This window comes from Campylobacter sp. BCW_4319, from assembly GCF_001764435.1.
Lineage (GTDB): Bacteria > Campylobacterota > Campylobacteria > Campylobacterales > Campylobacteraceae > Campylobacter_D > Campylobacter_D jejuni.
In genome coordinates this window covers 1-111885 of the sequence record NZ_MKAQ01000003.1, presented here as the reverse complement: position 1 = coordinate 111885, position 111885 = coordinate 1, and the positions used below count along the sequence as shown (strand labels likewise).

Annotated in this window: 109 protein-coding genes, 1 tRNA gene and 4 pseudogenes; 39 read left to right on the top strand and 75 right to left on the bottom strand. The window is 29.9% G+C overall.

Annotation, left to right across the window (positions count from 1 at the left end; all coding sequences use genetic code 11):
- From AJN56_RS01440 to AJN56_RS01400, 9 genes are all read right to left on the bottom strand, one after another.
- On the bottom strand, window positions 1–497 hold a 497-nt coding region (locus tag AJN56_RS01440), incomplete at its 3' end, for a glycosyltransferase family 2 protein (RefSeq protein ID WP_148115938.1).
- A 3-nt stretch (window positions 498–500) separates the two neighbouring features.
- Entirely contained in the window at window positions 501–1544 is a 1044-nt protein-coding gene (locus AJN56_RS01435) for a glycosyltransferase family 2 protein (protein WP_070246296.1), read from the bottom strand.
- The gene (locus AJN56_RS01430; protein ID WP_070246294.1) at window positions 1537–3168 is read right to left on the bottom strand and encodes a glycosyltransferase; all 1632 of its coding nucleotides are present in this window, start codon (window positions 3166–3168) and stop codon (window positions 1537–1539) included. Before AJN56_RS01430 ends, AJN56_RS01435 begins: the two co-directional genes overlap by 8 nt.
- The gene (locus AJN56_RS01425; protein WP_070246292.1) at window positions 3168–4115 is read right to left on the bottom strand and encodes an SIS domain-containing protein; all 948 of its coding nucleotides are present in this window, start codon (window positions 4113–4115) and stop codon (window positions 3168–3170) included. The genes AJN56_RS01430 and AJN56_RS01425 overlap by 1 nt, the downstream gene beginning before the upstream one ends.
- Window positions 4116–4124: 9 nt before the next feature.
- Window positions 4125–5783, bottom strand: a complete 1659-nt coding sequence (locus AJN56_RS01420) for a polysaccharide biosynthesis/export family protein (RefSeq protein ID WP_070246289.1) — start codon at window positions 5781–5783, stop codon at window positions 4125–4127.
- Window position 5784: 1 nt separating this feature from the next.
- The gene (locus tag AJN56_RS01415; protein WP_070246286.1) at window positions 5785–6903 is read right to left on the bottom strand and encodes a capsule biosynthesis protein; all 1119 of its coding nucleotides are present in this window, start codon (window positions 6901–6903) and stop codon (window positions 5785–5787) included.
- Window positions 6903–7565 carry an ABC transporter ATP-binding protein gene (locus AJN56_RS01410; protein ID WP_070246284.1) on the bottom strand — a complete coding sequence of 221 codons (663 nt, stop codon included), beginning with the start codon at window positions 7563–7565 and terminating at the stop codon, window positions 6903–6905. The genes AJN56_RS01415 and AJN56_RS01410 overlap by 1 nt, the downstream gene beginning before the upstream one ends.
- On the bottom strand, window positions 7562–8344 hold the full coding sequence (locus tag AJN56_RS01405) for an ABC transporter permease (RefSeq protein WP_070246281.1): 783 nt from the start codon (window positions 8342–8344) through the stop codon (window positions 7562–7564). The genes AJN56_RS01410 and AJN56_RS01405 overlap by 4 nt, the downstream gene beginning before the upstream one ends.
- Window positions 8345–8415: 71 nt before the next feature.
- The gene (locus AJN56_RS01400; protein ID WP_070246279.1) at window positions 8416–8823 is read right to left on the bottom strand and encodes a hypothetical protein; all 408 of its coding nucleotides are present in this window, start codon (window positions 8821–8823) and stop codon (window positions 8416–8418) included.
- Between the two features lie 74 nt (window positions 8824–8897).
- On the opposite strand from AJN56_RS01400, the gene ciaI reads away from it, so the two are divergent.
- From ciaI to AJN56_RS01385, 3 genes are read left to right on the top strand one after another with little or no spacing between them, the layout of a single operon-like run.
- Window positions 8898–9485 (top strand): intracellular survival protein CiaI, encoded by a 588-nt coding sequence (gene ciaI / locus AJN56_RS01395; protein WP_070246277.1) that lies wholly within the window; start codon window positions 8898–8900, stop codon window positions 9483–9485.
- 35 nt (window positions 9486–9520) lie between these two features.
- Window positions 9521–10210: a dUTPase gene (gene dut, locus AJN56_RS01390; RefSeq protein ID WP_070246275.1), complete on the top strand. Its 690-nt coding sequence runs from the start codon at window positions 9521–9523 to the stop codon at window positions 10208–10210.
- Window position 10211: 1 nt separating this feature from the next.
- A complete protein-coding gene (locus tag AJN56_RS01385) occupies window positions 10212–10925 on the top strand; it encodes an EI24 domain-containing protein (protein ID WP_070246273.1) in 714 nt (237 codons plus the stop codon).
- On the opposite strand, the gene tilS is transcribed toward AJN56_RS01385, so the two are convergent.
- Together tilS and rimO are read right to left on the bottom strand one after the other, a co-directional pair.
- Entirely contained in the window at window positions 10908–11873 is a 966-nt protein-coding gene (gene tilS / locus AJN56_RS01380; protein WP_070246271.1) for a tRNA lysidine(34) synthetase TilS, read from the bottom strand. The genes AJN56_RS01385 and tilS overlap by 18 nt on opposite strands.
- Window positions 11863–13182 carry a 30S ribosomal protein S12 methylthiotransferase RimO gene (gene rimO / locus AJN56_RS01375; RefSeq protein WP_070246270.1) on the bottom strand — a complete coding sequence of 440 codons (1320 nt, stop codon included), beginning with the start codon at window positions 13180–13182 and terminating at the stop codon, window positions 11863–11865. The genes tilS and rimO overlap by 11 nt, the downstream gene beginning before the upstream one ends.
- Window positions 13183–13256: 74 nt before the next feature.
- Between rimO and AJN56_RS08840 the strand changes: the two genes are divergently transcribed.
- A complete protein-coding gene (locus AJN56_RS08840) occupies window positions 13257–15056 on the top strand; it encodes an alpha-2,3-sialyltransferase (protein ID WP_070294422.1) in 1800 nt (599 codons plus the stop codon).
- 109 nt (window positions 15057–15165) lie between these two features.
- Window positions 15166–16263 (top strand): peptide chain release factor 2, encoded by a 1098-nt coding sequence (prfB, locus tag AJN56_RS01365; protein ID WP_070246266.1) that lies wholly within the window; start codon window positions 15166–15168, stop codon window positions 16261–16263.
- A gap of 399 nt (window positions 16264–16662) precedes the next feature.
- Here prfB and AJN56_RS08975 read toward each other — a convergent pair.
- The 3 genes and pseudogenes from AJN56_RS08975 to AJN56_RS01350 form a co-directional block, all read right to left on the bottom strand.
- Window positions 16663–16732, bottom strand: a pseudogene (locus tag AJN56_RS08975) (hypothetical protein); the annotation flags it as partial.
- 117 nt (window positions 16733–16849) lie between these two features.
- Entirely contained in the window at window positions 16850–17968 is a 1119-nt protein-coding gene (gene truD / locus AJN56_RS01355; RefSeq protein WP_070246262.1) for a tRNA pseudouridine(13) synthase TruD, read from the bottom strand.
- On the bottom strand, window positions 17937–18758 hold the full coding sequence (locus AJN56_RS01350) for a thiamine-phosphate kinase (RefSeq protein ID WP_070246260.1): 822 nt from the start codon (window positions 18756–18758) through the stop codon (window positions 17937–17939). The genes truD and AJN56_RS01350 overlap by 32 nt, the downstream gene beginning before the upstream one ends.
- An 86-nt stretch (window positions 18759–18844) precedes the next feature.
- Here AJN56_RS01350 and AJN56_RS01345 point away from each other — a divergent pair, with 86 nt between their 5' ends.
- From AJN56_RS01345 to AJN56_RS01300, 10 genes are all read left to right on the top strand, one after another.
- Window positions 18845–19918 (top strand): DUF5644 domain-containing protein, encoded by a 1074-nt coding sequence (locus tag AJN56_RS01345; protein WP_070246258.1) that lies wholly within the window; start codon window positions 18845–18847, stop codon window positions 19916–19918.
- The gene (locus AJN56_RS01340; RefSeq protein WP_002870895.1) at window positions 19915–20298 is read left to right on the top strand and encodes a hypothetical protein; all 384 of its coding nucleotides are present in this window, start codon (window positions 19915–19917) and stop codon (window positions 20296–20298) included. Before AJN56_RS01345 ends, AJN56_RS01340 begins: the two co-directional genes overlap by 4 nt.
- Entirely contained in the window at window positions 20291–20974 is a 684-nt protein-coding gene (gene rsmD, locus AJN56_RS01335; RefSeq protein ID WP_070246298.1) for a 16S rRNA (guanine(966)-N(2))-methyltransferase RsmD, read from the top strand. The genes AJN56_RS01340 and rsmD overlap by 8 nt, the downstream gene beginning before the upstream one ends.
- A 58-nt stretch (window positions 20975–21032) precedes the next feature.
- Window positions 21033–22079 (top strand): flagellar basal body P-ring protein FlgI, encoded by a 1047-nt coding sequence (locus AJN56_RS01330; protein ID WP_002826014.1) that lies wholly within the window; start codon window positions 21033–21035, stop codon window positions 22077–22079.
- Window positions 22079–22420, top strand: a complete 342-nt coding sequence (locus AJN56_RS01325; RefSeq protein ID WP_002784057.1) for a hypothetical protein — start codon at window positions 22079–22081, stop codon at window positions 22418–22420. The genes AJN56_RS01330 and AJN56_RS01325 overlap by 1 nt, the downstream gene beginning before the upstream one ends.
- Before the next feature lie 62 nt (window positions 22421–22482).
- Window positions 22483–22680 carry a flagellar biosynthesis anti-sigma factor FlgM gene (gene flgM / locus AJN56_RS01320; protein ID WP_002855791.1) on the top strand — a complete coding sequence of 66 codons (198 nt, stop codon included), beginning with the start codon at window positions 22483–22485 and terminating at the stop codon, window positions 22678–22680.
- Window positions 22681–22721: 41 nt separating this feature from the next.
- A complete protein-coding gene (locus AJN56_RS01315) occupies window positions 22722–23156 on the top strand; it encodes a flagellar protein FlgN (RefSeq protein WP_002779263.1) in 435 nt (144 codons plus the stop codon).
- Window positions 23157–23165: 9 nt separating this feature from the next.
- Complete coding sequence (flgK, locus tag AJN56_RS01310; protein ID WP_070246256.1) at window positions 23166–24992, top strand: flagellar hook-associated protein FlgK; 1827 nt, start codon at window positions 23166–23168, stop codon at window positions 24990–24992.
- Window positions 24993–25008: 16 nt separating this feature from the next.
- A complete protein-coding gene (locus tag AJN56_RS01305; RefSeq protein ID WP_070246254.1) occupies window positions 25009–25773 on the top strand; it encodes a TIGR02757 family protein in 765 nt (254 codons plus the stop codon).
- Between the two features lie 3 nt (window positions 25774–25776).
- Window positions 25777–26541, top strand: coding sequence for a TSUP family transporter (locus AJN56_RS01300; protein WP_002855301.1), 765 nt, complete (start codon window positions 25777–25779; stop codon window positions 26539–26541).
- Here the strand turns inward: AJN56_RS01300 and AJN56_RS01295 are convergent.
- The 30 genes from AJN56_RS01295 to AJN56_RS01150 form a co-directional block, all read right to left on the bottom strand.
- Complete coding sequence (locus AJN56_RS01295) at window positions 26534–27715, bottom strand: type II secretion system F family protein (RefSeq protein WP_002936488.1); 1182 nt, start codon at window positions 27713–27715, stop codon at window positions 26534–26536. The genes AJN56_RS01300 and AJN56_RS01295 overlap by 8 nt on opposite strands.
- The gene (locus AJN56_RS01290) at window positions 27712–29271 is read right to left on the bottom strand and encodes a GspE/PulE family protein (protein WP_032595054.1); all 1560 of its coding nucleotides are present in this window, start codon (window positions 29269–29271) and stop codon (window positions 27712–27714) included. The genes AJN56_RS01295 and AJN56_RS01290 overlap by 4 nt, the downstream gene beginning before the upstream one ends.
- Window positions 29261–29848, bottom strand: coding sequence for a hypothetical protein (locus AJN56_RS01285; RefSeq protein WP_002936491.1), 588 nt, complete (start codon window positions 29846–29848; stop codon window positions 29261–29263). Before AJN56_RS01285 ends, AJN56_RS01290 begins: the two co-directional genes overlap by 11 nt.
- Window positions 29849–29851: 3 nt before the next feature.
- Window positions 29852–30460 (bottom strand): ATP-binding protein, encoded by a 609-nt coding sequence (locus tag AJN56_RS01280; RefSeq protein WP_002862129.1) that lies wholly within the window; start codon window positions 30458–30460, stop codon window positions 29852–29854.
- Window positions 30453–31865, bottom strand: a complete 1413-nt coding sequence (gene mshL, locus AJN56_RS01275) for a pilus (MSHA type) biogenesis protein MshL (RefSeq protein WP_052785933.1) — start codon at window positions 31863–31865, stop codon at window positions 30453–30455. The genes AJN56_RS01280 and mshL overlap by 8 nt, the downstream gene beginning before the upstream one ends.
- Window positions 31843–32154 (bottom strand): hypothetical protein, encoded by a 312-nt coding sequence (locus AJN56_RS01270; protein WP_002862131.1) that lies wholly within the window; start codon window positions 32152–32154, stop codon window positions 31843–31845. The genes mshL and AJN56_RS01270 overlap by 23 nt, the downstream gene beginning before the upstream one ends.
- 23 nt (window positions 32155–32177) lie before the next feature.
- The gene (nifJ, locus tag AJN56_RS01265) at window positions 32178–35738 is read right to left on the bottom strand and encodes a pyruvate:ferredoxin (flavodoxin) oxidoreductase (protein ID WP_070246252.1); all 3561 of its coding nucleotides are present in this window, start codon (window positions 35736–35738) and stop codon (window positions 32178–32180) included.
- Between the two features lie 92 nt (window positions 35739–35830).
- The gene (locus AJN56_RS01260) at window positions 35831–36472 is read right to left on the bottom strand and encodes an HAD family hydrolase (protein ID WP_002869201.1); all 642 of its coding nucleotides are present in this window, start codon (window positions 36470–36472) and stop codon (window positions 35831–35833) included.
- Window positions 36472–37431 carry a fibronectin-binding outer membrane protein CadF gene (gene cadF / locus AJN56_RS01255; RefSeq protein WP_002869202.1) on the bottom strand — a complete coding sequence of 320 codons (960 nt, stop codon included), beginning with the start codon at window positions 37429–37431 and terminating at the stop codon, window positions 36472–36474. Before cadF ends, AJN56_RS01260 begins: the two co-directional genes overlap by 1 nt.
- Before the next feature lie 125 nt (window positions 37432–37556).
- Window positions 37557–37946, bottom strand: a complete 390-nt coding sequence (rpsI, locus tag AJN56_RS01250) for a 30S ribosomal protein S9 (RefSeq protein WP_002851459.1) — start codon at window positions 37944–37946, stop codon at window positions 37557–37559.
- 2 nt (window positions 37947–37948) lie between these two features.
- Complete coding sequence (gene rplM, locus AJN56_RS01245) at window positions 37949–38374, bottom strand: 50S ribosomal protein L13 (RefSeq protein WP_002779321.1); 426 nt, start codon at window positions 38372–38374, stop codon at window positions 37949–37951.
- A gap of 83 nt (window positions 38375–38457) precedes the next feature.
- Entirely contained in the window at window positions 38458–41223 is a 2766-nt protein-coding gene (locus AJN56_RS01240) for a RecB-like helicase (RefSeq protein ID WP_002855443.1), read from the bottom strand.
- The gene (locus tag AJN56_RS01235) at window positions 41220–43586 is read right to left on the bottom strand and encodes a PD-(D/E)XK nuclease family protein (protein ID WP_070246250.1); all 2367 of its coding nucleotides are present in this window, start codon (window positions 43584–43586) and stop codon (window positions 41220–41222) included. The genes AJN56_RS01240 and AJN56_RS01235 overlap by 4 nt, the downstream gene beginning before the upstream one ends.
- Window positions 43583–44104, bottom strand: a complete 522-nt coding sequence (locus tag AJN56_RS01230; protein ID WP_002877447.1) for a FixH family protein — start codon at window positions 44102–44104, stop codon at window positions 43583–43585. The genes AJN56_RS01235 and AJN56_RS01230 overlap by 4 nt, the downstream gene beginning before the upstream one ends.
- Window positions 44091–44690, bottom strand: coding sequence for a hypothetical protein (locus AJN56_RS01225; RefSeq protein ID WP_002887732.1), 600 nt, complete (start codon window positions 44688–44690; stop codon window positions 44091–44093). The genes AJN56_RS01230 and AJN56_RS01225 overlap by 14 nt, the downstream gene beginning before the upstream one ends.
- Window positions 44687–44788, bottom strand: a complete 102-nt coding sequence (locus tag AJN56_RS01220; protein ID WP_002868225.1) for a hypothetical protein — start codon at window positions 44786–44788, stop codon at window positions 44687–44689. Before AJN56_RS01220 ends, AJN56_RS01225 begins: the two co-directional genes overlap by 4 nt.
- Window positions 44785–45006, bottom strand: coding sequence for a DUF4006 family protein (locus AJN56_RS01215; RefSeq protein WP_072224426.1), 222 nt, complete (start codon window positions 45004–45006; stop codon window positions 44785–44787). The genes AJN56_RS01220 and AJN56_RS01215 overlap by 4 nt, the downstream gene beginning before the upstream one ends.
- Window positions 45003–45866, bottom strand: a complete 864-nt coding sequence (locus AJN56_RS01210; protein WP_002851306.1) for a cbb3-type cytochrome c oxidase N-terminal domain-containing protein — start codon at window positions 45864–45866, stop codon at window positions 45003–45005. Before AJN56_RS01210 ends, AJN56_RS01215 begins: the two co-directional genes overlap by 4 nt.
- Window positions 45866–46129, bottom strand: a complete 264-nt coding sequence (locus tag AJN56_RS01205) for a cytochrome c oxidase, cbb3-type, CcoQ subunit (protein WP_002851307.1) — start codon at window positions 46127–46129, stop codon at window positions 45866–45868. Before AJN56_RS01205 ends, AJN56_RS01210 begins: the two co-directional genes overlap by 1 nt.
- Window positions 46130–46133: 4 nt before the next feature.
- Window positions 46134–46799 carry a cytochrome-c oxidase, cbb3-type subunit II gene (gene ccoO / locus AJN56_RS01200; RefSeq protein ID WP_002855439.1) on the bottom strand — a complete coding sequence of 222 codons (666 nt, stop codon included), beginning with the start codon at window positions 46797–46799 and terminating at the stop codon, window positions 46134–46136.
- 12 nt (window positions 46800–46811) lie between these two features.
- Window positions 46812–48278: a cytochrome-c oxidase, cbb3-type subunit I gene (ccoN, locus tag AJN56_RS01195; protein ID WP_002851405.1), complete on the bottom strand. Its 1467-nt coding sequence runs from the start codon at window positions 48276–48278 to the stop codon at window positions 46812–46814.
- A 125-nt stretch (window positions 48279–48403) separates the two neighbouring features.
- Complete coding sequence (gene bumR, locus AJN56_RS01190; protein ID WP_002855907.1) at window positions 48404–49084, bottom strand: butyrate response regulator transcription factor BumR; 681 nt, start codon at window positions 49082–49084, stop codon at window positions 48404–48406.
- A 2-nt stretch (window positions 49085–49086) separates the two neighbouring features.
- Window positions 49087–50298 carry a butyrate sensor histidiine kinase-like phosphatase BumS gene (gene bumS / locus AJN56_RS01185; RefSeq protein ID WP_002855360.1) on the bottom strand — a complete coding sequence of 404 codons (1212 nt, stop codon included), beginning with the start codon at window positions 50296–50298 and terminating at the stop codon, window positions 49087–49089.
- Window positions 50295–50954 (bottom strand): sulfite exporter TauE/SafE family protein, encoded by a 660-nt coding sequence (locus AJN56_RS01180; protein WP_002856612.1) that lies wholly within the window; start codon window positions 50952–50954, stop codon window positions 50295–50297. The genes bumS and AJN56_RS01180 overlap by 4 nt, the downstream gene beginning before the upstream one ends.
- Window positions 50951–52069: a glutamine-hydrolyzing carbamoyl-phosphate synthase small subunit gene (gene carA / locus AJN56_RS01175; RefSeq protein ID WP_002851156.1), complete on the bottom strand. Its 1119-nt coding sequence runs from the start codon at window positions 52067–52069 to the stop codon at window positions 50951–50953. Before carA ends, AJN56_RS01180 begins: the two co-directional genes overlap by 4 nt.
- Window positions 52069–52620 (bottom strand): DUF507 family protein, encoded by a 552-nt coding sequence (locus AJN56_RS01170; RefSeq protein ID WP_002851269.1) that lies wholly within the window; start codon window positions 52618–52620, stop codon window positions 52069–52071. Before AJN56_RS01170 ends, carA begins: the two co-directional genes overlap by 1 nt.
- Before the next feature lie 92 nt (window positions 52621–52712).
- Complete coding sequence (locus AJN56_RS01165; protein ID WP_002855458.1) at window positions 52713–53231, bottom strand: MotE family protein; 519 nt, start codon at window positions 53229–53231, stop codon at window positions 52713–52715.
- Window positions 53224–53652 (bottom strand): flagellar export protein FliJ, encoded by a 429-nt coding sequence (locus AJN56_RS01160; protein ID WP_002797496.1) that lies wholly within the window; start codon window positions 53650–53652, stop codon window positions 53224–53226. The genes AJN56_RS01165 and AJN56_RS01160 overlap by 8 nt, the downstream gene beginning before the upstream one ends.
- A complete protein-coding gene (locus AJN56_RS01155; protein ID WP_070246248.1) occupies window positions 53649–54899 on the bottom strand; it encodes an adenylosuccinate synthase in 1251 nt (416 codons plus the stop codon). Before AJN56_RS01155 ends, AJN56_RS01160 begins: the two co-directional genes overlap by 4 nt.
- 27 nt (window positions 54900–54926) lie before the next feature.
- Window positions 54927–55024, bottom strand: a tRNA-Sec gene (locus AJN56_RS01150).
- Window positions 55025–55163: 139 nt separating this feature from the next.
- Between AJN56_RS01150 and yedE the strand changes: the two genes are divergently transcribed.
- Together yedE and yedF (AJN56_RS01140) are read left to right on the top strand one after the other, a co-directional pair.
- Complete coding sequence (yedE, locus tag AJN56_RS01145) at window positions 55164–56372, top strand: selenium metabolism membrane protein YedE/FdhT (RefSeq protein WP_002856175.1); 1209 nt, start codon at window positions 55164–55166, stop codon at window positions 56370–56372.
- A 3-nt stretch (window positions 56373–56375) separates the two neighbouring features.
- On the top strand, window positions 56376–56603 hold the full coding sequence (gene yedF / locus AJN56_RS01140) for a sulfurtransferase-like selenium metabolism protein YedF (protein WP_002851188.1): 228 nt from the start codon (window positions 56376–56378) through the stop codon (window positions 56601–56603).
- A 15-nt stretch (window positions 56604–56618) separates the two neighbouring features.
- Here yedF (AJN56_RS01140) and putP read toward each other — a convergent pair whose 3' ends face one another.
- From putP to nspC, 13 genes are all read right to left on the bottom strand, one after another.
- Window positions 56619–58088 (bottom strand): sodium/proline symporter PutP, encoded by a 1470-nt coding sequence (putP, locus tag AJN56_RS01135; RefSeq protein WP_002856275.1) that lies wholly within the window; start codon window positions 58086–58088, stop codon window positions 56619–56621.
- A gap of 17 nt (window positions 58089–58105) precedes the next feature.
- Entirely contained in the window at window positions 58106–61594 is a 3489-nt protein-coding gene (locus AJN56_RS01130) for a proline dehydrogenase family protein (protein ID WP_002856406.1), read from the bottom strand.
- Between the two features lie 130 nt (window positions 61595–61724).
- Window positions 61725–62747: a selenide, water dikinase SelD gene (gene selD / locus AJN56_RS01125; RefSeq protein ID WP_079254194.1), complete on the bottom strand. Its 1023-nt coding sequence runs from the start codon at window positions 62745–62747 to the stop codon at window positions 61725–61727.
- A 9-nt stretch (window positions 62748–62756) separates the two neighbouring features.
- On the bottom strand, window positions 62757–63329 hold the full coding sequence (yedF, locus tag AJN56_RS01120; protein WP_002851218.1) for a sulfurtransferase-like selenium metabolism protein YedF: 573 nt from the start codon (window positions 63327–63329) through the stop codon (window positions 62757–62759).
- A gap of 110 nt (window positions 63330–63439) precedes the next feature.
- Window positions 63440–65542, bottom strand: coding sequence for an aspartate chemotaxis receptor CcaA (ccaA, locus tag AJN56_RS01115; protein ID WP_002871853.1), 2103 nt, complete (start codon window positions 65540–65542; stop codon window positions 63440–63442).
- A gap of 112 nt (window positions 65543–65654) precedes the next feature.
- Window positions 65655–66392, bottom strand: coding sequence for a winged helix-turn-helix domain-containing protein (locus tag AJN56_RS01110; RefSeq protein ID WP_002855349.1), 738 nt, complete (start codon window positions 66390–66392; stop codon window positions 65655–65657).
- The gene (gene fdhD / locus AJN56_RS01105; RefSeq protein ID WP_052785937.1) at window positions 66385–67167 is read right to left on the bottom strand and encodes a formate dehydrogenase accessory sulfurtransferase FdhD; all 783 of its coding nucleotides are present in this window, start codon (window positions 67165–67167) and stop codon (window positions 66385–66387) included. The genes AJN56_RS01110 and fdhD overlap by 8 nt, the downstream gene beginning before the upstream one ends.
- 166 nt (window positions 67168–67333) lie before the next feature.
- On the bottom strand, window positions 67334–68266 hold the full coding sequence (locus tag AJN56_RS01100; protein ID WP_070246246.1) for a formate dehydrogenase subunit gamma: 933 nt from the start codon (window positions 68264–68266) through the stop codon (window positions 67334–67336).
- A complete protein-coding gene (fdh3B, locus tag AJN56_RS01095; protein ID WP_002855401.1) occupies window positions 68263–68904 on the bottom strand; it encodes a formate dehydrogenase FDH3 subunit beta in 642 nt (213 codons plus the stop codon). Before fdh3B ends, AJN56_RS01100 begins: the two co-directional genes overlap by 4 nt.
- A complete protein-coding gene (locus tag AJN56_RS01090) occupies window positions 68901–71705 on the bottom strand; it encodes a formate dehydrogenase subunit alpha (RefSeq protein ID WP_079263921.1) in 2805 nt (934 codons plus the stop codon). Before AJN56_RS01090 ends, fdh3B begins: the two co-directional genes overlap by 4 nt.
- Complete coding sequence (locus AJN56_RS01080; RefSeq protein WP_002803269.1) at window positions 71705–71896, bottom strand: twin-arginine translocation signal domain-containing protein; 192 nt, start codon at window positions 71894–71896, stop codon at window positions 71705–71707. The genes AJN56_RS01090 and AJN56_RS01080 overlap by 1 nt, the downstream gene beginning before the upstream one ends.
- The gene (locus AJN56_RS01075; protein ID WP_002851502.1) at window positions 71871–72584 is read right to left on the bottom strand and encodes a molecular chaperone; all 714 of its coding nucleotides are present in this window, start codon (window positions 72582–72584) and stop codon (window positions 71871–71873) included. Before AJN56_RS01075 ends, AJN56_RS01080 begins: the two co-directional genes overlap by 26 nt.
- 303 nt (window positions 72585–72887) lie before the next feature.
- Window positions 72888–74036: a carboxynorspermidine decarboxylase gene (nspC, locus tag AJN56_RS01070; protein ID WP_052785939.1), complete on the bottom strand. Its 1149-nt coding sequence runs from the start codon at window positions 74034–74036 to the stop codon at window positions 72888–72890.
- A 123-nt stretch (window positions 74037–74159) separates the two neighbouring features.
- On the opposite strand from nspC, the gene cueO reads away from it, so the two are divergent.
- The 4 genes from cueO to AJN56_RS01050 are packed head-to-tail and all read left to right on the top strand — an operon-like array spanning window position 74160 to window position 77565.
- Complete coding sequence (gene cueO, locus AJN56_RS01065; protein WP_038847116.1) at window positions 74160–75701, top strand: multicopper oxidase CueO; 1542 nt, start codon at window positions 74160–74162, stop codon at window positions 75699–75701.
- A 1-nt stretch (window position 75702) separates the two neighbouring features.
- Window positions 75703–75924: a MoaD/ThiS family protein gene (locus tag AJN56_RS01060; protein ID WP_002779488.1), complete on the top strand. Its 222-nt coding sequence runs from the start codon at window positions 75703–75705 to the stop codon at window positions 75922–75924.
- Window positions 75925–76371 (top strand): molybdopterin synthase catalytic subunit, encoded by a 447-nt coding sequence (locus AJN56_RS01055; protein WP_002855371.1) that lies wholly within the window; start codon window positions 75925–75927, stop codon window positions 76369–76371.
- 3 nt (window positions 76372–76374) lie between these two features.
- Entirely contained in the window at window positions 76375–77565 is a 1191-nt protein-coding gene (locus tag AJN56_RS01050) for a molybdopterin molybdotransferase MoeA (RefSeq protein WP_009883026.1), read from the top strand.
- A 512-nt stretch (window positions 77566–78077) separates the two neighbouring features.
- Here AJN56_RS01050 and AJN56_RS01045 read toward each other — a convergent pair.
- From AJN56_RS01045 to purM, 3 genes are all read right to left on the bottom strand, one after another.
- A complete protein-coding gene (locus AJN56_RS01045; protein WP_009883028.1) occupies window positions 78078–78926 on the bottom strand; it encodes a DUF4435 domain-containing protein in 849 nt (282 codons plus the stop codon).
- Window positions 78919–80253: an AAA family ATPase gene (locus AJN56_RS01040; protein WP_011812806.1), complete on the bottom strand. Its 1335-nt coding sequence runs from the start codon at window positions 80251–80253 to the stop codon at window positions 78919–78921. Before AJN56_RS01040 ends, AJN56_RS01045 begins: the two co-directional genes overlap by 8 nt.
- A 448-nt stretch (window positions 80254–80701) precedes the next feature.
- Complete coding sequence (gene purM, locus AJN56_RS01035) at window positions 80702–81691, bottom strand: phosphoribosylformylglycinamidine cyclo-ligase (RefSeq protein ID WP_002855427.1); 990 nt, start codon at window positions 81689–81691, stop codon at window positions 80702–80704.
- A gap of 60 nt (window positions 81692–81751) precedes the next feature.
- On the opposite strand from purM, the gene coaE reads away from it, so the two are divergent.
- The 3 genes from coaE to AJN56_RS01020 are packed head-to-tail and all read left to right on the top strand — an operon-like array spanning window position 81752 to window position 83809.
- Window positions 81752–82357: a dephospho-CoA kinase gene (gene coaE / locus AJN56_RS01030; RefSeq protein WP_002867071.1), complete on the top strand. Its 606-nt coding sequence runs from the start codon at window positions 81752–81754 to the stop codon at window positions 82355–82357.
- Window positions 82354–83103, top strand: a complete 750-nt coding sequence (gene dapF / locus AJN56_RS01025; protein ID WP_002855997.1) for a diaminopimelate epimerase — start codon at window positions 82354–82356, stop codon at window positions 83101–83103. Before coaE ends, dapF begins: the two co-directional genes overlap by 4 nt.
- Window positions 83078–83809 carry a glucosaminidase domain-containing protein gene (locus AJN56_RS01020; RefSeq protein WP_002868022.1) on the top strand — a complete coding sequence of 244 codons (732 nt, stop codon included), beginning with the start codon at window positions 83078–83080 and terminating at the stop codon, window positions 83807–83809. Before dapF ends, AJN56_RS01020 begins: the two co-directional genes overlap by 26 nt.
- Here the strand turns inward: AJN56_RS01020 and AJN56_RS01015 are convergent.
- From AJN56_RS01015 to tupB, 7 genes are all read right to left on the bottom strand, one after another.
- Window positions 83806–84843 (bottom strand): DUF4143 domain-containing protein, encoded by a 1038-nt coding sequence (locus AJN56_RS01015; protein ID WP_002867075.1) that lies wholly within the window; start codon window positions 84841–84843, stop codon window positions 83806–83808. The two genes, AJN56_RS01020 and AJN56_RS01015, sit on opposite strands and share 4 nt — an antisense overlap.
- A gap of 64 nt (window positions 84844–84907) precedes the next feature.
- On the bottom strand, window positions 84908–85357 hold the full coding sequence (locus AJN56_RS01010; RefSeq protein WP_002851546.1) for a Dps family protein: 450 nt from the start codon (window positions 85355–85357) through the stop codon (window positions 84908–84910).
- Between the two features lie 129 nt (window positions 85358–85486).
- A complete protein-coding gene (locus AJN56_RS01005) occupies window positions 85487–86707 on the bottom strand; it encodes a glucose-6-phosphate isomerase (RefSeq protein WP_002906252.1) in 1221 nt (406 codons plus the stop codon).
- Complete coding sequence (galU, locus tag AJN56_RS01000; protein WP_052785940.1) at window positions 86701–87525, bottom strand: UTP--glucose-1-phosphate uridylyltransferase GalU; 825 nt, start codon at window positions 87523–87525, stop codon at window positions 86701–86703. Before galU ends, AJN56_RS01005 begins: the two co-directional genes overlap by 7 nt.
- 80 nt (window positions 87526–87605) lie before the next feature.
- Complete coding sequence (gene acs / locus AJN56_RS00995; protein ID WP_002882420.1) at window positions 87606–89579, bottom strand: acetate--CoA ligase; 1974 nt, start codon at window positions 89577–89579, stop codon at window positions 87606–87608.
- A gap of 137 nt (window positions 89580–89716) precedes the next feature.
- On the bottom strand, window positions 89717–90712 hold the full coding sequence (gene tupC, locus AJN56_RS00990) for a tungstate ABC transporter ATP-binding protein TupC (RefSeq protein WP_070246244.1): 996 nt from the start codon (window positions 90710–90712) through the stop codon (window positions 89717–89719).
- A gap of 1 nt (window position 90713) precedes the next feature.
- Window positions 90714–91400, bottom strand: a complete 687-nt coding sequence (tupB, locus tag AJN56_RS00985; protein ID WP_002855945.1) for a tungstate ABC transporter permease TupB — start codon at window positions 91398–91400, stop codon at window positions 90714–90716.
- 78 nt (window positions 91401–91478) lie between these two features.
- On the opposite strand from tupB, the gene tupA reads away from it, so the two are divergent.
- The 4 genes from tupA to AJN56_RS00965 all read left to right on the top strand — a co-directional run bounded on the left by tupA (window position 91479) and on the right by AJN56_RS00965 (window position 94893).
- Window positions 91479–92288, top strand: a complete 810-nt coding sequence (gene tupA, locus AJN56_RS00980; protein WP_002851335.1) for a tungstate ABC transporter substrate-binding protein TupA — start codon at window positions 91479–91481, stop codon at window positions 92286–92288.
- Window positions 92289–92429: 141 nt separating this feature from the next.
- Window positions 92430–93197, top strand: coding sequence for a LamB/YcsF family protein (locus AJN56_RS00975; protein WP_070246242.1), 768 nt, complete (start codon window positions 92430–92432; stop codon window positions 93195–93197).
- 9 nt (window positions 93198–93206) lie between these two features.
- Window positions 93207–93947, top strand: coding sequence for a 5-oxoprolinase subunit PxpB (pxpB, locus tag AJN56_RS00970; RefSeq protein WP_052785944.1), 741 nt, complete (start codon window positions 93207–93209; stop codon window positions 93945–93947).
- Window positions 93928–94893, top strand: coding sequence for a biotin-dependent carboxyltransferase family protein (locus AJN56_RS00965; RefSeq protein ID WP_052785945.1), 966 nt, complete (start codon window positions 93928–93930; stop codon window positions 94891–94893). Before pxpB ends, AJN56_RS00965 begins: the two co-directional genes overlap by 20 nt.
- On the opposite strand, the gene AJN56_RS00960 is transcribed toward AJN56_RS00965, so the two are convergent.
- On the bottom strand, window positions 94890–95786 hold the full coding sequence (locus AJN56_RS00960; protein ID WP_052785946.1) for a DMT family transporter: 897 nt from the start codon (window positions 95784–95786) through the stop codon (window positions 94890–94892). The two genes, AJN56_RS00965 and AJN56_RS00960, sit on opposite strands and share 4 nt — an antisense overlap.
- A gap of 32 nt (window positions 95787–95818) precedes the next feature.
- Complete coding sequence (locus AJN56_RS00955; protein WP_052785947.1) at window positions 95819–96397, bottom strand: NAD(P)H-dependent oxidoreductase; 579 nt, start codon at window positions 96395–96397, stop codon at window positions 95819–95821.
- Between the two features lie 99 nt (window positions 96398–96496).
- Between AJN56_RS00955 and rrpA the strand changes: the two are divergent.
- Both rrpA and AJN56_RS00945 read left to right on the top strand, forming a co-directional pair.
- Window positions 96497–96843, top strand: a pseudogene (rrpA, locus tag AJN56_RS00950) (MarR family transcription factor RrpA).
- Entirely contained in the window at window positions 96831–97280 is a 450-nt protein-coding gene (locus tag AJN56_RS00945) for a lipocalin family protein (protein WP_002875311.1), read from the top strand. The pseudogene rrpA and the gene AJN56_RS00945 overlap by 13 nt, the downstream one beginning before the upstream one ends.
- 1 nt (window position 97281) lies before the next feature.
- On the opposite strand, the gene AJN56_RS00940 is transcribed toward AJN56_RS00945, so the two are convergent.
- Window positions 97282–98358, bottom strand: coding sequence for an NAD(P)-dependent alcohol dehydrogenase (locus AJN56_RS00940; protein ID WP_052785948.1), 1077 nt, complete (start codon window positions 98356–98358; stop codon window positions 97282–97284).
- Window positions 98359–98487: 129 nt separating this feature from the next.
- Between AJN56_RS00940 and hsdR the strand changes: the two genes are divergently transcribed.
- From hsdR to AJN56_RS00910, 6 genes are all read left to right on the top strand, one after another.
- Entirely contained in the window at window positions 98488–100797 is a 2310-nt protein-coding gene (hsdR, locus tag AJN56_RS00935; RefSeq protein ID WP_070246238.1) for an EcoAI/FtnUII family type I restriction enzme subunit R, read from the top strand.
- 10 nt (window positions 100798–100807) lie between these two features.
- Window positions 100808–101410 (top strand): DUF6037 family protein, encoded by a 603-nt coding sequence (locus AJN56_RS00930; RefSeq protein ID WP_002892938.1) that lies wholly within the window; start codon window positions 100808–100810, stop codon window positions 101408–101410.
- Window positions 101411–101414: 4 nt separating this feature from the next.
- The gene (locus AJN56_RS00925; protein ID WP_052843126.1) at window positions 101415–102185 is read left to right on the top strand and encodes a hypothetical protein; all 771 of its coding nucleotides are present in this window, start codon (window positions 101415–101417) and stop codon (window positions 102183–102185) included.
- A gap of 14 nt (window positions 102186–102199) precedes the next feature.
- Window positions 102200–103411 carry a restriction endonuclease subunit S gene (locus AJN56_RS00920; RefSeq protein WP_052843131.1) on the top strand — a complete coding sequence of 404 codons (1212 nt, stop codon included), beginning with the start codon at window positions 102200–102202 and terminating at the stop codon, window positions 103409–103411.
- A gap of 120 nt (window positions 103412–103531) precedes the next feature.
- Entirely contained in the window at window positions 103532–104602 is a 1071-nt protein-coding gene (locus AJN56_RS00915; protein WP_002860668.1) for a Fic family protein, read from the top strand.
- Window positions 104603–106087: a class I SAM-dependent DNA methyltransferase gene (locus tag AJN56_RS00910; RefSeq protein ID WP_052785950.1), complete on the top strand. Its 1485-nt coding sequence runs from the start codon at window positions 104603–104605 to the stop codon at window positions 106085–106087.
- Between the two features lie 77 nt (window positions 106088–106164).
- On the opposite strand, the gene AJN56_RS00905 is transcribed toward AJN56_RS00910, so the two are convergent.
- The 4 genes and pseudogenes from AJN56_RS00905 to AJN56_RS08680 form a co-directional block, all read right to left on the bottom strand.
- Entirely contained in the window at window positions 106165–106920 is a 756-nt protein-coding gene (locus AJN56_RS00905) for a carboxymuconolactone decarboxylase family protein (RefSeq protein ID WP_052785951.1), read from the bottom strand.
- 108 nt (window positions 106921–107028) lie between these two features.
- Window positions 107029–107448, bottom strand: coding sequence for a cupin domain-containing protein (locus AJN56_RS00900; RefSeq protein ID WP_002892946.1), 420 nt, complete (start codon window positions 107446–107448; stop codon window positions 107029–107031).
- Between the two features lie 57 nt (window positions 107449–107505).
- Window positions 107506–108681, bottom strand: coding sequence for an MFS transporter (locus AJN56_RS00895; protein ID WP_002892947.1), 1176 nt, complete (start codon window positions 108679–108681; stop codon window positions 107506–107508).
- Between the two features lie 175 nt (window positions 108682–108856).
- Window positions 108857–108952: pseudogene (locus AJN56_RS08680) on the bottom strand (NAD(P)-dependent oxidoreductase); the annotation flags it as partial.
- On the opposite strand from AJN56_RS08680, the pseudogene AJN56_RS08970 reads away from it, so the two are divergent.
- Together AJN56_RS08970 and AJN56_RS00890 are read left to right on the top strand one after the other, a co-directional pair.
- Window positions 108942–109046, top strand: a pseudogene (locus AJN56_RS08970) (permease); the annotation flags it as partial. The pseudogenes AJN56_RS08680 and AJN56_RS08970 overlap by 11 nt on opposite strands.
- A gap of 9 nt (window positions 109047–109055) precedes the next feature.
- The gene (locus tag AJN56_RS00890; protein ID WP_002892948.1) at window positions 109056–109349 is read left to right on the top strand and encodes an ArsR/SmtB family transcription factor; all 294 of its coding nucleotides are present in this window, start codon (window positions 109056–109058) and stop codon (window positions 109347–109349) included.
- Window positions 109350–109384: 35 nt separating this feature from the next.
- Here AJN56_RS00890 and AJN56_RS00885 read toward each other — a convergent pair whose 3' ends face one another.
- Complete coding sequence (locus tag AJN56_RS00885; protein ID WP_002892949.1) at window positions 109385–109816, bottom strand: MerR family transcriptional regulator; 432 nt, start codon at window positions 109814–109816, stop codon at window positions 109385–109387.
- A gap of 79 nt (window positions 109817–109895) precedes the next feature.
- On the opposite strand from AJN56_RS00885, the gene AJN56_RS00880 reads away from it, so the two are divergent.
- Entirely contained in the window at window positions 109896–111884 is a 1989-nt protein-coding gene (locus AJN56_RS00880) for a methyl-accepting chemotaxis protein (protein ID WP_010891944.1), read from the top strand.
- Window position 111885: the final 1 nt, after the last annotated feature.

The window sequence follows — 111885 nt, the reverse complement described above, 5'->3', positions numbered from 1 at the left end:
ACATCAACCCCATTCATTCTTTTTGCACACTCTTCTATACAATCAAGCTCCCAATAATCATCAGAATCCAAAAAGATAATATAGTCTATACTAGGATAAATAAAATCAGCTAAATCTTTAGTAGTATGAAAAGCTTTATAGCTTTTATATACTGTATAAATTTCATAGGGATTATTACCTTCTATATTAAATTCTATTAAAGAATTTGTTTCTAAAATTTGAGTTTTATTTTTAAGTATATATTCTCCACTAAAATATTCTATGCCGACATTTCTAGCACTGCTTAAGCCACCATTTTTTTTATCAAAAAGTATAAATCTTTCATCTTTTAAAGTGTATTCTTTAGCTATATTAAATGAGTTTTCATCTGTGCTACCATCATTTACAAGTATAACTTGTAAATTTTTATAAGTTTGATTAATAACACTATCTAAACATTCTTTTAAGTACTTTTCTACATTATAGATTGGGATAACTACACCTACTGTTTTATTCATCTTTTACCTAAAATATTTTCTTTTTATTCTAAAAATCTTTTTTTTTATACTATAAAAAACACTATTATATTTTTTATAGTATTTGCTAGGATCTTGAATAATGCAAGAAATTTCAGATATTTCACTAGCTTTAAACACTGTTTTATCTAACTTATCATAAATAAGTGAAAAATCTTGCGAAAATTTATATAAAAATTCTAACTTATACTTATCATCAATACGCCTTAAATTCCATAAATACATTTTAAATTTAAAATAATAAAAAACATCTTGCAATCTACTTTTAAGCTCTAAATTTTTATCAAGAAACTTATCTAAAAACTCAAACTCATCACAGACACAATATATTTTATCTTTACTCTTAACCGAAGCATTTTCATTATCTTGTCTATAAAAATAAAACCCTTCTTTATAAAAATAAATGCTTGAAGCCAAACTCAAAATTTGAAACCATAACCCTATATCTTGATAAGAAGCTCCTTGTGTTTCATTTGCTCTTATATCATATTTTTTTATAAAATCCATTTTATAAAGACTAGATTGATTCATATTCCAAGAATTTATAATAATACTTGGATTTAAATACGAATTAATTTTTTTATTATACAAAGTTTGATCATAACATATAGGGAGGTTTTTAAAAATTCTTTGGCTTCTTTTATCTTCAAAACCAATAAAATCAGATTTAACTACTTGGCAATCTTGATTGCGGGCTAATCTATAAAGTTTTTCACACATATCTATTTTTACATAATCATCACTTTCAACTATTGTAAAATACTCTCCTTTAGCTTCTTTTAATCCTAGATTAATTTGATAACCTAGACTCTTTTTTTTTGAAAAAATAATTTTAATTCTATCATCTTGCTTTTTATATGATTTTAATATATCTATAGTTCCATCAATTGAATACGCATCTATACATAAAATTTCAATCTCTTTTAAACTTTGAAAAATCACACTGTCTAAACATTCTTTTATATATTTAGCCGAATTATAAGAAGGGATAATAACAGAAATTTTAGGCTTAACTAAACATTTATACATTTGCATTCTTTTTAGCTCTCAAATCCTCAAAAAACCCCTTAGAATTAAAAAACAATTTTCTTGCCAAACGATAAAATTTAGTATGTGAAATCATAGCACCAAGATACTCTAAACCTAAAATTTTCATCAAAAATGAAAAAGGTCTTATGCTTCTAAGCTCATACAAATAAGGTTTATAAACAAAAGATCTTAAAGGATAAAAACTTTTATCATGTTTTTGCGCCATCAGCATTTTTTCTTTATCAATGATGATTTGATAAAAAATTCCCTCATACTCAAAACTATAAAGCTCGTTAATCAAATAATAAAGCATTTCATACAAATCATACTTATCATCATTGTTTTGGCTTAAAAAATCCAAGATAACTTTTTTTTCATCCTCCTTTAAAGTTAAGAAATATTCTTTCACTTGATAAAGTTTTTGCTCGCTTAAATTTAAATCTTGTTTATAATCTAAATCTAAATTTTTTGCAAAAAGCCAAGAATGAGGTAAAATTCCTTTTTGAAAATAAAAAATATCGCAATAATCTATATCATCAAATTGTAGTTTTATACTTGCATCCAAAAATATTTTAGTGATTTTTTCTTGTTGTAAAAAATCCAACAAAAGTTCATATTTTAACTCTTTAGCTATAAAAAAATCACTTATATTTTTATAGATAATTTCTCCGACATAAACACTAATATCCTTAAAATCATAATTTTGGTCTTTAAAAAGCATTAAAACTTTTTCACCTTTGGCTTTAAAAACTTGCAAAGGCTTTAAATCATGTTTTTTGATATTTTTTAAATGCTTATAAAAAAGCTGATGATTCTTATCTTTATTTTGCATATAAGCATTTTGATTGGGTTCTATATGATAAAAATGATACATATAAATTCCATAAAAACAAGCCTCATGACCAAGCAGTGAAAACCAAGATCTAAAACCTTTAAAGTTAAAAAAATTCCAATTTCTAGCATCATAACTTAAATTAGTAGGCATTTTTTCAAAACTCACACAAGCTTTTAAAACTCTAGCAAAAAGATCAAAATCTTCATAACCGTGTCCGATAAAATTTTCATCATTTCCACCCAATCTTAAAAACTGATGTTTATTTATCACAATACTTGAAGTAGAACTTGGGGCAAAAAATTTTACCCAAGTATTTTTTGCTGTAAATAAATCCTCTTGTATCAAAATATCCCAAAATTTATCATCGTATTGCTTTAATTTTTCATTAGCTTCTTTATTAAGATACACTACGGGTAAAACTATCAAAGCATTGATATTTTGAGAAATATTTTTAATTTGAATTAGTTTTAAAATTTTTTCAAAATTATCCAAAGAAATATAACAATCCACATCCAAAAACAAAAGAACATTTGAATGCGCATAACTTGCTCCTAAATTCCTACATCCTCCTTGAGAAAAAGCTTTTTGTTCTGTATCTTTAAGATAAATATGATGATTCGTTTGAATAAAATTTTTAAGCTCGTGATCTTTAGATGAATATCCTTCAACGAAAATAAATTCTATATTCTCATCACTTTTAAAATATTTTGCTTTCTCAATAATCCTTTCTTCTATATAAGGACGCTCCTTACTTAAGCCAAAAGGAATAATAACAGATAAAAGAGCCATTAAACATTTCCTATAGCATAAAGCTGGATAATCCCTACAACCCTTTCTTCTTTCCCTACTATAATTTCTTTGATTTTATATTTTAACATGATCTCCTCTGCTTCACTTGCCATAGCATCAGCATCGACTACTTTAGGATTTGTACTCATGATTTCTTTGGCCTTAAAATCAAACCTTGGTTTATCACTTGCTTTTAAAGCACGACGCAAATCCCCATCAGTGATAATGCCAACTAATTTTTCATTTTTAAGCACCACACAAAGCCCTAGTTTTCCACTAGTCATCACATCAACAAGATCGTTAAATTCGGTGTCAGGATGCACTATAGGAAGGTTACTTGAAACCATAAGATCTTTTACCTTGGTTAAAAGCTTACGCCCCAAACTCCCCCCTGGATGAAAAAGGGCAAAATCATCAGGCTTGAAATTTCTTACCTTCATCAAAGCAGCAGCTAAAGCATCTCCCATAACCAAAGTTGCCGTTGTCGAAGACATAGGAGCAAGCTGCAAAGGACAAGCTTCCTTTTCTACAGCTATATTTAAAAATATATCGCCTTGCTTTACAAGGGTGGAATTTTTTTTACCACACATTACTATAAGTGGAATTTTGCGCTTTTTTATAGCAGGAATGATTTTTAAAATTTCTTCAGTTTCTCCTGAATTTGAAATAGCGATTAAAACATCTTCAGGAGTTAGCATTCCAAGATCTCCATGCAAAGCCTCTCCTGGATGGATAAAAAAGCTTGGTGTTCCTGTACTTGCTAAAGTAGCTGCTATCTTAGCGCCTATATGACCTGATTTACCCATACCACTAACTATGCAACGCCCTTTAGTATTTAGCATCAAATTCACAGCTTGATTAAAATTTTCATCTAAATTTTTAGCCAAATCCAAAATAGCTTGCGCTTCTTTTTCAAAGACTTCTTTGGCTATTTCAAGAGTATTCATTTTTAAACCTTAAAGATTAAGCACAACATTGGTTGCGATAGCAATCTGATAAAGAATTTGAGTTAACATTGAAAAAATTTGCAAATTCTCACTATCCACTTTTGGCAATACCAACACAGAATCGCCTGGTTTCATATCTATACCACTATGATATTTTTCAGCTTTTCCATTGCTTCGTATCACCAAAACTTTTGAAGTATCCGCTCTTTCTCCATAACCTCCCGCAAGATTGATGTAATATCTTAAATCTTTGCCCTTATCATACACAAAAGCCCCTGGCAAAGAAACTTCGCCTTGAACTATGATGAGATTATTCTTACTTGGCACATTAATAGTATCACCATCTTCTAAAATAACCGAATTATAAGACTTTGGATTATCGATGACAATTTGGCCTTTTGGTTGTACTTGCTTAGCTCTTTGGATAAATTCTAAAATCGTTTTTGCTTGTTGAGCTCTTATAGCTGCGCCTTGAGCTGTAACAGAACTGCTAGTTAAAGCTAGAGTTTCAAGCTCTTTAAGCTGAGCATTGATAAGTTCTTTTTGAGTTCTAGCTACACTTTTTCTAAATACTTGCAAAGCTTGCATGTTTGATTGCGGATTAGCCTTGATTAGTTTAGAAATATCTTCTAAAGTCGTTCCTTTACCCACAACCAAAGTTTTTAAACCATTATGCTCGCCATTTACACTTATAGTTATATTTTCAGAAACATACTCAGGGTGAAATTCTACCTCATCTCCTGTTCTAAGTAAAACTTTTGAAAATTGCATTTTATTATAAGCACTGACATCAAGTTTATGATCTTCACCATAACTTTTTACGATAGCATTGGTTACGATAGGTTTAGCACCTGATACCCTAGCTAAGTCAGCTAAAGTTTTAATATCATTTGAAAGTTCAAAACGAAAAGGTCTTTGCACATCGCCATCAACAAAAGCGTAATTTTGAACATTTCCTACTAAAATAACATCTCCACTTCTAAAAGGAAAAAGATCCATTTGCCCTTTTAGCAAAAAATCATACAAATCGATATTTTTTATCACGCTGTTATTGCGCAAAATTTGAATATCTCTAAAACTTCCATATTCTAAATTTATACCCCCTGCTTTATCAAGATATTGTATCACTGAATCCGAACTAAGTCCTTGATAAAGTCCTGGAGCATTAACACTTCCTGTTACAAAAACACTGACATTTTGATAAGCATTCATATCTGCATAAACAAAAACATTGCTTTTATAGATTTTATTAACACGTGCTTTTATAACACTTACAAGGGCACTATTTTTCACACCTAGTAAATTTACAGCTCCTACTTTAGGGATAAAAATATTTCCTTGAGAATCCACCACTAAAACTTGCGAAAACTCAACAGCTCCCCAAATTTTAAGACTGATTTGATCACCAACTGCGATCTTATAATCTGGGTTATAAACTCTTTGATTGTAATTTTTAAAATTTCCATTAAAAAGATGAGCGCCAAATACTAAAATTTGATGAATTTTTGTAAGATTATTTTCTTTATTTGCTATATCATAATTTGAGCTTAAATTTTGATCTAAGCTAGTTGTAGTAGAACCTTGATCCTCTGCTGAAATGATTTGTGAAACATCCACAGCTCCAAAACATAAAATACAACTAAAAAATAAAATTAATATTTTTTTCATTTTAATACTTATGCTCCTCTATTATCATTCTAATAAATTTAACAATCCCAAAAATCAAAGATAATACAATAAACGCTGTTAAAATATCATAAATTCTTTCAGGATATTTTGCGCTTTCTGGAATATCTGGACTTTGGATGATGACAAGTTGTTTTATTTTTCTTAATGCTTCTATTCTAGCACTTTCATAAGCTTTTAAAGCTGCTTCATAAGCTTTTTGCGCAAAAGTAGCTTCTATAGTTAAATCCTGAAATTTAGCAGCCAAATCATTAAGCTTTTGAGAAGAATTGTTAGCTGAAATTTTAGATTTTTCCCTTAAAAGTTGTTTTTTGATTGCTTCAATTTCTGCTTTAAGTGCTACTACTTCAGGTGCTGCATCATTCATATAGCTTTGTAAAGTTAAAAGTTTAGCTTCTTTTTGAGCTAGATTAGCCTCAATTTGCGCAACCAAACTTGCTTTAGTTTCAGCTTGCTTTAAAGGATCAAAAACTCCGTATTTATTTTGAAAAGCAATCAAATCATTTTGTGCTTTTTGATATCGTTCTTTGTATTTTTGTACTTCATTTTCAGCAAAAGCCATTTGTTCTCTAGCTGCTTTATGAGAGATTTCATTGATAAATTTTTCGCTTTCTTGCATAATAGCTTGAGCAATCAAATGAGCTGATTTAGGTGTAAAACCCTCTACTTCTACCTGTAAAAGTTTAGTGGTTTCATCCGTATGAACCTTAACTCTTGCTTGGTAGTATTTAAGATAAGATTCTATCGAGCTTGAATCCCAAATTTTAAAAGGCAAATCTATATGTTGTTCTTGATAAAGACTTTTAAGTTTGATTTTTTCATCCAAAATCTTTAACATATCACTTGATTCTATATAACCTTTTAGATAATTTAAATCTTCGCTTGCTGTAGAAGTACTACTAAGCAAAGACAAGATTCCACTTGTTTGAGCACTTTCTCCACTTGTTGATCTAACATCTAAAATCATCGTGCTTACATATCTTGGCGCTGCAATTAATGTATAATAAATTACAACAAAAATCATTATAAACCAAACAATTTTAAAAGAATCAAATATACTTAAATCTTTGATTTTTTCTAATAAAGTTTTATTTTCTTCCATTAAACTTTTCCTTGATATACAGCTATTCCTTCATCTACATCATCATAAACCGTAATTTGTCCATTTTTCATATAAATTATTTTATCACACCATTCTTTAATTTCAGCTACATTATGAGATACCATAATCACTTTTGATTTGCTTAATCTTTCTCTATATAATTTCACACTTTTTTCCCTAAAAGCAGGATCTCCAACAGCTCCAGCCTCATCGATCAAATAATAATCAAAATCAAAGGCCATACTAAGTCCAAAAGCTATCCTAGCACTCATTCCCGAAGAATAAGTCTTCATAGGCTCATCAAAAAATTTCCCAAGCTCTGCAAAATCTTCTACAAATTTTACTTTTTCTTGAAGTTCTTTGCCCTTATAACCATATACTCTAGCTACAAATTTAGCATTATCTCTAGCGGTTAAAGAACCTTGAAAAGCTCCATTTAATCCCAAAGGCCAGGATAATTTTTTATTAGTAATTATCTTACCACTATCAGGAAGCTCTGCTCCGCTTAAAAGTCTCATGAGAGTGGACTTGCCTGCGCCATTACCCCCCATCAATCCTATACTACAATTTTCAGGAAATTCAAAAGTAAAATTTTTAAAAACATAATGCCTCCCACCACTAAATAAAGGATAAGATTTAGTTAGATTAATTAGCTTTATCATTCTTTTTTTGCTGCCGTTAAAGCTTGTCTGTTATAGTAATAGACAAAAAGTCCTATAAATAAAACAAGTAAAATCCAAAATATAGCGTAAAAATAACTATATTCATCTTGCAAAGGATAATTCTCAAAAAAATTAAATCTTAAAAGTTCAAAAATATGAAGCAAGGGATTATAATATAGTATATCAAGCAAAGGACGAGGAGTTAGCCAAGTAGGAAGTATAACACCTGAAGTCCAATAAAACACTATGCTAAAATAAGTTAATAAAGTTCTTAAAGGCTCTACAAAATGCCAAATAATAGCAAAACAAACCCCCAAAGCAAAAGCTGAACACATAAGTAAAAAAATACAAAATAAAACCCCAAGTAAATGAACAGGAAATACATCAAATCTAAAAAACCATCCTACAAAAAAAAGTACAGTGATAAAAATCACAAAATAAATACAAAACTCAAGCAAAGTTCTAGCAATAAATACATGTATAGGCTTTACAGGTTTATAAGCAAAAAGAGCCAAATTTGCCTGAGTACCATTCATAAGTTGAGTTACTATACTTCTAAACATAAAATAAGGCATAATGCCTGAAATTAAAAACATAAAAATAGAAATTCCCTCAGGCATAACTTGATGATGATATTCTCTTATGATAGTGACAATTGCTGTGATTGCAAGTGTTATTGACATTGGCTCTCCAACCACCCAAAGATAACCTAAATGTCTATTGGCACCAAATCTAGTTTTTAACTCTCTAAAAAATAAAGCGTGAATTACATTTAACATTTATTTTCTATACCTAACAATTTACATAAACTATAATCATAACTCATTTTCTTAAACAAAATCATAAAAATTTATTTTTTACAAAACTCAAGTTTTTTACTAAATCCTAAAGCATTGTTAGTAAATTTAAGCCAAAAAAGCTCTAAGGCATAAATTTTTGCACTTTTATCAAGTTTAACAAAGGGAAATTTAGAAAAATAAATTTTCATTTGCTCCTTGCTTGCCATTTTAAACTCGGCCTTAGCTTGTACACCTTTTAAAAAGGCTATTTTACTTTCTTTAGCTATATTAAGTGCTATACTTGAATTTTTGTCAGCTAATCTTATATGCTTAGCATCTTCATGAGAAGCGATAATAAAAGCTAAATTCTTCTCATCAAAAACATAAAAAGCACTAGCTGTATAAACACCTTTTTCATCAATCATAGCCCAAGATAAAAGCTGCTCATTTTTTATAAATTCTAAAATTCTTTCATCCATATTATAAAAATTATACTAAAATATTTTTAAAAATAACCGATTTTTGATTTAAACTATAAATATAAGGGGAAGAAATGCAAATTGATGCTAGTAAAAACCAAAGTTTTTCGATGGATTATACAACAAAAAGTGGCAAACACTTAGCCTTATCTATGTATGACAATCAAAGCATAAGTTATGCAAATAATGAAGAAGGTAAAACTCTTAATCTTAAGCGTCAGTATGGTTTTAGCTTTACTTTTGAAGGCTCTAAACTCACACAAAATGATCTTGATGAGATTAAAAATGCTATGAAAGAAGTTGAACCTATGATCAAAGATTTTTTAGCAAATTCTAAAGTTGGAGAGTTAAAGCCAAAGGAAATTATCGAATCAGCTATGCAAATGGCAAATGTTCTACCAACTCCAAATGATAAAAACCATCAAAATGCTATTATGAATAATTTTACAAATAAACTCAGTGATTTGCTAAAACAAAATCAAACAAATGATAAAGATATCAATACTTCTATGCTTGAAGATAGCAAAAAACTTCTTGATGAAGTTTTAGAACAAATGAAAAAACAACTTGAAAAACAACTTGAAAAACAACTTGAAAAACAACAAGAAAAAGCCAAGGAAAATCAAGATAAGACAGATGATAGTTTAAATCTTTACGCTTAAATCATATAATATTAAAAATTATCAAGGAGTTTTAAATGACAAATATCGAAATTTTAGAAAATATGCTCAAACTCCAACAAAAACTTAACAACGAAACAAACGGCTTAAATTGGGAAAATGGCTACACCAAAGAAGGAAAACTGATCAGTTGGAGACGCTGTATTTATATGGAATGTGCAGAACTTATAGACTCTTTTGCATGGAAACATTGGAAAAACATTTCAAATCCGACAAATTGGGAAAATGTGCGTATAGAGATTGTCGATATTTGGCATTTTATTTTAAGTCTTTTGCTTGAAGAGTATCGCGATAAAAATGGAAAAGATTTGAAAGCTATAGCCACAGAAGTTAATGCTGTAAGTGTGTTTCAAGATTTTTGTAAAGAAGAAGAGCATCCTAATGAGAGTGATATTTATGGCATTTTAAATGATATAGAGCTTATTATCCATAAATGCAGTGGTTTTGGATTTAATCTTGGAGAATTACTTTCAACCTATTTTACCCTAGCTATTAAATGTGGGCTAAATCTTGAAATTCTTTATAAGACCTACATAGGTAAAAATGTTTTAAATATTTTTAGACAAAACAATGGTTACAAAGATGGTAGCTATAAAAAAACTTGGAATGGCAAAGAAGACAATGAAGTTTTAGCTCAAATTTTAGAACAAGAGCTTGATTTTGATACTATTTATAAAAAACTAGAAGAATGCTACAAAAAGGCATAATTTGGATATTTTAAAACTTGCAATCAAAGATTTTTTAAGTCTTAAATTTTTAAAATTTGCCTTAATTCCTTTGATTTTTAGCCTTATACTGATGCTTTTTTTAGGAGTACTTGGCTTTTCGGCCTTGCTTGATTATTTTAATTCTTTATTTAGCGTTGGAGAAGATTCGTTTTGGGCGTGGTTTTATGCTCTTCATTTTGTACAAATTTTAATCACCATCATAAGTTTTTTATTTTCAGGTTTTATTGTTGTTTTTGCTTCGGTTTTTTTAGCCCTTTTTATCACTTCTTTTCTTACCCCTTTTATCGTTAAAGAAATCAACCAAAAATATTACCATTATGATAATACAAACGAAGTTTCAACCCTAAAAACTATCTTTGAAATTTTTAAAATTTTTATAAAATTTATAGGGATTTTTTTACTTTGCACTTTGGCTTTATTCTTACCTTTTATCAATATTTTTGTATATTATCTTGCTTTTTATTATCTCTTTCACAAACTTTTAATGATTGATGTTACAAGCACGATTTTAGACAAAGAAAGTTTTAAAAATTTTCATTCTGATTTTTCGCCTTTAGAGTTTAAATTTAGCACTCTTTGTTTTTATCTACTCTCATCAGTGCCACTTTTAGGACTTTTTTTGCAAGTGTTTTTTGTGATTTTTCTCACACATTTAAGCTATCAAAGAATTTTAAAACTAAAAGCTAAGGCTTGAAATATCGATTTTATGATTATATAAATAAGCTCTTAAAAGCTTTGGAATTTTGGCTATTCTGCACTCTTCTTTAAAATTTTTAGGTAATTTTTGACAAGTTTCATACTCAAAAACAATAGCTTGTTCATTTTTATATACAAGTGCTATTTTACCACCTAAAACACAATCACCCTTTAAAAGCTCCTTTCTTTGTGCCGTACTTAAAAGTAAACCTTTCATTTTCGCCGCTCTAGCGATCAAGCTTTCATTTTTAGGGCAAATAAGAAGTCCTTGAATTTCTTTGATATTTTCAAAATCATAAAGTTTTTTCCTATCTTCATCAAGATAAGAAAAACTTCTTTTTAAACCTTGATGAAATTTACTCACAAAGGCATTAGAGAAATTTTTTCTTATATAATTTCTAAAATATTTTTCATTTTCATTACTTTCATCATGGAAATAAAAAATATCTTTTTCTTTTAAAAAAGATGAAATTTCATCTTTACTTATAAAGAGCAAAGGGCGTAACAGTGTATAATTTTGGCGTTTTTCACACTCTTGCATACCTAAAATTTCAGCCAAACCTGCGCCTCGTGAAAGTTGCATTAAAAACCATTCAAATTGATCGTTTAAATGATGGGCTAAGATAAGATGATCATAATCTTGCTCAAGACAAATTTTTTCAAAAAAATCATAGCGAAAATCTCTGGCTTTTTTTTCAAAATTACTTTGAAATTTAGGAGCGTGTTTTATGAAAATTTTTTTATGAAATTTCAAAGCAAGTTCTTTAGCTTTTAACTCTTCTAAATCACTATTTTTTCTAGTTTTGTAATTTATCATCACAAGATCAAAGTCGATCTTTTCTTGCATTAGAAGATAAAAAAGCGCACTAGAATCACTTCCATAAGAAAAAGCGAGTAAATTTTTACCCCTTTTTAAAAGGGATAAAATTTCATCTTTAATTTGCATCTACTTTTCTTAAAGCCTTAGCAAGGAGCTTTTTATCAAGGTTTTGTAAAATTTCACATTCATAAATTTGCCCCATTTCTAAATTTCCACATTCACTTTCATTGATAAGAATTTCTCCATCAATCTCTCTATCCCATCTTAAATCTTTAGCTGCAATGAAAAACTCTCCCTCACTACTTTCTCCCGTGCAAACTACTAAACGCTTTTGCCCTACTTCTTTTTCAAAACTTTTTTCTATCACTTCATCAACAATTTTTTCTATGATTTTAAGCCTTTTATTGATCACTTTAAAAGGCACTTGCTCCATATCAAAAGCGGCCGTATCTTCTTCCTTGGAATACGCAAAAACGCTTATCCTATCAAAACCAAAATCTTTAACAAACTCACAAAGCTCTTCAAAATCCGCCTCACTCTCACCTGGATGTCCTACGATAAAGCCTGTGCGTAAAAAACTATTTGGCGCACTTTTCATTAAATTTAGCATTTCTTTAAGTCTTGTGCTATTTGCCCCACGCTTCATGATTTTAAGCATATTATCACTTATATGCTGCAAAGGCATATCAAAATAATTTACAAAAATTTCAGAAGCTATAATGCGTTTGATCAAAGCTTCACTCGCACTCGTAGGATAAAGATATAAAATTCTAGCTACTCTTATACCTTTGATTTTTTCAACCTCATCGATTAAGCGTATAAGCCCATCTTTTTCACCCCTGTCAAACAAATAAGAACTCGTATCTTGTGCAATAAAAGAAAAGTCCTTATAACCTCTAGCTACCAAATCTTTAAGCTCAGCTACAATGTTACTTATTTCGCGAGATTTTAACTTGCCTTTAAAACTTGGGATGGCACAAAAAGAGCATTTTTGATTACAACCTTCGGCGATTTTTATAAAAGCATGAGAATTTGAACCTGTGATAATACGTTTGGAATTTTCACTCTGCAAATAAGTCGAATTTGAAAATAAATTTGTTTTTTTAAGTATCATTTCGTCAATTCTTTCATAATCACCCACACCTGTGAAAAGATCAACCTCAGGAAGTTCTTTCATAAGTTCTTCGCGGTAACGCTGCATCAAACAACCCGTAACCACCAAAAGAGAATCTTTTTTTCTTTGCTCATGCAAATCCAAAATCGCATTAATACTTTCTTTTTTTGCACTATCGATAAAACCACAGGTATTTACGATTAAAATATCGGCTTTGCTTGGTTCATCGCAAAGCTCATAAGCACTAAGGCGCCCTAGCATGATCTCACTATCGACTAAATTTTTATTACAACCTAAAGACATAAGATAAAGTTTTGACATTTTTTCCACTTTTTTAAATTTTTTGATAAAATAATTTCTTAAAATCATATCAAAATAATAATTAGGAAAAATTTATGAATAAAAAAAATGTAGTTTTACTTGGTGGAAGTAATTCTATAATGGTAGATGGATTGCAAAAAGGCATAAGGCAAGGTATTGAACTACACAATCAAAACAAAAATACAACATCTAATTTATTTTTTTGTAATCTAGCATTAGGTGCAAATGATTCTTGCCATAAATTATTTACATTATTAAAACCAAACAATCAAAAAATTCTAAACAATGCTGAACTTATAATCATAGAAACAAATATTAACGACTACGACATGTCTGTTATATTTGGCCATTCTTTAAATAAAATTAATACTTATTTAGAATTCACCTTCAAACAATTAAAAAAATACAATACTAAAATTTTATTCTTAATCTTACCACTACACACTGATAAATTTTTAGAACTTAAATCAATAAATAATTTTTCAAAGAAGCTAATAAAAAAATATAATTTTAACCATATAGATATGCAAGAATACTACGAAAAAAACATGGTAAATCACTTTTTCTCAAAAATAGACTCATATCATCAAATGGCTACTATTATGAGAGAATTGGGAAGAAATTTAATATTAAATATAAATAGTTTTTTAAAAAATACACCGAAAATAAGTATAAATACTCCTCGCTTTGAAATTTTAACACCTAAAGAAATTTTTTACAATAGATATGATTTAAACTATAAAAACATAACTAATTCTTTGCTAGAAGAAAAAATTTACAAAATAAACAAAAAAATGAGATTTAAAAATAAATATAAGGGATTTCAAATTTTAGGAATTGCGACATGTAATATATTTGAAGATCTAACCGCAGTTGATCCAAACTGTTATTGGAGTAGTTTTGTTTTACAAAATAAACACACTAAACTAGTTAAAGCCATAAAATCCAAATGGTATCTTTTTCATTCTTTAGACCAAAATTTTTACATAGACAATGAAAGTTATATATACATAAATAATCAAAATATGCCTATAACAGAGGGAAGTGTATGGGTACCAAAAAATTATAAAAATTTTAAAAATAATATAAATCATTTAGGCATATCATATATTTTTTTATCTTCTTCCAGTTATAATTTCAAATCTCCAAAATATAATTTTGAAGCTTTAGCTAATCAAAATATAGAAATACCAAAAGAATATAATTTTAATCATTTAATCCCTCCAGTAGAATTATATAAAGAAATTATAGATGAGTATTGTGCTAGAATGGATCCCATAAAACTAGCTCCTTTACAAAATCAAATCAAAGAAAAAGATAATATCATCTTTACTTTAAATCAAGAAAAAACAACTCTACAAAATGAACTTAATTCTATTCCTATTAAGAAACAAAATTTAGAGATAAAAAATTTAGAACAAGATCTAAAAAATAAAGAATTACAATCTTTTGTTTCAAAAAAAGAATTAGGAAATAAATTTGTAAAAAATATAAACATAAATTATATAGATAAAAATTCAGCCAAATCTCGCATTCAAAACCATTTATCTTATAAACTAGGGCAAGCTTTAATTACTAATTCAAAAAGTATATTAGGATATATAAGAATGCCTTTTGTATTATCATATATAAAAGATAAATATAGATTTGAACAAAAAGCCTATAAGAAAAAAATAAAAGAAAATCCAAATTTAGCTTTACCTCCTTTAGAAACTTGTCCTGATTATAATGAAGCTTTAAAAGAAAAAGAATGTTTTACTTATAAATTAGGAGAAGAATTTATTAAGGCTAGTAAGAATTGGTATGGGGGGGGGTATATCAAATTTATCCTCAAAGATGTGCCTAGGTTGAAGAGAGAGTTTGGGAAGAGATAAAATAAACAAATTTCTTTAAACATTCACAAAATATAAGAAATTGTGCAATAGATTTTTTAATGTAAAATTTGCTAAAATAATATCTTAAAAATGAAGAAAGAAAATTTTTATGGATAATTACGAATTTAGCGAACTTTTAAAAACTTTAAAAAACAAAGTCGGCAACATAGCCTCCATCATCAAGCCTGAAAATATACAAACAAGGCTTAAAGAAATCGAAGAACTTGAAAATTCTCCTTCTTTTTGGAGCGATGTAAAACAAGCAGGGATCATAGGAAAAGAAAAAACCAAAATCACCAATCTACTTAAAAACTATGAAAATGCTTTTAATGCTCTAAATGACGCAAGCGAACTTTTCGATCTGGCCAATAGCGAAAACGATACAGAAACGCTTGAAGCTTTATTTAATGACGCATCAAAACTTGAAGATACTATCACAAGTCTTGAAATTTCCATGCTTTTAAGTGGGGAAAATGATGGTAAAAATGCCATTGTTTCCATTCATCCAGGTGCTGGCGGAACAGAAAGTAATGACTGGGCAAGCATACTTTATAGAATGTATTTAAGATTTTGCGAAAGAGAAGGTTTTAAAGTCGAAACTCTAGACTTTCAAGAAGGCGAAGAAGCAGGACTTAAAGATGTGAGCTTTTTGGTTAAAGGCGAAAATGCTTATGGTTATTTAAAGGCTGAAAATGGTATCCATCGTTTGGTAAGAACTTCTCCTTTTGATAGTGCAGGACGCCGCCATACAAGCTTTTCAAGTGTTATGGTAAGCCCTGAACTTGATGATGATATAGAAATTGAAATCGAAGAAAAAGACATAAGAATAGATTATTACAGAGCAAGTGGTGCAGGCGGACAACATGTTAATAAAACAGAATCAGCTGTAAGAATCACACATTTTCCAACTGGTATAGTTGTACAATGCCAAAATGACAGAAGTCAGCACAAAAACAAAGCTACCGCTTTTAAAATGCTAAAATCTCGCCTTTATGAACTTGAACTCATGAAACAACAAGATAGTGCTAATGCTGGAGAAAAAAGCGAGATAGGCTGGGGGCATCAAATCCGATCTTATGTGCTTTTCCCTTATCAGCAAGTCAAAGACAATCGCAGTGGAGAAGCTTTTTCTCAAGTGGATAATATCCTTGATGGGGATATTAAGAAAATGATAGAAGGCGTTTTGATTGCTTTAAAAGCAGAGTAACAGGCTTTAAAAATAAGTAATTTCCGCAAAATGTCGGTATAAAAAAGAATTAGAAAGATAGCGGGATTTTCCCGCTTATTTTATTTTAAACTCCATGCCCTGTAGCATTTTCTATTCTACAATTTTCCACTTTATTATCTTCACAAATTAAAGCCCAAAATTCTCTTTTATCGTTTTTATCTTTATTGACACTAAATATCATATATTGATACCCTTTAATGGTGCTATAAAGTTGAAAATCTTTTGATTTTAAATATTTATATCTTTTATCATCAAAATTTTTCAAAGTTTCAGGAGAATAAAATTCCATATTGGCATTATTGTTTTTTGATTTAATTAACTCAAAACCTTTTTCCACAAAAGAATTTAATTCGTTTTTATTAAATTCCACAAAACGATCATCGCCACCACAACCTATAATCAAAATCATAGCTCCTAAAGCCAAAGCACTTGTTAAAATCTTTTTCATTTTTACTCCTATTTTAAAAATTAAATTAATATAATTATACCTAAATTTAAAATTTAAATATCATTTTTGCAATAAATTCTAAAGTAAAAATCACATAAAATTTAACTCATAATCATTTCACTCAAACAAATTTTTATGCAAAATTTCTTCTAAAACCACAGTGGCATAAGAGCCTTTTTGTAAGAAAAACTCCATGCAAAAATGAGCTTTTTCTTCATCATAACGCCATTTTAACTCTTCTAAATATCCCCACATAAAGCGTCTTGAACCTTGCATTTTGGATTTAAACTCCAAAGCATCTTTAAAAATTTCATTTTCTAAATTTAAAGCCAAACCTTCTCCTGTTTCATAAGCCTTAGCACCGATTAAAAGTCCCATAGTACTAATGTCTCTTGCTCTAAAACGCTCAAGCTCAGCGCTTAAATCCTCACATAAAAAACACTTTCCAAAAGGATAATGCCCTAAAACCTCGCCTTTTAAAAGCTTAAAAAATTGCTCTTGTTTTTTAAGTTCTTTAGCTTCTTCTTTGGAAATTTTATAAATTTGGATCAATTCTTTTTCGCTAAAATCATTTGCAAAATGCGATAACTCAACTCTTTTACTCAAATAGCGATTAAAAAGCTCACTTTGAAAAGCTGAAATTAAAAACTCTTTCATTTTTACATTTTTCATCTTTTTGCCACGCAAAATTTCAAGCCCTTCTTTATAATTATCTCCAAATTTTCCAAAACGCTGATAACCAAAATAATTCGCAAAACCTTGTTTATCCAAATTCATCAAAGCTTGTTCTAGTTTTAAAGCATCGCTTGGCATTACTTTTTTTAAGCGTATGAAAAAAGAATTTCCTTTTAAATGCCCTATTCTTAGCTTGTTTTCATGGGTAAAAATTTCTAAAATTTTAAGTTTAGGATGAGAAAAATTTGACAAAAAACTCTCAAATTTTTTAGACATAGAAAGGTATTGAAAGGTTGTTCCTTGCTTGTCTTTAAGCCCTGCATAACCAAAATCTCTTATTTTAACCCCGCTTGCTTCGCTTAAAATTTTTAAAGCTTCATTTGTGGTTAAATCTTTTTTATTGATATGCAAAATAAGATGCTCGCCCTTACCGCTAAATTCATACAAAGGTCTTTCACGCACTACAAAATCATCGCTATTTTTACTAAAATACGCATTAATAGGGCTGTGTTTTAAACTATACAAAGGCTTAAAAATGATGTTCTCTTCCGCTAAATTCATATTTTCCTTTCACTGCTTTTCCAAAGATATTTAATTTCACGCCGTGTTTTTTGGCTATTGTTTCTATATTTTGCCGTTTTTTTTCATCAAAAGCAAATAAAATTTCATATTCTTCTCCGCTATAAAGCGTATAATCATCAAGTTTTTTAAACCAAGAAATACCGCATTTATTTAAGGCTAAAAGTCTTGATAAATCCTTACTTAAACCATCTGAAATATCCATAGCACAAGAAATTAAAGGTGCAATTTCATAAAAAAAACTAGCTCTTAATTTTGGCTTTATAAATACATGGTTTGGTTTTAAAGCACCCCCATTTTGTAAAATTTCAAGCCCTTTTAAACTTCGCCCTAGTTTTCCTGTATAAGCAAGTAAATGTCCTTTTTTTAAACCTTTTCTAAAAACGGCTTTATTATTAATCTTTGAAATGATAGTAAGACTAATGTCTATTTTATCATTGCTTATAGTATCCCCGCCTATGATTTTTATATTAAATTTTCTCGCTGTTTTTAAAAAACCTTTTTGCAAGGCTTTGATCTCATTTTCGCTTAAATTTTTTGGTAAAGCAAGTCCTAAAAGTGCGTATTTTGGTACAGCATTCATCGCAATAGCATCTGAGATATTAACAAGCATTGCTTTTGTAGCGATTTGCTCTAAGCTAAACCACTCCCTTTTAAAATGCACATTTTCAAAAAACAAATCCTTGCTAAAACACCAATCATCAATAATAGCTCCATCATCGCCATTTTTTTCATTTAAAAAAGCTTTGATAATAAAATCTTCTTTATTCATAATGCGTGATTTTATAAAATTTCCTTTTAAATTCTAGTGAATTTTAGAAAAATTTTATATAATATAGAAATATTTAAGGAAAAACCATGAAAAAATTAGAATTAAGAATTTTTAGATTTGATAAAACCAAGGATTATGAGGCTTATTATAAACCTTATATTTATGATAATTATGAAAATTTTGCAAGTTTTTATGATCTGCTTTTGCAAATTCAAGATGATGATATTTATTTTGATTTTGATAAAGATGAAGACACTTATATAGTTGTAAATAAGCAAATCATACCACTTTTTACACCTTTAGAAAAAATAGCAAAAGAATTTGATTTTAATCTTTGTATCGAGCCTTTAAGCACAAAAAGAGCCATTAAAGATCTTATCATCGATAAAAATGATTTTTTAGACAAATACAAATATCTTGAAAAATTTGGCGATGAAGAGGATAAAAAGCTTTATGCAAAATATGATTATTTATATTATGCAAGTGAAATTTTAGACTATCTTCCTGAATATATGGGTGATGGAGTGTTTTATTTGGCTTCAAAAATGATAGAAAAATATCCTGAAAAAAAGATAGAAATTTTAAAAACTCTAGCAGATAAAGAAAAGGGTATTTTTTATCATCTTGAAAACAAAAATGAAATTTTAGAAACAACGATTAAAAACCTACAAAATGAAATGTTAAATTTAGGGCTTTTTGATAAAAATATTTTACACTTTGATTTACCTAAAACCAATGCTTTTGATAATGAGATCAAAGAACTTAAAGAAATTAAACATAATTTTAAAGATTTCAATATAGCTTTTTATGGTTTTAATGCTTGCGATACTTTAAAATCCAAACTTGAGGCTAAATTTATTTCCTATGAAAACAGTACAAAAAATAATGGCTTTACTTTGCTGAATTTAAACCCTACGCTAAGCTATAAAATGGCTGCAGATATTGTTTTGGACGCTTATGATAGCGGGGCTGATTTTATGGTGGTAAAAGAAGAAAAGGATTTTTATCTTTTTGATACTTGTGCTAAAAAACTTATACAAACAAGAAAAAGAGATTTTGAAGACTTTTATATTTTAAGTCGTTTTGAGTTTTTAGCCCTTATCCAAGGCATACAAGCTCCATCATTAAAAAATCACACTTTAAAGGTTAGTTTGATATGAAAATCTCTTTAGAATGCAAAGATCTCATCATAGAAAAAACTTTAGAACTTTTTTTAAAAGATCATTTGGTGATGAAAAAAGATTGTGATTTCATCATTAGTGATGAAAAAATTCACACCGCAAAACCCTTATTTATCATCTCTAAGAACTCTCCATTTTTAAGCGTACCATTTAGCAAAGAAGCCTTGTTTGAGTCTTTAAATGAATTTGATAATGCCTTAAAAGCAGCAGCTTTGCAACTTGCACTTGAACAAAAAAGGCTGCTTGAAGAAAAAATTGACGCTATTGCTTTAGAATTTAAAAAAGATTATGAAAATAAAATCGATCTTGCCATAAAAGATCTTAAAAACAAACTTGTAAAAGCACTTAATGATGAATGATGAATTTATAAGCGTTAAAGACTTTTTTAATCACAATGAAAAAAGAAAAAAATTTCTTCAAAAACAAGAAATTAAACCTCCTAAAGAAAAAATAAAAAAAATCAAAGAAACAAAGCTTTATACAAATATAGAAAGTGGTAAATACAAAGGGAAAAAACTACTTCTACCTAGTCTTACAACAACAAGAAGTACCAAAAGCATAGTAAAAAGTTGTGTTTTTAATGTAATAAGAGAAGATTTAAGAGATAAAATTTTCATTGAAGCCTTTGGTGGAAGTGCTTTGATGGCGGCTGAAGCACTAAGTAATTATGCTTTAAAAGCTTATGCTATAGAACTTGATGTAAAAGCCTATAAAATTGCTTTAGAAAATGCTAAAAACATAGATCCAAATTTAGAAGTGATCCACGCAAATACTTTTGAAATTTTACCCCGACTCATAGAAAATTCAAAAAATGAAATCATCTTATATCTTGACCCGCCTTTTGATATCAGAGAAGGTTTTAGCGATATTTATGAAAAAATTTATCATTTTTTAGAAAATTTAGATTTAAAGACTTTAAATTTAATCATTTTTGAACACCACTCAACCATAAAAACTCCCGAAAAAATCCAAAATTTTCAAAAAGTCAAAGAAAAGAAATTTGGATCAACTAGCTTAAGCTTTTACGCTTCTTAACTTACTTGGAACACTTCTTGCTTGATCTATCATCAACAATAGATTAAAGGAAGAATCCATGAGAGTTTTAACGATATTTTTACTCTTTATGACAAGCATTTTTGCAGTGCAAATCAAGGATGTAGCAAACACTGTAGGTGTAAGAGATAACCAACTCATAGGTTATGGACTTGTTGTAGGACTTAATGGAAGCGGCGATGGAACAAGCTCTAAATTTACACTACAATCCATCTCAAACCTTTTGCAAGGTATGAATATCAAAGTAGATCCTAACGATATCAAATCAAAAAATACCGCAGCTGTTATGGTTACAGCCAAACTTCCGGCCTTTGCAAAAAGCGGAGATAAACTTGATATTACCGTTTCATCTATGGGTGATGCAAAATCTTTACAAGGCGGAACACTTTTACTGACTGCACTTCGTGGGATTGATGGTGAAATTTATGCTATAGCACAAGGCTCTATCTCAACAGGAGGTTTAACGCCTAGACCAGGAGGAGCAGGTTCTCACTCAACTGCTGCAACCGTAATGGGCGGAGCTAATGTAGAAAGAGAAATTCCACAAAATTTTAGTCAAAACAATGATCTAACCTTAAGTTTAAAAGTAGCGGACTTTAAAACAGCAAATGATATAGAAAGAGTTTTAAATACTGTCTTTGGCGAAGAAGTAGCTAAAGCCATCGACTCTCGCACAGTAAAACTCAAAAAACCTGAAGATCTTTCAAATGTTGATTTTATGGCAAGAGTTTTAGAACAAGATATAGCTTATAAACCACAAAGCAAAGTTATCATTGATGAAAGAACAGGAACAGTGATTGCTGGAGTTGATGTAGAGGTAGAACCTGTTTTAATCACTCATAAAGATATCACCATAAAAATAGATCCAAACAATAACGCAGTAGCTAATCAAAATGAAATCGATATGAAAGATGGTGGTTTTGTAGATCCAAGTTCAAATACCTTAAGAATCAACAATGCAAAAAGCACAGTTGCAAATATAGCTAGAATGCTTAACAAACTTGGAGCAACCCCAAATGACATTATCGCTATTATGGAAAATTTGAAGCGTGCAGGTGCAATTAACGCGGATTTGGAGATCATCTAATGAAAGTGGATAATTTTTTAAATACTTATAGTATGAATAGTGCTTTACTTGATCGTGCAGCCAAAGCAAGAAGTTTAGAATCAAGTATTAAAATAAATGATAATGATATAGTCACAAAGAGCAAAGAAGATGAAGCCTTAAAAGAACAAACGGATGCTTTTGAAGCATTTTTTTTAAAGCAAGTTTTAGATGTATCTTTAAAAAGTCAAAATTCACTCTTTGGAAAAGATGCCAGCGATGAAATATACTCTTCCATGTATAACGATACTATGAGTAAAGCTTTAAGCGGAGGTATGGGTTTTTCAAAATTATTATACGATTTTTTAAAAGAAAGGGGTTAAGTTTTTTAAATTTGGGTCGATATGGTTTGTAGAGGATTATAACTAAGATCAAGGAGGCAGAAATGATCAATCCTATACAACAAAGTTATGTGGCAAATACCACATTAAATACAAATAGAATAGATAAAGAAACTAAAACAAACGATACTCAAAAAACGGAAAATGATAAAGCGAGTAAAATCGCAGAGCAGATTAAAAACGGTACTTATAAAATCGATACAAAAGCTACGGCTTCTGCGATTGCTGACTCTTTAATCTAAAACTTTCATTCTCCTTTTTTTGAGAGAGAAAAGGAGAAAATATGCTTAAACAAAGACTTGATGAAGTAAATGCTATCTTAGCAAAACTTATTGCTTTAACCGAAGAAGATATAGAAAATATCAAAGTGGCTAAACATGAGAGTGTAACGCCAAGTGTAGAAGAAAAAAACAAACTTATCGCCGAATTTATTACAGCTAAAAAACAACTTGATGTTGCCTTGGTTGAGCTAAATAATAGCTCTACAAAAGGGCTTAGTGAACTCTTAGATGATGAAGATAAACAAAAACTAGATCTACTTAAAAAAAATCTTCAAAACCTTCATAGTAAAAACAAAGAGTATGCTAAATTTGTTCTTATTGTCAAAGATTTTCTTGATGGCTTAGTAAATAAAATGTTTGATATCAATGATGGAACAAATAATGCTTATGGAGATAAAAAGACAAATCCAGAGTCAATTTTCAAGATCAATGTATAAGGATTTATAATGGGTATTTTTGGAACATTATACACAGGTGTTACAGGCTTAAAGGCAAGCGAAGTTCAAATCGCAACAACTGGAAATAATATCTCAAATGCTAATGCAACTTTTTATACACGCCAAAGAGTGGTGCAAACTACAAATGGGTATATTACCACAGGTGGAGTTCAAGTAGGCACAGGAACTGCTGTAGAAAGTATAGTGCGTTTGCATGATGAGTATTCTTACTATAAATTAAAAGGTGCATCAAACCAACTAGAATACACTAAATATATGGCTTCAACCTTGCAAGAAATCGCTCAGCGTTTTCCAGACTTACAAAATACTGGAATTTTGCAAGATTTAGAAAATTATAACAAAGCTTGGAATGATTTTGCATCTAATCCCAATGAAAATGCCACAAAAATAGCCCTTGTAAAAGCTTCTCAAACCTTAACAGAAAGCGTTAATAACACTTTTGCAACCTTAGATAAAATCCAAAAAAAAGTGAATGATGATATTAAAAATACGGTTGATGAGATTAATAAAATCGGCGAAGAAATTGCTACTATAAATAAACAAATTTATGGGCAAGAAGCCTTACCAACAGAACATGCAAATGAACTTAGAGATAGAAGAGATGAACTTGAGCTTACTCTTTCAAAGCTAGTTAGTGCAGTTGCAAGCAAAAATGAAATCAATCAAGACAATCGCCTTGATACAACCATCACTGATCCAGGACATCAATACAATCTAAGTATAGAAGGTTTTAGTATAGTAGATGGGATAAATTTTCATCCTTTAAAGCTTGATTATGATGATAAAAATAAATCTTATAGCATTTATTATGAAACTCCTGATGAAAAAGTTCGCGATCTTACTGCAAAGATTAGCGGAGGACAGCTTGGTGCTCAACTTGACTTACGCGGTAGAAACTATAGCAAAAGCGAAGGAAAATATGAAGATGGAATTATCCAAGGTTATATGGATTCTTTAGATACTTTTGCTAAGACCATGATCAATGAAACTAACAATCTCTATGCAAGTTCTGCGAAAAGTTCTGTTACTTCTGATTATCTATCTGGGCTTAAGGGAGATATTCCTTTAGTTAATTACGACAGAACCATACAACCAGGAAGTTTTGATATAGTCATTTATGATAATAAAGGCGATAAAAAACTCACTAAAACCATCACCATAGATGTAAATACAACCATGAATGATATCATGCGTCAAATCAATGCTAATACAGATGATAATGACAATAAAAATTCAAACGATGATGTTGATGATCATATCAATGCAAGTTTTAGCTACGATGCAAAAACTGGAGATGGTTTATTTCAAATCAATGCAAAATCAGGTTTTAAGGTAGCCATTGAAGATAAGGGCACAAATTTCGCAGGTGCGTTTAGTATAGGCGGTTTTTTCAGTGGAACTGATGCAAGTGACATGAAAGTAAAAGATTCTATCTTAAATGATCCAAGCACAGTAAGAGCAAGCTCAAATGGGGTCGATAGTGGCAATGATATGGCAAATAAAATCATCCAACTTCAATATGAAAAAGTTAATTTTTATAATGAAGATGGCACTATCGATAATCTTACTATGGAAGAATATTACCGCAAACTTACAGGTAAAATAGCCTCAGATGGTGAAAATAACAATGTCGTAAATTCAAGCAATGAAACTCTTTATAATTCTGTTTATAGCGAATACCAATCTAAAAGTGGTGTAAATACAAATGAAGAATTAGCCGCTCTTATACAATATCAATCAAGTTACGGTGCTGCAGCAAAAATCGTCTCAACTGTAGATCAAATGCTTGATACCTTACTAGGGCTTAAATCTTAAGCTCTAGTAATATCAAGTGAAAAATTTTATCCATCTTAAAGCTAAGCTTGATTTTTTAGCCAATCAAAAAAATACCAATCATTCCCTTTTTGAAATTCCAGATCCTTTGCAAATTGCTAAAATTCACAATGATGAATTTATTGCCTTAATTTGTGCTTTATTTGCCTATGGAAATGCTAAAAATATAGTAAATTTTCTAAAAAAACTTGATTTTTCTTTATTAAACCTTCAAGAAAAACAAATAAAAAAAGAACTTAAAAATTTAAAATACCGCTTCCAAAATGAGAAAGATATACAAGAAATTTTTATCACTCTTTCAAGACTTAAAAATGAAATTTCACTCTACGAACTTTTTTATCAAGCCTATCAAAAAAGAGAAAATACCACAGATGCCATCTTAGCTTTTATGCAAAAAATCAAAACCTTAAATTCATATTCAAGTTATGGGTATGAATTTTTCTTTGGAAAAATTTGGCAAAGCACCCCTACTTCACCTCTTAAACGCTATAATATGTATCTAAGATGGATGGTTAGAAAAGATGAACTTGATCTTGGACTTTTTACCAAAATTCACACCAAAGATCTTTTAATCCCACTTGATACACATACACATAAAATTTCCTTGACTTTAGGACTTCTAAAGCGTAAAATATATGATTATAAAAGTGTTTTAGAACTCACGCAAAATTTAAAAAAATTAGATGCAAATGATCCCATAAAATATGACTTTGCGCTCTATCGTTTAGGGCAAAGTAAGGGAATTGACAAATTTAAGGAGTGAAAAATGGGCTTTGAGCACTTAGATACAATTTATTATTTCATACTTTTTTTTGTAGCTCTTTTTGCTGGTTTTATAGATTCTATTGTAGGTGGAGGAGGGCTTATTACTCTACCAGCACTCATAGCCTGTGGAATTCCTGCGCATTTATCCTTAGCAACAAACAAACTCCAAAGCGTCTTTGGTTCTTTTACGGCTACTTTAACTTATTTTAAATCCACCACTCTACCTCATCTTGCTTGGGGTGTTTTTTTTACAGCCTTAGGAGCAGCTATAGGAAGTTATAGCGTTCTTTTTGTAAAAGATGAGCAATTAAAGCTTATTATCTTAATCTTTTTAACTCTTACTTTCTTATATACAGCCTTACGTCCTAACTTAGGCAAACACGAAAGTGAACCTAAAATAAAAAATATCAAAATTTTTCATTTAATTTGTGGCTTAACTTTAGGATTTTATGATGGATTTTTAGGGCCTGGAACAGGTTCATTTTGGATTTTTGCTTGTGTGATGCTACTAGGTTTTAATATGAGAAAAGCAAGCATTAATACTAAAATTTTAAATTTTACAAGCAATATTATTGCCCTTGCTATATTTTTATGGCAATACGAACTTTTATGGGCTGTAGGCTTGCTTATGGGCGTAGGACAAGTTTTAGGAGCTTATTTAGGCTCAAAACTTGTATTAAAAACTAATGGAAAGTTTATAAAAACTTTATTTTTAATCGTTGTAGGAGCTACTATCATTAAAGTAGCTTGGGATTATTTTAGTTAAAATTGACCCCTGAGCTAAGCTCCCACATAGGTAAAAATATACCTAAAGCCAAAAACAAAACTAAAAGCGCCACAAATAAAGTCATCATAGGCTCTAAAAAAACCAAAAATCTATCCATTAAATTTTCACTTTTTTGTTGATAATATTTGGCAATTTCTTCACTTAACACTTCAAGTCTTCCACTTTTCATCGCAACGCTAAGCATAGAAAATACCAAAGAATCAAAAATATCAATCTTTTTAAAAGCCTGACTTAACTCAAGACCAGAATCTATAAAACTAAAAAGTTTTTTATACTGAAAAATTAAAAATTTATTTTCAAGCCCTATAATAGCTAAATCAAAAGCTTTAGATATTGAAATTCCATTTTTTAAAAGCAAAGAAAAAACCATAAAAAAATAATAATTTTGATTATAAATAATCAAACGAGAAATCAAAGGTATTTTTAAAAATAAAAAATCGCAAGAAAAAGCAAAAGAATGAAAATTTTTATAAGCTAAAATAAGCATAACAATAAAAATAACAAACAAAAATATGCAAAAAATTCCATAGTCATCTAAAAAATTATAAATTTCTAACATTACATGCGTGATAAAAGGCAAACTCGTGCCTAAATTTTCAAATAAATCTTTAAAATTAGGCACTACAAAAAGCATTAAAAACAAAAATGCTCCGATAATACTTAAAAAAACCAAAGTAGGATATCTAAAAGCCTTTTTTAATTGTTTTTGACTCTCTAAGCTTTTTTCTCGAAGTTTAGAAATTTGACTAAACACTTCACTGATTTTTCCTGTCTTTTCAGCCGTTTTTATCAAGGCTAACTCCGCACGATTTAATCCAAAATTAGCATTTTCAAAAGCTTGATTTAGATTTTGAGCTAAAATTAAATTGTCTAATATTTTTTTCATAATCTTGCAAGAATGCATAAAATATAATTCTCTAATCGCTTCTTGAACACTTAATCCAACTTCACACAACAAAGCCAGCTCTTTAAAAAAGAGTATAAAATTTTCATCTTTTAATCTCTGAAAATTAGATTTTTGAATTTCTTTTATATCAATGATTTTCCAATTCTTTGATAAGGCTTTTGCTTGTGCTGTATTTAAATTTTCAGCTTTTATAGTTTTTGTATAATTTTGATTGTTTTTAAGAAATTCTACTTCATAAAATTTCATCTTACAACCCTTAAAAGCTCATCTATACTTGTAAGACCTTCTTTGGCTTTTTTTAAACCTTGTTCAAACATAGTTTGAAAACCATATTTTTTTGCAAGCTCCATTAAAATCGTTTTATCTTGATTTTCCCTAATTGCACAAGCTAAATCTTCATTGATCTCTAAGCACTCAGCGATTAATTCTCTGCCAAAAAATCCACTATGATGACAACGCTCACATCCTTTTGGTTCAAAAAATTCACCTTCAAATTCAATATAATGTTTTTTGCTTTTTTGCTTACACCAAGGACAAAGTTTTCTAACCAAACGCTGTGCTATAACAAGACTCAAAGCTGATGCTATCAAGTAACTTTTTGCTTGCATATCCAAAAGCCTATCAATGGTACTAAGAGCATCATTAGTATGCAAGGTGCTTAAAAGCAAATGACCTGTTAAAGAAGCTTTAAGTGCAATATCTAAACTTTCTTCATCGCGAATTTCTCCTATCATGATAATATCAGGATCTTGCCTTAAAATTGCTCTTAAAACACTATTAAACTCGACTCCAACTTTTGAATTGAGCAAAATTTGCTGCACTAAAGGAATTTTATACTCTATAGGATCTTCTGCGGAGATAATCTTTTTTTCAATACTTTTCAACTCATTTAAACACGCGTATAAAGTTGTGCTTTTACCACTACCTGTAGGGCCGGTTAATAAAATCATTCCATTGGGACGATGTAAAATCTTTTTTAAAATTTCTAAATTTTTATTTCCAAGATTTAGTTTATACAAATCCAAAATTTCTTTATCATGTTTTAAAATTCTTATAACAACACTTTCGCCATAAATCAAAGGCAAACATGAAACACGAAAATCATATCTTTCATTTTCAAAATCTAATTCAAAACTTCCATCTTGCGTTTTTCTTGATTCAGCTAAATTCAAACAAGCTAAAAATTTGACATGAAAAACCAAAGCTTCATAAATATCCTTCTCAAAAATAGCAAATTCACGCAAAATTCCATCAACCCTAAATCTAATCAAAGCATCATCATTCCTTGCTTCTATATGAATATCACTCGCATGAAAAGATAAAATTTCATGTAATAAAAAATCAAAAATTTGACTGATGCAACTTTGATCATCTCTTTTTTGATTTTCTTGCCATTCAAGTCTAAGCTTAATGCTTAATCTTTTAATCTCCTCTTGAATGCGAATTTGATTTAAAATTTTAGCTATCTTTAATTCATCGGCAATTGCAGTGTCGATTTTTTCACAAATCATAAAAGTCTTAACTTGCTCTAAAAGCTCTAAAGAACAAGGTTTGGATCTAATAATCATAAAGCCGTCATTGTTTTTAATAAGCAGAAATTTAAATTTTAAAAGTAAAGAAAAAGGTATACCTTCATAAATAAAATCATTATCTTCATCTAAATCAACAAAATGTAAATTACAAAAATTTGCTAATTTTTTAAAAAAATCCCAAGAAGTGATATTAAATTTAGTGCAAATTTCATCAAGACTTATTTCATTATCAATATAAGCTTGAAAAATTTTATCCATTCTACTTTCCATCTAATTCCATTAAACCATAATAATTTATATAAGCATCTAAAGCACTTTGAGCTTCTTTTTCTTCACCTAAAGCTCTTTTAGCCTGAGCAAAAATCAGCCAAGAATCTTGTTTTTGCTTGTCAAGTTCATTGGCTTTTAAAGCCCAAAATATTGTCTTTTGATAAGCTTTAATATCAAAATACTTCTTAGCTAAATTTAAAGCCTTTTCATAGCTTGGATTTTGATAAAAAGATTTTTTTAAATCAGAAATATTTAAAATTTTAGAATCAATTTCTATCTTACTAATATGTGTATTTTCCTGCACCGCTTTAACTTCTTCTAGTTCTTTATATAACTTTTCCCTAGAAATCTTATTTTTTTCTTGTAAAATTTGCGCTTGAAGAATCTTTTGCTCTAAATGCTTTTTATGTTCAATAGCTTGCAAATAAATATTTTTTTGCTTATTATATTTTTGCATTAGCACAAAAAAACAAAATGCTATAACTGATATTAAAATAACTAACAATAAATATTTTAAATATTTTTTAAGTAAAAAGTATTTATACCTAAGCTCAAGCTCTTTAATTCTTTCTTGCATATCTTACCTTAATAAGCCATTCTCTAAAGCACTAAGCTTTAAAATATACTCTTGACTTTTATTTTTATCAAAAAAACTATTTATCTCATAAAAACTTTTTAAAGTTTTATCAATATATCTTAAATTTCCTTGAGAAATTTTTTGTAAAAACTTAAGACATTTATTTGAAAAATTCATTCCGAATTTCAATTTAATATAATCATCAAGCTCTAAAAGACTAATATTTTTCAATTCAAAACAAGCACTTAAACGACTTTTAAAATGCTCTTTTTTAAGTATATTTAACTTTTTATGAGAACTTAAAACAAAACTTATAGAATCACTATAAATCCTAATGCTTTCTAGCATTGCATAATCATACATTCCTACTTCATCAAGAATGATTAAACTCTGACCTTGTGAAATCAAAAACTCAATTTTTTCTTTTAAGAAACTCTGATCTTTAAAATTTTCATTAATAAAATCAACATTATATTTTTTTGCCAATCTTTGCAACAATACACTTTTACCGCTACCACTTTTTCCCCATAAAAAAATAAAAGCTTTTTGGCTTTCTAAAATTTGATTGATTTGATGAAAAATTTCTTCTCTAAATGGAATAATTTTACTCATAATGCTTAAATCCTAGATCTTTAAGACTTGGAGCGTTTATACTATCTACTATACTTGGAGTGATAATAAAAACAATTTCGGTTGCTTTAGAATTTAAAACTTCTCCTTTAAACAAAGAACCTAGGATTGGAATTTTTGATAGAAAATTGATAGAATTTTTCTCATTAGATTTATCGTGAGAAATCAATCCACCTAAAATTAAAGTTTGATTATTCTCTACTTGCACAACACTAGAAAGCTTTTTTTGTATGGTATCAGGAGCAATAGTTCTTGGTTCTTTTTGTCGTTTATTATCTTCTGGATACTTAAAATCACTTAAGCTTGGATTAATCCTAAGCATTATTTTTCCATCATCAGAAATTTCAGGCAAGATATTGAGTAAAATGCCTACAAAAATAGAATAATTGTTATAACTTTCACTAACAGTAGTCCCATTTTCAGTGCCTTTAGAACTTTCTTTAACTTGATAATTTATAGTATCGCCTACAGAAATAATGGCTTGTTGGTTATTTAAAGCCATAAGCTTTGGATTAGAAAGCACGCTAGTTTTTCCATTTTGAGAAAGAAAGTTAATAATAGAATCAAAATTTAAATTCGCCCTTAAACCCAAATTCTTAACAAAACCTTGCCCATTTTGAAACTGAATAAAAGAATTTTCATTATTTACTTGCGAATTTAAACCTATATTAAAATTTTGCCAATTAATCCCGCTAGAATGGCTTTCATTTAAACTCACAGCAAGTATGCTAACATCGATAATAACTTGTTTTTTAAGACGATTTTCTAGTTTTTGCAAATAATTTTTCACACTTTTTAACTGAGAATTTGTTCCAGTTACTATAATAAGACCTGCATTGGGATTTATAATGGGAGTTTTAGCCTCATAATCTTCATGAGAATTTTTTAATAATACAATAATCTCTTTTTCTATATTTTGCCAAAAATCAAATTTTTCCATACTTTTAATCATATTGTCTTCTGCGTCATCAAAACTACTGCTATATTCACTTTGCCTTGGTTTAGCGTCTACAGACGCTTTAGTTATACTTTGTCCTTCTCTAATAGAAGTGATATAACTTATCTTAAAAATCTTCGTATTAATGCCTGAAATTCTTAAAATTTTACCATCAAAATCATAGCTAAGATCATGCTCTTTGATAAAAAAATTAAAAATTTCGTCTAAACTCATTTGATGAATATTGACAGAGTTTTGCAATGTTTCTAATTTTTCTTTGGCAATTTTATCTTTAACAATAATACTAAAAGAACAATATTTTGCAAGCTCATCAAGACTTTCTTGTATGCTTAATTTTTCATTAATACTGATATCAAAAAGACGCTTTTGACAATCTAAAGCATAAAGATAATGGTAAAAAAGAATGTTAATTAATATTAATCTTATCATTTTTATTTATTTGGATTGCAATTTCTAAATTATCATATTGGAATTTAATCTCTTTAGTATTTATTTCATGTATTATAGCATCATCAATCATATCACCTTTTTTATACCATCGATCATAAATTTTTACTTTATCAAGCATAATTGCAGTAATTTTAATATGTCTTAATTTTTCAAAAGTAGGATTCACAAATGGGTTTTGAAGAGTATTAAAATTTATGCGATTTTCTTTATCTATAAGTTTAAAATACTCTTCAAAATTATCTTGTGCAAACAAAGTGCTAAAACACAATGTTGCACTAAAAATATATTTTATCAGCTTTCAACCTCATTGCTATAATCAGCCATAGCGATACGCTTAAGTTGTCTATAGCGACGTTGAGCATCTTTTTTATTGCGTTCAAAAAGCTCAGCAGCGTGTTCAGGATTTGCTTTTTTAAGTGAATTATAACGCACTTCATTCATTAAAAATTGCTCATATAAATCCCAATCAGGTTCTTTTCCTGTTAGAGTTAAAGGATTTTTTCCTTGTTCTTCTAAACGAGGATCAAAGGTATAAAGTGGCCAATAACCACACTTTGTAGCAAGCTCACCTTGCTCTCCTGAGTAACCCAGCCCACCTTTAATACCATGAGCTATACAAGGAGAATAACAAATCACCAAAGATGGTCCATCATAAGCTTCAGCTGCAGTGATAGCCTTGATAAGATGGGCATAATTTGCCGTTGAATTTACTTGCGCTACAAAAATATAACCATAAGTCATGGCAATTTGACCTAGATCTTTTTTCTGTATAGGTTTGCCTGCTGCTGCAAACTGTGCCACAGCCCCTGTTCTAGAAGATTTTGAACTTTGACCGCCTGTATTAGAATAAACTTCTGTATCAAGCACTAAAATATTTACATTTTCTCCACTTGCCAAAACATGATCAAGTCCACCATAGCCTATATCATAAGCCCAACCATCACCACCAAAAATCCAGTGAGATTTTTTACTTAAATACTGTTTAAGCTCTAATATATCTTGCACCGCTTTAATATTTTTATTTTGCTCTAAAATAGGGATCATTTTATCTTTAATTTCCACAGACATAGCACCATTATCTTTATTTGCAATCCAATCTTTAAAAAGAGCCGATAAAGCATTTGGCACTTCTTGCATGCTTTCATTCATGATATGTTCAATGCGGTGTCTTGTGTTTTCAGTTGCAATTTTCATACCCAAACCAAACTCAGCATTGTCTTCAAAAAGTGAATTTCCCCAAGCAGGACCGTGTCCATTTTTCACACTTTTTCTATAAGGAGTTGATGGAGCTGAACCCCCATAAATAGAACTACAACCTGTAGCATTAGCCACAATCATTCTTTCACCGAACAATCTTGTAATTAAAGTAATATAAGGAGTTTCCCCACATCCAGGACATGCCCCATGGAATTCAAATAAAGGTTGGGCAAATTGCGCTCCTTTTGTGGTTTCTTTATTTAAAATATCATCTTTATAAGTAATTTCTTTAAATAAATAATCCGCATTCTCTTGCTCACCAAAATCCATCTCTTCTTGAAGTGGTACCATAACCAAAGATTTTTCTTTAGTAGGACACTCATGAACACAAAGCTCACAGCCTGTACAATCAAGTGGAGAAACTTGAATTTTAAAGCTTAATTTTTCTCCTTTGGTTCCTTTAGCTTCTAAAGCATGATCTTTTACTCCACGAGGTGCATTTGCCATTTCTTCATCATTAATCAAAAATGGTCTGATAACAGCATGTGGACAAACTGAAGCGCATTGATTACATTGAATACAATTTGCCTCTATCCATCTTGGTACCATAACCCCAACACCGCGTTTTTCGTATTCGGTTGTGCCGTGTTCAAAACTTCCATCTTCATAACCTAAAAAGGCTGAAACAGGTAAATCATCACCCTTAGCTGCGTTCATAGGTTTTACGATTTTTTCAACAAATTCAGTGCCTTTATAGGCATTGGTTTGTTCTTTTTCTTTAAGCTCTAAATTTTTCCAATTTGGATCCACTTCAACTTTTACAAGTCCATCAGCCCCCACATCAATAGCTTTGTAATTCATTTCTACAATAGCATCGCCTTTTTTACTATAAGATTTATACGCAAGCTCTTTCATGTATTTTTGTGCATCTTCATAAGGAATGATTTTTGCAAGTTTGAAAAAGGCTGATTGCATAATGGTATTTGTACGATTTCCCAAACCTATATCACGAGCTAGTTTGGTTGCATTGATAATATAAAAATTTACTTCTTTTTCAGCTAAAGTTTTCTTTACTGCATCTGGAAGTTGTCTTATGGTTTCTTCAGCATTCCAAATACTATTTAAAAGGAAAGTTCCTCCTTTGCGAATTCCTGCTAAAACATCATAAATTTCCAAATAAGCCGCTACCGAACAAGCGATAAAATGCGGAGTTGAAACAAGATAAGTTGAACGGATAGGTTTTTTAGAAAATCTCAAATGGCTTCTTGTATAACCCCCTGATTTTTTAGAATCATAAGCAAAATAAGCTTGAGCGTAAAAATCCGTTTTATCTCCGATGATTTTAATCGAGTTTTTATTTGCGCCCACAGTTCCATCAGCACCAAGTCCGTAAAATAAACATTCGATCGTACTTTCATCTCCAAGTGAAATTTTCTCTCCAGTACTCAGTGAAGTATGAGTTACATCATCAACTATACCTACAGTAAAGCCATCTTTTGGATTATCAAGTTTAAGATTTTCAAATACTGCTATCATTTGAGCAGGATCAACATCCTTTGAAGAAAGTCCGTATCTTCCACCTACTATAACAGGAGCATTTTCTCTTCCATAGAAAGCTGATTTTACATCAAGATAAAGTGGCTCCCCAAGACTTCCTGGTTCTTTGGTTCTATCTAAAACTGCAATTTTTTTCACTGATTTTGGCATAACATCAAAGAAATATTTTAAACTAAATGGGCGATAAAGATAAACTTTTAAAATCCCTACTTTTTCACCCTTAGCATTAAGATAGTCCACTACCTCTTCAAGTGCTTGGGTTACAGAACCCATAGCAACAATCACACGCTCTGGCTCTTTGTGTCCATAATAAGTAAATGGTTTATATTCTCTACCTGTGATTTTTGAAATTTCTTGCATATATTCATTAACAACATCAGGCAAAGCATCATAAAAACGATTGCTTACTTCTCTAGTTTGAAAATAAATATCATCATTTTGTGCTGTTCCGCGTGTTTTTGGATTTTCTGGATTTAAAGCATTATTTCTAAATTCAAGCAAAGCTTCTCTATCCAATAATCTATCAAAATGCGCATAATCCATCACTTCAACTTTTTGAATTTCATGACTTGTTCTAAAACCATCAAAAAAATGTAAAAATGGCACTCTTCCCTTAATTGCAGCTAAATGTGCTACACCAGCTAAGTCCATGGTTTCTTGCACAGAATGCGAACAAAGCATAGCAAAACCAATTTGTCTTGCTGCATAAATATCTTGATGATCACCAAAGATAGACAAAGCTTGAGCAGCCAAAGAACGCGCTGCTACGTGGATTACACAGGGGAGTAATTGACCTGCTATTTTATACATATTTGGAATTTTAAGGAGTAATCCTTGAGAAGCTGTATAAGTTGTAGTCAAAGCCCCAGCCTGCAAAGATCCATGCACACTACCTGCAGCACCTGCTTCACTTTGCATTTCTACGATTTTTACAGGAACTCCAAAAAGATTTTTTTTGCCTGCAGCTGCCCACATATCGGTGTAATCAGCCATAGGAGAACTAGGTGTAATAGGATAAATTCCAGCAACTTCAGTAAAAGCATACGCAGCGTATGCAGCAGCCTCATTTCCGTCCATAGTTTTCATAATTTTACCCATTGAGACCTTCCTTTATATTGATAATTTTTATAATTTTTTAGCTATCAATTTACTATAAATTCTCTTAAAAGGCGTTTAACGAAAACTTGAAATTAGTTTAATCTAGCTATATAATTAACAGCCTCATATGCGTTTAAAAATACCATAGAATGGGTTTTTAATTCATTTTCATTGCCATAACCACAAGTTAAGGCCAAAGGAGTGATATTAGCAGAAATTGCAGCTTGAATATCTAATATTGTATCGCCTATCATATAGGCATTTTCTTGAGTTTTATTGAGTCTTTTTAAGGCTAAAATTATAGGTTCGGAACTTGGCTTTGGATTTGTGACATCTTCAAGAGTAATTAAAGTTTTAAAGAATTTTTTAACTCCCAAATAATCAAGTAAAATCGGAGTAAATTTACCTCCTTTTGTTGTAACTATACCAATATCTGCAATTTCGCTTCCAAGTTCTAATGCTTCTTTTGCTTTAGGCAAAAGAGTGGTTTGTTCTAAATAAATTTGTGCATAAATTTCACGATAAGATAATACAAATTCTTTACTTAAATTTACTTTATCCGGATAAAGCATTCTAAACATTTGCTCTAAAGGATAACCTATGAGATTTTTGATTTCTTCATTATTTTTAGAAGTTAATCCAAGGGCTTTAAAAGCTCCTTGGAAAGAATTTAAAATAGCATCAGTAGAATCAATTAAAGTGCCATCTAAATCAAATAAAATAGTTTTATTCATTATCTTAAAATAAATTTAGCATCCACTCTTCTATTATCCGCTCTACCTTCTTTAGTGTCATTGCTTGAGCGAGGATTATCTTGTCCATAACCTACTGTTTTGATGCGACTTTTTTCTACACCATATTTTTCAAGTTCATTAGCAACACTTTTAGCACGTCTTTCTGAAAGCTTTTGATTATAAGCTCTTGAACCTATATTATCTGTATGTCCTTCAAGAATAGTATCATATCTTTCATTTTCATCTAAAACTTTTGCAATTTCTTTGATTTTTTCTTGAAAAGTTGGATTTATAGTAGTTTTATCAAAACCAAAATGACCTTCCAAAGAAATAGTTTTTTCGCAACCATTTTCATCTAACAAAGCACCTTCTCTTGGTTCTACAGGACATTTTGCTTGTGGAGCTGGACGAGTATCAGCAACTTCTTCTACAGCTTTTTCCTTTTTGCCACCAAAACCAAAACTAATACCTAAAGTTGAAACCCAATTATGGTTTGCATGATTAAAATTAATTTGATCTCTAGTTTCAAGTCTTAAAGCCAAAGAATCACTAAGGCGGAATTTTACACCCGCGCCATAATGTCCAAATCCACCGCTTTTATTATCATAAGCAGCATTTGAAAAATCCTCATATCCTCCACCTGCTAAACCATAGAAATAAAATTTCTCACCTACATCAATACCTTTAATAGCACTCAAATAAGTTCTTGTAATATCTGTAGTTTTATTTGTATTTGTATATTTAACATCAGAATAATGCTCTAACCCAAATTCTAATTGATCAAGCCAAAAATCGTCAAAATGATAACCAAGTCTAATCCCTGGTGCATAACGATTATCCATATCTAAATTACCTTCAAAGTAATTATAGTTTAAAGTTGGAGTGATTTCAAATTTTACATTGTTATCAGCACTGAATAAAACACTTGCCAAACCTAAACATAATAATATTTTTTTCATAGAAAAAACCTTTCATTGTGTTATAAAATAAAAATTTAAATTTTGCAATTATATCATAAATGACAGAAAAAAGGATGAGTTTTATAAAAAATTGTAGAAAGGTGGGAAAATCCCACCAAAAAATATTAACGTTTAGAGAATTGTGGGCTTCTTCTTGCTTTGCGGCGTCCATATTTTTTACGCTCAACAGTTCTACTATCTCTAGTAAGAAGTCCTTTAGGTTTTAATAAGGCTCTAAAATCAGCATCCATAGCTGCTAAAGCTCTTGAAATTCCATGTCTTAAAGCTTCAGCTTGAGCACTATAGCCCCCGCCTAAAGTAGTTGCTTTAATATCCATTGAAGTTTCTTGTTTAGTCACAAGTAAAGGTTGAACCACTTTAAGCTTAATCGCCTCGTGTCCACCAAGCCAAGTGTTTAAATCAACACCATTAACACTAATTTTACCACTACCTGGTTTTACCCATACCTTTGCGATAGCAGTTTTTCTCTTACCTGTTGCGTATGTTGTTGCCATGATTATTTTCCTTCTTTAGCAATTTGCGCAGTGTGTGGGTGCTCACTACCCGCATAGATTTTTAATTTTTTAAGCATAGCTCTGCCCAAATTTGTTTTAGGAAGCATACCTCTAACTGCTAATTTATATAATTTTGCAGGATTTTTTTCAAGTAAATCACCAAATTTTTCGCTTTTTACACTTCCAAAATATCCTGAATGTCTATGATAAAGCTTATCTTCTGCTTTATTAGCACCTGTAAATACAGCTTTTGAAGCATTGATGATAATTACATAATCACCACAATCAACATTTGGAGTAAAGCAAGGCTTGTTTTTACCTCTCAAAATTGTTGCTACTTCAGTTAAAAGACGACCAAAGCGTTTGCCTTCTGCGTCTAAAACAATCCATTCTCGTTTTACTTCGTTTGGCTTTGTTATCTTTGTCATAATTTTTACCTTTGCCAAAAATTTAAAATGTGATTGTATAAAAAATAATATTAATTTTTACTTAATTTAAGTAAAAATAAAGTTTATATTTCCAAAATTTGAATTTCATTTTCCAAGCAATAAACTATAAAAGCATGTACTTTATCTTTTTTCAAAATTTCACTAATGGCGATCTTATAAGTTCTTACTTGCTCTTTATGTTTATCTTGCATAGCAAGACCTGTTTTATAATCAATTATAAAAGCTTCTTCATCTTTTAAAGCAAGCAAGTCTAATTGTTTAATTTCTCCATTAAAACTCAAAGCTTGTTCTTTTAAAAGCTTTCCATCACCAATCAAATTTTGAAATTGAGTATTTTTAAGTAAAATTTCAATTCTTTTAAAAAGCTTTTCAAAATCACTCTCATCTAAAAAATGTCTAAATTTACTCTTGCATCTTTGAGTAAGTATTTGAAAATTTTCACCCTTAGGGAGTTTTAAATTTTGCATAAAAAAGTGAAAAGTATTTCCAAAATATAGCTCTTTACTATCAAGCTTTTCTTCACTTTGAACTTCTTGTGGGCTAATTTTTTCAAATTTTTGCAAAGTTTGAATGCTTTCTTTTTTAACGCTTAAAATTTGTTCTTTGCTTTCTAAAAAACCTCTCTCTTGAGAATGTATATTTAAAAATCCCCCCTTAAAATAACTTGGATAATTTCCATTTACACTTTCTTCATTTCTTTTTATGATGATCAAACTTTCCTTAGCTCTTGTAAAAGCCACATAGAGTTTATTGATATCATCTTCATAATTTGCTCTTGTAATATTTTCTTTAAAAAGGGTGTAAATAGGCTCTTTAGTAAGCTCTCGAATTTTATCTTTAATATGGAGTTGCCAACCTTGATTGATATCATATTCAAGCATGATATCTTCATTGTTTGAATTGTTTTTAGATAAACTATCTAGCAAAATCACATGATCAAATTCCAAACCCTTAGATTTATGCACACTCATAATACTAATACCCATATTTTGTTCGCTTACTATTTTCAAAGCGCAAGGCTCAAATAAAAGTTTTAAAAAATTTTCCTTAGTTTTAGCATATTCGATAAATTGTATTAAAGCGATATCATTTAAATCAAGTTTTAATTCCTTTATTAAAAAAAGTACATTTTCCATAGCATTTTTTGAAAAATCAAGGGCGATTTTTCTGGGCTCAAAACCTAAAAGTTCTTTTAAAAATACCAAGTAAAACTCATCGCCAAAAATACAATATTTAGCATATTCTAAAACAAGTCTTACGCTTGCTTTATTTTCAAGCAAAACATTACTTTGAGTAAATGCGGGAATTTTTTGCTCTCTTAAAAAATCCAAAACCATATCTGCATCGCTATTTTTCCAACACAAAATACAAATATCATCATAAGAAATATTTTTAGATCTTAAAAAATTAATTTGCTCAAATAAAGTTTCTAAAGTCTTTTCCTTGATTTCTTGGGCTTGGTTTTTAACCTTTTGTTCTTTAGATTCCACAATACGCACAAAACCGCCTTTTTTACTTTCTAAGGCAAATTGCTCTTTATAATCTTTGATTTTTTCTTTAAAAGTTTCATTAACAAAATCAACCAAAAGCTCTTTAGAACGATAATTAGTATTTAAACTATCACTTTTAATTTGACTAAATTCTTGTTTTAACAAATCAAATAATTCTTTTTTTCCTTTACGAAAGCGATAAATACTTTGTTTTTTATCTCCTACATAAAAAAAAGTGCGATTTTTCTTAGCCCCTTCTCCTGAAACAAGCTCAGCGATCAAAGGGCGTAAAATTTGATATTGGATCACACTCGTATCTTGAAATTCATCAATAAGCAAATGCGAAATAAAGCCATCTAAACGAAAATAAATCATATCCTTAAATTCACTGGTTATTAACTCATAAACTTTTTTACTCACATCTTGGAAATTTAAGGTATTTTTATCTTTATGAAATATATTTTTAGCTTCACTATAATGATTTAAAAGATTCATTAAATTAGCAATTTTATAATTTTCAAGCTCTATAGCATAAGTATTTAAAGCATTTATAAGCTCCATTCTTTTTGCGCTAAAATACAAGTTAGTGCTTTCTAAATCTTGTAAATATTTTGTACTTTCAAATTTTGTCATAAAACTTGATTGCATAAACACGGATAAATCTAAAACTTCGCTTTTAAAATTGTCACACAAGTTTTTATAATTTTTTACATGAGTAAGACCCAAACAATAACTTCTTAACTCACTATAAGCTTTATTGATATAAGCTTTAGATGGATTTGGAATTTTAGGAAGATTTTGAAAATAAGCATTCTCATAAAATTTTTCAAGCTCGTTAAAAAAATTTTCTTTCTCATCAACTAAATTAATATAATAAGCCAAATCTTTTAATTCATCTTTTTTAAGAAGTTTTAAAAAAATCTCTCTTACATCAAGCTTCTCTTCACTCATTGCAAAATCACTGCTTAAACCCAAATTTAAAGCAAAAACACGCAAAATTTTTCCGAAAAAAGCATCAAAAGTACTGATTTTTAACTCTGTTCTTAAAAATTCTTCTTTTTTAGCATCTCTTAAAGAAATAAGCTCTTCTTTATCTTTACCTAAAAGCTTGCAAAGTTCATTGCATTCACTGGTTTTATTTTCTTTTTCTAAATTTAAAAAAGTCTCAATAATTCTTTTTTGCATTTCATTAGCAGCTTTTTTGGTAAAAGTTAAAGCTAAAATTTCATTAATCCTAGCTCCTTTTAAAATAAGTGCTACAAAACGCACACTCAAGGCAAAGGTTTTTCCGCTTCCCGCACTCGCTTCTAATGCCAAAAAAGGCTCAAATTGACTCATTTTAATTCCTTTTTATAAATGAGTTTATAAGGACAGTACTCATCTTGTTCATTTTCAAACTCTATTTCTTCCTTGCTCATAAGAACTAAGTCTTTAAGTCTTTCTCTTAGCTCATCTAAACTTTTAGCTTTTTGGTGCAATATTTGCATACTATTTAAATCATAAAAACCCACGTTTGCATTTTCATCATATAAGGCTTGGTAAAAAGCAAGTTGATAAGAATTACTTGATACTTTTCCACTTTTATAATCAATGATCAAATTACCTTCTTTTGAACTATCAATACGATCTATAGTGCCCTTAAGTTTTATACTATCTGCTCCAAGCTTTAAAATATTGTTTAACTCAAGCTCTGTATGTGCGACATAAAAGCCTTTTGAAAAATGCTCTTTTTCATTTTTAGCAAATTGTATAAATTTTAATTTAAATACTTCAAGATCAAGTTCGCTAATATTGTATTTTTGATATTCTTTATCCAATAAATTTGCAAAAACTTTTATATCAAAATCATTATTTACATAATTTTTATAATAAATTTCAAGCATTTTATGGATGAAATTTCCTTGATTTTTCGCTTTGCTTTCCTCGCTTAAAACCCTAGGTTCTGCTAAATTTAAAATATAACGATAATAATAAGTTCTTTTTTGATTTTCCAATAAATTAAAACGACTAAAAGAAAGCGGAAACTCGAAAGGATTATGCTTTAAAATAGGAGCTTTTATAGGAGTTAGATTAGGTTTTATGCCTTCATAGTCTAATTTTAAAGCATTAAGATAAGCTTTTTGATGGATATGAGTTTCATAAAAAAAGTCAAAATCAAGTTCATCTAAAAAACGTGATTTGCTTTTTTCTTCATTTTCCACAAAGCAAATACTTACTTCTAAAGCATTTTTCATCAAGCTTTCATAATAAAATCTTTGTAAATTTTCTCTTCTATCATAGCTAATCAATCCTGCTTTTTTACGCACTTCATTGTTTAAAAAAAGCTCATTAACACTTCTTTTAGGAATAAATTCTTCATTAAAATCAACCAAAATTACCCCATCAAAACAAAGCCCACGACTTTCTAAAAGTCCCATTACCGTAACCTTACCTCCACCTACATCACTAAGGGAAAGTTGTGAAATTTGCATGAAAAAAAGATGGATCAACTCTTTAAGAGTTAAAGACTGATTTTTCAATAAATCTTTAATAAAATAAAGTTCTTTTCGTATCAAATAAATAAGCTCTTGTTTTTCATTTTCTAAAAACAAAGCAAGTAATTTTTCAAAATATTCAAAATCACATTTCTCATCAAAATACTTTTTAAACTCTATAAAATCAAGCTTTAAAGAATGTAAAAGCGTATTGTGATAATCAAAAATCATCTGCGTATCTTCAAAATAATCCTCTTGATTTTTATAAACAAAAGAAGCACTACTAGCACTTTCATAAAGTGCTTGAAATTTTTGATAAAACAAACTTTCTTTAATACTAATCCCACTTGCAAAATTAAGCATATTGTCTTTATCAAAAAGTCTTAAAAACTCACAAAAACTTTCATCTGGAGTTATAACTACAATATTTTCAGGCTTTAAACCTTTGCGTACAAAATGTGAAATTTCATCCATAACAAAGGCGCATTGTAAAGCCCTTAATTCAAAAGATTTGAGTTTAATTTTTGAATTTTTTGTTTTAAAAATTTCTTCTTTTAAAATCTCTTGTTTTGAAAGATTGATTTCATAATGAGTGTTTATTTTTAAATCAAATGTTTTTAAAAAATCAAGTTTTAAAAGATATTCAAGATTAAATTTACTTGTTTTAAAACTTAAAACCACTTCTTTAATCTGAGAAATTTCACTTAATAAATTTTCTTCAAATTTACTCAAAAAACCTTGCAAATCATAAACTATAGCTTCATACTCATCTAAAAAATCTTTATTAAGAGTGTAATTTTTAGGCAAAGAAAGATCATCATAAAAAGAATTCTTTTCAAGCAAAGCAAGATAATTCTTATATACCTCATCTAAAATTTCCAAATGTTCATTATAGGTAGCATAATAATCATTGTTTTTAAGATCTTCTATGCTTTTTTTTTCTAAACTAAGTTCTTTAAAAAAAGAAAAAAGATATTCGTTATTTTTCAAAAAAGCAAAAAATTCTACCGAAATTCCTAGTTTTTTTTCTAAATCCTTACTTTTTAGACAAGCTTCTTGCATTAAAAGCAAACTTTCATAAGAACTTGCCTTATGAAAATTGCTCAAACAAACTTTATCTAAAAATTCACCTATATGAATAGCACTATCTAATAAAGCATTTTGCTGTTTTTTTTGGTTATAATACTCTCTAATTTGTCTTGAAGAAGTAAAAATTCTTAATTTCATTGAGCATTTAATTCGTAGCTAAAAAAACCCACTGTTTCTTGATTTGCATAAAACTTTAGCTTAAGCTCCCATCTACCTTTATCTAGTTTAGGTAAAGCGATACTTAAAATTCCATTTTTAACTTGTCCTTCTAACTTTTGATCAAAATTTTTAGTGAATGGTCTTGTAAGAAGAGCTTGAACTTTTAAATCATCAGAATTTATATTTTGTAATGCAGAAATTTTAAAATTTGCAACATAGGAATTTTGATCCACTTCATAACTAGGAATTTTTCTTTTACCAATAAAAGTGATTTTATCATTTTGAAAATTTACTTTAAAAAATTTATCAAAATTTACTTGTTGTTTTTGTATTTGATTGTAATTATTTTCAACATTTTGATAAGAGTCAAAATAAAAATCATCCTCATACACAGGATGGTGACTTGCTATAAAAATCGTTACAATACAAGCAATAATTATAGCCAAAAGTGAAAGCAAAATACCATAAGGCCAAAAACTTTTTTTAGTTTCTAACATTTTTTTTCCTCTTTATTCTTCTTTGTGCATAGTATAACAATGCAAAGCAAATAAATCCATAGATAAGTATTCTTAAGATATTGATAGTATCACGATTTGCATTGCCTATAGAATGTTCTAATTGTAATCCCAAGGATTTTGCCACACGATCTACAATATCTGCATAACCATTAAGTATAGCAGCATTATAAATATCACCTTTATTTGTAGCTAATATCGGCAAAATAGATCCTGTTCCAGGATAAGGACTAAGTACAGCTTCTTTATCAATCAAAGCTAAAGCACCTTTTGAGCCCACTATATCAACTTTGTGAGAATTTTTTGACAAAAGAAGCAATATATAAGATTGAGGAAGTTCTTTTTGTTTATTTAATAAAGTTTCAATTTCAGTTTTATCACCAACCATAACACCGATAAAAATATTACTTTTTTGGTAAAGCTCTTTTCCTATAAGATTAATCTCATTGCTTACTTTTTGACTTAAAATATTTTCATTAAAAAGTACAGCATCAAGAGCAAAAACCCTAGAAGGCAATAAAACAAAGAAGAAGATGGCTAAAAAGCCATCTTGTAATATTTTTTTCATCCTATATGAAGATGATTTACGGTCAAAACCGACCAAGCGGTGATTGCAGCAGCAGCAACTAAACCAATAACAATTAAATATTCCAAAGCCTTACTCATTGTGCTTCCTTTATACTTCTATGATCTTGTTCTTTTGAACCAAACATCTTTACACTTTGTACATCTTTAAGACTATATGGCTTTTGCATCACTTCTTGCTGAGCTTTAAGACCCCAAATAGTTAAAACTACTAAGATAGCAAGTAACAAAACCGTAGCAATTAACATACCTGTAACACCTGAAAGAGAAAACACGCATCTATTATTATTTTCCATCATTCACCCCTTGAAAGAGAAATTACATACTCGCCAACAGCTTCTTTTTGAATATCATTAAGTGTTGGAAAACTCGGCATTGTTCCTATAAAACCAGCCTTACCACTATGTAAAACATCTACTACAAAAGCTGCAGAACCGTATTTTGTAAGATCTGGGAACATTCCATCTTGACCTTTTCCATCTTCTCCATGGCATGCTGCACAAGTTGCATAAGCTTCTTTACCTTTTGCTACTAAATTTTCATTTGCAGTTTTCTTAATAGCTGAAAGATCTTTTGCTACATAAGCAGCAATAGCAGGGATATCTTCTTCTGCCACACCTAAATCAGCAGCACCAAGCATTTCTCCACCTGGAAAATTCATACCTTTTGAACCATGTTTAATTACATTGATTATACCTTCTTCGCTACCCCAAATATTTAAATTTTGAGCTTTACCATTGATACCATCGCCTGTAATTCCATGACAAGCTGAACACTGAACTAAAAAGATATTTTGACCCATTGCTATTTTATCTTCAGGAGATAAATTTTTAAATTTTTCTTCGAATTTTGTATTATGAGTTGCTACTTCTTCATTGTATTGACCTATACTTGAAAAAGAATTTAAAGGATATCCCCATAGAAAATACCAAATAGCCCAAACAATAGTCAGGAAAAATACCACAGCCCAACCAGTAGGAACAGCATTTTTATACTCTCCTATTCCATCCCAACTATGTTCACTAAGCTCTGACTCGCCTTTTTTTTCTTTCATTTGCTTAAACATTCTACCCACAATAACTAGTGTGATTAAAATGATAAGAATAGCTCCAATTAAAGATAAGAGATTAACATTATCTTCTAAATTTAACCATTGCATTAAGCACTCCTTTTACTTTCTAATACACTATCATCAATATCATCTTTTAAGGCAAGGTTTGCATAATTTTCATAATTTCTCTCACCTTTTTTTTCTGTTCTATATAAATGATACCAATACGCATATAATACTATTGACAAAAACATCACGAGTGCAAAAAAACCATAACCTTGGAAAATCTCCCACTCATGTTTTTGAACTGTTGCTAAATCAAATGTGATTAAATTTTTAATCACATCAAAAACTATTGATAAATGTTCCATCATCTTACTTTAAGCTATTTAAATAAGCGATCAAAGCAACTATTTCTTTGATTTCACCTTTAGCAAAAGCATCTTTTACTTCTTGATTTTTCATTTGATCAACTATAGCCTGAGCTTCAGCTTTTACTTCAGCTTGCGCATCCTCCCAAGAACCAAGTTTTGTTCCATTTTCTGTATCATAAGGAACATTGAAAACTTTTTTCACAGTTAAAGCCTCAGCATAAGCAGTTTCAATATCTGCATTATTTTTAAACATATGCTTATATGAAGGCATAATAGAATCTGGAACAACAGAAGTAGGATCCCACATATGATTTTCATGCCAATCAGCTGTTCTATAATTTCCTACACGAGCAAGATCAGGTCCTGTTCTTTTTGAGCCCCAAAGAAAAGGTCTATCATAAGCAAATTCACCACTTACAGAATACATACCATAACGATCTGTTTCTGATTTAAATGGACGAATAAGCTGTGAATGACAAGCATTACAACTATCTTTAATATATACTGCACGCCCTGCAAGTTGTAAAACCGTATAAGGTTTTTTACCTTCAATTGGTCTTGCATTTTCTGCAAAATTTGGTAAAACTTCAACTATGCCTGCATAAGCAATCACTACAAAAACAGCTACAGCAAAAAAGAATGGATTTTTTTCTAACCAACTAAACATATTTTCTCCTTTTTATGCTGCCATAGGCGAAGCGCTTTTTGGTTCTTTATCAAGCACTCTTCCACAAGCAATTGTTTTGTAAATATTATAAGTAAACATAAAGAAACCGATAAGATACAACAATCCACCAATCGCTCTAATCCAATAATAAGGAACAATAGCCACAACAGTATCAATAAAGCTATAAAGCAAGTTACCATACTCATCTGTCGCTCTCCACATCATACCTTGAGTAATACCCGCAATCCACATTGAAGCAAAATAAAGAACTATACCTGTGGTTTGGATCCAAAATTGAGCTTCCATTAAAGATTTGCTATAAAGCTCTCTTTTGAAAACTCTAGGAGTCATATGATAAAGCGCAGCCATAGTCATAAATCCTACCCAACCTAATGTTCCATCATGAACATGTCCTGGAATCCAATCTGTAAAGTGTGCTAAAGCATTAACAGATTTAATTGAAAGAATTGGCCCTTCAAGTGTTGAGAACATATAGAAAGTTGATGCCAAAATCATAAATTTAATCAACGGACTCTCGCGAAGCTGACTCCACTCACCTTTCATAGTAAGCAAGATATTAATCGCTGAACCCCAAGAAGGTAAAATCAATACTACAGAGAAAACCGAACCCATAGTTTGCATCCAATCAGGTACAGTTGAATAAATCAAATGGTGACCACCTGCCCAAAGATAAACAAACATTAAGCCCCAAAATGCAAATAAAGAGAGTTTATAAGAGAAAATCGGCTGACCACTTTCTTTTGGTAAGAAGTAATAAATTTGAGCAATAATACCCACAGTAAATACAAATGCCACAGCATTATGTCCATACCACCATTGTACTAAAGCATCATTTGTTCCTGCATACATTGATACACTATGCCACCATTTACCCATTCCAGTAACAAAATAAGTTGGTACTTCCATGTTGTTAAAAAGATAAAGCATAGCTATACCTAAAAATGTAGCTATATAATACCATAGAGAAATATAAAGGGTTTTTTCACGGCGAATTCCAATAAGTCCAAAAATACTTACACCCCATAAAACCCAAACAAGAACAACAAGAATATCTAAAGGCCACTCAAGCTCTGCATATTCTTTAGATGTAGTCACACCCATAAACAAAGATATAACAGCTAAAACCATAGTAAGCATATAAAGCCAAAAATGAAGCTTACCAACAGCCATTAAAAATCTTGATTCAGCCATACTCACTTTAAGAACACGCTGACCTATATAATACCAAGTTGCCCAAATCCCTGAAAGCATAAAACCAAAAATCACACCTGAAGTATGAAGTGGTCTAAGTCTTGAAAAAGTGGCATATTCTCCTGCTAAATAATTTAAATTAGGATATGCCATTTGAAAAGCTATAAGAGTTCCTATAGCCATACCAACAATGCCGAACAATATGGTCGCAAACATAAAATATCTTGCAACCGTATAGTCGTAATTTAATACATTACCTGGATGCATCGACTTTCTCCTTAAAATTTTTGATAACAAGAGAATATTATAGAATATTAATTATACATTTTTTCTTAAAAATGATAATTTTGTTAATCATTTGTTATGCTTTATATTTTAAGGCTAAATCAGTCTTATTTATTGATATTTATCTTATAACCTAAACTTGGCACATTTTTTATAAAATCTTCACCCACTTTATCTCTTACTCTTTTTATAAATGTTCGAACAGCAGTATCACTCACATGCTCACCTATCCAAACATTTTTCTTAATATCTTCATGCAAAACCAAAACCCCAGGTTGTTTTAAAAGCAAAGAAATAAAAGCCAATTCTTTTTTAGTTAAAACAATCTCTTTACCATTATGAATCAAAGTTCGTTTAGTTTTGTTAAATTGATATTCTTCGGAAATTTTTACAAGCATATTTGCTTCAATTTTTTCACCTACTAAACAATCTAAGACTTTGAATAATTCTTCTATATCAACAGGTTTAATTAAATATTTATCTATACCGATATCAATGGAACGCAAAAGTCTCTCTTTCTCTGAATATGCACTAAGAACAACAATTGGGACATCATCTGAAATTTCTTTAATCTCTCTTGCCATATCCAGTCCATCCATAATAGGCATAGCAATATCTGTGATAACTAAATCCGGTTTAAATTTTTTAAATTTTTTAAGCCCTTCATCTCCATTTTGAGCTCCAATTACTTTACTAAAGCGTTCGCTTAATACATTAATCAATGATTCTCTAGTCTTAATCTCATCTTCAACTACTAATATTATCAATTCTTTACATTCTTGTGACATTTTTACTCTACCCTCTCTTTTAGCTTTAAAAATACTTCAAAACAAGCCCCGTCTTTTCCATTTTTAACTTTTATTTTTCCTTGGAAACTTTCGATAATTTGTCTACTTATATAAAGTCCTACTCCTATACCTTGACTAGGATGTTTTGTTGTAAAATAAGGTTGAAAAATTTTATCTAAATTTTCTTTATCAATCCCACCAGCATTATCTTTTATTGTAATTTTCAGATAATTTTTTCCAAATTTTGAAAAATTTATTGTTATGATTTTCCTTTTTTTGTTTTTAAATGCTTCTATTGAATTTAAAATCAAATTAAGAAAAACTCTTATTAAACCATTCTCATATGCCAAAACTTCATAATCACTTTTCGAAACAATATTAATATTTACATGATTTTTTTCTATAGTTTCAAAAGCAATTTCCAAGGCTTTATTTAAAGTCTCTTTTATAAATACACACTGCTCTACTCCTTTGTTAAACAAAGTTCTAAACACATCAATTGTTTCTGACATATTTTTAATCATATCTTTTGATTGTGAGTAAATTTCAGCAAATCCTTTTTCATCTTTAAGATTTTGCTTCATTTGAAACATGGCAATACCGAGCTCATTTAACGGTTGTCTCCATTGATGTGCTATATCGCTAATCATTTGTTCTAATGAAGATTTCAAAATCTCTTCATATGCTATTTTAATATCTTTTTCATTTTTTTCCAAGGCAATTTGCATTTTTTTCTCAAATTTTTTACCTAACTGTATAAATTCTTGTTGGTGATTTTTAACTGTATTTTCAAGATTAATACTTAATTCTCTTAATTTAGCGTGATTTAGAGCAAGCTCTTCATTAAGCTTAAAAGAATTACTAACATCATGAGAGAATGCTACTATTTCTATTAATTCATTATTTTTATCCAATATGGGGATTAATAAAGTTTCAAGATAGAAAGTTTTGCCTAATTTATCAATATTTTTAAAAATAACTTGATAAGGTTTTTTATATGAAAGTTTTTTTAAAAGTTCTTCAATATAACATTCCTCAACATCTGGATGTTTAAATATTGAATGTTTTTTTCCTATAAGCTCTTTTTTACTATATCCACTTATTTGACAAAGCTTATCACTGACAAAAATTAAATTTCCTTGAACATCAGCTCTTGAAAAAATTGTATTTTTTTCAAGAGCTTTAAAAAACTGATCTTTAAAAAAATCTTTCATTGAAAAGCCTTAAAACCTATATAGGCAAGATTTATACCGTAACAAACAATAACGCCATACGATAAATAATTAAACAAATTTTTCAAAAAATCACTAAAAAACTGTGAAATTTTAGAAAAAAATAATATCGCAGGTAAAGTTGATATTCCAAAAATCATCATTACCAAAATACCTTCAAAAATATTTTGCTTACTCATTGCATTGGCTATAAAAAAATACACCAATCCACAAGGAACAAAACCATTTGAAAATCCTAAAAATATGGCTGATTTTAATCCTTTAAAATTTTTAGATTTTTTAATAATTTTCTTTACAAAACTATCAAAAAAAACATTATTTTCAATAAAAGATAACATATTGCCTCTAAAAATAAGAGCAAAACCCAAAATCATCATAAATATACCAAGAATAAAAAATGACAAACTTTGAACCTTAGCATTGATTGCCAAGATATTCCCAAAAGTCCCAAAAATTATCCCTAAAACAATATAAGCAAAAATTCTAAACAAATTATAAATAAAAGTTAATAAAAATAAATTATTGCTTTTTGAATTCAAATTTATAAAAAGTAAATTAAAACCACCACACATAGAATAGCAGTGTCCAAAACTAGATAAAAAAGCAACGCTGATAATAGCTAAAAAATCTATACTCACATCAAATTCATAAATTCTTTAAAAATATACTTACTTTCATGAGGACCTGAAGAACTTTCTGGATGATGTTGCACTGAAATAATAGGATAGTCTTTATATCTTACTCCTTCAACATTATCGCCAAATAAATTTCTATGAGTGATATGAGCCACTTGAGCTAATTCTTCTGGAACATTATAATTATGATTTTGTGCGGTAATTTCTACCGTTTTTGTATCAAGATTGATCACAGGATGATTTGCTCCATGTTGTCCAAATTTCATTTTATAAGTTTCATATCCAAAAGCATTACTTAAAAGCTGGTGACCTAAGCAAATTCCAAGCATAGGAATTTTAGCTTCTGCAAGTTTTTTAATCTCTGCAATCTCTTGTTTTAAAATCCTTGGCTCACCTGGACCATTAGAAAGAAACACGCCTTGAATTTCACCTTTTTTATACAGAGTAATCAACTCATCTGCTTTAACATTATATGGATAAACTTCTACTTCAAAACCTACTTCTACAAGTTCATTTAAGATATTTGTTTTAACACCATAATCTATAACAGCAACTTTTTTCTCACTTCTTTTAGCATCATTAAATTTTTGAAAACTAGCGTTCCAAACGCCTTGTTTATGAGAATAATTTTTCTTAGTGCTAACTTCTTTTACAAAATTTACTTCATCAATTTTTGCTGATTTTTCTAAGGCGATTTTTAAATCTTCTTTATTTGAAATTTCAGTTGAAATTACAGCTCTTAAATTGCCATTATTTCTTATCATTTTTACTAGATATCTCGTATCAAGTTCATAAATTCCTATTTTTCCATGTTTTTCAAGATAATCTTGCAGACTTTCTTTAGCGCGAAAATTTGAAAAACTGGAACTTAATTCACGCATTAAAACACCACTTGCAAAAATTTCCTTACTTTCATTATCATTTTCATTGGTTCCCACTATACCAATTTCTGGCATGGAAAATACGATAAATTGCCCTGCATAAGAAGGATCTGAAATAATTTCTTGATACCCTGTTAAAGAAGTGTTAAATACAAGCTCTCCAAAAAAAGTACCGCTCTTTCCAAAAGCCTTAGCACTTAAAAAAATATCATTTTCTAAATAAATATAAGCCTTCATTAAAACATACCTTTTTTTCTGAGCTCTTCTTGATAGAGTTTTTCAAAGATAAGATCATATTCTTCGCTACCTGGAATAGGTTTTGTTTTATAATTGCTAATTTTCTCATAAACCTCATCTTCAAGTTTTTCATAAATTTTAAGATAAGACTCTATGCTTGAAAAGATTAAATTTTTAACTCTATTTTCACTCACTATAAAATTAATATAATCATTCTCTACAAGTTCTTCTAAAATTTGATGCGCTAGATGATTATGTCTATCTTCAGAATCTAAAATCACATTAAATTCAGGAGCTAACTTTTTCTTCACAAGCCAAAACATATTTTTACGATCTACTTGCATAAGCTCCATTTCATCTTCTTGTTGCTCTAAAAGCTCTTTTACTCTTTCATCTAATTTTCTTTCATTTAGAATATCTTTCTCTAAAACTTCTATTATACATACCTTAAGCTTTTCTAATTGATCTTTAATTTCTACAAAAGAAGAATTAGCTATATCTAACATCATTTTATTTGCGATATAAGGAATATGTGGTAATTTTATACGCATCTTAAAAACCTTTTATTTGATAATGTTTGAAATAATAGCTTATTTTTGGTAAAAGAATGTTAAAAATGAAAAATTTTCATTATTTTAATCACCTAATTACTAGCATTATTATCTAAATTTTTCAAAAGCAAAGTAAGCTCGCTAGCTTTTTTTGGATCCATTTTAGATAAAACACCTGAAATTTTACGCGATTCCAAAGAAAGCATTATTTTGCTTGCATCCTCTGCATCCATTTGACTTAAAACATCTGCAATGGCTGCATCTTTCATTTGGGAATAAATTTCTTTAACCCTACCTTGAGTTTTATCATTGATTGAATTTAAAATCTTTTGTTGTTTTTCTACAAGCCTTGCATTTTCAAGCTTTAATTCTTCAATTTTTGCCAAAGTTGCATTAACCTCAGCCTCTTTTTTTTCTAAATTTTCAAGCCTTTCTTTTTGCAAAGCTTCAAAAGAGGCTTTATAAGCTTCTAAAGATTGTCTTGCTTCATCAAATTCTCTAGTTTGCAATTCAATTTGAGCTTTTCTAGCTTCAAAATACTGCTCACAATCTTGTTCAGCTCCAAAAACTACACTTGAAATAAAAACTAACAATATAAATTTTTTAATCATCTTTTTCTCCTTTGAAAAAACGACTGATTGCAATTTCATCTAAAAATTTTTCTTCAGCCTTGGCAAGTTCTTTTTGCTTTTGTTTAATTTCCTCGGCTTCTAAAACCTTCATTTTTTCATAATCTAAATGTGCTTTTTGATATAAAAACTGATAATGATTCATTTCTTTTTTAGAAAGTTCTACTTTCTCCTTAGCTCTTGCCAAAGCCTCGCGTCCTACTTGTGCCATACTTAAATTCGATCTTAACTCTGCTATAGATCCTGATTTTGGCAATACGCCTAAACTTTCACACTCTTGGCGTGAAAGTTCATAAGCTTTTTCATGTTCAAGCTGTCTTTGTTTGGCTTGATTAAGATTTGATTCTGCTTTATCAAGTTGTTGTTTTCTTACCTTTACAACAGAATTATATTTACTTTTCATAAGATGATAGTATCATCTCTTTCAGGGCTAGTAGAAATATACTTTACCTTAACCCCTGCAAGCTCTTCAAGTCTTGCTATATATTTTTTAGCATTTTCTGGCAATAAATCATAATCTTTTATACCAAAAACTTTATCCCAACCATCCATTTCTTCATAAATAGGTTGAACATTTTCTAAATCACTTGGTATATAGTCGATTTCCATACCCTTATATTTATAAGCACGACAAATTTTTATCTTTTCAAAACCATCTAAAACATCAAGCTTCATCAAAGATAAAGCATCAAGACCATTAAGCCTTGCTGTATATCTTACAGCAACCGCATCAAACCATCCACAGCGTCTTTTGCGTCCCGTGCTTACGCCAATCTCTTTTCCAATTTGCGCAATTTTTTCTCCATCTTCGCCCTTATCCTCAGTAGGAAAAGCTCCATTTCCCACGCGCGTTGCATAAGCTTTTACAATACCTATAATATTTCCCGCTTCTTTAGGATTTAACCCAAGTCCTGTTAAAGCGCCTGCTGAAATAGTACTTGAACTTGTAACATAAGGATAAGTTCCATGATCAATATCAAGCATAGAACCCTGAGCTCCTTCTAAAAGTACTCTTTTATCTTCATCTAAAGCCTTCCAAAGCATTCTTGTAGTATCTGTAATATAAGGAGTTAAAATTTCATTAAAACGTTTTAAATCAGCAAGCAATTCTTCAGCACTTGGAATTTCAATTTCAAGCATTTCAAAAAAAGTTTTATTAGCTTCAAAATCTTTTATCAAAGCCTCGCAAAGTCTTTGTGGTTCTAAAAGCTCTCCAACTCTATGTCCTGTACGATTAATCTTATCTGCATAAGAAGGTCCTATACCCTTACCTGTTGTTCCTATGGCATTTTTGCCTTTGAGCTTTTCTTTTGCAATGTCTATTAAAGAATGATGTTTTAAATTTAAATGAGCTCTATCGCTGATATATAATCTACCTTTTAAATTTTCAAATTGAGCCATTTCAGCAATCAATACTTCAGGAGAAACCACAACTCCATTTCCGATAATATTAATACATCTTGGATGCAAAACTCCACTTGGCATAAGATGAAGCGCATATCTTACACCATTTACCCAAATCGTATGTCCTGCATTGTGTCCACCTGCACTTCTGCAAACAAAATCATAATTTTCACATAATTTATCAACTACCTTACCTTTTCCTTCATCGCCCCATTGAATGCCGACAATAATATCTGCTTTGCTCATAAAAATTTCCTTGATTTTACTTAATATTGGCGAGAAGATGAGAGAATCGAACTCCCCAAAGAATAGTCAACTATCCTTTCATCTGATTTGAAGTCAGTGGCGATCACCAGATACGCTAATCTTCCAAAGTGATAATTATAGCGATTTTTAATGAAAAACAAAATAAATTTATCAATATTCTTTTTGACTTCATATTAAATTTAAGCTATAATCTCACTCTTTTTTAGCATCAAGTTTTGATGATTACATTTTTAGGATCTTTCTTTGAATTCTTTTAAACAAAAATATTTAATCAATTTTTGGGACAATCCCCGTTCTATGATTGCACTTGGAATTTTAAGTGCAGTGTATTTTGGGATTTTTGGTGGCGTTTGGGCTGTTACTGGAGAAATGACACGTTGGGGTGGCGAGTTTTTAGAGCTTTTAGGTATGAATTTAGATGGATATTCTTATTACCAAAAGCAAAATTTAAATGGAACCCCTTTAACAAGAACTGATGGTATTATGCTCATAGGTATGTTTATAGGTTGTTTAGTAGCCGCACTTTTAGCTAACAAAGTCAAATTTCGTCTACCTGCTAGCAATATAAGAATTTTTCAAGCAATAGTAGGTGGAATTCTTTCAGGATATGGAGCAAGACTTGCATTTGGATGCAATTTAGCTAATTTTTTTACAGGTTTACCTTATTTTTCTTTACACACTTGGCTTTTTACTGTTTTTATGGTTTTAGGAATTTATCTAGGAGTGAAAATTTGCAACACTTCCTTTTTTAAACCTAAAGCTAAATTAGAACGTGTAAATAAAGAAAACTTGCCGTTAAACAAGCAAAGTTTGCGTACAAAATTATATTTTAACTTAGGCATATTGCTTTTCATAGCCTTTTTAGTTTGGGTGTTTTATCTTGTTTTTACAAATGGCAATATCAGCACACAAAACAAACAAAGTCTTCTAGCTTTAGCACTGATTTTTGGTTTTGTTTTTGGTTTTGTTATTTCTAGAGGGCAAATTTGTTTTACTTCTTGCTTTAGAGATTTATTTTTATTTGGTAGAGATAATGCTATAAAAGGCGCATTAATCGGTATGATTATCGCCTCTTTAATCGCTTTTGCTTTTATCTTGCAAGGTCATACTAGCAAACTCATAGAACTTTCTCCTGCTGTAGCTGTGGGAGCATTTTTGTTTGGTTTTGGTATAGTTTTTGCCGGAGGTTGCGAGTGTGGTTGGACTTATCGTGCCTTTGAAGGACAAAGTCATTTTATAATAGTAGGAATTGCAAATATAATAGGAACTATGATTTTAGCTTTAAGTTATGACTTTTTACCAAAAGCTTTTAAAGAAGGTATAAAAATCAATCTTTTAACTGAATTTGGCAATTTAAATGGATTTTTTATCAACCTTATTTTATTCATCTTAATGTTTGTTTTTGTAGTATTTTACAAAAAACACTTTTTTAAAAATCAACTTAAAGGATAAACAGTGAAAATTACTTATAGTTTAAATTTACAAGGTGAAGCTTGTCCTTATCCTGCTATAGCAACACTTGATGTCTTACCTAAGCTTAAAAGTGGAGAAATTTTGGAAGTGCTTTGCGATTGCCCACAAAGTATCAATTCCATACCTCAAGATGTAAAAAACCGTGGTTTTAAAGTGCTTGAAATCGATCAAAGTGGACCCACGCTAAGATTTTTAATACAAAAGCCTTAAAAAAGGCTTTTGTTCTCAAAGCTCTTTTAACATCTTTTCATAAGCTGCTTTAGTTCCAGATCTTACATTTGTAAACAAACTTGCAATAATAATCACCGCCGAAGCTACTAAAAACCCTGGAACTATTTCATAAAGACCTGAATTTGCAAAATTCTTCCAAAGCACCACAGTAGCAGCTCCTGTTATCATACCTAAGATCGCTCCTACTCTTGTCATCCTACTCCAAAATAAAGAAAAAAGCATTACAGAACCAAAAGAAGCTCCAAATCCAGCCCATGCATAAGAAACTATACTCAAAACACTTGAGTTTTTATCAGTAGAAATCAAAAACGCTATTACAGCTACCAATAAAACACCTAATTTACCTAAATTTAATACAATATGACTTGGTGCATCTTCTCTAAAAATCTTTTTATAAAAATCTTCCGCTATAGTAGAACTTGAAACCAGCAATTGTGAACTTGCCGTACTCATAATAGCCGCTAAAATAGCACTAAGTAAAATACCTGCTATCCAAGGATTAAATAAAAGCTGCGACATCACGATGAAAATCTTTTCAGGATCTTGCAAACTTAATTCAAATTTATGCACATAAGCTATACCTAAAATACCTATCATACAAGCACTTAAAAGACAAACCGCCATCCAAGCAATACCTATAAAAGTGGCCATAGGAATATCTTTAGTAGAACGAATCGACATAAAACGCACTAAAATATGTGGTTGACCAAAATAACCCAAACCCCAAGCAAGTGCAGATATAATGCTTACAATTCCTACTCCTTCGCCCATAGATAAAGCTTGTGGCTTTATTTCTCTTACTATATTCATCGCTTCACCAAAACCACCTAAATGATAAAGCATAACCAAAGGTACAATAATTAAAGCCATCATCATTAAAAGCCCTTGTATCATATCCGTCCAACAAACCGCCTTATATCCACCTAAAAAAGTATAAGCAACAATAATAATCGTTCCAGTAGTTAAAGCATAATCGTATCTGATACCAAAAGTACTTTCAAAAAGTTTTGCTCCGCTTACAAGCCCTGATGAAACATAAAAGGTAAAAAATATCAAAATTACCACCGCACATACAATGCGCAGTATATGTTTATCATCATCAAAACGAGTTTCAAAATAATCAGGAATAGTCAAAGAATTTGCAATCACACTGGTATAAATTCTAAGTCTTTTTGCCACAAAAATCCAATTTAAACTAGCTCCTATAGTAAGCCCAATTGCAATATAAGAATCTATAAAACCACTTACATATAAAGCTCCTGGTAAACCCATTAAAAGCCAACCACTCATATCAGAAGCCCCTGCGCTAAGTGCAGATATCACAGGCCCCATAGTACGCCCACCTAGAAAATAATCCTCTGAATTTTTATTTTGCTTATAAAAATAAAAACCTATATAAAGCATTAATAAGGCATACACTACAAACATCACTGCTATTGGGGTATTAATTTGAACCACTTCCATCAATCTCTCCTTGATCATTAAGATATTGCTCTAATGCCTAAATTTCCATAACGATGAAAAGATATACTTAAAGCTTTTTCATTAAAATAATTTAAAAGTTCAAAACGACCATTTAATAATGGCTTTTCTCTTATAATGATTTTAGCAAGCTTTGCAGCCTCTTTATAAATCTCATCATTTACATCTGGCTTTGCTAAATAACGCACTCTTTCATATTCTTTAATACTCTTGATAAAATTTTCTTTATTTTCTTTTAAAAACAATACTTTTGCTCCTATGCTTTGAACAATTCGTTCTATCATACTAACATCTTGTTCATCATAACTGATACTTAGATCAATATTTGCAATATTTGCACCTAAAACCACACCTAAAACATCTTTTAAGCTTTCATTTCCACAAAGTCTTAAAACCATATTCTTTATTTTAGTATAAGAAAAAAGATTATCTTCTCCACGAATATTGACATAATCTTTTGAAACACTAAACTCGTTTTTATAATGATAAGCATAAGATTGAGACATTTTAATTAAATTGTTCATAAAATCTTGTGCTTCTTTTAAATCTATTTGTGCTAATTTTTTTGAAAATTTATCTTCAATTAAATGATCATCAAAATCTTCTTGCTTAATCTCTAAAAATTGAGTGATATAATTATAAATTCCCACTTTTCTACCCAAACCTATAGCTGATTTTTTAATCCCACCAAAAGGTTGACGCAGCACTATAGCCCCTGTGGTTGGTTTATTGATATAAATATTTCCTGCTTCTATGTGAGTGTGAAAATACTCCCATTCTCTTTCATCTAAGCTTTCAAAACCTGCAGTTAAACCATAACCTGTGGAATTTACTATATCAATAGCTTCTTTTAAGTCTTTAGCCTTCATCACACTTAAAATCGGTACAAAAAGTTCATTCATATGAGTAAAATCACCCTTTTTGGTGCCATATTTTATGCCTGGAGTCATCAAATAAGGATTATCCTCTAAAAACTTAGGTTTTAATGCCCATTCTTCATAAGGTTGTAATTCATCTAAGGCCTTTTGAACTTTAGAACTTGGCTTATCAGCTAAAGTACCTAATTTATTTTTAAATTCAAAAGGATTGCCCACTGCCATAGAACTCGCAGCATCCACTAAAGTCTTTTTAAATTCTTCATCATGATAAACCTCTTCTTCTAAGACTAGCAAAGAAGTAGCTGAACATTTTTGACCGCTATTGCTAAAAGCAGAATGAATGATATTTTTAATCGCACTATCACGATCAGCAAATTTAGAAACTATAGTCGCATTCTTTCCGCCAGTTTCAGCACTTAAAAGCAAGGTTGGATTAGCTTTTAACATGGCATAAGCAGTATCCTCTCCTCCTGTAAGAATTGAAAATTTAATCGCTTCATCAATAAGTAAATATTTAGAAATATCACTTCCTTTTGAAGGTAAGAAAATCAAAGCATCTTTTGGAATACCCGAATCCCAAAAACACTTACAAAGCATATAACCTGTTAGAGTTGAAAGTGAAGAAGGTTTGTAAATCACCACATTACCTGCGGCTAGTGGTGCAGCTATAGTACCTACTGAAATTCCTATAGGAAAATTCCAAGGAGCTATGGTAACCCCTATACCTTTAGGTGTGAATGTAACTTTTGGATTTTGTTTTTTAAGCTCTTCTAAAGAGTGCGGATAAAACTCTATAAAATCAATAGCTTCACTTACTTCAGGATCGATCTCTAAAAAGGTTTTACCCACTTCTAAAGCTGCCAAACCTATTAAATCTCCCCTTCTTTCTCTCATAAGTTTTGCGCTTTTGGCTAAAATTTGATAAATTTCATCATGACTTTTTTGTGTAAATTTGGAATTTTTAGCTACTTCTAAAGCTTGTTTGATTTCTTTTTCTCCTGCTAAATAAGCCTTTCCTATCACTCTATCTTCAATCTTATCTTTAACTTCTAAAACATTTAAATTTTCTGCTTTAAAATCAAGTTCGCCTATAACAGGATAAACATCATAATCTTTTAAATTTTCATATTTAGTTTTAATTTCTTTAGCCCACGCTCTATTTTGTGCTAAAATAAAATCCGTATCGCTTTCATTGCTAAATTTTTTACTTTCATAAGAACTTATGATATTTGATTCTTTATTTCTATCTTGCTTACGATGTGTAGTATTATCAAGAGTTTTTATGCCTTCTAAAGATTTTAAAAAAAGTTCTTTTTGGATATTCCAGTTCTTATCTCCTACTTTAAGATTGAAAAAATAACGCATAAAATTATCTTCACTTGTATTTTCATCAAGGCGTCTTACAAGATAAGCAATGGCATTGTTAAAATGTGCTTCATCGCAAACTGGGGCATAAAGGATTAGATCATGCATTTTAGATAATTCATAAGAACATTGCAAACTCATACCTTCAAGCATTTCAAAAGTAAAAGAATCCAAAGCACCCACTTCACTTATGCGTGTATAAGCATAAGCAATCTCAAAGATATTATGACTTGCAATTCCTATGTTGATGTATTTATAATTATCTCCTTCAAGAATAAAATCAAGCATTTTATTATAATTACTATCAGTATCTATTTTTTTGTAAAAAGTAGGAAGCTCCCAACCCCTTTGAGACGCAATGGTTTCTTCACTTTCCATATTAGCACCCTTAACAAAACGGATCTTAATAGGCTTCATACCTTTTAAAACCCTCTCTTTTGAAAAAGCAAAAAGTTTTTTAAGATACTTATAAGAATCAGGAATATAAGCTTGCAAAACAATCCCTGCTTTAATATCAAATTTAGCCACACTTTCCATAAAAGCTGCAACGGTGAGCTCTAAATCCCTAAATTCTTCCATATCAAGATTGATAAATTTAGATACACCTTGTTTTTTCTCTTCTTCTAAGGCTAAAGCATAAAGATAATCTAGTCTTTTTACGACCTCTTCTTTAGAATAATTAAAATCTATAATATTAATTTGTGAAAAAATAGTAGTAATTTTTATGGAAATATAAGTGATATAGCTTGATTTTAAGGCTTCTTCGTATTTTTGCATACGATATTTACTCTCAGCTTCACCTAAAACCTCTTCGCCAATTAAATTCACATTTAAGGTAATTTTATCTTGCTCTTTTCTTTTCTTAATATGTGGTTCTAAAACACTAGGATTTGCATCTAGAACCATAGCTTTAGTATCTTCTCTTAAATGTTTGACAAAAAAAGGTACACTTAAATTAGGAGCAAATTTGCCAAAATTTAAAAAGCTAAAAAGTAGGAATTTTTCAAAAGTGCTAAAAAAATCCGCTATGCCATATTTACTCAAAGTATATTCTATAAGCTCAAAACTTGCATTTTTATCTTTACATCTAAAAGAACGATCTAAAAGCTCTATAAGCATAACTTTATTTTTGGGATTATTAAGAAGTTTTTGCATTTTAGCATGAAATTCTTTTTCAGAATTTGAAATATTGGCTTCTATTTGTCCTTGTAATTCTTCAGCTAAGGCTAAAGCTTTTTGTATCATTTCGTATCTCCTAAGATAAAATAAATTTTAATAAATAATATATAAATAAGATAAAAAATAATATTTTAAATCATAGAAAATGTATAAAAAATGATAAAAAAAATTTTAATGGGTATATAAGTAACAAAAATTAAGAAATGATAATATCATTTTCTTGCTTATTTACAACCTTAGCAATAATTTTAGCTTGAATATTTTCATCTTCTAGTTTTTTTAAACATTCTAAGGAATCTTTTTCACTTATAGAAATTAAAAGTCCTCCTGAAGTTTGTGGATCACAAAGTAATAATTTTTCTTCATTTAAATCAGGGGTAAGTTCTTTTATAAATTCTAAATTTTTATAAGCTCCAGCAGGAATTAAACCCATATTAAAATACTCTTTTACTCCATCTAAAAAAGGAAGTTCACTTTCAAAAATTTCAAAAGAAATATTTTTATTTAGCATTTCTTTTAAATGTCCTAAAAGTCCAAAACCTGTAACATCACTCATGGCACTTGGATGAAATTTAAGAGCAATTTGACTGGCTTTATAATTTAACTCCATCATGTTTTTAAGCATTATATCTAAATGTTTTTGATTTAACATTTGCGCCTTTAAAGCTGTACTTAAAATTCCTATTCCTAAAGGCTTGGTTAAAATGATACAATCTCCGATTTTAGAAGTATTATTAGCAATAAATTTACTAGGATGTACTTTTCCTGTAACACTAAGTCCAAAAAAAAGCTCGGTGCTTTCTATAGTATGGCCACCCACGACTAAAGCATTACATTCTTTAACTTTATCATTTGCACCTTCTAAAAGCTCTTTTAAGATGTTTAAATCATGATTACAAGTATCAAAACCTACTATATTTAAGGCATTAATTACCTCTGCACCCATAGCAAAAACATCGCTTAAAGCATTTGCTGCAGCAATAGCACCAAAATGATAAGCACTATCTACTATAGGAGTGATAAAATCAAGCGTTTGCACCAAAGCTAAATCGGGGCTGATTTGATATACGCTTGCATCTTCATTATTTCCGATATCACTAAGTAAAGCAGGAGTTTTTTGCATGAAATTTAAAATTGTTTTAAGACCACCCGGGCTTAATTTCGCTGCTCAGCCTGCTGCTTTAACAAAATGCGTTAAATTTTGATTTTTATATTGCAGTGTTTTTCCTTATAGAGTAATGATTTTTGCTTTACCAAAAAGCTCGTTTAAAATTTCATAAGCATTGCCTATATTTCCTATTTTAAGTTCTTTGCTTTTATTAAAAAATTCTAGACAAGCTCCACAACTTATGATCTCAATACCTAAATTCTCAAGTTCTTTCATAGCTAAATGTGCTTTATGATTTTCATCAACATTGATTAAAACACTTTCATTTACGCAAAGAATTTTACTTGGAGCATGATCTAAATTTTTTAAGGTACTTAAAAATCCTACAAGTAAATTTTGTCCCAATTCACCCTCACCCACTTTGTCGGTTTTTAAAAATAAAACATTATAATCGTGAATATTTACTTCACTAGAATCAAAATTCTTTTTTTGTACTTTGATGCAAAACTCTTGTGCATTTTCATCTACAACAGGGTTTAAATTTAAAGAGTTAAGAAATTTTACAACATTATTTTTTGAAATAATAGAATTTAAAACAATTTCTAAAATTTCATTTTCTTGAAGTTTTTCAAGAGCGTTTTTTGTTTCAACTATAGGCTGAGGACAAGATAGATTGCGACAATCAATTTTCATTATTTTTCCTTGATATTAGCTTTGAAAAATAATATTATTTTATTACTTGTTTTGTGTTTAAAAATTTTAAATAATATAGAAAAAATTTAAAAGCTCAAAAATGAGCTTTTTTAAAATCTTTTTTTATTCACATCTTCAAGAATTGCCGCAGCAATTTGATTGACTTCATTTGTTATATTATTGGTGACATTTGCAACTTCGACATTTTCCTTAGTTACAGTTTCAAGTTGTGCTATAGCATCGTTAATCTGTGTGATTCCTGCTGTTTGTTCTTTTACAGATTCTGCTACTTCATTTACACTTTGAACAAGTATATTAATATTTGCCTCGATTTCAGATAAGGATTTTCCTGTTCTTTCCGCAAGCTGTCTTACCTCATCTGCAACAACTGCAAAACCACGCCCATGTTCTCCAGCACGTGCAGCTTCAATAGCTGCATTTAAAGCAAGAAGATTCGTTTGCTCAGCGATATCTTTAATCACATTGACAATATTTTTTATATCATCAGCTTGTGAAGCAACCTCAACTGTTTTTCCACTTACATTTTGCATAGAAGAATTAATCTCCTCCACAGCTGCAGCCGATTGTTCTAAAGAACTCGCTTGTGCATTAGAGCCATCAGCAAGTTTTTGCATAGAATTTTTTAACTCTTCTGACTGATTGGCTAAATCTTTAGCAAAATTTGAAGAAGCCAAAAGCATCTTTTTAATTTCTTTGCCTAAAATATTAGTTGTAATCTCAACTTCACCTTTAGCATTAAATACTTCTGTACTAAAATCAAGAGCCTTATAACTATCAAAAACTCTATTAATTTCATTCATATTAGAACCAATTTTACTTTGTAAAACATCAAGCATCCTATTAAGAACATCTTTAAGTTCTACTAATTGAGGATTTATAGGATTTTTAGTAATTCTTGCAGTTAAATTACCCTTTTCGATTTCTCTAGCAGTTTGCACCGATTCATCTACAGCATTTTGATCTTGTTCTAAAGATATTTGAATCTTTTCAATATTTTCATTTATGATTCTTCCCATTGCTCCTAGCTCATCATTAGCACGAATTTCAATAGCCTTAGGTTCAATTTTTTCATGATTTAAAAAACGGAAAAATGATTCTAAAGAACTAAGAATCACAGGCAATCTAGATGCGACAATTTTTCTTACGCAATAATAAACCACTCCTAAAACAACAAAAATAAAAATAAAAGATGCACCAAGAATAATTAATTGTAATTTTTTTAAGGGTTTAAATACTGAATATTTAGGAGCAGTTACCAAAACTGCCCAAGAACTATCTTGCACTTTAAAACTATTAATCGCAGCATAAGAATCATCACCATCAGAAGCTATATAGTTAAAAACTCCATTTTTTCCTTCACTTATGGCCTTATAAGTTTCTTGTGCACCTTTATTAGGATTGATATCTTTTAAATTTTTTAAAACTAGATTTTTATTTGGATGTATCGCCATAAAACCATCTGAATTTAAAAGAACTCTTAATTCACCATCATATTTTTGACCTTTAGGGTCTAAAAGATAAGTAGCAATATCTGAAAAATCTAAAGTCATGCCTATGACACCTACAACTTGATTTTTTCGATCAAAAATAGGCATAGCAACATTTACAGCATCAAAATCTTGACCTTCTAAATTCATCTTAATAGGACGGCCTATATATACTTTATTTTCCCCATATTTTGCTTTTTTTAATATATCTTGCACAACTTGCAGATTAGCTATTTCATCACTAGCTTGTATTGCTTTTATTCCGCCTTTATTATCCTTTTCTTCATCAGCGTAAAGCATAACAAATTTTCCACTTTGAGTATTAAAAAATTTACTCTCTTCTTTAAAGTATTCTGGCGGATCAATAAGATATAAATAAGTAAAATTAGAATAAGCACTATTATCAAAAGTATTGGTTATAATATTTGTTATATTGTCTATATCTAAATCTTCTTTAGAGGTTGATCTAAACATTTCTGTTAAAGTACCTGAAATACTTTTATTTAAAGCGATCATTTCCCCAAAAATTCCTTGAGTTTGAGTAGCATATTCTTTCGTGATAGAAGCAAGAATATCTTCTGTATTTTTGGTAATATTTTGACTTACTTGTTTTGTGATTAATGAAATTAAAATAACAAGTCCAATAACAACAACAGCTGCCACAGAAAAAATAAGTTTTAAACCTATATTTAAAGATTTAAACATCTTATAACTCCTAAAAAATAAAAAATTTAGATTCTAATTTTAACATATTTTTAAAAAAATAATATTAATTAATTATAAAAAAATTATGTATTAGTATTTTTTGATAGAAGATTTATTTTTTTCCTTTTAAAAATAGTTCTTTAAAGCGTTTATTAGCGTATTCTTCTATATCTTTTTGTAAAATAGAGTAATTTTCCATTAATTCCAAAGCTCTAGGAGTAAGTTTTGTTCCTGATTCTTTAGAGCGTCCTTGCCTTGTGCTAACTAAGATTTCTTGAGAATTTTTTTGTAAGGTTTGTAAATGCATCCAAGCTTTTTTATAATTAATCCCCATAAGTTTAGAAGCATGCAATAAACTACCTGTTTGTCCGATAAGTTCTAAAAGTTCTGTTTTTCCTCGTCCAAAAAGCAAATCTCCATCCGCATTTTCAATCCAAGTTTTTGTTCTTACTATAAATTGCTTACCTTTTTTTTCTTTAAAACAACCAAGTTGACAATACTTTACATCAACCTTATAAGCTTTTAAAGCTGAACGCATACTTTTAAGCCCACAACCTTCTTTAGCAATATCTCTTGCATCTTTACAAAAAATTCTACGCTTTTCATCTAAACTAGGTTCTATTTTTTTAAGCACTTCAATCTTTGCTTTTTCAAAATCTAAATGTCCAAATTGCCCCAACTCGCAATTATCAATTCTCATGTGATTTTCATCGGCTAATTGTCCGATTTTTTCTATATTTACATTAAATTTCTTTGCAATTTTAAAAGCCGTACCACAATCTAATTTTTCATTACTATTTAACAATTCTCTCATATATGAGATGATTTCTTTTTCTTGATTTTTATCCATGAATTCTAAATTCTCCACTATAAATATTAATCTTATTTTCTCTAGCAAAACCACAAAGCGTTAAATCAAATTTTCTTGCTATCATAACTCCTAAACAAGTAGGAGCCGTGCGTGAAACAAGCACTGAAATTTTATGCATAACTGCTTTAGCTACCATTTCAGAACTTAGCCTTCCACTAACCATTAAAAAACATTGACTTAAATCAACCCCAGCTAAACGTGCTTTTCCTAAAGCTTTATCTATGGTATTATGCTGAGCTATATCTTCACCTATAAAAAAAGTTTTCTCATCTACAAAAAGCTTAGCCGTATGTACACAGCCTGTTTTCTCATAAAGCTCGCATTGAGTATAAAAAGTACTCATTTGTTTTAAAATTTCATCTTTGCTAAATTTTGCATCAGAACTAATTTTGCTCGCTTCAATAGCTTCTGGATCGATATTGGCAGTATGTGCTCTACCGCAACCACTTATAACTACACCTTCAGCATTAAGCTTTGCTAAATTTTCTTTATCAATCTTTGCTTTAATATGCACACTCATACCATCATCTTTTGTTTCTATGCTCTCAATATCGCTTACTTTCGCAATGATATTTTCGCTCATTAAATATCCTATTGCTAATGCCTGTTCATCTACAGGAGTTGCCATTAAAGCACCTACTCTTTCATTATTAATAAAAATTTCAAGTTTAATTTCACGCACTAAAGTATCATCACATGTAAAAGAATCATTACCTTTATATTTTAAAATTTGAGTTGTAAATAACGGATCCATACCTTATCCTTTAAATATCTTTAAATAATATTATATCAAAAAAACATAAATAACAAATTTATATATGGAAAAATAGATTTTAGATTCAACTTATAAAATAAAATTCGTTCTATTTATTTCAAAAAAGCTTAAAACTACCGCTATGCAATAACATAGCGGTTAAAGATTAAATTTTTACATTAGGATCATAAGAAAAACTAGGTTCAATTTGCTTTTTATTGCTTAATTCTTTATACCAATAAGAATGTAAAATATAAACCTCTTCTTCTTCTTTATAACCACTAATCATAGAATGGATACTGCCTTTGATTGCAAATACTGCCATATAAATATGCACGCCAAAAAACACTGCACACACTATACCCAAGAAATTATGCACTATAGCTGAAATTCTTAAAAGTTCAATTTGAGTTAAACCAAAAAGACCTTGAATTGCTGTGGAATTAAAATCAAGAAAATACATAAATCCACCTGTAATTATCATCAAAAATCCACCAAATACGGCTATATAATACCAAGATTTTTGACCAAAATTAAACTTACCTGCAGGTACAGGACGTTTGATTTTACTTAAATAACCACCTACTATCATCATCCATCTGATATCATAACTTGCAGGAAGCATTCTTTTAATCCACCATAAAAACATAGGGATTATAGAGATGATAAATAAAACCGTTGCAAAAGCATGTAAATTTTTACAAACCCTTACAAAAAGTCCGCCTCCAAAAGTCGCCCCAAACATCATCACAAAACCAGTTGGCACTAAAATCACCCAAGAAATTGCCGCGATAAAATGAAAAAGTCTTTCAAATAATGTAAAAGCATAAATTTTCTTTCCATCGTGTGAAAATTGCTTAGGTCCTATAACCATATAATGCAAAGCAAATGCAGATAATACCGCAATAATAGCGATTAAAGCTATAGTAGCTATATATTCACCTTGCAAAGTTGTCCAAAGTTTGCCAAAAGTATCATAATTTGGGATATTTGTAATACGATGAAAATCCCAAATTTGAGTATCTTGTCCCATTCTCTCGCTACCATAAGCAAATAAACTTACCACGCTTAACAAAAGCGTTACAAATACTTTTCTCATAAGCGTTCCTTTCCTGTGTAAGCAATCTTCCATTCCAAACTTTCCGAAGGATTTGGAATGCCATAATTTCTATTCATAAGTCTATTATGATAAATCTCTTCTATTTTAGAACTTTCACCTACTAAAAGTGCTTTTGTCGAACACATCGCAGCACATACAGGAACTTTTCCTTCTGCGATACGATTTTGACCATAAAGTTCTCTTTCTTTTTCTGAATTCGTTGCTTCAGGGCCACCTGCACACATAGTACATTTATCCATAATGCCTTTATTTCCAAAAACACTATCTTTTGGAAATTGTGGTGCACCAAAAGGACAAGCATAAAGACAATATCCACAACCTATGCAAATTTCTTTATCATGCAAAACAATACCATCAGCACGGATGTAAAAACAATCCACAGGACAAACGATAGAACAAGGAGCATCATCACAATGCATACAAGAAATAGAAGTTGAAACTTCTTTTCCTTGAATTCCTTCATTTAAAGTAATCACACGGCGGCGGCGAATATGAATAGGAAGCTCATGTGCTTCATCACAAGCTACCGCACAACCATTACAATCAATACAACGCTCATTATCACAAAAGAATTTCAAGCGTTCTTTTTCTAAATTTGCAAAATTTACCTTATTCATTTTCCATCCTTACTGATTCTACAAAGCCCACCTTTAGTCTCTGGAATCTGACACATGATATCATAACCATAATTTGTTACCGTATTAGCACTTTCTCCGCTTGCATAAGGCTTAGTTCCTTCTGGGAAATTGTGCGTTAAATCCACGCCTTGCATAACTCCTGTAAAATGGAAAGGCAAGAAAATCATATCTTTTGCTACACCTGGATTAACCTTCACTCTTACATGAATTTTAGTACCTTCTGGAGAATGTACCCAAATCATATCTCCTGCTTTAATGTCTTGCTCTTTTGCTAATTCAGGATTGATCTCACAAAACATTTCAGGTGTTAAACGCGTTAGATACATAGATGCTCTATTTTCCATACCTGCACCATTTAAATTCACAAGTCTTGCAGTAACAAGATTAAGTGGGAATTCTTTAGAATAATCCTTAGCTTGTTGCACAGACACAAATTTAGTATCCACGCGGTAAAGCGCTTTTTGATCTTCAAAACTTGGATATTTTTGCACCAAATCGTTTCTTGGAGAATGTAAAGGCTCACGGTGGAGTGGAATTTTATCTTTAAAAGTCCAAACTACAGCTCTAGCTTTAGCATTTCCATAAGGAACTATGCCTTTTTCTATACATTTAGTTGCTATGATATTGCTATCATCATAAGACCAAGTTGATCCCATTTTTTCTTTTTCTTGGGCACTTAAAGTAATGCCTAAAACTTTTTCTATATTATCTTTAGTAATTTGTGGATAACCTGTATCAATAGGTGAATTTAAAGGCGCATTTTTAGCAAGTAAACTCTCTCCTTCATACTCAAGTCCAAAATTGTTTCTAAAGCCCATACCACCTTTTGCGACTTCAATGTCGGTATTATAAAGCACAGGAGAACCTGGATGCTTATCACTCCAACAAGGCCAAGGAAGCCCGTAGTACTCGCCAGCAACTTCGTCTTTTCCTTCTAAAGTTACCTCATCAAATTTATCCCAGTATAAAGTATGCTTTTTAAGCCTTTCAGGACTCCAACCATTAAGCCCTATACTTCTAACCGCTTTTGCAATTTCTCTTGTTGCATTTTCAGGCCAAACAATCTCACCTTTTTCATCGCGTAAAGTCTTAGTAAAGTCTTCATAAAAGCCTAATTTTTTAGCAAGCTCAAATAAAATTTCTTGATCTTCCATGCTTTCATAAAGTGGATCTACAACTTTAAATCTCCATTGTCCGCTACGATTTGTTGCTGTTACACTTCCGCTTGTTTCAAACTGTGTTGCTGCAGGTAAAAGATAAATTCCATCTTTTCTTTCTGCAATAATCCCTGCTTCATTTACAAAAGGATCAGCTAAAACTAAAAGCTCTAAAGCTTCCAAACCTTCTTTAACTTTTACTTGTTGTGCAGTCGAAGTGATACCATTTCCCATAACTACTAAAGCTTTTAAAGGCGTTCCTGCATTATCGATAGCATCATTGCCATCTTTTCCATTTAAAGCCGCTGCCCACCATCTAGCAAGTGAAAGTCCGGTTTTATGCATCCAATCTTTGCTTACAAAATTTCCTAAAAGCCACTCATAATCCACGCCCCAAATTTTGGCATAGTATCTCCAAGTCGCTTCATTTAAAGGATAATAACCTGGTAAATTTTCACTCAAACAAGCCATATCTGAAGCACCTTGAACATTATCGTGTCCGCGTAAGATATTAACTCCACCACCAAATTTACCTATATTTCCAAGTACCATTTGCACAATAGGTGCTAAACGTGTATTTGAAGTTCCTACAGTGTGTTGAGTTAAACCCATAGCCCAAATAAGCGTAGTTGGTTTGTTTTTAGCTACTTCGTGAGTGATTTGCACCAAAAGTTCTTTAGAGATCCCTGTAACATTTTCTACTTCTTCAGCTGTCCATTTTGCTGCTTCTTCACGAATTTTATCAATTCCAAAAACTCTTTCATCAAGATATTTTGTATCTTCTAAGCCTTCATCAAAGATGATTTTTAGCATTCCATACATGAAAGCAATGTCAGTTCCTGGACGAATTCTTGCATAAATATCCGCTTTTGCCGCACTTTTTGTAAATCTAGGATCTACAACGATAAGCTTTGCACCTTTTTCTTTTGCTTTTAAGAAGTGTCTAAAACCCACAGGATGATTTACCGCTGGATTTGCCCCAATGATAATGATACATTTACTTCTTTGAATGTCTCCAAGATGGTTTGTCATAGCGCCATAACCAAATGTATTCGCCACACCGGCGACTGTTGCGCTGTGTCAAATTCTAGCTTGATGATCTACATTGTTTGTTCCAAAAAACGCTGCAAATTTACGCACATAATAAGCTTGTTCATTGCTCATTTTTGCAGAACCTAAAAACATAACACTTTCAGGATTTTCTTTACGATAAGCAGCTAGTTTTTCTCCAATCTCACTTAAAGCTTGCTCATAACTTATGCGTTTCCATTCTCCATTTTCTTTTTTCATAGGATATTTTAAACGCACATGTGAACGCACCATATCGATCATATCAGATCCCTTGCAGCAATGTCCACCTGAACTCACAGGATGATCTTGAGCAATTTCTTGACGCACCCAAACACCATTTTGCACTTCTGCAATAATCCCACAGCCTACAGAACAGGCTGTACAAACTGTTTTTACTTTTTTACTACCTTCATACGCTTCTTTAAGCTCATCAGCACTCGCTTCTCTTAAAGTTTCACTTCTAGCAAGCAACGGTGTTGCTAGGCTTGAAAGTGCTGCCATTTTAAGAAAAGAACGACGCGTAAGCTTGATATTTTCACCTACACTTGACATTACTCAGCCTTTATATAATATTTTTCCCAATTAGCACTTCTTTGAAAAAGCACTTCTTTTTTCTTACTTTTACCTTTAACCAAATCTTTTCTTTCTTCATCTTTAGCTAGAGCTAAAGTCGTGCTACCAAGCACTCCAGCAGCCCCTAAGGCAAAAGCGGATTTTTTAAGAAATTCCCTGCGATTTTTCACGAGTCCTCCTTTGTTTATTTGCTTCTCTTCTTAAAAATTCTGAACGCGATAGATCGTTTTGCACTTTTTTAGAATTTATTTTTGCAGGTTTTTCCACTTCAAAGCAAAGTCTTTCAAATTCCATAAAAGCCGATGCAATACTTGCAATTTCCTTATATAAATTCGCATTTTTATTCATGAAAACATCGCCTAAAAACTCATCAATGCTTTTATTGATCACTTTTTCAAAAAGCTCTTTGGCTAAATCATCTTCATTTTGCCTTAAAAATTCACTCATCAACAATAAACAAAATCCAACACTATCTTCACTTTCTTTAAAAAATTTTTCATTGCGTCTTATTTTACTTTTGACTAAAATTTGACGCACACAAAGTAAAGGATTTGAATTTTCAAAACCTTCTTCTATGTAAGAAAAAGTCGTTGGAATGCTGTTTTTAAGACTTAAAAAAAGCAAATCGTATTCTTTAAAAAATGCTTGTATAGAATTTTCATCATCTAAATGCTTAAGCAAGATATCAAAATTTGATTTTAAATTTTCATCAAATAAACATTCTTGCATTGTCTTTAAATACTCTTGTAATTTTGACAATCTTTCTTCAGAAAATGAAAAAACAAAAAGCTCTCCTAGACATTGATAATAAAGACTTCTAGCTAATCTTAATTTTTCCAAATCCATTAAAGCCCCCATGCATTCAAAATTTTCAAAAATAGCTTTAAATTTTGCTTGAATGAATATTATGCAAAATATACCTAATATTCATTTTAAAGCCGATTTTTAAATCGATTTATCTTAATACTATTTGATTTAAAAATCACTGAATTTCAATAAAATTCCACAAGGATTTAAAATCTTAAAAAATCATACCAAAGTATTGAAAATTAGATATTTGAGTTGATTTTATATTTGAAAAAATAAAATACTTTGCATAAAATTTATATCTTTGATTCTCTTCCGAGTAAAATTAATATTTTATGCAAATTATAAATAATACTAATTTCTTAAAGAATAATCCTTATAAGAAAATTCTCTTATCATTTGAAGTTCATTTTTTGCATTTAAAAGCATGAGATTTGGAAGTCTTACACCATTAAAAGTTGTGTTTTTCACAATGGTGTAATGAATTTGATCTAAAAAAACAATTTTATCGCCGATTTTAAGCTTTTTATCAAAGGCGTATTCTCCCATTACATCACCCGCTAAACAAGTATTTCCAGTAAGTAAATAGGCAAATTCGTTTTCTTTTAAGTCTGAAATTTTTTCATTTTCTCTTGTGGCTAAAATTCTAGCATTTAAAACTTCACTTGTATAAGGCATGATGATAGTATCTGGCATATGTGCTTCGCTTGAAGTATCTAAAATAGCAATTTGTTTTTCATTTTCTATGATATCTACTACACTAGCCACCAAATTTCCTGTTTGCCAACCCACCGCTTCGCCTGGTTCAAGATAAACTTGCACACCGTATTTATCACTGAAATTTTTACACAAAGCAATAAGTTTTTCAACATCATAGCCTTTTTTGGTGATGTGATGTCCTCCTCCAAAATTCACCCATTTCATTTGCCCTATCCATTTACCAAATTTCTCTTCAAAGACCTTTAAAACAGCTTCTAAAGCGTCAGCACTTTCTTCACAAAGTGCGTGAAAATGAAGTCCTTCTATAGCATTTAAATCCACATTTTCAAAATCTTTAGCACGAATTCCAAGTCTTGAGTATCTTCCACAAGGATTGTAAAGTTCTTTTGGGGCTAGAGAAAATTCAACATTACAACGAAGACCTAAGGATTTTTTTTGTGTTTTAGCTTGAAATTTATGAAATTGAGCTAAAGAATTAAACACTATATGATGAGATAAACTGGCTATTTCACCTATTTCATCTTCTTTAAAAGCAGGTGAATAAGTATGAATTTCTTTATCCATGTATTCTTTAGCAAATTTTGCTTCCCAAAGTCCGCTACAAGTACAACCTTTTAGGTATTCTCCAACAATTTTCATCGCTCCTGAAAAAGCAAAACCTTTTAAAGCTAAAAGCACTTTAGCACCACTCTTTTCGCCAACACTCGCTAAAAGCTCACAATTTTTTCTTAACTTATCTTCTTCTAAAATATAAGCTGGAGTTTGAATTTTTTCATAAAACATTATTTTTCCTTGATTAAATTGCTAAAATCATAACAAAATTAAACCAAATTTTCAAAATAAATATTTACTAAAACTAAAAAAATAATGACTATAATACAAAAAATCAAGTAAAAGGAAAAACTAATGAATAGAAGAAATTTTTTAAAATTTAATGCACTTACTCTAGCAAGTATGGGTGTAGCCTATGCAAATCCTATGCACGATATGCACTCCATGCATAAAAATCATTCTATAAATCATGACTTAGATACTTCTTTTATAAACTTTGCTCCAAAAAATTTAAAACTTTTAGATCCAAAACAATTCCCCCAAGGAGAAATTTTAAAAGCCTTGCCTTTACTCAAAAATGAAAGTAAAGAAAAAAATATTTTTCGTGCTACCCTAGAAATCAAAGAAAATCATATAGAGCTTATCAAAGGTAAAAAAACCTTATTTTATACTTACAATGGCCTCGTGCCTGCTCCAAAAATAGAAGTTTTTGAAGGAGATAAACTTGAAATTTTAGTCAAAAACAAACTCAAGGAAGCTACAACTATGCATTGGCATGGCATTCCTGTGCCACCTGATCAAGATGGAAGCCCACATGATCCTATCTTAGCAGGAGAAGAAAGAATATATCGTTTTGAAATTCCTCAAGATAGCGCAGGAACTTACTGGTATCATCCACACCCTCATTATACCACTTCTAAACAAGTTTTTATGGGTTTAGCAGGGGCTTTTGTGATCAAAGCAAAAAAAGATGCTTTAAGTCATTTAAAAGAAAAAGATTTGATGATTAGCGATTTGCGTCTTGATGAAAACGCTCAAATTCCAAACAACAACCTAAATGATTGGCTAAATGGTAGAGAAGGAGAATTTGTACTCATTAATGGACAATTTAAACCTAAAATCAAACTCGCCACAAACGAACGCATACGCATTTATAATGCTACTGCGGCAAGATATTTAAATTTACGCATACAAGGAGCTAAGTTTATACTTGTTGGTACTGATGGTGGACTTATAGAAAAAGCTATTTATAAAGAAGAACTTTTCTTAAGTCCTGCTTCTCGCGTAGAAGTTTTAATCGACGCTCCAAAAGATGGGAATTTTAAGCTAGAAAGTGCTTATTATGATAGGGATAAAATGATGGTAAAAGAAGAACCTAATACCCTATTTCTAGCCAATATTAACCTAAAAAAAGAAAATGTAGAACTTCCAAAAAATTTAAAAATTTTCAAACCTTCAGAAGAACCTAAGGAATTTAAAGAAATAATCATGAGTGAAGATCATATGCAAATGCATGGTATGATGGGAAAAAGTGAAAGCGAATTAAAAATCGCTCTTGCGTCTATGTTTTTAATCAATGGCAAAAGCTATGATTTAAAACGCATTGATTTAAGCTCCAAACTTGGAGTAGTTGAAGACTGGATAGTGATAAATAAATCTCACATGGATCATCCTTTCCATATACATGGCACGCAATTTGAACTCATCTCATCAAAACTCAATGGCAAAGTTCAAAAAGCCGAATTTAGAGCCTTAAGAGATACTATAAATGTGCGTCCTAATGAAGAATTAAGACTTAGAATGAAACAAGATTTTAAAGGACTTAGAATGTATCATTGCCATATTTTAGAACATGAAGATTTAGGAATGATGGGAAATTTAGAAGTAAAGGAATAAAATGGTAAAAGTGGAATTTTTAGGCCCCATAAATAAAGAAAATTTAGAGCTTGAGGTAAAAAATTTAAAAGAATTAAAAGAAATTTTGCAAAAAGATGAGAGTTTAAAAGAATGGCTAGAACTTTGTGCCGTATCTTTAAACGATGAAATCATTTTTGATGAAAACACTAAGTTAAAAGATGGTGATAAAATAGCACTTTTACCGCCAGTTTGTGGGGGTTAAATGGAACATTTTACACTTTATCAAGGTTCTTTAGATATTCCTAAAATTTATAGCCAATGGTATGAATTTGCCAAGGATAAAAACTGCGGTGCTTTGCTGACTTTTTGTGGTATTGTGCGTGAAGAAGGAGGCATTGAGGCACTTAGTTTTGATATTTATGAACCGCTTTTAAAAAAATGGTTTGATGAGTGGCAAAAAAGAGTAGATTTTGATGGTATTAGCTTGCTTTTTGCTCACTCTATAGGCGATGTGGCGGTTCATGAAAGCTCTTATTTTGCAGGAATTTTAAGCAAACAAAGAAAATTAGGACTTAAACTTCTTAATGAATTTGTTGAAGATTTTAAAGCAAGCGCACCTATTTGGAAGTATGATGTGATAAACAAAGAAAGAATTTATGCTAAAGAAAGATCAACCAAACTTTGCGGTGCAGGACTTTTAAAAGGATAAAAAATGTTAATGTCTTATGAAGAAAGTTTAAAAATTTTACACTCTCATATTAAAACCTATGAAAAGATTGAAAAAATAGCCCTTACAGAGTGTTTAGGACGCATTTTAGCTCAAGACATAAAAGCCCCTAAAAATCAGCCTGAATTTCCAACCTCGGCTATGGATGGTTATGCGATCAAATTTGAAGATCAAGATAAGCCTTTAAAAATTTTAGGCCTCACACCTGCAGGCACTATGCCACAATTTAGCGTGCAAAATGGCACTTGTGTAAAAACCTTTACGGGCTCACTCATGAGCGAGGGAAGCGATACTTTAGTCCCTGTTGAAAATGTACGCGTAGAAAATGATACTCTTTTTATAGAAAAAAAAGTTCCCCAAGCTTTTGCCGTGCGTGCGGTAGGAGAAAACTATAAAAAAGATGAAATTTTACTCAAAAAAGGCACAAAGTTAAATTATAGCGAGATAGCTCTTTTGGCTGAACTTGGATTTTTTCACATTAGTGTGTTTATAAAGCCTATTGTAGGGGTTTTAAGTAGTGGAAGTGAGATAAAAGATCTAGGAGAAGCCTTGGAAAATCCTGCTCAAATCCGCTCTTCAAATCATATCGCCATAGCTAATTTAGCTAAAAATCTAAATTGCGATACAAGGGTTTTTCCTCTTTTAAAAGATGATGAAAAAGCCACTTTTTCTACCCTTGAAAGTGCTTTGCAAAGTTGTGATATTTTAGTTACAACGGGCGGGGTTTCTATGGGGGATTTTGACTTTTTAAAAAAAGCCATCAAAGAATACGAAATCATCATCGATAAAGCCGACATAAAACCAGGTAGACATATCAAAATAGCCAAGGCTAATGAAAAATTCATCATCGCCTTACCAGGTTTTCCTTACTCGGCTATGGTAATGTTTAATCTTTACGCAAGAGAAATTTTAAACTCTTGGTTACTTCAGCCTAAAGACTATATTTGCAAAGCCTTTTTACAAGGAAGCTACAAGAAAAAAACACCTTATTTGGAATTTGTCGCTTGTAATGTGGAATTTAAAAATGGACGCATTTTAGCCAATCTTGAAGGCAAGAAAGAAGGCTCTAGTGCGATTATAAATAATCTTAACAATAAAGCTGCCCTTATGGTAGTACTAAAAGAATGTGAAATGTTAGAAAATGAAAGTTTAGTGGATATTATCTTTATGCCTTAAAAGGGCGGGGATGATTTCTCTTTTTTAAATTCTTGTAATAAAAATTACTTTTTTAAACAACTATAATTATTTTATTTAAAAATATAATATGTAATTAATCTTATCTATAAACCTTAGAATAATATTAATTTATTGACATATACATTTATAGAAAATGGCAATATTCTTGTAACAACTCCCGATAATACTTTAAAAATTATAAAATACTATTCGTAATTATTTAAAATCCATACTCTTATCTAAATTATTAATTTTAATTAAAATTTTACTAATTTATTTTGATTTAATATACAGTACTTAATATATCGATATTATGATAATAATTTTTCTATTTTTTTATTTTATTGATAAATTAAATAAATTTAGATTGCCTTTTTTCATCTTTACTCCACCCATAATAATGAAATTTATTTCACACATGATAAAAAATTTATTTGCATAATTCACTTGTTAGATTTAAAAATAAATTCTCAAATTAAAAAAACTATATTAGTATAAACATATATTAATAGTTATCTATATTTATCAATATAATTTATGAGATCCTTTGGTTTGTCTGCACAAGCTGCAAATGATACAATAATATTATTTAACAGTGAAATATCTATTGAACTAGGTCGTTTTTTCTCTTTATTAAATTTATCACAAAAAATTCTATATTTCTTTTTCATTAAAGAAAATATATATTTTCCTCTAGTTTCATATACCAAATTTTTCTTCATATATTCAATTTGCAAATCTATCTCATCTTTACTCACCTCTATATAATCTTCTATATAATCTTTGATTTTATCCTGATCGATTTTAATTATTGCATCATATTCTTTAATTTTATTTAGCTTAGGTTGAATACCACACTCCAATGATTTTGTCTTTTGTAAACAATATATCGCATTTACAAAAACAATATCTTCCAATTTCTCATCTCGTTCTTTTATGATTTTATCTACTTCATTTTTTACATCTTTATTGTTAAGCTCCAAATCATCCACTTTTAATAAATATTTCATTGTTTTATTAATGGCTTCATTAGAAAAATAATAATTTTCTATGGAATATGACTCTGTTATATATGTATGCTCTAAATTTTGCTCAAAGTCAAAATCTCTATCTATAAACGACATAATCTTTTTACTTAAATCTAACTTTGTAGATTCTTGTATTCTTTTTAATAATAACAATACTTCACTCTTACCTTTACAAGTATAATACCTTATCTTTTTATTGTCACCCAATCTATTATCTATTATTGGTCCATAATACTTTATATCATCATCACCCTCTAATAAAACAAAAATATCGACTTTGCTCTTACTTGCAATAATATCTTGAAAAATTACATTTTTATTTTTTTTATCCATTATTCACTCTATATTTTTCCAAATCAACAATATAATCTTCAAAAATATTATCATAAATAAAAGGAGAATGAGTGGTTGCTAACAGTAACTCTATATTGTTTGATTCATAAATATCTTGTAAAAAAGTCCTTTGCCACTCAACTGAAAGGGAAAGCTCTGGCTCATCTATAATAAAAATACATTTAGCATCCATATCTAAATATACCTTAGCAAATATAGAAATAATTTGCTTTTCACCGGATGATAAACTATCAAAATCTATTTCCCTCTCATCATCTAAAACTTTCATCGAAAGCAAGGTATCATCATATTGAATCTGTTTTTTAATTAAATATTTATTACATACTTTCTCAAAATTACTCAATCTTAAATCTAACGCCTTTTGCTTATCATAAATACCAGATAATTTGTCTAAATAATAAGTAAGAAATTCATTCTTTTTGTCCTGCGTATTGATTATGTTTTCCAATTTATCATAATGCTTAATTCTGCTTTCACCAATTCTCTTGATAACTATCTTTACTTTATCAATATCAATATCTTTTTTATCACATTTTACTTTATCATCTATCAAATCATTAATAATTTCACTGCTCATATTAACATATAATTCATTCGCTTCATTTTTTATTTCATTAAGCTTGTTCTGAATAATATGTTTAACATCATCCATTCCAAATTCAATTCTTCTATAACTATTCCTATAACGCAAATTCCTTCTAGTTAAAAATCTATGTTCTTCATCAAAAAAATCAGAATCTACAACTTCCTCTAAAGCAGCCTCTACACGCCTGTAAGTAGGGTAAAATAAAACTTTAAAATTTATTTTTTCTATTTTCTCTATTTGTTTATATAAATAATCTGCCACAATGTCATTTATTTTATCAACATAATCAATCAATCTTCTAGGATAAATTCTACGATTTTGCTCTGTTCTATTATATATTAAATATTTAAGTTTTTTTATATTTATCTTTCTTTGCTTAATTTCTTTTAAAAAAAATCCAACATCATACATACCATCTAAGTGTTTTAAATATTCTTCTATCATACTAGCATCATCTTTATTTAATATTTTACTAATATGATATGTTTTATCATTAATCGCCAAATCAACACTTTTAAAATCTAAATCAGCCAAGTAGTTAACATTACGTTCTAAAATAGAATTAATAATATTTAAAACAGTTGTTTTACCATATCCATTTTCTGATAATAATATTTTGACACCATTTTCAAAATTAATTTTATAATCATATTTTTCAAACAAACCTTGAATTACTATGCTTTTTAAACCGGACCTATTTATCATAACCTGCTTATCCACAAAAACTCCAAAAATATATTCAAAGTAATTAAAAATAAAAATTTTTATTATACCTTTTTTACCTTAAACTTAAAATCATAATATATTCTCACATTATCTGTACAATACAAATACATAAAAACACAAAAATCAAAAAAGATTAGAAATTATCCTACTTTTAAGTTTTTCAGCTTTTGTAAAATCCTACATAATTTTTTAATTCATCATTTTCTGCAAATGTCTGACCAATGGAGTCTATATCCAAATATTAAACATTAAAATTTACCATGATTATCTTTTAAATAGTGATGATAATTTACTTATAATCATAATATAAAAAGAGTGGAATTTTAAATAAAAAATACCTATAGTTAAATTTTAACCAAAGTGATATGAAAGTTTATAGCATTGCCTTTTCCTAGTATAAAAAATAAGAACTACAAAAATAAAGCGTATTGACGCTTTATTTTCATTCTAAAACAATACCTTCATTAATGCAAATTTCGCCGATAATAAAGGCATCTGAATTTTCTAAAACCTTACTTACATTAGAAGGATCTACAACCATTACTAAACCCACTCCCATGTTAAAGCTTCTATACATTTCGCTTTCTTCTACAGCCTGTCCTATAGTATAAAAAATTTCAGGAGTTTTAAGATGATGTTTGCGTATAGTTGCACCCATACCACGAGGTAAAACGCGTGGTAAATTTTCTACTAAACCACCCCCTGTAATATGAGCTAGAGCACTGATATAAGGCTTTAGTGTAAGAAAATCACGCACATAAATCCTTGTAGGTTCTAATAAAATATCGATTAAATTTTTACCCTCTATCTTGTCATCAAATTTTAATTTTAAACTTTCAAAAAGTACTTTTCTAGCTAAAGAATAACCATTTGAATGAAGTCCTGAACTAGGAAGTGCCAACAAAATATCACCATTTTTAACAAATTTACTTCTATCAATCTCATCTTCTTCAGCCATACCCACTGCAAAACCCGCAAGATCAAAATCATCTTTTGCATACATTCCAGGCATTTCAGCAGTTTCTCCGCCGATTAATGCACAATTTGCCATCTTACATCCCTTGGCAATGCCTGATACAACAGCCTTTGCTACTTCTACTTCGAGCTTGGCTGTAGCATAATAATCTAGGAAAAACAAAGGTGTAGCAAAATTACAAATCAAATCATTCACACACATTGCTACTAAATCTTGCCCTATAGTATCATATTTTTTAGCATCAATTGCCAAGCGAAGCTTGGTACCAACCCCATCTGTTGCACCTAAAATCACAGGCTTTTTAAAACCACTTGGCATTCTAAAAGCACCAGCAAAAGAACCAATTCCGCCTACAACATTATCATTAAAAGTTTCTTTAACCAAAGGTTTTATAGCCTCTACAAAGGCATTTCCATTATCTATACTTACGCCTGCATCTTCATATGAAATTTTCATTTATTTTCCTTTAAGAACTAAAAAGGTATTTTAACGAAAAAAGTTTTAATAAGGCATAAGATGAAAAATGCTTTTTTTGTAACCGCTTCAATTGCTTGTGGTAAAAGCACCTTTATAGAAATAGCGAATTCTTTAGGCTTTAAAAGCATTAGTGCAGATAAAATCGCTCATGAAATTTTAGATGAAAATGCTTTAGAGCTTGAAAAGATTTTTTCTCCCTTTAGTTTAAAAAATTTACTCACAAAAGAAAAGAAAATCGATAGAAAAATCCTTGGAGAAATTGTTTTTAACAACAAAGAAGCTAAAAAAATCTTAGAAAATTTCACTCATCCTAAAATTCGAGCTAAAATTTTAGAACAAATGCAAATTCTAGATAAGGAAAATAAAGCTTTTTTTGTAGAAATTCCTCTTTTTTTTGAAAGCGGTGCTTATGAAAATTTAGGCAAAGTCATTGTAATTTACACACCTAAAGAATTAAGCCTTAAAAGAATCATGCAAAGAGATAAGCTCAGCTTAGAAGCTGCAAAAGCAAGACTTGATTCTCAAATAGATATTGAAGAAAAACTTAAAAAAGCAGATTTTATCATTAAAAATACTAATTCTTATGCCGATTTTAGGCAAGAATGTGTTAAAGTAATACAAGAAATTTCTAAAGGAAAAATGTGAAATTTTATAAATATTGTGCAAGTGGGAATGATTTTGTCATAACAAATGCTGATAGAAAAGAAGATAGAAGTGCTTTAGCTAAAGAACTTTGTAATCGTTATGAGGGTATAGGTGCGGATGGCTTTATCGTGATATTACCTCATGAAAAATACGACTTTGAATGGGAATTTTATAATAACGATGGCTCAAGGGCTGCTATGTGTGGCAATGGCTCAAGGGCTGCGGCACATTTTGCACATCATATTAACAAAATAAATCCTAACATGAGTTTTTTAACTGGTGCAGGAGTAATAAAAGCAAAGGTAAATCAAGATAAAGTTGAAGTATCTTTAGGCAAAATAAAAAGCGTGCAAAATACTTTTGAAGAATTAGGAAAAACTTGGCAACTTTGCAACACTGGAGTTCCACATCTAGTACATTTTTGTCAAAATTTAGATGAATTTGATACAATGCTTTGTCAAAAAATGAGACAAAAATATAATGCCAATGTTAATTTTGTAAAAATTTTAGATGAAAATCATTTAAAAGTTCGCACCTATGAACGCGGAGTTGAAGATGAAACCTTAGCTTGTGGCACAGGAATGGGGGCTTGTTTTTATCTGGCATTTTTAAATAAAAAAGTACAAAATAAAGTTAAAATAACTCCTAAAAGTGGTGAAGAGGTAGGGTTTGCATATAAAAATGAAGAATTGTTTTTTGAAGGAAAGGTAAAGTATTGTTTTGAAGCCAATTATAATTTTTCTTAGTCTTTTTCTAATCCCACTTTTTGCTGATGATCTAAAGAGTGGATTTGGAGAGGAATATTACAAACTTGATATAGATCAAAAAAGACAAATTTTTTTTATAAAAATGAATGAAATGTTTGATCAAAGCTTTAAAAAAATTGAACAAGAAAGAGCCTTTATCGAAGCCTTTTTTAAAGATGCTTACAAAACAGGCTTTAGGACTTCAAACCAAATAAATCTTGAAAAACTTATCACAATAAAAAACAAATATCGCATTGAAAATCTTTATGATTTTGCAGAATATAAAAAACGTATTCAAAAAATTCCAAAATCCATGGGTATAGCCCAAGCTTTAGTTGAAAGTGCTACAGGTACCAGTCGCTTCGCAAGAGAAGCAAACAATCTTTTTGGAGAATGGACTTGGGGTGAGAAAGGTTTAATTCCTGATTTAAGACATCCAGATAAAAAACACAAAATTAAAATTTTTGATAGTCTGCAAGATAGTGTTGACTCTTATGTTTTAAATTTAAATCGTCATTTTGCTTATGAAAAGTTTCGCGATGCAAGAGCTAAATTTGAAAGCGAAGGCAAAGAGATAACAGGGCTAGAGGCCATTAAAACTTTAGATTCTTATTCTGAACGCAAGGGATATTATATCAATCTTATTACAAAAATCATCAAACGATACAACCTTGAAAAATACGATACAAACTCAAACAACACCTAAAATCCAAGTGAAAATTTATCAAAAGATATGACTTCAAATTTAACCCCTTGCTCAAAAAAATTATCCTCGCTTGAAAGAGTGATAAAAATCACATGAAAAATTCCAAGTTCTAAAGCCTTTGGTAAAATTTTCTTAGCACGTAGCTTGATCAAATCAATATCTAAAGTTGGACTTGAAATATAAGCAATTTTAGATATTTGGCTATAAAAGTTAAAGTATTTGTTATAAAAAAATTCTTCTTTAAATTTAAACAACTCACTTAAAACTAAATTTTCAAATAAATGTGAAAAATCCTTTGAAATACAAAGATTATTTCTTAGGCCAAAATCTTTAAAATAAATCTTTTGAAGTTTTTTTTCATCATGTTTTAAAGTATAGATCACATAAGTATTTTCTAATTTTTTTATAGCTTGATAAACACTATCTTTTGAAGTTTTTAATCTTTTTTTGAGTTCTATAAATATCTTAGAAATACTGATTTGCTGACCCAAATTTAAAGCTAAATACTTTAAAATTTCTAATTCTAAAAGAGTGAAGCTTTGTCTTAGAAGTATGTTTTTTTCTCCAAATTTACTGCGTCCACTTTGCAAAAAAAGACCCACTAAATTATTTATAGGTAAATTTTTCTTACTTACACTAATAAATTCTTCAAAATCAAAATAATCAAGTTCAAGCTCTTCAAACCCATTTATATTTAAATCTTTTATATTTGTACTTAAGATGATAGGAATTTTAATTTTTTCTAAATTAGGGATAAAATCCAAATTATAAAGGCAAAGAATTTTAATTTGTAAATTTTCATTCAGAAAATCAGCAAGTCTTTCTAAACTTTGTTTTTCAAAGCGTGTATCATATAAATCTAAAAACAAAATTTCACTTGCTTTAAATTGAGATAAAAAATTAAAAATAAGTGTTTTTTTACCACAAAATCGTGGGCCTTTTATGATAATATTTGGTTTTGAAATTTGATTTTTTCTTTCATAACTTACTTCAAATTTAGGGTGGTTTTCATAAAAAAAATTAAGTACTTTCAATTTTATCCTTTAAAAAAGGATATTATAACCTAGTTTGTATAATTGGGGCATAAAGCCCCTTAAATTACATTTTGCAAGCACCCTGTAAAGTAGCGCCTATCATCCAAAGACTTTTTTCATATTTTGCGATATTTTCTTGCGCAAAAGCAGCTGTTGTGGTATCACTTTCTTTTTCTGCTGCTTCATTGAGTTTTTTAAATTCTGCTAAAAGATATTCATAATCTTGTTTGATCAGTTCTATGACTTCAAGCGGAGTAAAGCAATCTTTTGCAACTTTTGGACTTTTTGCATTTTCCATTAAAACTTTTTGGCAAGTGATAGCTTTTTCGCCAAGTTGTAAAACTCTTTCAGCACAACTATCAAAAAGTTCTGCCATTTCTTCATAAGCTTTTTCTGTGTATTCGTGTATAGAAAAAAATTGCAAACCTTTTACATTCCAGTGATAATTATGAAATTTAACCCATAGATGATGAGCATCTGCTTGCATTTGTAATAATTGTTTTGTAACTGACATGATTGACTCCTTTTTTTAATTTTTAAAATTATAACATAAAATTCTTAAATAATAATTATTATTATTAATTAAAAATTTTTATTATAATTTTAACTTAAAATCATTATACTCTTTTTTAATGAATTTTGATTAAGAATTTAATATATTTTTTAAGATCAACTTTCCAACTTCCACACCAGGTTGATCATAGGTGTTAATCCCTAGCATAACACCGCAAGTTGAAGTAAAAAGTTCATAATAATACATCAAATATCCCGCATGCCAAGCGTCAAGTTTTTCAAGTTCTATCACATCAACACTCAAATTTTCAGCGATTAAAGCGTGCATAGTTGCATCACATTGAGCGTTTAAAAGTTCGTGAAGATTGACTTTATTACTTAAAGAATCTAAAAATTTAAAATGAATATCAGGGATAATAGGTGCTTTTTGAGCGTCTTTGATTTTTAAAAAAGTTACAGTTTTATTTTTAGGTCCATCCATGATGAGTTGTAAAAAACTATGCTGATCTCTTGCTCCAATGAGTGCAATAGGAGTTAAACCTATGCGTTTATAGCCTTGCTTTTTACCTAAACTTTCAGCAATAAGCTGGATATACCATTCATTAAAGCCTTTAAAAGCATCACTATATGAAAAAAGCACATTGATATTGGCATTTTTGTGTGTGCAATAATGATAGGCTTTTTGTAAAATTTCATCTTTTTTGCGAGTAAAAAAATCTTCAAAACAAGCTTTAGCTCCTTCTAAAAGAGCTTTGGCATTATAGCCACAAAAACAAAGTGGAACTATACCCACGGCTGAAAGTATGCTAAAACGACCTCCTACATTTGCAGGGATAAAAAAGCATTTAATAGCTAAATTTTCACCTTCTTTATGAAGTTTTGAATCCTTATCAGTAATAAAAACAAAGTATTTTTTTAATTCTTGCATATCAAGTTTAAAATGTTCAATAAGAAGTTTAAAAAGTGATACGACTTCTATAGTGCTACCTGTTTTACTGATGATTAAAAACAAACTTTCTTCAAGCTTGATTTTTTCCAAAGTCTTATTAAAAGAATGTGAGCTTGTGTTATCGAGTATAAAAAGCTCTCTTTGGTTACTTTTTTCATTAAAAAGCATATCGCGCAAGGCTTTTACACCGCAACTTGAACCTCCCATTCCCACTAAAACGATATTTTTTACATATTCTTTATCTTGAATAAATTTCAAGCTCTCATCGATTAAATTCAAACTTGTGTCAATAAGATGATAATACCCTACATCTCCACTTTTTACCTCATCATTAATACGATTTGCATAAGAACTTATAGTGTGAATTTCACTTTGCTTAAAAAAAAGTATATTGTTTAACATTTACTTTTCTCGTAAAAATAATTTGTCGCCTCTACAAAGCCTTCTACGCTTCCACAATCAAAGCGTTTCCCTTGAAATTTATAAGCTAAAACCATACCATTGGTTGCTTGAGTTAAAAGCGCGTCGGTAAGTTGGACTTCGCCATTTTTTCCTGCTTTAGTATTTTCTAAAATTCCAAAAATATCAGGAGTTAAAATATATCTTCCTATGATAGCAAGATTACTTGGAGCTTCATCAGGACTTGGTTTTTCTATCATAGAATTAACCATAATAAGATTTTCTTCTACAAAATTTCCAGAAATTACTCCATAGTTTGAAACTTGTTCTTTTGGTACTTCCATCACAGCTATGATGGTGCAGCGATATTTTTCATAAATTTTTACCATTTGAGCCATAACATTTAAGCCTTCTTCATTAACACACAAATCATCAGCCAAAATTACGCCAAAAGCTTCATCGCCAACTAAAGGCTTACCTTTTAAAACCGCATCACCTAAGCCTTTCATTTGATTTTGTCTTGTAAAAGTAAAGGTGCAACGATTGATCAAAGAGCGAATTTCATCAAGTAAGTATTCTTTTTTTGTACCTGAAATTTGATGCTCAAGTTCATAAGAAATATCAAAATAATCCTCCAAAGCTCTTTTTCCACGCCCTGTGACAAAGCCCATATTTTCCATTCCTGCTTCCAAAGCTTCATCAACCCCATAATGGATCAAAGGTTTGGTTAAGATAGGTAACATCTCTTTAGGTAAAGTTTTTGTTGCAGGTAAAAATCTTGTCCCATAACCTGCCGCAGGGAAAATACAAGTTTGAAGCATAAAAATTTCCTTTTATTTTTTTATCATTATAGCTTATTTTTATGAATTTTTATGAACAAGGCAAAGTTCTTTTTGCCTTGTTATTCAAACTCTGCCTTAGCTAATTTAACAATGGTTTCTACTACTCCAGAATCTTCGAGCGTTGAAATATCCTGTTTGATTTCTTCACCTCTTGCTATAGTTCTTAAAATTCTTCTCATTATTTTACCACTTCTAGTTTTTGGCAAACCTGGAGTATAAAGAATTTTTTCTATTTTAGCTATAGGTCCTATCTCTACTCTTAAAATGTCATTAAGTTCTTTTAAAGTTTCTATAGCTCCGCCAAGATCACAACTGGATGTAGGACTTAAAACCACAAAAGCAAACAGTGACTCGCCCTTAATCGCATCCAAAATACTCACTACAGCTGATTCTGCTACACTTGGATGTTTAGCAATAGCGCTTTCAATTTCAGCCGTTCCTATACGATGTCCTGCAACATTAACCACATCATCTGTTCTTCCTGTGATGGTAATATAACCATTTTTATCATAAAAAGCACCATCGCCACTAAAATATACAGCTTTTCCATCTTTTCTAGCTTGAGAAAAATAACTTTCTATATAGCGTTCATCATTACCCCAAATTCCACGAATCATCGAAGGCCAAGGTTTGGTTATACAAAGCAATCCATCTTCACCTTCATCTTTTTTATTGCCTTCTTCATCAATAACTTCTGCAAAAATTCCTGGCAAAGGCAAGGTAGCACAACCTGGTTTTAAAGGAGTAGCGCCTGGTAAAGGCGTGATCATATGCCCACCTGTTTCTGTTTGCCACCAAGTATCGACTATAGGACTTTTAGTTCCCCCTATTTCATCATAAAACCACTTCCAAGCACTAGGATTGATAGGCTCTCCAACCGTTCCAAGCACTTCAAGCGTACTTAAATCATATTTTCTTGGCTCATCAGGTGCATCAGCATGAAGCATTCTTATAGCAGTTGGCGAAGTGTAGAATTTGCTTATTTGATACTCTTCTATCATTCTCCACCAACGCCCAGAATTTGGATAAGTAGGAGTTCCTTCATGCATTATAGTCGTTGCTCCACATGCTAAAGGCCCATAAACTACATAAGTATGTCCTGTAATCCAACCCACATCAGCACTACACCAATAATTATCATAATCTTTAATATCAAAAACCCATTCCATAGTCATTTGTGCCCAAAGTATATATCCTGCACTTGCATGCATAACTCCTTTTGGCTTGCCCGTTGATCCTGAAGTGTAAAGCAAAAACAACAAATCCTCGCTATCCATGATTTCAGGTTCACACTTATAAGATTCATTTTTCACAAGTTCGTTATAAACATAGTCCCTTCCTTTAATATATTCTATAGGCTCATTATTGCGTATAACTATAAGTACTTTTTCTACACTTTCACACCCTTCACTTAAAGCCTTATCTACTGCAGGTTTTAACATATAAGGTTTTCCACGACGAAAAGCACCATCAGCCGTTACTACAAGTTTAGCTCCTGCATCTATAATTCTATCTCTTAAGGCTTCAGGAGAAAACCCTCCAAATACCACACTATGAATAGCCCCAATCCTTGCACAAGCTAACATTACTATAGCTGTTTCTGGAATCATAGGCATATAAATTACAACCCTATCGCCTTTTTTTACTCCGAATTTTTTAAGCAAATTGGCCGCCTTGCAAGTTTCATGCAATAATCTTCTATAAGTATAAACTTCATAATCCCCCATTTCACCTTCAAAAATCAAAGCAGCTTTATTGCGTCTTGTTTTCATATGACGATCAAGACATTGATAACTTACATTTAAAGTTCCACCTTCAAACCATTTATAAAATGGAGCTTTATCCTCATTTAACACTCTTGAAAAAGGCGAAAACCACTCGATCTTCTCAAGTGATTGTCTTTTCCAAAAACCTTCAAAATCTTCCTTGGCTTCATCGCATAAATCATAGTATTCACATAAATTTTTTATACGAGCATTACGAGAAAATTCTTTACTTGGCTTAAAAAGCTCTTGATTATTTTGATTAAGCATAAAAACTCCTTTATGGTTATTTTTAAACATTATATAAGAGTTTATTTGTATTAAATACAAATTTAAAAAATAATTAAGATAAATTTTATAAAAAATGGGAATATTTGTAATATTTTATTTAAAATTTATAATGTATGTTAATTTAAGAAACATATTGCATCTTCACAAAAATAAAGACTGAGTTCTTCGTATAATTTTAAATCGAATCTTAAAAATTCTTGTTTTTCCAAGGCAAATTCTAAAATTTTATCCATACAACTTACCCTTATAAAAACATCACTTTTCCTACTTCTAAGTGCTATAATATAACATTTTTCTAAAATAAAATCATAATTATTTTTTGGAATATTTTTAGAATTAAAAAAAGAAATTTTATAAGGATCAATAGCAATTTTGCTTGGAGGTTTTTTAAAATCTTTATATTTTTTACAATTACTAAAATCTATAAAATTACAAAATTTCACACCTTGATTTTCTAGTTCAAAAACATTAGTATTTTCAAATTCTAAAATTTCTCCACTGTGCAAATAAAGTTTTTTTTGCGCCAAAGAATCTAAAAAATGTTTATCATGACTTGCGATTAAAAAACCTGTATTGAAATTTTCATGCATTTTAAGAATAGCTTTTTTAAATAAAAGTGTAGTATTTTTATCCAAAAAAGCACTTGGTTCATCAAGTAAATAATACTTCGCTCTTACGCTTAAAGCTATAGCAAAAGCTATTTTTTGACTTTGTCCTGATGAAAGTTCATTAGGATGTTTACTTAAAAGACTTTCATCTAAATTTAAAAACATCAAACTTTCTTTTATGCGTTCTTCAATATCTTCTTTAATCCCATAAGTTTTTAAGGTAAATAAAAAATTTGCCCTTACACTACGATTTAACAAAATAGGCTCTGGAAAAAGCAAATAAATTTCACGCTTTTGTTTATTATTAGGTTTAAAATTTCCAAAATAAGAAATATTTTTTGAAAAATCTCCTTCTAAAAATTTTAATATTCTTAAAAATGTAGATTTTCCACTTCCATTCGCTCCCATTAAGATGCTAATTTTACTTGTATCAAGTTTTAAATTTTTGATTTTTAAAACTTCTTTGTTTTGATAGTTGAAAAAAAGATTAGAAATTTCTATCATTTTATGTTCTTTTGAGTTTGTGCGTGATGAAATTTAAACAAAAGGCAATGAGAATTAAAACCAAAGCCAAAGCTATACCGCTAGCAAATTCGCCTTTGTTTGTTTCAAGAGAAATAGCTGTGGTTATGGTTCTAGTATCGTATTTGATATTTCCACCTACTATCATCGCTACTCCTACTTCTGCTACAATGCGTCCATAAGCTAGTGCAACGACGCTAATCAAAGCAAAGCGTAATTCATAAATCATCGTTAAAACAAGTTTTAAAGGACTTAGGTGAAAAGATTTTATAAGTAAAAAATGTTTTTTATTCATATTTTCTATCAAATTTGAAAAAAGTGCGATCACTATAGGAAGCGCTAAGATAAACTGCCCTAAAATTAAAGCCTTTATAGTAAAAAGTAGTCCAAATTCTCCCAAAGGTCCTCGACTTGAAATCAGTGCATAAAGTATAAGTCCTACTGCAACTGTTGGAAAAGAAAGGCTAGTATCTATGATAAGTTTTATAAAGCATTTGAATTTAAAATCAAAAAAACCTAAGATAAATCCCAAAGGAAAACCTATAAGCAAAGCTAAAACTATAGAAATACTTGAGCTTAAAAGTGTAGTTTTTATAGCTGAAATTACGCTTTCATCAGCATTGAAAAGTAAAAATAAAGCCTGTTTAAAACCATCAAAAATATAATCCAAAAATATCCTTTTTAAAATAAGTAATTTTAGCATAATTATGCTAAAATATTTTTTTATGTAAATTTATAAGGAAAAAAAATGAAAAAAATCATTTCTTTAGCCCTTGCTTTAGCTTTAAGTGCAAGTGCAGCAGAACTTAAAATGGCAACTACAACAAGCACTGACAATACAGGACTTTTAGATGCTCTAAAACCTCTTTATGAAAAAGAAAGTGGCAATACCTTAAAATGGGTTGCCGTAGGAACAGGTGCGGCTTTAAAAATGGGTGAAGATTGCAATGCTGATGTGCTTTTTGTGCATTCTCCAAAGGCTGAAAAAGAATTTATGAAAAAAGGCTTTGGTGTAGATAGAACTCCTGTGATGTATAATGATTTTATCATCATCGCAGATAAATCTTTAGCTTCTAAATTTAAAGGTAAAAATTTAAAAGAAAGCTTAGAACTTATCAAAAATGAAAAGCTTACTTTCATCTCAAGAGGCGATAAATCAGGCACTGACAATAAAGAAAAAAGCCTTTGGAAAAATCTTGGCGGTGTTCCTGAAAAGCAAAGCTGGTATCAACAAAGCGGACAAGGTATGTTAGCAAGCATTAAAATCGCTGAAGAAAAAAAAGGTGTGATTTTAACCGATCGTGGTACTTATATCAAATATGAAGCCAATGAAAAAGGCAAACCAAACTTAGTCATTGTAAATGAAGGCGATGATAGTCTTAAAAATTTTTATTCTGTTATAGCGACAAATCCTAAGCATTGTAAAAATGTAAATTATACAGAAGCTAGTAAATTTATCAAATGGGTAACAAGTGATAAGACTTTAAATTTCATTGCTGATTTTAAACTTCTTAATAAACCTTTATTTGTAATTGATGCAAAAACAAGAAAAGACTAAAAATTAAGCAGGTTTTAACCTGCTTAAAATATCATTTTTTACTTATTGTAACTTTTTTATTTATTTTTCAAAACTTTTAGCTTATTTAAAATTCTTCTTTAGATATAATAAAATCAATAATTAAATATACAAGGTCAAATAATGTTCAAAGTGGATTTAAATAGTGATTTAGGGGAAAGTTTTGGCGCCTATAAAATGGGAATGGATGAAGAAATTTTAAAATTTGTAAGTTCAGTAAATGTCGCTTGTGGCTTTCATGCGGGTGATCCTTGTGTGATGGATGAAACCTTAAATTTAGCCAAGCAAAATGGTGTTTGCATAGGAGCACATCCATCTTATCCTGATCTTTTGGGTTTTGGAAGACGCAATATGCAAATAAGCTTTGAAGAGGCTAAAAACTATGCCTTGTATCAACTAGGAGCTTTATTTGGCTTTGCTAAGGCAAAAGGTATGAAAATACAGCATTTTAAAGCCCATGGGGCGCTTTATAATATGGCAGCCATTGATGAAAATTTAGCCTTAGCACTTTGTGAGGCAGTGGCGAGTTTCGATGAAAATATTATTTTTCTAGGGCTTAGTAATTCTGCTATGAATGAAGCAGCTAAGAAAAAGGGTTTAAGATATGCTAATGAAGTTTTTGCAGATCGTGCCTATAATGATGATGGCACTTTAGTTTCAAGAAAATTAGAAGGGGCGTTAATACACGATGAAAATTTAGCTATCAAACGCGTGATAAAAATGATAAAAGAAAGCAAAGTTACAAGCATAAATGGCAAAGAAATTGATTTAAAAGCCGATAGTATTTGTGTTCATGGGGATAATGCAAAAACTTTAGAATTTGTTAAAAAAATCAAAGAAAATTTAAAAAAAGAGCAAATTCAAATTTGTGCTTTGGAAAATTTTATATAAGTTTTAGCAATGTTTAGTGTGCATTTTAGTGGAAGTAAAGCTTTGCTTTTGCGTTTTGAGCAAGAAATTTCACCTCAAATCAATGCCTATGTTTTAAGCACAGAACAAAGGATACAAAAAGCCCTAAAAGAAGGTGAAATTTATGGTATTGATGAGTTGGTAAGTACTTATGCAAGTTTGTTGATATACTTTAATCCTTGCGTGCTTTCTTTAAATTCTTTGCTTGATTTTTTGGAAAAAATTAAAAAGGATATCAAACTTACGGAGCAAAACTCAAGTCTTTGTATAGAAGTTCCACTTTGTTATGATGAAGAATTTGGGCTGGATTTAGAATTTGTGTGCAAACACAATCAAATTTCAAAAGAAGAGCTTATATCTCTTCACACTAAACCTTATTATCTTGTTTTTATGCTAGGTTTTATGGCAGGTTTTCCTTATCTTGGAGGTTTAGATGAAAGACTTTTTACCCCACGCCTTTCAAGCCCTAGAGCAAAAATAGAAGCTGGAAGTGTAGGCATAGCTGATAAGCAAACAGGAGTTTATCCTATATCAAGCCCAGGGGGTTGGCAAATCATTGCTAGAACACCTTTGGAATTTTTTGATAAAGAAGATGAAAAAAATCCCACTCTTTTAAAAGCGGGTATGTTTTTAAAATTTAAAACCATTTCAAAAGATGAATTTTTCGATATCCAAGAGCAAGTTGCTAAAAAAGTCTATCAAAAGGAAATTTATGAGTATAAAAATCATTGAAGCGTCTATAAATTCGAGTTTGCAAGACTTTGGTAGAAAAAAATTTGCTAAATTTGGCATAGCAAGAAGTGGAGCTATGGATGAAGATGCTTTAAGAATGGCAAATATCTTGCTTGGAAACAAACAAGATGAAGCAGGAATTGAGCTTTGTTTAAAGGGTGGAAAATACGAATTTTTAGATGAGAATTATTTTGTTTTAAGTGGAGCTGAATTTGAGGCAAAGCTTGATAATCAAAAAATCAAAACTTGCAAAGTATATCAAGCAAATAAAGGCGATATTTTAGAACTTGATTTAGCAAAAATAGGTTTTCGTGGGTATTTATGCGTAGCGGGTGGCTTTGAAGTAAAAAGTTTTTTAAACTCTAAATCCAGTGATGCTAAAATGGGAGCTGGAGTTTTTGAAGGAAGAGCTTTGCAAAAAGATGATATTTTAAATACTCATAATACTTTTATACCTTTTAATTTAGAAGCTAGAGAATGTGAAAACCCTCTTTTTAAAAGCCCTAAAGAGCCTATTATACGCGTTATTTTAGGAACAAATGAAGATGCTTTTACCCAAAAAGGCATAGAAACCTTTTTAAATACTACTTATAAAGTAGGTTTAAAAAGCGATAGAATGGCAATTTATGCAGAATCTAGTGAAAGTATAGAGCATAAAAACTCAGCAGATATCATCTCAGATCCTGCGGTTTTTGGAAGTATACAAGTGCCAAAAAGTGGTATTCCTATTATTTTAATGGCAGGAAGACAAAGCACAGGAGGCTATACAAAAATAGCCACGGTTATAGAAAATGATCTAAGCTTACTCGCACAAGCTAAGTTAGGTTCTAGCTTTAAATTTCAAAGCATTAGCATGCAAGAAGCCTTAGAACTTTATAAACAAAGAGAAATGAAATTTAAAGCTATGAATCAAAAAATCAATCTTGATTTTGAAAATTTAATCTAAGCTTTTTTACCATAAATATTGATAAAATATATAGCACCTATAGCCAAGGCACAACCTAACAAGGTAAGTGCATTTGGCACCTCGTCTAGTATAAAATAACTGCAAATTAAAGCACTAGCAGGAGTGATTAAAACAAAAGAATTTGCCTTAACGCTTCCTAAAATGTGAATCCCATAATAATAAATACTAGTTCCTATAATAGTTGATAAAAAAGCCACGACAAACATACTGATCCAAAATTTAAATTCAAAATGAAAAATTTCATAACTTTTTACATCAAACAATACCCAAGAAAACATTAAAACAGAAATGAGATTAATATAAAAGTTAATCGCCAAAGGGTGAGCTCCTTTGGCTTTATGATTAAACACTGCTATCAAAGCCCAAATAAAAGAACAAGTTAAAAATAAAATATTAAATTTACCAAATAAATCTTCTAAACTCCCTAAATTTAGCAAACAAAATCCAGATAATAAACCTAAAAATAAGCCTAGAATTTCACTCTTTGTGATCTTGTGAGTTGATTTTTTGTTTTTTTGAAAAAATATCGCTATCATAAATATCAAATAAGAAAAAATAGGAATCATAGTGGTTACTAAAACTCCTCCTTTGCCTGCCAAGCCGTGCTTTATAGCGATAAAAAATACAAAGGCATAAAGCCCATTTAAAACTCCTGCTATCAATACCCATTTTAAGGCAGTTTTTTCAATTTTAAGAGGAATTTTTAAGAAGTTTAAAACAAAAAATGAACCCAATACAACAAAGAAAAAACGCCAAAAGGTAATAATAGAAGTATCCGTATAATTTGCTAAAATCTTAGATGTTGGCCAAGATGAGCCCCATAAAAACATAGCAATAACAAGCAAGATATACAAATACTTTGTTCGAGTCAATGTTACACCTTGAAATTTTTAAGTCAAATTTTTTAAAAAATTTTTTTCAAGTGTAGTTCATACTCGTTTAGATATTTTTCCACTTGAGGATTTTTTACCACATCATTACACATAAAAGTTGATAAAGCTTTCATACCTATAAATTCATGAGCCTTATGCAAATGCCAATACACCATATCTACACCCTTTCCTTCAAAAAATTCATTTTTATCATTAAAGGCTTCAAGAGGTGCATTCCAAGTGAGAGAAAACATGTATTTTTTACCATGATCTAAACCACCTTTTCCGTAGTTTTTACTAGGATTTTCATGAGTTCTTCCATCATTTTTAAAAAGCACTCCAGCACCCAAACCAAACACTTCATCGATATATTTTTTAACTATCCAAGGCTCCCCCATCCACCAAGCTGGCATTTGATAGATCACAGCATCAGCTTTTATAAATTTTTGCATCTCTTCTTTAGGATCATATCCTTGATCTATGTGAGTTTGATCTACCTCGTATCCTAGTGTTTTTAAAATTTCTAAAGCATGATTATGCAATGTCAAATTAAGTTGTCCTTTTGAATTTCCAAATTCTTTAGCACCATTAAGCAAGAGTATATTTTTCATTTTTATCCTTTTTTAAATTTTATGATACAATTATAACTTAGCATAATATCATTTTCAATACAGAAAATAAAGTAAGATACTATACTAAAGGAATGTTAAATGACTAAAGAGAATTCTCCGTGCAATTTCGAAGAATGTGGATTTAACTATACTCTAGCATTAATTAATGGAAAATATAAAATGAGTATTTTATACTGCTTATTTCGCTATGAAATCGTGCGTTATAACGAACTCAAACGCTTTTTAAGCTCCATATCTTTTAAAACTTTAACCAATACCTTAAGAGAACTAGAAAATGATGGTTTAATTATCAGAAAAGAATACGCTCAAATTCCACCCAAGGTAGAATATAGCTTATCCAAACGCGGACAAAGTTTAATTCCCATTTTACAAGCTATGTGCAAATGGGGCGAGAAAGACAAAAAAGGAAAAAATGCTTGAATTAATTGGCGAACTTTCTTTGCAAAATTATATGGGAGAATGGCTTGAAATGGCTAGAAAACCAGCCTTTTTTCAAAAATCTTGCCTAAATTCAAAGGCAAAATACGAGCTTAAATACAAAAATGGCGTTCCTTATGTAGAGATTGAGAATTTTTGCAGTAAAGAAAATGAAATTTCAAGCATAAAAGGCAAGGCAAAAATCGTTTCAAATAGACAATTAGCAGTGAGATTTAATATCTTTATGAACCTTTTTAACAAAGTAAATTATGAAATCATTTTTGTTGATAGCGAGTATAAAGTTGCCATTGTGGGTAGTCCTGATAAAAAATACCTTTGGATTTTAGCAAGAAATATAATAGATGAAAAAAGTATAAAAGAGCTTTTAAACATCGCTAAGCAAAGGGGATTTGACATTAGCGATGTAGTTTTTGATAAGTATTAAATTATTCTTTTGTCATATCAATAACATAGCGAAATTTAGCCTTTCCTGAGGTTAGATTTTCATAAGCTTTATCAATTTCTTGCGGTGTGATAAGCTCGGTTTCTGGATAAATTTTGTGTTTTAAAGAAAAATCAAGCATTTCTTGAGTTTCAGCAATACCGCCAATTAGCGAGCCATAAACCTTTTTACCTGCTTTATGCACAAGCTCGTTTATACCTATATTTACCTTATCTTCCACAGGCGGTAAGCCAACTATAGCCATTTCGCCACCAAATTTAAGCAAATCCAAATAAATAGCAGGATTATAAGGCGTTGGAATGGTTGAGATGATTAAATCAAAACGTTCTTTTACAGCGTTTTTATCGCAGCTTGTGTAAAATGAGCTTACACCCATTGCTAAAGCGTCGGCTTTTTTGTTTTCATTTCTAGCAAAAACACTAACCTTTGCACTCATTTTAACAGCGTATTTTACAGCCATCATACCAAGTCCGCCAAATCCTGCTATAGCAACGCTTGAGCCTTCTTTTATCTTAGAAAATTTTAAAGGCGAGTAAGTGGTAATTCCTGCACAAAGCAAAGGCGCAACCTTATGCATCGGTGCATTTTTTGGCACACAAATGGCAAATTTTTCACTTGCAACTATGTTGTTTGAGTAACCTCCATAAGTGTTTTCATTGCCGTGAAATACATCGCAACTATTGTAAGTAAAGATGGTTTTGCCATTTTCGCAAAACTGCTCTTGTGAGCGTTTACAAGCATCGCATTCTCCGCATGAATTTACCATACAACCAACCCCTGCGTAATCTCCTACTTTAAATTTACTCACATTTTTACCCACAGCAATCACTTCTCCTGCTATCTCATGCCCAGGCACACAAGGATAAGTAGCCTCTCCCCACTCGCTTCTTGCAGTGTGAATATCGCTATGACAAATACCTGCATATAGGATTTTAATCAAAATATCATTATCGCCAATAGCATGGCGGCTAAATTCAAAGGGTGTAAATTTCGCATCCTTGCTAAGCATTGCATAGCCTTTACTTGCGATGCGATTGTTTTCTAAAATTTTGTATTGCATTTTTGCTCCTTTTTTGATTTTTTATAATTATAAAACATTAGAGTAGCTATAAGTCAAGAGTGAAAATAATTTTTTAAAAATTAGTATAAATGCTATAATTATAAAATTTAATTTCACTTTGGGGTAAAAATGCAAAATTTGTATTCAGAAGATGATACTAGAGTAAAATTTATAGATGCAAAGCTTTATGATAGTTCTTGGAGTGAAGAAAATATAAAAAGAAATTATTATTTTACAGATGGTAGAAAGCTTTTAGGTGGTAAAAGAGCACAAAGAAAATTTGCAGATTATTTGCTTAGATATGAAGGAAACAACCTTGCTATAATAGAAGCTAAAAAATTTAGTAAAGATCCTTTAGATGGTTTATCTCAAGGCATAGAATATGCAAAAATTTTAAATGTGCCTTTTGTATATAGTAGCAATGGAGAAAAAATTTATGAATACGATATGAGAAGTCATAGTGGTGAATACATAGATAAATTTCCAAGTCCTAAAGAACTTTTTGATAGAATTTTTGGTAATTTAAAAGAATGGCAATATAGACTTTTAACACAAAAGCCAATGTATATACCGCAAAAAGAATTAAGATATTATCAAAAAATAGCAATAGATAAAGTCATAGAAGCCATTATAAATAACAAAAATAGAATTTTACTCACTCTTGCTACAGGTACAGGAAAAACAACCATAGCTTTTAATTTATGCTATCGTTTGTTAGAGGCAAGATGGAATAAAGAAAACAAAGATCAAAAGCCTAAAATACTATTTTTATGTGATAGAGTGAGCTTAAGAGATCAAGCCTTAGGAGAATTTAATCCTATAGAAAGTGATTGTAAGGCAATTAGTGCTGAAGAAATAAAGAAAAATGATGGAAAAATCATAACAAATGCAAATATTTTCTTTGGAATTTATCAAAGCTTAGCTGCAAATTCAAAAGAACAAGAAAACACCCAAGAAGAACAAGAGAGCAAATTTTATCTTCAATACCCAAAAGATTTTTTTGATCTTATCATCATAGATGAGTGCCACAGAGGTGGAGCAAACGAAGAAGGAAGCTGGAGAGCTGTACTTGAGTATTTTTCTTATGCGACTCAGCTTGGTTTAACCGCTACTCCAAAAAAAGAAGAAAATATAGACACTTATGAGTATTTTAGTGAGAGTGTTTATGATTATAGTCTTAAAAGTGGTATTGAAGATGGATTTTTAACCCCTTATAAAGTCAAACTCATAAAAACAACTTTGAGTGATGGTTATACCTATAATCCTGATGATTTGATACAAGGTGAGCTTGAAAAAGGCTTTTATAAACAAAGTGAATTTGAAAAAAATATTTTTTTACCAAACTATAATGACTTTATCGCTAAGAAAATTTTAGAGTTTATAAATCCTATGGATAAAACCATAATTTTTTGTGCAAATCAAGCTCATGCAAATGAAGTAAAAAGAGCTATAGATAAATATAAAAGCGTTAAAAGAGATGATTATTGTGTAAGAGTTACGAGTGATGAAGGTAAAATAGGGCTTGATTATCTAAAATTGTTTCAAGATAATGATAAAAGCTATCCTGTCATACTTACTAGCTCTAAAATGCTCACAACTGGAGTGGATGCAAAAAATGTGCGAAATATAGTATTGCTAGCAAATATAGGTTCTATGGTTGAATTTAAGCAAATTATCGGGCGTGGCACTAGGGTTTATGAAGGTAAAGACTTTTTTACTATACTTGATTTTGTCGGTGCGACTAAACTTTTTTATGATCCAAAATGGGATGGTGAAAAAATAGAAGAATTAAAAGAGCAAGATGAAAAAGAAAAAATCACTAAAGAGCATATAAAACAAACAAAAGAAGAAAGTAAAGAAAAAAAGAGCGTAACCATACACTTAAAAGGCACAAAACTTAAGGTTTTAGATATCACAACTACTTATATAGGAGCACAAGGTAAGCCACTTAGCACTAAGGAGTTTTTGGAATTTTTGATAGGAAAGCTTGGTGAGTATTATGATGATGAAGCAAAATTGCGTGAAATTTGGAGTGATCAAAAAAATAGAGAAAGATTTTTAAAATCCCTTGCAAATGATGGAGTAGATGAAGATGCTTTAAAAGATCTAAGAGAAATTTTTCAAAAAGATTGTGATATATACGATGTTTTAGCGCATTTAAGCTTTAATGCCGAGATAAAAACAAGGCAAGAGCGTGTTTTGCAAGTAGAAAATGGTGAGTTTTTGAGACGCTTTCAAAAAGAAAAAGCCATAAAATTCATAGAATTTTTACTAAATAGATATCAAGAATATGGCATAAAAGACTTTGATGATGGCTTAAAACCGCTTATAGAGCTTAGTTCTTTAGGCAATGTAAGAGAATTGGCCGATGAATTTGGCGGCTTAGAAATTCTAAAACAAAGTTTTGATGATTTACAAAGAGAGATTTATTTAAATTAAAGGAGAGAAAATGATACAAATGACGAATTTAAAAAATTTATACAAAGATATAAAAAATAAGCAGATGACTTATTGCATATTTAATTATACACACAATAGAATTGAATTAGAAATAATGTTTGATATAAACCCAAAGCCATTTAAATTGCTTATAATTAAAAAGCATTCTAATAAAACTTTATTGTTAGATATTTTAAATGGTTTTAAGTTAGATATATTTCTTTCAAAGGAAAAATATCAGATATTATTAGATATATTAGATATAAAGGGTGGTGGCACGATTCCTTTTAGTACAAAGAAGTTTTTTAAAGAATTAAATAGTGCAATTCCACACCAAGTTATGCAATATAATTTGAGTAATAATTTAAGATACATAATTTCACAAGTTAATAATCTTGATGAAGCTAATTTGGTGTATATTAAGTGTTTGATAGATTGGAGTAAAAAAGAAAATAATAAACATGCAACAGAAAAAAATAGAAAAAAAACAAAATATTTATATCCTGATGTTTTTGAAATTATAAAAGATAAAAATATAAGTGTTGTTTATACAAATAATAAAGATTATTCCAAACATACCAATATAGAAGATATTGAAGTAATAAATGGATAGTATTATGAATAACAATATTTTAACTTACAAAATAGATACTGAACAACCTATCGATATCACAGAGTTAGCTGAAAGTTTAATAGCTATACAAAATATGTATAGGAAAAGTATTATTAGCAATGAGGCTTCTATAAAGATTAGTGAAGTTAGAAAAGGTAGTTATGAATTTGATATTGTTGTTTTAGGTTTAGGGTTATCTTTACCTTATATAGAAAATTTTAATTCAGCGATTGAATTTATTAAAAATTTAAAAGATTGTTACAAGTTTTTTAAAGAGAATAAATTTGATAATAATGTTGATAAAATTAATATTGATGATGCAAAGAATACTAATAAAATAATACAACCAATTATAAGTATAGGTGGTAATTCTACTGTTATTATTCAAAATGGTTATAGTGATCCATCTGAATGCTTTAGTGTTGTAAGCAAAGAAGCAGTAGAAGTTCAAAAAAACATTTATAGTTATATTGAAAATAAAGAAAGAAAAACTAAAGAAGAATTACAAACATATAAATATTTTCAAAATACACTTGTTGAATTTACACAAACAAGAACCGATAATAAACGCGGGAATAAATTATTATGTAAAAATATTTATAGTAAAGAATTAAATGTTGAATTTTCTAGCGATTATTTAAAAAAACAAATTCTAGAAGAGCACAATCCACATTTACACTTATACAATGTTGATTTACAAGTTGTTTATGAAAATAATGTGCCAAAAATTTACAAAATTATTTCTATTAAAGATATCAAAAATAAAAATATTTAAGGTTATAAAATACAATGACAAATTTACCGCAGGGTTGGGAAGTTAAAAGGCTTGAGGAAGTTTGCGAAGTGGTTATGGGGCAATCTCCAAATGGAAATTGTATTTTTGATAAAGATAAAAATAAAGATTTAATTGAATTTCATCAAGGAAAAATAGCTTTTTCGGATAAATATATAGATGAATCTAATTTTGTTACTTCAGATGTTAAAAAAATTGCAAAGAAAAATTCAGTTGTCTTGTGCGTTAGAGCCCCTGTTGGAGAAGTTAATATTACTACTAAAGATATAGCAATAGGGCGTGGATTATGTTCTTTAAATGGCGTTAAAATAAATAACAATTTTTTGTTTTTTTACTTATTAACTTTAAAAAAATATTTTAATGATAATTCTACAGGTTCAACTTTTAAAGCCATCAATGTGAGAGTAATTAAAGAAACTAAAATCCCATTACCACCACTAAAAGAGCAAGAAAGGATAGTGGGGATTTTGGATTTTGCTTTTAGTAAGATTGATGAAAATATCAAAAAAGCAAAAGAAAATTTAGCAAATATTGATGAGCTTATGCAAAGTGCTTTACAAAAAGCCTTTAATCCACTTAACGATAATACTAAAGAAAATTATCAACTCCCACAATCTTGGAAATGGAAAGGTTTAGGAGAAATATGTTTTATTACAGATGGGACACATAAAACACCCAACTATATAGAAACAGGAATTCCTTTTTTATCCGTTAAAAATATTTCTAAAGGTTTTTTTGATTTAAGCGATGTCAAATACATTTCACTAGAAGAGCATAACAAGCTCATAAAAAGAGCTAAACCTGAATTTGGAGATATTTTAATTTGTCGTATTGGAACTTTAGGAAAAGCTATAAAAATTTCTTTAGAATTTGAATTTAGTATTTTCGTTAGCTTAGGACTTTTAAAACCAAAAGTTAAAATTATAAGTGATTATTTAGTTTATTTTTTAAATTCTTATTTTATTGAAGGGTGGATTAATAATAACAAAGTTGGTGGTGGAACACATACTGCAAAATTAAATTTAAATATTTTAGAAAAATGCCCTGTTGCACTACCCCCACTCAAAGAGCAAGAGCAAATCGCTTCGCATTTAGATTCTGTCTTTGAAAAGACAAAGGCTTTAAAAGAGCTTTACACTAAAGAACTAAAAGATTATGAAGAGCTTAAGCAATCCTTGCTTGATAAAGCTTTTAAGGGAGAATTATAATGTTAAAAAATTTGCCAAATTTTAACACATTGGCTTGATATGTTAAAAATTTTTGTTTTTTTTAACATATTTTTTTTATAATGTTAAAATTTTTAGAAAAAATTAACATATTGGAAAATTATGAAAGAATTTATACCTCAAAAATTGCCTTTAAATATAGAATTAAATGCAAATATTTATAGTCTTATCATTAAAGCTTCTAGAAAATTAGCAGAGTTAAATGGACTTAGTAAAAGCATACCAAATCCAAGTATTTTAATCAATGCTTTGATTTTGCAAGAAGCAAAAGATTCGAGTGAGATAGAAAATATCATCACAACACATGATGAACTTTTTTTATCTGATGTTGATGAAAACAAACTCACAAGAGCAGCAAAAGAAGTGAAAGATTATGAAAGTGCTTTGAAAAAAGGATATGAGTTATTAAAAAAAGAGCAGTTATTAAGAAATGCACATATTTTAGAAATTCAAAAAAGATTAGAAAGAAATAATGCAGGTTTTAGAAAACAAAGTGGAACTATGCTTAAAAATCCTATTACAGGAGAAATAAAACACATACCACCCCAAAATCCTAACGATATACAAGAACTTATGGGAAATTTAGAACTATACATTAACGATGATAGTTTAGATGAATTTGATTTTTTAGTAAAGATGGCAATTATACATTATCAATTTGAAAGCATTCATCCTTTTTATGATGGCAATGGCAGAACGGGTAGGATTATAAATATACTTTATTTAGTATATAAAGGACTTTTGGATTTTCCTATTTTATATCTTAGTGCTTATATAGTAAAAAATAAAGATGAGTATTATAAGCTTTTGCAAAAAGTGCGTGATGAAGGGGATATTTTAAAGTGGATAGAATACATACTTAAAGGCATAGAGCAAACCGCTGCAAAAACTATTGAAACTATCATTAAGATAGAAAAAATGATGTCTAATGTAGGTGAAATTTTACAAAATAAAACGAATTTTTATAGTAAAGATTTTGTGGAGCTTTTGTTTTCTCATCCTTATACAAAGATAGATTTTTTAATAAAAAAATTAGACATTTCAAGACAAAGTGCTTCAAAATATCTTAAAATTTGTGAAAATTTAGGAATATTAGAGTGTATTAAAATGGGTAGAAGTAATTATTATATAAATATAGAACTTTTAAGACTTTTTAGAAAAGGAATTTTTTAAATGCAAAATAAAATCGATAAAATCACAGATATTCTAAGAAGAGATGATGGCATAAGTGGTGCTATGCACTATACAGAGCAGATTGGCTGGATACTTTTTTTAAAATTTTTAGATGATTATGAGACAAATTTAAAAGATTTAGCGTTTTTAGATGGCAAAGATTATAAAAGCATTTTAGAAGAAAAATTTAGCTGGAGTGTTTGGGCAGCGCCTAAAAAAGATGGCAAACTTGATGTAAAAAATGCTTTAAGTGGATCGGATTTGCTTGAATTTGTAAATAAAGAGCTTTTTCCTTATCTTAAAAATTTTAAAAATAATGATGATTTTAAAAGTATAGAGTATAAAATCGGTGGAATTTTTGAATTTATAGACAATCGCATAGCAAATGGACATACTTTAAGAGAAGTGATAAATATCATTGATGAGATTAGTTTTAATAAAGAAGATGAAGTATTTGCCTTAGGTGAAGTTTATGAAAAACTTCTAAAAGATATGGGTAGCGATGGTGGAAATAGTGGAGAATTTTACACCCCTCGTCCTTTGATAAAGACTATGGTGGAAGTAATAGATCCTAAACCAAAAGAAAGAATTTATGATCCTTCTTGTGGTAGTTGTGGATTTTTAGTTGAGAGTTTTTTACATATTTTATATAAAGACAGAACCAAAAGCAAAAAAGCAAATTTAAGCGTAGAAGAGCTTGAATTTTTAAAAAATGATGCTCTTTTTGGTAAAGAAAAAACTCCGCTTAGCTATGCAATGGGCGTTATGAATATGATATTACATGAAATTTCAAGTCCAAATATCATAAAAACAAATACTTTAAGTAAAAAAATAACAGATATAACAGAAAAAGATAAATACGAAGTAATACTTGCAAATCCACCTTTTGGTGGCAAAGAAAAAGAACAAATTCAAGAAAATTTTCCTATAAAATCAAATGCTACTGAACTTTTATTTTTACAGCACATTTTAAAATCTTTAAAAAACAACGGAAGATGTGCGATCATTGTGCCTGAAGGTGTGCTTTTTCAAAATTCAAATGCCTTTGTGAGTGTAAAAAAAGATTTACTAGATGATTTTAATTTAGAATGCGTTTTGAGTTTGCCAAGTGGGGTATTTTTGCCTTATAGTGCTGTTAAGACTAATGTGCTTTTTTTCTCTAAAGGTAAAAAATGTATTTGTGAAGGCGATGGAGTTTATTACTACGAACTTATACCGCCTTATAAACTTACTAAAAATAAGCCTTTAGAATACGCACATTTTAAAGAATTTCTAAAATGCTACAAAGAAAGAAAAATCACTGCTAATTCTTGGCTTGTTAGCAAAAAAGAGCTTGAAGAAAGAAACTATGATCTAAGTGCTAAAAATCCAAATGTAAAAGAAGAAAAAATCCTAAGAACTAGCGAAGAGATTTTAAATTCTTTAGAAGAAAATCTAAAAACACAACAAGAATATCTAAATGAGCTTAAAAGCATACTAAAATGATTGCAAGTTTTTTGATAAAAACTAATTTACAAATAACTTCTAAGCTCAATTTACAATAAATATTTATTGCTTGCATTCTACTTTTTAATATCATCAAGCAAATTTAGGGCATTTAAAGCTTTTGGATAACCGATATATGGAATAAGAGCTGCAATGATATTTAGCAAATCTTTTCTACTTTGTCCCATGTTAAGATTGCCTTGCATATGAGCTTTTACTTGATTGTCTAGCCCACTAAGTGAGATAAGATATACAAGGGTTAAAAGCTCCCTAGTTTTTAGATCAAGTCCTGTGCGTGTATAATAATCTCCAAAACAATTCGCACTCAAAAAATCATTTATAAAAGCTTTATCTTCTGGGGTAGATTCTATCATTTTAGTGATATTAGCTTCACCAAAAATAGTATTTTGTATTTCCCTGCCTTTTATTTTGCGATTTTCTTGTGTAGTGGTGCTTTGTGGGGTTAAAACTAAGGCGATATTTAGTTTTTTAAACACTTTATTACAAAGGCTTAAAAAATCACATACTCTAGCAAAACCCACATAAGGCGTAGCTTGATAAATCACTTCTTTGATGACAATGGGACTTATATCGTTCTTGATTGCACCTTGAAGTAAAGCTTTAAACTCTATTTTTCCACCTACTGCTAAAGTAGAAGCAAGGGCGATTAAAAAATATTTTTGTGTATCCAAATTTGCTTTTACAAAACTCTCGCCAAAAGTAAAATTTATATGATTGATAAAATACTCTTTATCACTTGCAAAAAGTTGATCCTTTTTTGCTCCTCCTAAGAGTTTTTCAAAAATTTCTCTTGCTTTTTGTCTTAATTGCATGGTTTTATCCTTTGTAGTTTTTAAAATTTGTGAAAAAAGAGCATTTAAAGATACTCCAAAAACATAAAAGTTTTTATAAAAATTTTTGTGTTTTATTTACAAATTTCTTTACTCTTTTGCTTCTTTTAAGGCATGTTCATATTCTTCATCGCTTACAAGCTCAAGCCATTCTACATTTTTACCCTCTTTCTCGCCTGTAAGTGCTATGTGTGCTCCACTACTTGTATTAGTTGCACCATGAAAATGCTTTACTCCTATAGGACAGCTTATCACATCGCCTTTTTTAGCTATAAAGGCTTTTTGGCCTGGAACTTTTGTGATGATTTCACCCTCTGTTACGATTAAGGTTTGTCCTTGAGGATGAGTATGCCATGCACTTCTAGCACTGGCTTCAAATTCAACCAAAGCCCCGCTAAAATTTCTCCACTCATTTGATTTAAACATCATAGAAACTTTTACATTTTTGCTAAAAAATTTACTATCACCTTTAAAACTTCCATAAATTCCTGCTTTTTCTAATTCTTGCATTTTACCTCCTTTTTTAGTATTATAAAACATGAGAGCTACTCTAAGTCAAGTAAAAATTTAAAATCTTAATTTCATTTTTTCTATCCTACTTCTTATAAAAATCATGATAATTCCTAAAATCAACAAAACAATAGTATTTACGATAATATAACGCGTATCGCTCAAAGAAATCACAAGTCCACAAATAGCAGTTCCGGTGCTTAATCCTATATTGGCCACGCTTATAAAAAGTCCATTGCTAAAATTAGCAGCCTTTGGAAAGGGATAACTTATCATAAAATGTGTGCCGTTATTCATCACACCTGCTAAAATTCCTAATATAAAGGCAAATATTATAAGTATAATTTCACTATAAAAACTAAAAAGTAAAATATAAAATCCTATCATAATTAAAGGTGTTAAAATCAAAGTAAAATTTGCGTTTTTAACAAGGGTCTTTCCGGCTATATAATTGCCTATAATATTTGAAAAACCATAAATAGCCAATACAATACTAATTAAAGTAAAATTCATCTTTCCTACACTATGTAAGAAATCAGAAAAATAAGAGTAAAAACCCCAAATTCCAGCATTTATACAAATAACACAAAGTATGCTAATCCATAAAAGCGGGTATCTTAAAATAAGCAATTGTTTGCTTATTTTTACAGAATTTACTTTTTTAAAATCAGGAACAAAAAATAAAGTTGCTATAAAAGATAAGGTATTTAAAAATACAAAAAATAACATTGCCATTTTAAAACTAAAATTTCCACCAAAATAACTAGTCATAGGTACACCCAAAACCATTCCAGCACTAACTGCTGCAAAAATCTTAGCTGTAGCTTTTGGAATTTCTTTCTTATCTTCGACCAAATTTGTAACCATACTTAGAGCAAGAGCTATATAAATAGGATGAAAAAAAGCAGGAATAGCTCTTAAAATAAGCAATTGCCAAAATTCACCCACAAAAGCGGAAGTTAACGAGCTTAAGATAAACACAGCTAAACAAATAAGCATAAGTTTTTTAGGATTGAAATTTGCACAAAGTAGCGGGACAATAGGGGCGCAAAAAGTTATCACGAGTGCAAAAATACTCACACACCAACCCGCATCTGAAATACTTACACTGAAATTTTGAGAAACAATAGGAATTATACCCATCATCCCTAGTTCTGTGCTCAAAATCCCAAATACCCCTAAACAAAATACTAGAATAATTTGAGCATTTGAAGCTTTATTTAAATTTTTCATTTTATCCTTTCAATTAATATTTTTAAAAGTATAAAAGATGAGAGTAGGTCTAAGTCAATAACCTAAAATAAAAATATTTATCTATATTAAATAAAATCTTTAGAAAAATCTAAAACTTCAAAATAAGCATTTAAAAGAAATAAAAGATGCCTTAAAAGCATAAGATATCTTTTATTTATAGGCTTATTACTCCAATGCGTGTATTTTTATCGCAAGAATTAAGCACTATGTCTATCATAGCACTAGCATAATCACTATAGCTTATTTTACTCAAACAAATGTTTAAAATAAAATTTTTATTTTTATTGGTTATGATTATTTTAGGCGTGGCTATATCTTTTGGAATTTTTATTAATTTAATTTAAGGAAATAAAATGCAAAAATTTTTAACCATTATTTCAGCAATCAATGATGAAAGTAGGATTTTGATTTTGTATCATCTTTTAAGATACAAAGAACTTTGTGTTTGTGATTTACAAGAACTTTTAAACATGGGTCAATCAAGACTTTCAAGACATTTAAAAATTTTAAAAGATGCAGGTTTTTTGTATGTAAGGCGTCAAGGAACTTGGGCGTATTATGGGATTAATAATGAGCTTTTAAAACTGCATTTAAATCTTTTTGAAAATATCAAAAATTTAGAACTTAAAAATGCTATTAAAAAATGAAAATATTATTACCCAAATTTGCCCTTAATATAAAATCAACCCTTAAACTTATGCAATTTATCACAAGGTTGATAGTCCTTGCTTTCTGGATTAAACCCATCGACTTCATTTGCAAGCATTTCTTCATAAATTTTTATCTTTTTGCTTAAAACTTTTTCACTTTCTTTTAATGTTTTAATCTGGTTTTGTAATTTTTTCTTTGTTTGCTTTAACATCTCTTGTCTCTCTTTGGCAGTTTTTATACCCAAAGAGCAAAGTTTTATATAATGTTTGATTTGTTCTATTGGCATACCTGAAATTCTAAGCCATTCTATCCATTTTACCCATTCTATATCGCTTTTTGAAAAATATTTCACACTATTTTCATCTTTTTGAACAAAAGGAAACAAACCTTTTTTAGCCCAAAATCTTAAAGTATGAGCACTAACTTTTGTTTCTTTTTCTACTTTTTTTATAGTATAAGCCATATTTTCTCCTTTATTTAAGATAAAAATAAAAATTTATTTTATTTTTTTGTGATAAAATAATAGCCAAATTATTAGTTTTATGCTAAAAATAACAAAGATTAAAAGGAAAATAATGAATAGTATTAAAATCAAACTTTCCCTCATTGCAAATTTAATTGCAATTTTTGCCTTAATTGTTCTAGGTATTGTAAGTTTTTATTTTACAAAAACCTCACTATATGAAAGCACTCTTAAAAATCAAACTGACCTACTTAAAGTCACACAATCTACCGTTGAAGATTTCCGTTCCACAAATCAATCTTTTACTAGAGCTTTAGAAAAAGATATCGCGAACTTACCTTATCAATCTTTAATCACTGAAGAAAATATTATTAACAATGTTGGTCCAATATTGAAATATTATCGTCATAGTATAAATGCACTAAATGTTTATTTAGGTTTAAACAATGGAAAAGTTTTACTTAGTCAAAAATCTAATGATGCAAAAATGCCTGAATTACGTGATGATTTAGATATAAAGACAAAAGATTGGTATCAAGAAGCTTTAAAAACAAATGATATTTTTGTTACACCAGCATATTTAGATACAGTTTTAAAACAATATGTAATAACGTATTCTAAAGCTATTTATAAAGATGGTAAAATCATAGGGGTACTGGGTGTCGATATACCATCAGAAGATTTGCAAAATTTAGTTGCAAAAACCCCTGGAAATACTTTTTTATTTGATCAAAAAAATAAAATATTTGCAGCAACCAATAAAGAATTATTAAATCCATCCATTGATCATTCTCCTGTTCTAAATGCATATAAACTCAATGGTGATAACAACTTCTTCTCTTATAAGTTAAATAATGAAGAAAGACTTGGAGCTTGTACTAAAGTCTTTGCTTATACAGCTTGTATTACCGAAAGCGCTGATATTATAAATAAACCTATTTATAAAGCTGCATTTATTCAAGCCATTGTTGTCATTATTGTAGTAGTATTTAGCGTCATCCTCCTTTATTTCATCGTATCAAAATACCTCTCCCCACTTGCAGCTATCCAAACAGGTTTAACTTCATTCTTTGATTTTATCAACTATAAAACAAAAAATGTTTCCACTATAGAAGTAAAAAGCAATGATGAATTTGGACAAATCTCAAATGCTATCAATGAAAACATTCTTGCTACTAAAAGAGGCTTAGAACAAGACAATCAAGCCGTTAAAGAATCAGTTCAAACCGTATCAGTTGTAGAAGGTGGTAATTTAACAGCAAGAATTACTGCTAATCCAAGAAACCCACAACTGATTGAACTTAAAAATGTTCTAAATAAACTTCTTGATGTTTTACAAGCTAGAGTAGGTTCTGATATGAATGCTATTCATAAAATTTTTGAAGAATACAAAAGCTTAGACTTTAGAAATAAATTAGAAAATGCTAGCGGTAGTGTAGAATTAACTACTAATGCTTTAGGTGATGAAATAGTTAAAATGCTAAAACAAAGTTCAGACTTTGCTAATGCTTTAGCTAATGAAAGTGGAAAATTACAAACTGCTGTTCAAAGCTTAACCACTTCTTCAAATTCTCAAGCTCAATCTTTAGAAGAAACTGCAGCAGCTTTAGAAGAGATCACTTCTTCTATGCAAAATGTTTCAGTTAAAACTAGTGATGTTATCACTCAATCTGAAGAGATTAAAAATGTTACAGGTATTATAGGTGATATTGCAGATCAAATCAATCTTTTAGCTTTAAATGCAGCTATTGAAGCAGCTCGTGCTGGAGAACATGGTAGAGGCTTTGCAGTGGTAGCTGATGAAGTTAGAAAGTTAGCTGAAAGAACTCAAAAGTCTTTATCAGAAATTGAAGCTAATACTAATTTACTTGTTCAATCTATCAATGATATGGCAGAAAGTATTAAAGAACAAACTGCAGGTATCACTCAAATCAATGATAGCGTAGCTCAAATTGATCAAACTACTAAAGATAATGTTGAAATTGCTAATGAATCAGCTATTATTTCTAGTACAGTAAGTGATATAGCTAATAATATCTTAGAAGATGTTAAGAAGAAAAGGTTTTAAT

Coding starts and splice junctions, on each gene's coding strand:
- AJN56_RS01415 (WP_070246286.1), bottom strand. CDS start 6,903: ATGGAAGAAAATAAAACTTTATTAGAAAAAATCAAAGATTTAAGTATA.
- AJN56_RS00955 (WP_052785947.1), bottom strand. CDS start 96,397: ATGAAAAATATACTCTTGCTTAATGGTGCTAAAGAATTTGGAAATTCA.
- AJN56_RS01290 (WP_032595054.1), bottom strand. CDS start 29,271: ATGGAAAGTAGAATGGATAAAATTTTTCAAGCTTATATTGATAATGAA.
- cadF (WP_002869202.1), bottom strand. CDS start 37,431: ATGAAAAAAATATTATTATGTTTAGGTTTGGCAAGTGTTTTATTCAGT.
- galU (WP_052785940.1), bottom strand. CDS start 87,525: ATGCTTCAAACTTGTATTTTCCCTGCGGCAGGTTATGGGACAAGATTT.
- AJN56_RS01210 (WP_002851306.1), bottom strand. CDS start 45,866: ATGCAATGGTTAAATTTAGAAGATAATGTTAATCTCTTATCTTTAATT.
- ccoO (WP_002855439.1), bottom strand. CDS start 46,799: ATGTTTAGTTGGTTAGAAAAAAATCCATTCTTTTTTGCTGTAGCTGTT.
- hsdR (WP_070246238.1), top strand. CDS start 98,488: ATGCAAAATTTGTATTCAGAAGATGATACTAGAGTAAAATTTATAGAT.
- AJN56_RS01220 (WP_002868225.1), bottom strand. CDS start 44,788: ATGAGTAAGGCTTTGGAATATTTAATTGTTATTGGTTTAGTTGCTGCT.
- fdhD (WP_052785937.1), bottom strand. CDS start 67,167: ATGGATCCGTTATTTACAACTCAAATTTTAAAATATAAAGGTAATGAT.
- AJN56_RS01165 (WP_002855458.1), bottom strand. CDS start 53,231: ATGATTAAAAAATTTATATTGTTAGTTTTTATTTCAAGTGTAGTTTTT.
- AJN56_RS00890 (WP_002892948.1), top strand. CDS start 109,056: ATGCAAAAATTTTTAACCATTATTTCAGCAATCAATGATGAAAGTAGG.
- AJN56_RS08840 (WP_070294422.1), top strand. CDS start 13,257: ATGAATAAAAAAAATGTAGTTTTACTTGGTGGAAGTAATTCTATAATG.
- AJN56_RS01410 (WP_070246284.1), bottom strand. CDS start 7,565: ATGATAAAGCTAATTAATCTAACTAAATCTTATCCTTTATTTAGTGGT.
- AJN56_RS01280 (WP_002862129.1), bottom strand. CDS start 30,460: ATGAGTAAAATTATTCCATTTAGAGAAGAAATTTTTCATCAAATCAAT.
- AJN56_RS01330 (WP_002826014.1), top strand. CDS start 21,033: ATGAGAGTTTTAACGATATTTTTACTCTTTATGACAAGCATTTTTGCA.
- AJN56_RS01155 (WP_070246248.1), bottom strand. CDS start 54,899: ATGAGCAAAGCAGATATTATTGTCGGCATTCAATGGGGCGATGAAGGA.
- AJN56_RS01285 (WP_002936491.1), bottom strand. CDS start 29,848: ATGCAAGAAAGAATTAAAGAGCTTGAGCTTAGGTATAAATACTTTTTA.
- AJN56_RS01230 (WP_002877447.1), bottom strand. CDS start 44,104: ATGTTAGAAACTAAAAAAAGTTTTTGGCCTTATGGTATTTTGCTTTCA.
- nspC (WP_052785939.1), bottom strand. CDS start 74,036: ATGTTTTATGAAAAAATTCAAACTCCAGCTTATATTTTAGAAGAAGAT.
- AJN56_RS01060 (WP_002779488.1), top strand. CDS start 75,703: ATGGTAAAAGTGGAATTTTTAGGCCCCATAAATAAAGAAAATTTAGAG.
- dut (WP_070246275.1), top strand. CDS start 9,521: ATGACAAATATCGAAATTTTAGAAAATATGCTCAAACTCCAACAAAAA.
- AJN56_RS01345 (WP_070246258.1), top strand. CDS start 18,845: ATGAAAAAATTAGAATTAAGAATTTTTAGATTTGATAAAACCAAGGAT.
- rimO (WP_070246270.1), bottom strand. CDS start 13,182: ATGTCAAAACTTTATCTTATGTCTTTAGGTTGTAATAAAAATTTAGTC.
- rplM (WP_002779321.1), bottom strand. CDS start 38,374: ATGACAAAGATAACAAAGCCAAACGAAGTAAAACGAGAATGGATTGTT.
- tupC (WP_070246244.1), bottom strand. CDS start 90,712: ATGATAGAAATTTCTAATCTTTTTTTCAACTATCAAAACAAAGAAGTT.
- AJN56_RS00945 (WP_002875311.1), top strand. CDS start 96,831: ATGCTTGAATTAATTGGCGAACTTTCTTTGCAAAATTATATGGGAGAA.
- AJN56_RS00895 (WP_002892947.1), bottom strand. CDS start 108,681: ATGAAAAATTTAAATAAAGCTTCAAATGCTCAAATTATTCTAGTATTT.
- AJN56_RS01160 (WP_002797496.1), bottom strand. CDS start 53,652: ATGAAAAGTAAATATAATTCTGTTGTAAAGGTAAGAAAACAACAACTT.
- AJN56_RS01005 (WP_002906252.1), bottom strand. CDS start 86,707: ATGTTAAACAATATACTTTTTTTTAAGCAAAGTGAAATTCACACTATA.
- AJN56_RS01010 (WP_002851546.1), bottom strand. CDS start 85,357: ATGTCAGTTACAAAACAATTATTACAAATGCAAGCAGATGCTCATCAT.
- AJN56_RS01055 (WP_002855371.1), top strand. CDS start 75,925: ATGGAACATTTTACACTTTATCAAGGTTCTTTAGATATTCCTAAAATT.
- coaE (WP_002867071.1), top strand. CDS start 81,752: ATGAAAAATGCTTTTTTTGTAACCGCTTCAATTGCTTGTGGTAAAAGC.
- AJN56_RS01420 (WP_070246289.1), bottom strand. CDS start 5,783: ATGAAAAAAATATTAATTTTATTTTTTAGTTGTATTTTATGTTTTGGA.
- AJN56_RS01240 (WP_002855443.1), bottom strand. CDS start 41,223: ATGAGTCAATTTGAGCCTTTTTTGGCATTAGAAGCGAGTGCGGGAAGC.
- AJN56_RS01110 (WP_002855349.1), bottom strand. CDS start 66,392: ATGGATAAAAATCAAGAAAAAGAAATCATCTCATATATGAGAGAATTG.
- AJN56_RS01050 (WP_009883026.1), top strand. CDS start 76,375: ATGTTAATGTCTTATGAAGAAAGTTTAAAAATTTTACACTCTCATATT.
- cueO (WP_038847116.1), top strand. CDS start 74,160: ATGAATAGAAGAAATTTTTTAAAATTTAATGCACTTACTCTAGCAAGT.
- AJN56_RS01045 (WP_009883028.1), bottom strand. CDS start 78,926: ATGGATAAAAAAAATAAAAATGTAATTTTTCAAGATATTATTGCAAGT.
- tilS (WP_070246271.1), bottom strand. CDS start 11,873: ATGCAAATTAAAGATGAAATTTTATCCCTTTTAAAAAGGGGTAAAAAT.
- AJN56_RS01400 (WP_070246279.1), bottom strand. CDS start 8,823: ATGGATGAAAGAATTTTAGAATTTATAAAAAATGAGCAGCTTTTATCT.
- flgM (WP_002855791.1), top strand. CDS start 22,483: ATGATCAATCCTATACAACAAAGTTATGTGGCAAATACCACATTAAAT.
- AJN56_RS00940 (WP_052785948.1), bottom strand. CDS start 98,358: ATGCAATACAAAATTTTAGAAAACAATCGCATCGCAAGTAAAGGCTAT.
- ciaI (WP_070246277.1), top strand. CDS start 8,898: ATGCAAATTGATGCTAGTAAAAACCAAAGTTTTTCGATGGATTATACA.
- AJN56_RS01405 (WP_070246281.1), bottom strand. CDS start 8,344: ATGTTAAATGTAATTCACGCTTTATTTTTTAGAGAGTTAAAAACTAGA.
- nifJ (WP_070246252.1), bottom strand. CDS start 35,738: ATGGGTAAAATTATGAAAACTATGGACGGAAATGAGGCTGCTGCATAC.
- purM (WP_002855427.1), bottom strand. CDS start 81,691: ATGAAAATTTCATATGAAGATGCAGGCGTAAGTATAGATAATGGAAAT.
- AJN56_RS00965 (WP_052785945.1), top strand. CDS start 93,928: ATGAGTATAAAAATCATTGAAGCGTCTATAAATTCGAGTTTGCAAGAC.
- AJN56_RS01235 (WP_070246250.1), bottom strand. CDS start 43,586: ATGAAATTAAGAATTTTTACTTCTTCAAGACAAATTAGAGAGTATTAT.
- AJN56_RS01225 (WP_002887732.1), bottom strand. CDS start 44,690: ATGAAAAAAATATTACAAGATGGCTTTTTAGCCATCTTCTTCTTTGTT.
- AJN56_RS00900 (WP_002892946.1), bottom strand. CDS start 107,448: ATGCAAGAATTAGAAAAAGCAGGAATTTATGGAAGTTTTAAAGGTGAT.
- AJN56_RS01075 (WP_002851502.1), bottom strand. CDS start 72,584: ATGGGGGCTTTAATGGATTTGGAAAAATTAAGATTAGCTAGAAGTCTT.
- putP (WP_002856275.1), bottom strand. CDS start 58,088: ATGGAAGTGGTTCAAATTAATACCCCAATAGCAGTGATGTTTGTAGTG.
- AJN56_RS01295 (WP_002936488.1), bottom strand. CDS start 27,715: ATGAAATTTTATGAAGTAGAATTTCTTAAAAACAATCAAAATTATACA.
- bumS (WP_002855360.1), bottom strand. CDS start 50,298: ATGAAAGATTTTTTTAAAGATCAGTTTTTTAAAGCTCTTGAAAAAAAT.
- carA (WP_002851156.1), bottom strand. CDS start 52,069: ATGAAGGCTTATATTTATTTAGAAAATGATATTTTTTTAAGTGCTAAG.
- AJN56_RS01130 (WP_002856406.1), bottom strand. CDS start 61,594: ATGATACAAAAAGCTTTAGCCTTAGCTGAAGAATTACAAGGACAAATA.
- AJN56_RS00905 (WP_052785951.1), bottom strand. CDS start 106,920: ATGCAATTAAGACAAAAAGCAAGAGAAATTTTTGAAAAACTCTTAGGA.
- AJN56_RS01325 (WP_002784057.1), top strand. CDS start 22,079: ATGAAAGTGGATAATTTTTTAAATACTTATAGTATGAATAGTGCTTTA.
- AJN56_RS01215 (WP_072224426.1), bottom strand. CDS start 45,006: ATGATGGAAAATAATAATAGATGCGTGTTTTCTCTTTCAGGTGTTACA.
- fdh3B (WP_002855401.1), bottom strand. CDS start 68,904: ATGAATAAGGTAAATTTTGCAAATTTAGAAAAAGAACGCTTGAAATTC.
- AJN56_RS00915 (WP_002860668.1), top strand. CDS start 103,532: ATGAAAGAATTTATACCTCAAAAATTGCCTTTAAATATAGAATTAAAT.
- AJN56_RS01435 (WP_070246296.1), bottom strand. CDS start 1,544: ATGTATAAATGTTTAGTTAAGCCTAAAATTTCTGTTATTATCCCTTCT.
- bumR (WP_002855907.1), bottom strand. CDS start 49,084: ATGTCACAAGAATGTAAAGAATTGATAATATTAGTAGTTGAAGATGAG.
- AJN56_RS01100 (WP_070246246.1), bottom strand. CDS start 68,266: ATGAGAAAAGTATTTGTAACGCTTTTGTTAAGCGTGGTAAGTTTATTT.
- AJN56_RS00925 (WP_052843126.1), top strand. CDS start 101,415: ATGAATAACAATATTTTAACTTACAAAATAGATACTGAACAACCTATC.
- AJN56_RS01300 (WP_002855301.1), top strand. CDS start 25,777: ATGGGCTTTGAGCACTTAGATACAATTTATTATTTCATACTTTTTTTT.
- AJN56_RS01170 (WP_002851269.1), bottom strand. CDS start 52,620: ATGCGTATAAAATTACCACATATTCCTTATATCGCAAATAAAATGATG.
- ccaA (WP_002871853.1), bottom strand. CDS start 65,542: ATGTTTAAATCTTTAAATATAGGTTTAAAACTTATTTTTTCTGTGGCA.
- AJN56_RS00885 (WP_002892949.1), bottom strand. CDS start 109,816: ATGGCTTATACTATAAAAAAAGTAGAAAAAGAAACAAAAGTTAGTGCT.
- AJN56_RS01350 (WP_070246260.1), bottom strand. CDS start 18,758: ATGAATAAAGAAGATTTTATTATCAAAGCTTTTTTAAATGAAAAAAAT.
- AJN56_RS01340 (WP_002870895.1), top strand. CDS start 19,915: ATGAAAATCTCTTTAGAATGCAAAGATCTCATCATAGAAAAAACTTTA.
- rpsI (WP_002851459.1), bottom strand. CDS start 37,946: ATGGCAACAACATACGCAACAGGTAAGAGAAAAACTGCTATCGCAAAG.
- AJN56_RS00880 (WP_010891944.1), top strand. CDS start 109,896: ATGCTAAAAATAACAAAGATTAAAAGGAAAATAATGAATAGTATTAAA.
- tupA (WP_002851335.1), top strand. CDS start 91,479: ATGAAAAAAATCATTTCTTTAGCCCTTGCTTTAGCTTTAAGTGCAAGT.
- AJN56_RS01205 (WP_002851307.1), bottom strand. CDS start 46,129: ATGGAACATTTATCAATAGTTTTTGATGTGATTAAAAATTTAATCACA.
- prfB (WP_070246266.1), top strand. CDS start 15,166: ATGGATAATTACGAATTTAGCGAACTTTTAAAAACTTTAAAAAACAAA.
- mshL (WP_052785933.1), bottom strand. CDS start 31,865: ATGATAAGATTAATATTAATTAACATTCTTTTTTACCATTATCTTTAT.
- flgK (WP_070246256.1), top strand. CDS start 23,166: ATGGGTATTTTTGGAACATTATACACAGGTGTTACAGGCTTAAAGGCA.
- AJN56_RS01425 (WP_070246292.1), bottom strand. CDS start 4,115: ATGAATACTCTTGAAATAGCCAAAGAAGTCTTTGAAAAAGAAGCGCAA.
- acs (WP_002882420.1), bottom strand. CDS start 89,579: ATGCTTAATCAAAATAATCAAGAGCTTTTTAAGCCAAGTAAAGAATTT.
- rsmD (WP_070246298.1), top strand. CDS start 20,291: ATGAATGATGAATTTATAAGCGTTAAAGACTTTTTTAATCACAATGAA.
- AJN56_RS01430 (WP_070246294.1), bottom strand. CDS start 3,168: ATGGCTCTTTTATCTGTTATTATTCCTTTTGGCTTAAGTAAGGAGCGT.
- yedF (WP_002851218.1), bottom strand. CDS start 63,329: ATGAAAATTGATTGTCGCAATCTATCTTGTCCTCAGCCTATAGTTGAA.
- truD (WP_070246262.1), bottom strand. CDS start 17,968: ATGAATTTAGCGGAAGAGAACATCATTTTTAAGCCTTTGTATAGTTTA.
- AJN56_RS00930 (WP_002892938.1), top strand. CDS start 100,808: ATGATACAAATGACGAATTTAAAAAATTTATACAAAGATATAAAAAAT.
- AJN56_RS00910 (WP_052785950.1), top strand. CDS start 104,603: ATGCAAAATAAAATCGATAAAATCACAGATATTCTAAGAAGAGATGAT.
- AJN56_RS01315 (WP_002779263.1), top strand. CDS start 22,722: ATGCTTAAACAAAGACTTGATGAAGTAAATGCTATCTTAGCAAAACTT.
- pxpB (WP_052785944.1), top strand. CDS start 93,207: ATGTTTAGTGTGCATTTTAGTGGAAGTAAAGCTTTGCTTTTGCGTTTT.
- AJN56_RS00975 (WP_070246242.1), top strand. CDS start 92,430: ATGTTCAAAGTGGATTTAAATAGTGATTTAGGGGAAAGTTTTGGCGCC.
- AJN56_RS00920 (WP_052843131.1), top strand. CDS start 102,200: ATGACAAATTTACCGCAGGGTTGGGAAGTTAAAAGGCTTGAGGAAGTT.
- ccoN (WP_002851405.1), bottom strand. CDS start 48,278: ATGCATCCAGGTAATGTATTAAATTACGACTATACGGTTGCAAGATAT.
- AJN56_RS01260 (WP_002869201.1), bottom strand. CDS start 36,472: ATGAATAAAACTATTTTATTTGATTTAGATGGCACTTTAATTGATTCT.